General features: G+C 61.0%; 100 protein-coding genes, 1 tRNA gene and 3 pseudogenes (2 of these 104 cut by a window edge). 56 read left to right on the forward strand and 48 right to left on the reverse strand.

From position 1 onward, the window contains the following. Window positions 1-918, reverse strand: the 5' portion of a protein-coding gene (locus ACFSDX_RS10010) for a T9SS type A sorting domain-containing protein (protein ID WP_382313225.1). Its footprint begins 147 nt before the window's first position; only the first 918 of its 1,065 coding nucleotides appear in the window; it begins with the start codon at window positions 916-918; its stop codon lies beyond the left edge, outside the window. 245 nt (window positions 919-1,163) lie between these two features. After that, window positions 1,164-3,509 (reverse strand): heavy metal translocating P-type ATPase, encoded by a 2,346-nt coding sequence (locus ACFSDX_RS10015; RefSeq protein WP_382313226.1) that lies wholly within the window; start codon window positions 3,507-3,509, stop codon window positions 1,164-1,166. A 157-nt stretch (window positions 3,510-3,666) separates the two neighbouring features. On the opposite strand from ACFSDX_RS10015, the gene ACFSDX_RS10020 reads away from it, so the two are divergent. Together ACFSDX_RS10020 and ACFSDX_RS10025 are read left to right on the forward strand one after the other, a co-directional pair. Next, complete coding sequence (locus tag ACFSDX_RS10020) at window positions 3,667-4,575, forward strand: LysR substrate-binding domain-containing protein (RefSeq protein WP_382313227.1); 909 nt, start codon at window positions 3,667-3,669, stop codon at window positions 4,573-4,575. Window positions 4,576-4,733: 158 nt separating this feature from the next. After that, complete coding sequence (locus ACFSDX_RS10025; RefSeq protein WP_382313228.1) at window positions 4,734-5,693, forward strand: YeiH family protein; 960 nt, start codon at window positions 4,734-4,736, stop codon at window positions 5,691-5,693. Here ACFSDX_RS10025 and ACFSDX_RS10030 read toward each other — a convergent pair. The 4 genes from ACFSDX_RS10030 to ACFSDX_RS10045 form a co-directional block, all read right to left on the reverse strand. After that, window positions 5,690-5,959, reverse strand: a complete 270-nt coding sequence (locus tag ACFSDX_RS10030; RefSeq protein WP_382313229.1) for a YidH family protein — start codon at window positions 5,957-5,959, stop codon at window positions 5,690-5,692. The two genes, ACFSDX_RS10025 and ACFSDX_RS10030, sit on opposite strands and share 4 nt — an antisense overlap. A gap of 6 nt (window positions 5,960-5,965) precedes the next feature. Then, window positions 5,966-7,456, reverse strand: a complete 1,491-nt coding sequence (locus ACFSDX_RS10035; protein WP_382313230.1) for an exonuclease domain-containing protein — start codon at window positions 7,454-7,456, stop codon at window positions 5,966-5,968. Window positions 7,457-7,705: 249 nt separating this feature from the next. Beyond that, entirely contained in the window at window positions 7,706-8,167 is a 462-nt protein-coding gene (locus ACFSDX_RS10040; protein ID WP_382313231.1) for a ferritin-like domain-containing protein, read from the reverse strand. Between the two features lie 152 nt (window positions 8,168-8,319). Continuing rightward, window positions 8,320-9,570: an AI-2E family transporter gene (locus ACFSDX_RS10045; protein ID WP_382313232.1), complete on the reverse strand. Its 1,251-nt coding sequence runs from the start codon at window positions 9,568-9,570 to the stop codon at window positions 8,320-8,322. A gap of 278 nt (window positions 9,571-9,848) precedes the next feature. On the opposite strand from ACFSDX_RS10045, the gene ACFSDX_RS10050 reads away from it, so the two are divergent. The 9 genes and pseudogenes from ACFSDX_RS10050 to rplT all read left to right on the forward strand — a co-directional run bounded on the left by ACFSDX_RS10050 (window position 9,849) and on the right by rplT (window position 21,382). Continuing rightward, on the forward strand, window positions 9,849-11,777 hold the full coding sequence (locus tag ACFSDX_RS10050; protein WP_382313233.1) for a DNA topoisomerase IV subunit B: 1,929 nt from the start codon (window positions 9,849-9,851) through the stop codon (window positions 11,775-11,777). Window positions 11,778-11,827: 50 nt separating this feature from the next. Beyond that, window positions 11,828-12,280, forward strand: a complete 453-nt coding sequence (locus ACFSDX_RS10055; RefSeq protein WP_382313234.1) for a BLUF domain-containing protein — start codon at window positions 11,828-11,830, stop codon at window positions 12,278-12,280. A 437-nt stretch (window positions 12,281-12,717) separates the two neighbouring features. Continuing rightward, window positions 12,718-15,483 carry a DNA gyrase/topoisomerase IV subunit A gene (locus ACFSDX_RS10060; RefSeq protein WP_382313789.1) on the forward strand — a complete coding sequence of 922 codons (2,766 nt, stop codon included), beginning with the start codon at window positions 12,718-12,720 and terminating at the stop codon, window positions 15,481-15,483. A gap of 28 nt (window positions 15,484-15,511) precedes the next feature. Then, window positions 15,512-16,483: a tetratricopeptide repeat protein gene (locus ACFSDX_RS10065; RefSeq protein WP_382313235.1), complete on the forward strand. Its 972-nt coding sequence runs from the start codon at window positions 15,512-15,514 to the stop codon at window positions 16,481-16,483. 208 nt (window positions 16,484-16,691) lie between these two features. Beyond that, the gene (locus ACFSDX_RS10070; protein WP_382313236.1) at window positions 16,692-17,801 is read left to right on the forward strand and encodes a tetratricopeptide repeat protein; all 1,110 of its coding nucleotides are present in this window, start codon (window positions 16,692-16,694) and stop codon (window positions 17,799-17,801) included. Between the two features lie 92 nt (window positions 17,802-17,893). Further along, on the forward strand, window positions 17,894-19,831 hold the full coding sequence (gene thrS, locus ACFSDX_RS10075; RefSeq protein WP_382313238.1) for a threonine--tRNA ligase: 1,938 nt from the start codon (window positions 17,894-17,896) through the stop codon (window positions 19,829-19,831). Window positions 19,832-20,029: 198 nt separating this feature from the next. Continuing rightward, window positions 20,030-20,587 (forward strand): annotated as a pseudogene (infC, locus tag ACFSDX_RS10080) (translation initiation factor IF-3); the annotation flags it as partial. A 180-nt stretch (window positions 20,588-20,767) separates the two neighbouring features. Further along, a complete protein-coding gene (gene rpmI / locus ACFSDX_RS10085; protein ID WP_133656457.1) occupies window positions 20,768-20,962 on the forward strand; it encodes a 50S ribosomal protein L35 in 195 nt (64 codons plus the stop codon). Between the two features lie 75 nt (window positions 20,963-21,037). Beyond that, window positions 21,038-21,382 carry a 50S ribosomal protein L20 gene (gene rplT, locus ACFSDX_RS10090; protein ID WP_382313240.1) on the forward strand — a complete coding sequence of 115 codons (345 nt, stop codon included), beginning with the start codon at window positions 21,038-21,040 and terminating at the stop codon, window positions 21,380-21,382. Between the two features lie 272 nt (window positions 21,383-21,654). Here the strand turns inward: rplT and ACFSDX_RS10095 are convergent. Then, a tRNA-Met gene (locus tag ACFSDX_RS10095) sits at window positions 21,655-21,728 on the reverse strand. Between the two features lie 130 nt (window positions 21,729-21,858). Between ACFSDX_RS10095 and ACFSDX_RS10100 the strand changes: the two genes are divergently transcribed. The 16 genes from ACFSDX_RS10100 (at window position 21,859) to ACFSDX_RS10175 (ending at window position 39,306) form a co-directional block, all read left to right on the forward strand. Continuing rightward, window positions 21,859-22,272: an START-like domain-containing protein gene (locus ACFSDX_RS10100; RefSeq protein WP_382313242.1), complete on the forward strand. Its 414-nt coding sequence runs from the start codon at window positions 21,859-21,861 to the stop codon at window positions 22,270-22,272. Window positions 22,273-22,348: 76 nt separating this feature from the next. Then, on the forward strand, window positions 22,349-23,797 hold the full coding sequence (locus ACFSDX_RS10105; protein ID WP_382313243.1) for an LptF/LptG family permease: 1,449 nt from the start codon (window positions 22,349-22,351) through the stop codon (window positions 23,795-23,797). Between the two features lie 108 nt (window positions 23,798-23,905). Further along, window positions 23,906-24,181, forward strand: a complete 276-nt coding sequence (gene rpsO, locus ACFSDX_RS10110) for a 30S ribosomal protein S15 (protein ID WP_382313244.1) — start codon at window positions 23,906-23,908, stop codon at window positions 24,179-24,181. Between the two features lie 216 nt (window positions 24,182-24,397). After that, window positions 24,398-26,536 (forward strand): polyribonucleotide nucleotidyltransferase, encoded by a 2,139-nt coding sequence (pnp, locus tag ACFSDX_RS10115; protein ID WP_382313245.1) that lies wholly within the window; start codon window positions 24,398-24,400, stop codon window positions 26,534-26,536. Between the two features lie 233 nt (window positions 26,537-26,769). Continuing rightward, on the forward strand, window positions 26,770-27,633 hold the full coding sequence (locus ACFSDX_RS10120; RefSeq protein WP_382313246.1) for a sigma-70 family RNA polymerase sigma factor: 864 nt from the start codon (window positions 26,770-26,772) through the stop codon (window positions 27,631-27,633). A 152-nt stretch (window positions 27,634-27,785) separates the two neighbouring features. Further along, the gene (gene trxB / locus ACFSDX_RS10125; protein WP_382313247.1) at window positions 27,786-28,715 is read left to right on the forward strand and encodes a thioredoxin-disulfide reductase; all 930 of its coding nucleotides are present in this window, start codon (window positions 27,786-27,788) and stop codon (window positions 28,713-28,715) included. 103 nt (window positions 28,716-28,818) lie between these two features. Continuing rightward, a complete protein-coding gene (locus ACFSDX_RS10130; protein WP_382313248.1) occupies window positions 28,819-29,949 on the forward strand; it encodes a peptidoglycan DD-metalloendopeptidase family protein in 1,131 nt (376 codons plus the stop codon). Window positions 29,950-30,204: 255 nt separating this feature from the next. Continuing rightward, window positions 30,205-30,930 (forward strand): bacillithiol biosynthesis deacetylase BshB1, encoded by a 726-nt coding sequence (gene bshB1, locus ACFSDX_RS10135; RefSeq protein WP_382313791.1) that lies wholly within the window; start codon window positions 30,205-30,207, stop codon window positions 30,928-30,930. Between the two features lie 240 nt (window positions 30,931-31,170). After that, complete coding sequence (locus tag ACFSDX_RS10140) at window positions 31,171-32,922, forward strand: OstA-like protein (RefSeq protein WP_382313249.1); 1,752 nt, start codon at window positions 31,171-31,173, stop codon at window positions 32,920-32,922. 78 nt (window positions 32,923-33,000) lie between these two features. Next, entirely contained in the window at window positions 33,001-33,834 is an 834-nt protein-coding gene (locus tag ACFSDX_RS10145) for an outer membrane protein assembly factor BamD (protein WP_382313250.1), read from the forward strand. Window positions 33,835-33,934: 100 nt separating this feature from the next. Further along, entirely contained in the window at window positions 33,935-34,273 is a 339-nt protein-coding gene (locus ACFSDX_RS10150) for a DNA-directed RNA polymerase subunit omega (protein ID WP_382313251.1), read from the forward strand. A gap of 55 nt (window positions 34,274-34,328) precedes the next feature. After that, window positions 34,329-34,913: a flavoprotein gene (locus tag ACFSDX_RS10155; RefSeq protein ID WP_382313252.1), complete on the forward strand. Its 585-nt coding sequence runs from the start codon at window positions 34,329-34,331 to the stop codon at window positions 34,911-34,913. A gap of 60 nt (window positions 34,914-34,973) precedes the next feature. After that, a complete protein-coding gene (locus tag ACFSDX_RS10160) occupies window positions 34,974-35,627 on the forward strand; it encodes a phosphopantothenoylcysteine decarboxylase domain-containing protein (RefSeq protein ID WP_382313254.1) in 654 nt (217 codons plus the stop codon). Further along, window positions 35,620-36,546 carry a type IX secretion system protein PorD gene (gene porD / locus ACFSDX_RS10165; RefSeq protein ID WP_382313255.1) on the forward strand — a complete coding sequence of 309 codons (927 nt, stop codon included), beginning with the start codon at window positions 35,620-35,622 and terminating at the stop codon, window positions 36,544-36,546. The genes ACFSDX_RS10160 and porD overlap by 8 nt, the downstream gene beginning before the upstream one ends. 188 nt (window positions 36,547-36,734) lie before the next feature. Beyond that, complete coding sequence (gene recN, locus ACFSDX_RS10170; protein WP_382313256.1) at window positions 36,735-38,408, forward strand: DNA repair protein RecN; 1,674 nt, start codon at window positions 36,735-36,737, stop codon at window positions 38,406-38,408. Between the two features lie 64 nt (window positions 38,409-38,472). After that, window positions 38,473-39,306, forward strand: coding sequence for an enoyl-ACP reductase FabI (locus tag ACFSDX_RS10175; RefSeq protein ID WP_382313257.1), 834 nt, complete (start codon window positions 38,473-38,475; stop codon window positions 39,304-39,306). Between the two features lie 73 nt (window positions 39,307-39,379). Here ACFSDX_RS10175 and ACFSDX_RS10180 read toward each other — a convergent pair whose 3' ends face one another. Continuing rightward, complete coding sequence (locus ACFSDX_RS10180) at window positions 39,380-40,186, reverse strand: SDR family NAD(P)-dependent oxidoreductase (protein WP_382313259.1); 807 nt, start codon at window positions 40,184-40,186, stop codon at window positions 39,380-39,382. A gap of 215 nt (window positions 40,187-40,401) precedes the next feature. Here ACFSDX_RS10180 and ACFSDX_RS10185 point away from each other — a divergent pair, with 215 nt between their 5' ends. Beyond that, window positions 40,402-41,616, forward strand: coding sequence for a lactonase family protein (locus ACFSDX_RS10185; protein ID WP_382313260.1), 1,215 nt, complete (start codon window positions 40,402-40,404; stop codon window positions 41,614-41,616). 102 nt (window positions 41,617-41,718) lie between these two features. On the opposite strand, the gene ligA is transcribed toward ACFSDX_RS10185, so the two are convergent. Next, the gene (gene ligA, locus ACFSDX_RS10190) at window positions 41,719-43,728 is read right to left on the reverse strand and encodes an NAD-dependent DNA ligase LigA (protein WP_382313261.1); all 2,010 of its coding nucleotides are present in this window, start codon (window positions 43,726-43,728) and stop codon (window positions 41,719-41,721) included. A 193-nt stretch (window positions 43,729-43,921) separates the two neighbouring features. Then, a complete protein-coding gene (locus ACFSDX_RS10195) occupies window positions 43,922-44,161 on the reverse strand; it encodes a hypothetical protein (protein WP_382313262.1) in 240 nt (79 codons plus the stop codon). Between the two features lie 289 nt (window positions 44,162-44,450). Here ACFSDX_RS10195 and ACFSDX_RS10200 point away from each other — a divergent pair, with 289 nt between their 5' ends. The 5 genes from ACFSDX_RS10200 to ACFSDX_RS10220 all read left to right on the forward strand — a co-directional run bounded on the left by ACFSDX_RS10200 (window position 44,451) and on the right by ACFSDX_RS10220 (window position 47,637). Beyond that, window positions 44,451-44,711, forward strand: coding sequence for a hypothetical protein (locus ACFSDX_RS10200; protein WP_382313264.1), 261 nt, complete (start codon window positions 44,451-44,453; stop codon window positions 44,709-44,711). After that, window positions 44,704-45,048, forward strand: a complete 345-nt coding sequence (locus ACFSDX_RS10205) for a hypothetical protein (RefSeq protein ID WP_382313265.1) — start codon at window positions 44,704-44,706, stop codon at window positions 45,046-45,048. Before ACFSDX_RS10200 ends, ACFSDX_RS10205 begins: the two co-directional genes overlap by 8 nt. A 326-nt stretch (window positions 45,049-45,374) precedes the next feature. Further along, window positions 45,375-45,950, forward strand: coding sequence for a cupin domain-containing protein (locus tag ACFSDX_RS10210; protein ID WP_382313266.1), 576 nt, complete (start codon window positions 45,375-45,377; stop codon window positions 45,948-45,950). Window position 45,951: 1 nt separating this feature from the next. Continuing rightward, window positions 45,952-46,800 (forward strand): helix-turn-helix domain-containing protein, encoded by an 849-nt coding sequence (locus ACFSDX_RS10215; protein WP_382313267.1) that lies wholly within the window; start codon window positions 45,952-45,954, stop codon window positions 46,798-46,800. Window positions 46,801-46,983: 183 nt separating this feature from the next. Continuing rightward, the gene (locus tag ACFSDX_RS10220) at window positions 46,984-47,637 is read left to right on the forward strand and encodes a cytochrome c oxidase subunit 3 (protein ID WP_382313268.1); all 654 of its coding nucleotides are present in this window, start codon (window positions 46,984-46,986) and stop codon (window positions 47,635-47,637) included. Between the two features lie 232 nt (window positions 47,638-47,869). Here the strand turns inward: ACFSDX_RS10220 and ACFSDX_RS10225 are convergent, their stop codons facing one another. Then, a complete protein-coding gene (locus ACFSDX_RS10225; protein ID WP_382313269.1) occupies window positions 47,870-50,164 on the reverse strand; it encodes a T9SS type B sorting domain-containing protein in 2,295 nt (764 codons plus the stop codon). Between the two features lie 307 nt (window positions 50,165-50,471). Here ACFSDX_RS10225 and ACFSDX_RS10230 point away from each other — a divergent pair, with 307 nt between their 5' ends. Further along, window positions 50,472-51,008 (forward strand): hypothetical protein, encoded by a 537-nt coding sequence (locus ACFSDX_RS10230; protein ID WP_382313270.1) that lies wholly within the window; start codon window positions 50,472-50,474, stop codon window positions 51,006-51,008. Between the two features lie 140 nt (window positions 51,009-51,148). On the opposite strand, the gene ACFSDX_RS10235 is transcribed toward ACFSDX_RS10230, so the two are convergent. The 3 genes from ACFSDX_RS10235 to ACFSDX_RS10245 all read right to left on the reverse strand — a co-directional run bounded on the left by ACFSDX_RS10235 (window position 51,149) and on the right by ACFSDX_RS10245 (window position 53,959). Further along, window positions 51,149-51,790 carry a hypothetical protein gene (locus tag ACFSDX_RS10235; protein WP_382313271.1) on the reverse strand — a complete coding sequence of 214 codons (642 nt, stop codon included), beginning with the start codon at window positions 51,788-51,790 and terminating at the stop codon, window positions 51,149-51,151. 148 nt (window positions 51,791-51,938) lie between these two features. Beyond that, window positions 51,939-52,382 (reverse strand): DUF2147 domain-containing protein, encoded by a 444-nt coding sequence (locus ACFSDX_RS10240; protein WP_382313272.1) that lies wholly within the window; start codon window positions 52,380-52,382, stop codon window positions 51,939-51,941. Window positions 52,383-53,050: 668 nt separating this feature from the next. Beyond that, a complete protein-coding gene (locus ACFSDX_RS10245) occupies window positions 53,051-53,959 on the reverse strand; it encodes a C40 family peptidase (RefSeq protein ID WP_382313273.1) in 909 nt (302 codons plus the stop codon). 108 nt (window positions 53,960-54,067) lie between these two features. On the opposite strand from ACFSDX_RS10245, the gene ACFSDX_RS10250 reads away from it, so the two are divergent. Then, window positions 54,068-55,939: a M61 family metallopeptidase gene (locus tag ACFSDX_RS10250; protein WP_382313274.1), complete on the forward strand. Its 1,872-nt coding sequence runs from the start codon at window positions 54,068-54,070 to the stop codon at window positions 55,937-55,939. Between the two features lie 108 nt (window positions 55,940-56,047). On the opposite strand, the gene ACFSDX_RS10255 is transcribed toward ACFSDX_RS10250, so the two are convergent. The 9 genes from ACFSDX_RS10255 to ACFSDX_RS10295 form a co-directional block, all read right to left on the reverse strand. Beyond that, window positions 56,048-56,968 carry a manganese catalase family protein gene (locus ACFSDX_RS10255; protein ID WP_382313275.1) on the reverse strand — a complete coding sequence of 307 codons (921 nt, stop codon included), beginning with the start codon at window positions 56,966-56,968 and terminating at the stop codon, window positions 56,048-56,050. Between the two features lie 304 nt (window positions 56,969-57,272). After that, window positions 57,273-59,210 (reverse strand): KUP/HAK/KT family potassium transporter, encoded by a 1,938-nt coding sequence (locus tag ACFSDX_RS10260; RefSeq protein WP_382313277.1) that lies wholly within the window; start codon window positions 59,208-59,210, stop codon window positions 57,273-57,275. A 121-nt stretch (window positions 59,211-59,331) separates the two neighbouring features. Beyond that, a complete protein-coding gene (locus ACFSDX_RS10265) occupies window positions 59,332-59,862 on the reverse strand; it encodes a hypothetical protein (RefSeq protein ID WP_382313278.1) in 531 nt (176 codons plus the stop codon). 171 nt (window positions 59,863-60,033) lie between these two features. Beyond that, window positions 60,034-60,741, reverse strand: coding sequence for an FKBP-type peptidyl-prolyl cis-trans isomerase N-terminal domain-containing protein (locus ACFSDX_RS10270; protein WP_465262255.1), 708 nt, complete (start codon window positions 60,739-60,741; stop codon window positions 60,034-60,036). Between the two features lie 85 nt (window positions 60,742-60,826). Further along, complete coding sequence (locus tag ACFSDX_RS10275) at window positions 60,827-60,952, reverse strand: hypothetical protein (protein ID WP_382313279.1); 126 nt, start codon at window positions 60,950-60,952, stop codon at window positions 60,827-60,829. 90 nt (window positions 60,953-61,042) lie between these two features. After that, the gene (locus ACFSDX_RS10280; RefSeq protein ID WP_382313280.1) at window positions 61,043-61,615 is read right to left on the reverse strand and encodes a DinB family protein; all 573 of its coding nucleotides are present in this window, start codon (window positions 61,613-61,615) and stop codon (window positions 61,043-61,045) included. 20 nt (window positions 61,616-61,635) lie between these two features. Beyond that, window positions 61,636-62,091 (reverse strand): YybH family protein, encoded by a 456-nt coding sequence (locus ACFSDX_RS10285; RefSeq protein ID WP_382313281.1) that lies wholly within the window; start codon window positions 62,089-62,091, stop codon window positions 61,636-61,638. Between the two features lie 129 nt (window positions 62,092-62,220). Next, window positions 62,221-62,982: a monofunctional biosynthetic peptidoglycan transglycosylase gene (mtgA, locus tag ACFSDX_RS10290; RefSeq protein WP_382313282.1), complete on the reverse strand. Its 762-nt coding sequence runs from the start codon at window positions 62,980-62,982 to the stop codon at window positions 62,221-62,223. A 72-nt stretch (window positions 62,983-63,054) separates the two neighbouring features. Then, window positions 63,055-64,209, reverse strand: coding sequence for an App1 family protein (locus tag ACFSDX_RS10295; RefSeq protein WP_382313283.1), 1,155 nt, complete (start codon window positions 64,207-64,209; stop codon window positions 63,055-63,057). Window positions 64,210-64,335: 126 nt separating this feature from the next. On the opposite strand from ACFSDX_RS10295, the gene ACFSDX_RS10300 reads away from it, so the two are divergent. Continuing rightward, window positions 64,336-65,460 carry a DNA topoisomerase IB gene (locus ACFSDX_RS10300; RefSeq protein WP_382313284.1) on the forward strand — a complete coding sequence of 375 codons (1,125 nt, stop codon included), beginning with the start codon at window positions 64,336-64,338 and terminating at the stop codon, window positions 65,458-65,460. Window positions 65,461-65,541: 81 nt separating this feature from the next. On the opposite strand, the gene ACFSDX_RS10305 is transcribed toward ACFSDX_RS10300, so the two are convergent. Beyond that, a complete protein-coding gene (locus tag ACFSDX_RS10305) occupies window positions 65,542-67,125 on the reverse strand; it encodes a hypothetical protein (protein WP_382313285.1) in 1,584 nt (527 codons plus the stop codon). Window positions 67,126-67,331: 206 nt separating this feature from the next. On the opposite strand from ACFSDX_RS10305, the gene ACFSDX_RS10310 reads away from it, so the two are divergent. Beyond that, on the forward strand, window positions 67,332-68,948 hold the full coding sequence (locus tag ACFSDX_RS10310; RefSeq protein WP_382313286.1) for a hypothetical protein: 1,617 nt from the start codon (window positions 67,332-67,334) through the stop codon (window positions 68,946-68,948). A gap of 96 nt (window positions 68,949-69,044) precedes the next feature. On the opposite strand, the gene ACFSDX_RS10315 is transcribed toward ACFSDX_RS10310, so the two are convergent. The 8 genes from ACFSDX_RS10315 to ACFSDX_RS10350 all read right to left on the reverse strand — a co-directional run bounded on the left by ACFSDX_RS10315 (window position 69,045) and on the right by ACFSDX_RS10350 (window position 76,434). Then, window positions 69,045-69,674: an ABC transporter ATP-binding protein gene (locus tag ACFSDX_RS10315; RefSeq protein WP_382313288.1), complete on the reverse strand. Its 630-nt coding sequence runs from the start codon at window positions 69,672-69,674 to the stop codon at window positions 69,045-69,047. Further along, window positions 69,664-70,467 carry an acyl-ACP--UDP-N-acetylglucosamine O-acyltransferase gene (gene lpxA, locus ACFSDX_RS10320; protein ID WP_382313290.1) on the reverse strand — a complete coding sequence of 268 codons (804 nt, stop codon included), beginning with the start codon at window positions 70,465-70,467 and terminating at the stop codon, window positions 69,664-69,666. The genes ACFSDX_RS10315 and lpxA overlap by 11 nt, the downstream gene beginning before the upstream one ends. A gap of 110 nt (window positions 70,468-70,577) precedes the next feature. Further along, window positions 70,578-71,975 (reverse strand): bifunctional UDP-3-O-[3-hydroxymyristoyl] N-acetylglucosamine deacetylase/3-hydroxyacyl-ACP dehydratase, encoded by a 1,398-nt coding sequence (locus ACFSDX_RS10325; RefSeq protein ID WP_382313291.1) that lies wholly within the window; start codon window positions 71,973-71,975, stop codon window positions 70,578-70,580. A gap of 140 nt (window positions 71,976-72,115) precedes the next feature. Next, window positions 72,116-73,156, reverse strand: coding sequence for a UDP-3-O-(3-hydroxymyristoyl)glucosamine N-acyltransferase (gene lpxD, locus ACFSDX_RS10330; RefSeq protein WP_382313292.1), 1,041 nt, complete (start codon window positions 73,154-73,156; stop codon window positions 72,116-72,118). A gap of 25 nt (window positions 73,157-73,181) precedes the next feature. Then, complete coding sequence (locus ACFSDX_RS10335; protein WP_382313293.1) at window positions 73,182-73,541, reverse strand: low molecular weight protein tyrosine phosphatase family protein; 360 nt, start codon at window positions 73,539-73,541, stop codon at window positions 73,182-73,184. A gap of 9 nt (window positions 73,542-73,550) precedes the next feature. Next, window positions 73,551-73,754: a YqaE/Pmp3 family membrane protein gene (locus ACFSDX_RS10340; RefSeq protein ID WP_382313294.1), complete on the reverse strand. Its 204-nt coding sequence runs from the start codon at window positions 73,752-73,754 to the stop codon at window positions 73,551-73,553. Between the two features lie 154 nt (window positions 73,755-73,908). Next, window positions 73,909-75,354 (reverse strand): DEAD/DEAH box helicase, encoded by a 1,446-nt coding sequence (locus ACFSDX_RS10345; protein ID WP_382313296.1) that lies wholly within the window; start codon window positions 75,352-75,354, stop codon window positions 73,909-73,911. A 120-nt stretch (window positions 75,355-75,474) separates the two neighbouring features. Next, the gene (locus ACFSDX_RS10350) at window positions 75,475-76,434 is read right to left on the reverse strand and encodes a YihY/virulence factor BrkB family protein (RefSeq protein WP_382313297.1); all 960 of its coding nucleotides are present in this window, start codon (window positions 76,432-76,434) and stop codon (window positions 75,475-75,477) included. Between the two features lie 134 nt (window positions 76,435-76,568). On the opposite strand from ACFSDX_RS10350, the gene ACFSDX_RS10355 reads away from it, so the two are divergent. After that, a complete protein-coding gene (locus tag ACFSDX_RS10355) occupies window positions 76,569-77,117 on the forward strand; it encodes a DUF2062 domain-containing protein (RefSeq protein ID WP_382313298.1) in 549 nt (182 codons plus the stop codon). Window positions 77,118-77,247: 130 nt separating this feature from the next. Here the strand turns inward: ACFSDX_RS10355 and ACFSDX_RS10360 are convergent, their stop codons facing one another. The 4 genes from ACFSDX_RS10360 to ACFSDX_RS10375 all read right to left on the reverse strand — a co-directional run bounded on the left by ACFSDX_RS10360 (window position 77,248) and on the right by ACFSDX_RS10375 (window position 79,930). Beyond that, window positions 77,248-78,219 (reverse strand): enhanced serine sensitivity protein SseB C-terminal domain-containing protein, encoded by a 972-nt coding sequence (locus ACFSDX_RS10360; RefSeq protein ID WP_382313299.1) that lies wholly within the window; start codon window positions 78,217-78,219, stop codon window positions 77,248-77,250. Window positions 78,220-78,283: 64 nt separating this feature from the next. After that, window positions 78,284-78,733, reverse strand: a complete 450-nt coding sequence (locus ACFSDX_RS10365; protein WP_382313300.1) for a c-type cytochrome — start codon at window positions 78,731-78,733, stop codon at window positions 78,284-78,286. A gap of 14 nt (window positions 78,734-78,747) precedes the next feature. Then, window positions 78,748-79,416: an SCO family protein gene (locus ACFSDX_RS10370; protein ID WP_382313301.1), complete on the reverse strand. Its 669-nt coding sequence runs from the start codon at window positions 79,414-79,416 to the stop codon at window positions 78,748-78,750. A gap of 34 nt (window positions 79,417-79,450) precedes the next feature. Beyond that, complete coding sequence (locus ACFSDX_RS10375) at window positions 79,451-79,930, reverse strand: hypothetical protein (RefSeq protein ID WP_382313302.1); 480 nt, start codon at window positions 79,928-79,930, stop codon at window positions 79,451-79,453. 148 nt (window positions 79,931-80,078) lie between these two features. Between ACFSDX_RS10375 and ACFSDX_RS10380 the strand changes: the two genes are divergently transcribed. Continuing rightward, window positions 80,079-81,077 (forward strand): aldo/keto reductase, encoded by a 999-nt coding sequence (locus tag ACFSDX_RS10380; RefSeq protein ID WP_382313303.1) that lies wholly within the window; start codon window positions 80,079-80,081, stop codon window positions 81,075-81,077. A 131-nt stretch (window positions 81,078-81,208) separates the two neighbouring features. Further along, the gene (locus tag ACFSDX_RS10385; RefSeq protein ID WP_382313304.1) at window positions 81,209-82,303 is read left to right on the forward strand and encodes an AI-2E family transporter; all 1,095 of its coding nucleotides are present in this window, start codon (window positions 81,209-81,211) and stop codon (window positions 82,301-82,303) included. 26 nt (window positions 82,304-82,329) lie between these two features. Here ACFSDX_RS10385 and ACFSDX_RS10390 read toward each other — a convergent pair whose 3' ends face one another. Beyond that, window positions 82,330-82,854, reverse strand: coding sequence for a hypothetical protein (locus ACFSDX_RS10390; RefSeq protein WP_382313305.1), 525 nt, complete (start codon window positions 82,852-82,854; stop codon window positions 82,330-82,332). Between the two features lie 44 nt (window positions 82,855-82,898). On the opposite strand from ACFSDX_RS10390, the gene ACFSDX_RS10395 reads away from it, so the two are divergent. The 5 genes from ACFSDX_RS10395 (at window position 82,899) to ACFSDX_RS10415 (ending at window position 86,419) form a co-directional block, all read left to right on the forward strand. Continuing rightward, window positions 82,899-83,678: a prolipoprotein diacylglyceryl transferase gene (locus tag ACFSDX_RS10395; RefSeq protein ID WP_382313306.1), complete on the forward strand. Its 780-nt coding sequence runs from the start codon at window positions 82,899-82,901 to the stop codon at window positions 83,676-83,678. Then, entirely contained in the window at window positions 83,665-84,480 is an 816-nt protein-coding gene (locus ACFSDX_RS10400; protein WP_382313307.1) for a hypothetical protein, read from the forward strand. The genes ACFSDX_RS10395 and ACFSDX_RS10400 overlap by 14 nt, the downstream gene beginning before the upstream one ends. Before the next feature lie 37 nt (window positions 84,481-84,517). Next, window positions 84,518-85,924 carry a radical SAM protein gene (locus tag ACFSDX_RS10405; protein WP_382313308.1) on the forward strand — a complete coding sequence of 469 codons (1,407 nt, stop codon included), beginning with the start codon at window positions 84,518-84,520 and terminating at the stop codon, window positions 85,922-85,924. Continuing rightward, entirely contained in the window at window positions 85,921-86,196 is a 276-nt protein-coding gene (locus ACFSDX_RS10410) for a hypothetical protein (protein WP_382313309.1), read from the forward strand. Before ACFSDX_RS10405 ends, ACFSDX_RS10410 begins: the two co-directional genes overlap by 4 nt. Window positions 86,197-86,281: 85 nt before the next feature. Beyond that, a complete protein-coding gene (locus ACFSDX_RS10415) occupies window positions 86,282-86,419 on the forward strand; it encodes a hypothetical protein (RefSeq protein WP_382313311.1) in 138 nt (45 codons plus the stop codon). 271 nt (window positions 86,420-86,690) lie between these two features. On the opposite strand, the gene ACFSDX_RS10420 is transcribed toward ACFSDX_RS10415, so the two are convergent. Continuing rightward, window positions 86,691-87,800: a hypothetical protein gene (locus ACFSDX_RS10420; protein ID WP_382313312.1), complete on the reverse strand. Its 1,110-nt coding sequence runs from the start codon at window positions 87,798-87,800 to the stop codon at window positions 86,691-86,693. A gap of 197 nt (window positions 87,801-87,997) precedes the next feature. Between ACFSDX_RS10420 and ACFSDX_RS10425 the strand changes: the two genes are divergently transcribed. Continuing rightward, the gene (locus tag ACFSDX_RS10425) at window positions 87,998-90,064 is read left to right on the forward strand and encodes an alkaline phosphatase (RefSeq protein ID WP_382313314.1); all 2,067 of its coding nucleotides are present in this window, start codon (window positions 87,998-88,000) and stop codon (window positions 90,062-90,064) included. 99 nt (window positions 90,065-90,163) lie between these two features. On the opposite strand, the gene tilS is transcribed toward ACFSDX_RS10425, so the two are convergent. Then, complete coding sequence (gene tilS / locus ACFSDX_RS10430) at window positions 90,164-91,498, reverse strand: tRNA lysidine(34) synthetase TilS (protein WP_382313315.1); 1,335 nt, start codon at window positions 91,496-91,498, stop codon at window positions 90,164-90,166. Window positions 91,499-91,684: 186 nt separating this feature from the next. Between tilS and ACFSDX_RS10435 the strand changes: the two genes are divergently transcribed. Next, the gene (locus tag ACFSDX_RS10435) at window positions 91,685-92,260 is read left to right on the forward strand and encodes a hypothetical protein (RefSeq protein ID WP_382313316.1); all 576 of its coding nucleotides are present in this window, start codon (window positions 91,685-91,687) and stop codon (window positions 92,258-92,260) included. 50 nt (window positions 92,261-92,310) lie between these two features. Here ACFSDX_RS10435 and accC read toward each other — a convergent pair whose 3' ends face one another. After that, on the reverse strand, window positions 92,311-93,822 hold the full coding sequence (gene accC / locus ACFSDX_RS10440) for an acetyl-CoA carboxylase biotin carboxylase subunit (RefSeq protein ID WP_382313317.1): 1,512 nt from the start codon (window positions 93,820-93,822) through the stop codon (window positions 92,311-92,313). A gap of 292 nt (window positions 93,823-94,114) precedes the next feature. Between accC and ACFSDX_RS10445 the strand changes: the two genes are divergently transcribed. Together ACFSDX_RS10445 and ACFSDX_RS10450 are read left to right on the forward strand one after the other, a co-directional pair. Further along, window positions 94,115-95,353: an aminotransferase class I/II-fold pyridoxal phosphate-dependent enzyme gene (locus ACFSDX_RS10445; RefSeq protein WP_382313318.1), complete on the forward strand. Its 1,239-nt coding sequence runs from the start codon at window positions 94,115-94,117 to the stop codon at window positions 95,351-95,353. Between the two features lie 254 nt (window positions 95,354-95,607). Further along, window positions 95,608-95,784, forward strand: a pseudogene (locus tag ACFSDX_RS10450) (histone H1); the annotation flags it as partial. 318 nt (window positions 95,785-96,102) lie between these two features. Here the strand turns inward: ACFSDX_RS10450 and tyrS are convergent. Next, the gene (gene tyrS / locus ACFSDX_RS10455) at window positions 96,103-97,449 is read right to left on the reverse strand and encodes a tyrosine--tRNA ligase (RefSeq protein ID WP_382313319.1); all 1,347 of its coding nucleotides are present in this window, start codon (window positions 97,447-97,449) and stop codon (window positions 96,103-96,105) included. A gap of 157 nt (window positions 97,450-97,606) precedes the next feature. Here tyrS and holA point away from each other — a divergent pair, with 157 nt between their 5' ends. The 6 genes from holA (at window position 97,607) to ACFSDX_RS10485 (ending at window position 102,810) form a co-directional block, all read left to right on the forward strand. Next, a complete protein-coding gene (holA, locus tag ACFSDX_RS10460; RefSeq protein WP_382313320.1) occupies window positions 97,607-98,668 on the forward strand; it encodes a DNA polymerase III subunit delta in 1,062 nt (353 codons plus the stop codon). A gap of 58 nt (window positions 98,669-98,726) precedes the next feature. Next, window positions 98,727-98,918, forward strand: a complete 192-nt coding sequence (locus ACFSDX_RS10465) for a hypothetical protein (RefSeq protein ID WP_382313322.1) — start codon at window positions 98,727-98,729, stop codon at window positions 98,916-98,918. Between the two features lie 118 nt (window positions 98,919-99,036). Next, window positions 99,037-99,774 (forward strand): ATP-grasp domain-containing protein, encoded by a 738-nt coding sequence (locus ACFSDX_RS10470; protein ID WP_382313324.1) that lies wholly within the window; start codon window positions 99,037-99,039, stop codon window positions 99,772-99,774. Window positions 99,775-99,911: 137 nt separating this feature from the next. Further along, entirely contained in the window at window positions 99,912-100,736 is an 825-nt protein-coding gene (locus ACFSDX_RS10475; protein ID WP_382313325.1) for a PA2169 family four-helix-bundle protein, read from the forward strand. 251 nt (window positions 100,737-100,987) lie between these two features. Further along, on the forward strand, window positions 100,988-101,635 hold the full coding sequence (locus ACFSDX_RS10480; protein ID WP_382313326.1) for a PA2169 family four-helix-bundle protein: 648 nt from the start codon (window positions 100,988-100,990) through the stop codon (window positions 101,633-101,635). 161 nt (window positions 101,636-101,796) lie between these two features. Beyond that, window positions 101,797-102,810, forward strand: a complete 1,014-nt coding sequence (locus ACFSDX_RS10485; RefSeq protein WP_382313327.1) for a hypothetical protein — start codon at window positions 101,797-101,799, stop codon at window positions 102,808-102,810. A gap of 110 nt (window positions 102,811-102,920) precedes the next feature. Here ACFSDX_RS10485 and ACFSDX_RS10490 read toward each other — a convergent pair whose 3' ends face one another. Next, complete coding sequence (locus tag ACFSDX_RS10490; RefSeq protein WP_382313328.1) at window positions 102,921-104,639, reverse strand: M28 family metallopeptidase; 1,719 nt, start codon at window positions 104,637-104,639, stop codon at window positions 102,921-102,923. Window positions 104,640-105,016: 377 nt separating this feature from the next. Here ACFSDX_RS10490 and yiaA point away from each other — a divergent pair, with 377 nt between their 5' ends. Continuing rightward, complete coding sequence (yiaA, locus tag ACFSDX_RS10495; RefSeq protein ID WP_382313329.1) at window positions 105,017-105,454, forward strand: inner membrane protein YiaA; 438 nt, start codon at window positions 105,017-105,019, stop codon at window positions 105,452-105,454. A 320-nt stretch (window positions 105,455-105,774) separates the two neighbouring features. Here yiaA and ACFSDX_RS10500 read toward each other — a convergent pair. From ACFSDX_RS10500 to ACFSDX_RS10525, 6 genes and pseudogenes are all read right to left on the reverse strand, one after another. Next, window positions 105,775-106,497: pseudogene (locus ACFSDX_RS10500) on the reverse strand (NADPH-dependent F420 reductase); the annotation flags it as partial. A 151-nt stretch (window positions 106,498-106,648) separates the two neighbouring features. After that, the gene (locus ACFSDX_RS10505) at window positions 106,649-108,937 is read right to left on the reverse strand and encodes a GH92 family glycosyl hydrolase (protein WP_382313330.1); all 2,289 of its coding nucleotides are present in this window, start codon (window positions 108,935-108,937) and stop codon (window positions 106,649-106,651) included. A gap of 130 nt (window positions 108,938-109,067) precedes the next feature. After that, window positions 109,068-109,619 (reverse strand): HdeD family acid-resistance protein, encoded by a 552-nt coding sequence (locus ACFSDX_RS10510; RefSeq protein WP_382313331.1) that lies wholly within the window; start codon window positions 109,617-109,619, stop codon window positions 109,068-109,070. 294 nt (window positions 109,620-109,913) lie between these two features. After that, window positions 109,914-111,278 carry a family 1 glycosylhydrolase gene (locus ACFSDX_RS10515; protein WP_382313332.1) on the reverse strand — a complete coding sequence of 455 codons (1,365 nt, stop codon included), beginning with the start codon at window positions 111,276-111,278 and terminating at the stop codon, window positions 109,914-109,916. A gap of 77 nt (window positions 111,279-111,355) precedes the next feature. After that, the gene (locus ACFSDX_RS10520; RefSeq protein ID WP_382313333.1) at window positions 111,356-112,171 is read right to left on the reverse strand and encodes a class I SAM-dependent methyltransferase; all 816 of its coding nucleotides are present in this window, start codon (window positions 112,169-112,171) and stop codon (window positions 111,356-111,358) included. Window positions 112,172-112,356: 185 nt separating this feature from the next. Next, window positions 112,357-113,258 carry the 3' portion of a sugar MFS transporter gene (locus tag ACFSDX_RS10525; RefSeq protein WP_382313334.1) on the reverse strand. 475 nt of this gene lie beyond the right edge of the window, so 902 of the gene's 1,377 nt are visible here — the last part of the coding sequence; its start codon lies off the right edge, out of view; it ends in the stop codon at window positions 112,357-112,359.

Genomic DNA, 113,258 nt, shown 5'->3' on the forward strand with positions numbered 1-113,258 from the left:
ATCAAAAACCGTGAGGTGTGCCCCCGCCGGGCCGCTCACCTGCACGCTGGTGGTCGCGATGGTTGGGTAGGCCGTGAGGCGGGCCAAGAGCCCGGCATCTACCGCTACTACGGGGCTAAAGCTCTCCGCACCAGTGTAGTCTACCTGGCGCAGGCGGTAGTAATGCAGGCCAGTGGCATGGGCATCTACAAACTGGTAGGTGTGCGCCAAGGTGCTGGTGCCGGCGCTTTTTACCTGCCCCAGCGAGTTGTAGCCGCTGGTCAGGCCCTCGGCCCGTTGCACTTCAACGTAGTCGGCATTGTGCTCCGAAGCAGTTTCCCACTTGAGGGCCACCCCCATTTCGGTAGCCTTGCCCTGGAAAGTGGTTAGCTGCACGGGCAGCGGGGCTACCGTACCAAAAACGGCGTACACGCTTACCGAGTAGTTCGTGTTGAGCACGGCGCCCGCGTCGAGCTCCAGTTGATTGAACGCCTTCGTGGCCGTGAACTTGACCTGCTGCGCGCTGGGGTCATTGGGCGCCACCGATATCTGCACCAGTGCAGCGTTGCTCAGGGAAATGTCCTGGATGGAATTGTCTGGATTCTGAGCCGTGGTCGAGAATGTGTGCAGGCTCATGCCGCCCAGCACCGTGGCCAGCGAGGAGCTCGATTTAATAATGAGAATGCCCTGTTGGCCCGTCTGCACCGTCGTCGGAAACGTCACGCGCAAGGAGGCGCCGCCTATCAGCGCCGGGTCCACGGTGGCCGAAGTAGTGAGCAGCTCGTCCACCGCCAGCCCAGGGTTTTTGGTAAGAAAAGTCCGGTTATTCTGGTAGGTGTCGGCCCGCATCTGGCTTTGCGCGGCACTAGGCAGCGCCGCAAAGCCAGCCAGTAAAAAGGTAAGGAGAGAAGAGCAAAACCGGAGAGTAGAATTGTACATAAAGAAGGACTTGGATAGGAGTTGCCTTCTTCTTTACAAACCAGCGGCCAAACCCGTTTTTATATTTATTGTACTGTTTAGTATCAGCAAGTTTTTATAAACAGCGCATTGCTCGCACTATAGCGGGATTGAAAATCCCATAATGGGAAAAATAGCACTTAGTAAATTTGAAATGCCGCTATCCTTTTCGCTTAAGTTCAGCAATAAATCGCTCAACTAACCAAAAAACTGTGCCAGCGCTGACCCTAGGTTTGTGCTAAGCCCTTAAAACGCCGCAGCCGCAGCGAGTTGGTAAGCACCGACACCGAGCTCAGGGCCATGGCCCCGGCCGCCAGCATCGGCGAGAGCAGCCAGCCCGTGGCGGGGTAGAGCAAGCCGGCTGCAACAGGGATACCGATAACGTTGTAGATGAAGGCGAAGAATAGGTTTTGCCTAATGGTGCGCATAGTGGCCCGCGAAAGGGCAATGGCCGTAGCTACGCCCTGCAAATCGGGGCGCATGAGGGTAATGCCAGCAGCTTCTAGGGCCACATCGGTGCCCGTGCCCATGGCCAAGCCCACATCGGCCCGGGCCAGGGCGGGCGCGTCGTTGATACCGTCGCCCACCATTGCTACCGTGCGACCCTCCGCTTGCAAATATTGTACTTTTTCAGCTTTATTTTGAGGTAAAACCTCGGCAAAGTAGCGCTTAATGCCAGCCTGATGGGCGATGGCGGCCGCGGTCTGCTCATTATCGCCCGTTAGCATTATAACCTCAATACCCTGCTGCTGCAGCGCCTGCACAGCCGCCCGCGAAGTAGGACGTATCTCATCTGCCAAACCCAATACAGCGGCCACCTGGCCATCGAGGGCGGCGTAGAGTACCGTGCGGGCCTGGGCCAGCAAGGCGGCCGCCACCTGCTGGGCGGCGGGCGGCAGCGATAGGCCGGCTTCGCGCAGCAGGCGCTCGTTGCCGAGCAGCACGGCGTGGCCGCCCACGGTAGCGGCCGCCCCCTGGCCCGCCACGGCCCGAAAGCCCGTGGCCATGGCCCTGGGTGCCCCCTGGCCTTCGGCGTAGCGCACTACTGCGGCGGCCAGGGGGTGCTCGCTTTGGCGCTCCAGGGCTGCGAGCAGGGGCAGCAGGGTAGCCGTTTCGTAGCCGGGCAGGGGCAGCAGGTCGGTGAGGGTGGGCTCGCCGCGGGTGAGGGTGCCGGTTTTGTCGAGCACTACCGTATCCACCCGGTATGCCTTTTCCAAGGCCTCCGCGTTGCGAATCAGAATGCCGTAGTCGGCCCCCTTGCCCGTGCCCACCATGATAGCCGTGGGCGTGGCTAGCCCTAGGGCGCAGGGGCAAGCAATAATCAGCACCGACACAAACGCCGTGAGGGCCAGCGGCAGCCGCGTGCCCGCCGGCCCCAGCACCAGCCAGCCCACCAGCGTGAGCAGCGCCAGCCCGAGTACTACGGGCACGAACACCCCGCTCACCCGGTCGGCGAGCCGCTGAATGGGCGCCCGGCTGCCCTGGGCGTCGCTCACGAGCTGCACTATCTGGGCCAGCACCGTGTCGCGCCCCACTTTGGTCACGCGGAAGCGGAAGGCCCCAGTCTTGTTAATCGTAGCGCCAAAAACGGCCGCGCCGACCGTTTTTTCTACTGGCAAGCTCTCGCCGGTAAGCATGCTTTCATCGAGGGTCGAATGGCCTTCGACCAGCTCGCCATCGGTGGCCACCTTCTCGCCGGGGCGCACGGCCACGAGGTTGCCGGGGCGCAGGTCGGCCACGGGCACGTCTTGCTCGCGGCCATCGGGCAGCACTAGGCGGGCGGTTTTGGCTTGCAGGCCCAGTAGGGCCTTGAGGGCGGCGGAGGTCTGCTGCTTGGCGCGGGCTTCCAGTACCTTACCTAGTAAGATGAGGGCGATAATGGTGGCCGTGGTGTCGTAGTACACGGCCGGTACGATGCCCTGCTGCCGCAAAAACTGCGGCGCTACCGTGGCCCCTAGGCTAAACAAAAACGCCGCGCCGGTGCCCACTGCAATCAGCGTATCCATGCTGGCCGTGCCGTGGCGCAGGCCTTTCCAGGCCGCTGCGTAGAATTCGCGCCCGCTGTACAGCACCACGGGCAGCGTGAGCAAGAGCAGCCCATAGTTGAGCGCCGGCTCGGGCACGCGGTGCATCAGCGCGGGCCACAGCATGAGCATGCTCAGGGGCATAATAAGGGCCGCCAGCCCCGCCGCTACCCAGAAGCGGCGCTTCAGGTGCCGGTAGGCCAGCGCCCGGCGGGCGTCCAGCTCCTCGTCGGTAGCCCCTAGGTGCTCGGGGGCGGCCGTGGGGCTGGGCACGAGCGGTGCGGCGGCCTCGGCCACCTGGTAGCCCGCCGCCTCCACGGCCGCCCGGAGGCGGGCGCGGTCGGCGAGGCCGGGCGAGAACGCCACGGTGGCTTTTTCGGTGGCCAGGTTCACGTGGGCGCTTTGCACGCCGGGCGTCTTTTTGAGGGCGCGCTCCACAAAGTTGGCGCAGGAGGCGCAGGTCATGCCCTCGATGGCGAGGGTGGCCGTTTCAACCGGGCCGGTTAGGGGCTCGGTTAGTGGTGATAGAGTAGGCGAGAGGGGTTGCATGGCAAGGGGCCGCGCGGGTGCGGTGGTAAATGGAGCGGGCGCGGACGCCCGCAGAGTAGCTGGATATACAACAGTAAAAGTGGCAGAATTGGACCCCTAGGTAGGTATATAATTGCGGAGCCGGGACCCTAACATTCCGGCGCCGTTCTTTGCGGGCATGTCCGATTTTCGCCTGCGGGTGTTTGCCGCCGTGGCCCGGCACCTGAGCTTTACCAAGGCCGCCCAGGAGCTGTTCATCTCGCAGCCCGCCGTGACCAAGCACCTGCACGAGCTCGAAAAACAGTACGGCCAGCGCCTGCTGGTGCGCCACGGCAGCCGCGTGGCCCTCACCGAAGCCGGCCGCCTGCTGCTGGCCCACGCCCAGGCCGTGGCCGCCGCCCAGCAGCAGCTCGACGACCAGCTGCTGGCCCTGCGCGACCCCGACGAAACCGCGGGCCGCCTGCGCCTCGGCGCCAGCACCACCCTGAGCCAGTATGTGCTGCCGGCCTGGCTGCCCGCCTTTCAGCAGCGCTACCCCCAAGTGCAGCCGATGCTGCTGAACGCTAACTCTGAGCGCATTGCCGAGGCGCTGCTGCGCGGCGACCTCGACCTAGGCTTCGTGGAGGGCCGCGCCCGCAGCCGCGACCTGCACTACGAGCTGCTGCTGCCCGACGAACTGGTGGCTGTGCGGCGGGCCACGCCCGCCGGCCCGCCCCCGGCGCCCGTGCCGCTGGCTGAGGCCCTGGCCCGCCCGCTGGTGCTGCGCGAGCGCGGCTCGGGCACGCTCGAAGTACTGGAATTTGCCCTGCGCGAACACAAAATCAAGCTCAGCAGCCTGCGCGTGGCGTTTTATTTCGATAGCACCGAGGCCATCAAAAGCTACCTAGAGGCCGCGCCCGACGCGCTGGGCTTTGTGTCGCGGCAGGCGCTAAAGCGTGAGCTGGCGGCCGGGCTGCTCGAAATCGTGCCCATCGCGGGCCTCGCGCTGCCCCGGCAGTTTGAGGCCGTGTGGGTGCAGGGCCAGCCCCTGATGCGGGCGGCCCAACGGTTTCTCAGTTTTGGCCAGCAGCAGGCGCAGCTGCTATAACTTTTGGTTATCGCTAATAATAATTTGTAATTATCTTTGCATGAGTGGGTTAGTTACCTTTGGGGCGATAAAAAATCTGCCCTATGCCCGCTCTGCTCGAGAAAGCTACCCCACTAGTAGCACCTGCGCCCGCCACCCGTTTCTTCCGCTTTTTTCATATGACTCATCGCCTAGGGAGGGGCCGGGTCACGGTGGGGCAGGGGGTATTCGGGGCGCTGCTGCTCGCGTGCCTCACGCCGTGGGTGTCGCCGCCCATCGCGCTGGCGCTGGGCTTGGGGCTGGCCCAAACAATTGGCAACCCTTTCGCGGCGCAAACCAAAGCCCTCACGCCTAGATTATTGCAATTCTCGGTTATCGGCCTGGGCTTTGGTATGAATGCCCACGCCGCCGTACAAGCCGGCCGCGAGGGCATCCTGCTCGCGGTGGCGTCTATCGGCGGCACGTTGGTGCTGGGTTTCTTTGTGGGCCGGTGGCTGGGCCTGGGGCGGCGGGTGGTACACCTTATTTCGTGCGGCACCGCCATTTGCGGGGGCTCGGCCATCGCGGCCATCGGGCCGGTGCTGGGGGCTAAGGACGACGATATGTCGGTGAGCCTGGGTACGGTATTCGTACTTAATGCGCTGGCGCTGTTCGCCTTCCCGCCCATTGGCCACGCGCTGCACCTGAGCCAGCCGCAGTTTGGCCTCTGGTGCGCCATCGCCATCCACGACACCAGCTCGGTGGTGGGCGCGGCGGCCGCCTACGGCAACCAGGCCCTCGAAGTAGCCACTACCGTAAAGCTGGCCCGGGCGCTCTGGATTATCCCCGTGGCCATAGGTACAGCCTTAGTATTCAAGCAGAAAGGCGCCAAAATTACGATTCCCTACTTCATTCTGGGCTTTATCGCAGCCATGCTCTTCAATACCTACGCCCCGGCCTACGTGCCCGCCGCCCGGGCCCTAGGTTCCGTTATGGTGGGCCTGGCCAAGGTTGGCCTCACGCTTACGCTGTTTTGCATCGGGGCGGGCTTGTCGGCCCGGGTGGTGCGCGCCGTGGGGGTGCGGCCCTACGTGCTGGGCGTGGTGCTATGGGTCGTCGTTGCCACGGCCTCGCTCTACGCGATTCTGCACCTGGGCTAAGCGGCTGGCACGCGGCAGCGCTCAATTTGGCGCGCATGGTAACGAAAACGTAGCCAGCCAATCAGCATAAACAGAGCCGCCGCGCCCAGCGCTCCGAAGCCCAGCGCGTGCGTGCGCCGGGGCTCCAGCTGCAGCAGCGCCAGCCCAAAGCCCACCAGCGCGAGGCTGGTGCGCACATAGGTGAGCAGCGTGCGCTCGTTGGCGAGGCGGGTGCGGGCGGCAGCCAGCTGCTGCTGGTCGTAGGGCCGGGCGGAAGGCGGGTTCATGCAGCGCTACGCGAAAATCTTGACTTGCTCGCCCTTGCGCTTGGTGCGCACGTACTGCCGGATGATTTGTTGCACGTCTTTATTGTCGGCATACGGCTTCACCGCCTCGCGGAAATCGGCCAGCTTGCGCGCCGTAAACGTCTCATCAACGTAGCCGAAGCCCACGTAGCGGCCATTCTCAATCACGACCAGCGACTTCTCGTCGGCCCGCCGCCCGGTGCCAATGACCACGAACGACTCGTGCTCGTAAGTGATGCTGTCGATGGCCTCGTCTACGCGCAGGTTGTAGGTTTCGGGGGCTTCCTGGCCCACGCAGGCGCCCTGGCAGCGGTGCACTTGGTAGTCGAAGCACGCGCCCTGCGTCTTGTACAGCCCGCACAGCTTTTGGCAGAGGTTATACTTCGCAACCTTATGGTAGAGAAAGCCTTGCGCCTTATACTGGTTGCCGAGTGCGATGATGGGAATCTCCGAATTGCGGGCGTCGGCGCGGCCGTAGTAGAGGCACTTGTAGCCGTTCTCGTTGGTCTTGAGGTAGATGCCCGCCGGAAACACCGAGCGCCGCTGCGCCCGGTTGTAGGCCGGCTTTAACTGCTTGATTAGGTGAGACTCGTAGAGCAGCGCCACCAGCTCCGAGCCCGTCAGCTCGTAGGTGATGTCGGCGATGGAATTCTTAAAATCGAGGCTCTTGCGCGACTTTACGTCCACCGCAAAGTGCTGCTGAATGCGCTTGTAGATGTTGATGCTCTTGCCTACGTAAATAACCTCGCCGGCCTCGTTGTGGAAGTAGTACACGCCCGTTTCCTGAGGCAGCGCGGCTACCTTCTCGGGCGTGATGAGCGGCGGTAGCAAGGCTGTTTTGATGGCCTGGGCCATGGCGGCTACGCGGCGCGGGCTGGGCTTTTTCTCGGTGGGGGCGGTGCCGTCGGGCTTGCGGCCGGCGGGCGCTAGAGCGTCTACGCGGGCCAGCGTGTCGGCGGCGTTGGCTTCGGCGGCGTCGCTTTCCAGCGTTATTTTTAGGAGGCGGTCAAACAGAATGGCGGTGGCTTCGGCGTCGCCGGCGGCGCGGTGGCGGCCACTCAGCGGGATGCCGATATTCTGGCACAGCTTACCTAGGCTGTAGCTCGGCTGCCCCGGTATCAGGCTACGCGAGAGGCGCACGGTACACAGCGTTTTGCGCGAGTAGTTGTACCCTAGGTCAGCAAACTCCTTTTTGAGAAAGGAGTAGTCAAAGCGCACGTTATGAGCGACAAATACGCAGCCTTCAGTCATCTCCACTACCTTGCGCGCCACCTCGTGAAAGCGCGGCGCGTCGGCCACCATGTCGTTGGTAATGCCCGTGAGCTGGGTGATGAAGGGCGGGATGGCGCGGCCGGGATTCACCAGCGTGGAGTAGGAGTCAACCACCCGCTGGCCGTCGTGCACGAAAATGGCCAGCTCGGTAATGCGGTCGTTCGCAGGCTGGCCGCCGGTGGTTTCTAAGTCAATTATCGCGTACAAGGGCAGCAGAAATTCGGGGGAGCTATGCTAACAAAGTTAGGGCGGTAGTTGGTTGCAGGGTTATAGCAGAGCCTCTGTGAGTCTGGGCGTGCGCACAGCGAATATTCTGCGCCTATGTTATAGTTATCAATACCAGGCTACGCTTACGCAGGATGCGAGCTACGCTTGCGCCCGGACTTGCAGAGCCCGAGCTATATACAAAAAAAGCCCGCCGGATGGCGGGCTTTTTTACTTAGCTAAAAAAGTAGCTTAGCTGTTTTTGTGCTGGGTCAGCCAGTTTTTGGCTTGCAGAATAGCATCGTGCTGCTGCTGGAATACCGTTTTGGCACCGGCCGGGATATCCTGGGCCGACAGAGCGGTTTCGTAAGCCTTGAGGGCCGAAGCTTCACCAGTTTCGGCAGCTTCGAGTACTGAAGAGTCGCTGCCGCCGGTGAAGGCCGACTTGATGTTAATCCAGCCGCGGTGCACGGCGGCGGCGGCATCAGTAGCTACGCTCTCGATGGTAGAGTCGTCGCTAGCGTCGATGCCGTACTGCTTAGCGTAGCCTTCCAGGTCCGCTACGAAGCCAGCGCGCTGCTGCGAAAATTGGCTCAACTGCGATTTCAGTTCGGGGCTCGTTACTTCTTCAGCGGCTTCCTGGTAGCCTTTTACCGACGTGCGGTTCAGGTTGAGGATGTCGGTAAACGCGCGGGTGATGATTTCGTTAGCCATGAGTATTGTCTGTAAAGTAGAAAGAGAGACGGAGCAACCAAATTGTGTTCGGCGTCGCTCACTGGCCCTTGTACGCGAATGCTGGAGGCCAAGGGTGTGTTTTGCTAGTATAAAATTTTGGCTTTATCCTAGGTGCGTTGCGGTTGGCCAATCTAAGCTCGACGGGGCTGCGGCATCGGCGGTAAGTCGGGTTCGGGAGCCAACGGCGCGCGCTTACCGCGCACTTGGTCCCAGAGCTTGGCTACAAAGCCGCGGCTGTCGGCAGGGTCTTTCTTAGTAGTTTCGCCGCTGCCCACATCACCTAGGAGAAAGCCCCAGGGCTCGGTCGATTTATTGGCGTCGAGCACTACTTTGAGCACGGCCGAGATGGGCACGCTCAGAATCATGCCCGGCGTGCCCCACAGCTGCGCCCCCAAAATAAGGGCGATAATGGCCGTGAGCGGGTTTAGACTCACTTTAGAGGCCGTAATGAGCGGCGACAGAATATTATCCGAAATAAACTGCACCACCATAAACACGCCAATAACGGCCAGCCCGTGCGTGAGCGAACCAGTTTCGACGTAGGTAATGAGCGCCGGAATGATGGAGCCCACGATGATGCCGATGTAGGGAATAACGGCCAGCACCGAGGCAAAAACGGCGAAGAAAATGGCGTACTTGACCCCGAGCGCCAGCAGCCCGATGGCGTTCAGAATGGACACGACCACGATAACCGTGAACAGGCCCGACATGTAGCCCTGCACCACGTTCTGGATATTATCGACGGTGTGCAGCACTACCGTGCGCTTGTCGGGCTCCACGAAGCGGAACATAAACTGCCGCAGGTGGTCGCGGTAATACAGAAAGCAAAAGATGTAGATGGGCACCAGGGTCACGGTGCTCAGCACGCCCAGGGTGGTGTTGAGGGTCGAGCCTAGGTACTTGCTCGACTGCTTTTGCAGGGCCGACAGCGACGAGTCGATAACTTCATCGTGGCTCATGGGCTGGAAATGAAACCGTTGGCTCAGGGCTTGCTGCTGCTGGTCGAAGAGCACCACGAGCTTGCTCTGAATGAGCGGCAGCTCGCCGCGCAGGCTGATTATTTGGGAGCCAAAGAAGGTGAAGAGCCCCGCAAGCACCAACACCACCAGCAAAAGCGACGCTGCGATGGCCAGCATGCGGGGCCAGCGCCACTTTTCGAGCTTGGTCACGAGCGGCATCAGCAGCAGGCTCAGCAATATGGCGTACACCAGCGGCAGCAGCAGGTCGTCGAGCTTGTGCAGCACAAATACCAGCAGCGATAAGCCAATGAGCATGAAGGTGTAGTGCACCACTGCCGACTGCTTTATCTCGGTGGGGGCGTGGTTGAACGACTGCCCCGGTAGGTTGCGCGGCTGATTAAACTGATTGGGAGGGGGTAGCATGTTGCGTTATGAGTATGGAGTTAAGAGTTAGGAGTTAGGAGTTGGCAAGCGGTGCACCGAACTTTCGCCGGTAGGCAAGGGTTAAAAACCTAATATGATTGGCAGCCTTAAACTAAAAAACGTGGCAGCGGGAAGTTGATTCAACGCTACATTGTGCGTTACTTTTACTCAAAAACTGCCCCACATACGGATTCTAAGCAGCGACAGCCAAAAGCGCCACCGCTCATAGTCAGCTTGCGCAGCAAGCGTATCCGCGGAATCCGTTAAATCTGCGATTAATGAACGACGAACCCCAAGTACTGGCCCCCGCCCACGGCTACACCGAAGACAGCATCCGCTCGCTCGACTGGCGCGAGCATATTCGGCTGCGGCCGGGCATGTACATCGGCAAGCTGGGCGATGGCAGTAGCTACGACGATGGTATCTACGTGCTGGTGAAGGAGGTAGTGGACAACTGCATCGATGAGCACGTGATGGGCTACGGCCGCACCATCGAGATAAAAATCTCGGAGAGCAAGGTGCAGGTGCGCGACTACGGCCGCGGTATTCCCCTAGGTAAGGTGGTAGACGTGGTGAGCAAAATCAACACTGGCGGCAAGTACGATAGCAAGGTGTTCCAGAAGTCGGTGGGCCTCAACGGCGTGGGTACCAAGGCCGTAAACGCGCTCAGTAGCTACTTTCTGGTGCAAAGCGTGCGCGAGGGTCAAATGAAGGCTGCCGAGTTCTCGCAGGGCCAGCTGGTGGGTGACCCCAAGCCCATCAAAACCAGCCAGCGCAACGGCACGCTTATCACGTTTCAGCCCGACGAGACGATTTTTAAGAGCTATCGCTTCATCCCAGAGTATCTCGAGAATCAGATTCGCAACTACTGCTACCTCAACGCCGGGCTGGCGATTTACTTCAACGGCCAGAAGTACATTTCAGAGAACGGCCTGCTCGATTTGCTGCGCCACAAGACTGATGAGGATGCCCTGCGCTACCCCATCATTCACCTGAAAGGCGCCGACATCGAGCTGGCGCTTACGCACGGAAATGATTACGGCGAGGAGTATTACTCGTTCGTGAATGGCCAGTATACTACGCAGGGCGGCACGCACTTAGCCGCATTTCGCGAAGCAGTAGTTAAAGCGGTGCGCGAGTTCTATACCAAGACCAATAAGACCAAGGAGTACGATGCGGCCGACATTCGGGCCAGCATCATCGGCGCCATTTCGGTGCGGGTGCAGGAGCCCGTATTCGAGAGCCAGACCAAGACCAAGCTCGGCAGTATCAATATGGGAGAGGATGGGCCTACGGTGCGCGGCTTTATCCTTGAGTTCGTCAAGGACGAGCTCGACAACTACCTGCACAAGAACCCCGCCGTGGCGGAAGCTCTGAAAAAGCGCATTGAGCAGAGCGAGCGCGAGCGCAAGGACATGGCTGGCGTGAAAAAGCTGGCCAACCAGCGCGCCAAAAAAGCCAATCTGCACAACCGCAAGCTGCGCGACTGCCGCTTCCACCTGGGTGAAAACGCCAAGGACGGCGCCGAAAAAGAGCCGCTCACCACGCTCTTCATTACCGAAGGCGATTCGGCCAGCGGCAGTATCACTAAGAGCCGCAACGTGGAGCTGGAGGCCGTGTTCAGCCTGCGCGGCAAGCCGCTCAACTGCTTCGGGCTCAAGAAGAAAATCGTATACGAGAACGAGGAATTCAACCTCTTGCAGCACGCCCTCAACATCGAGGAAGGTTTGGAAGGCCTGCGCTACAACCGCGTGGTGGTAGCTACCGACGCCGACGTAGACGGCATGCACATCCGGCTGCTGCTGCTCACGTTCTTCCTCCAGTTTTTCCCCGACCTCGTGCGCAACGGCCACGTTTTTATTCTGGAAACGCCGCTGTTTCGGGTGCGTAATAAAAAGGAAACTATTTATTGCTATTCGGAGAGCGAAAAGCAGGAGGCTATGCGCAAGCTCGGCCGCAATCCCGAAGTGACGCGCTTTAAGGGCCTAGGTGAGATTTCGCCCGACGAGTTTGGCAAGTTTATTGGAGAAAACATCAAACTCGAACCCGTTATTCTGCAGTCCGACCGTTCCATTCAGCAAGTGCTGGCTTACTACATGGGCAAGAATACGCCGGCCCGCCAAGAATTTATCATCGATAACCTACGGTTGGAGAAAGACTTAGTAATCAGCGACGCGCTGCCGGTGCCCGAAATAGAGCTGGCCTAATCTGGGAGCCGCCAACAATACTAAAGTTTAAGCCACCCGTAAACTATCCTATGCTGCTACACCACCTCATCTACGAGAGCCAGGTTACCCACCCGTTCACCGAGGCTGAGCTAGCGGACTTACTCCGGAAAGCTCGGATAACTAACGAGGAAAAGGGCCTGACTGGGCTGCTGCTCTATGCGCAAGATGGGCGGTTTGTGCAGGTGCTCGAAGGCGATGTGAATGAGGTACACGAGCTATATTTTATGCGCATTTCGCGCGACCCGCGTCACCAGCACCTCACCCTGCTGGCCGATGGGCGCCTTGACCACCGCCGCTTTGCCCACTGGCGCATGGGCTACCGGCTAGCCACGCCCGAGGCGCTGACCGAGTTGACGGGCCACGTTAGCACGGCCGATGCTACGTTTTTGCTGCCTGTTTTGCCCAACCTGCCGAGCCCGCTCTTGGATAAGCTGCTCGACTACGTGCAGTACACCGCTAGCCACCCACTGCTGAAGAGGTAGGGCATTAATCACAGGCCCTATGTACGAAATCTGCTCCCGTTCGCCCCGCGAGCGGGGGCTTTCTTTGCGTCAGCGGTAGGCGTTTGCTAGTCAGGTTAGTGGATAATGCTCGTGCGACAACTAATATTTTTGGGAACTTTCCGCCGCCGCCTTACTTTTATAGATAGGCGTTGCGCCCAATTTTTACGGTACTTTTGCCGGTTGACTGCCGACTCTTTACGCTTCCCCACGTGGCCCTTTCTGATACTTCTACCCCCGATGCTTCCGACCCCGACTACCTGCAGCCCGGCGACTCCTTAAGTTTTGACCTAGGAGCCCCGGCCGGCCCGGAGCTGGAAGCGGAAACCGCCGAGCTAGCCGCCGATGCCACGCAGGCCGCCGCTGCGGCTTTGTTTGGCGAAGACGCGGAGGACGAAGCTGTGCTGGCTGACCTAGACGTGGAGGCCGAGCCCGACTCGCCGGCCGAAGCTGGCGCGGAGGCAGTAGAAGAAGCGGAGGAGGAAACCAAATTCGCACCCGGCGAGGTCATCCACGACGTGAACAACGTGCGGGGCATGTACCAGAACTGGTTTCTGGACTACGCCAGCTACGTGATTCTGGAGCGGGCCGTGCCGGCCGTGGAAGACGGCCTGAAGCCCGTGCAGCGCCGCATCCTGCACGCGATGAACGAGATGGACGATGGCCGCTTCAACAAAGTGGCCAACGTAATCGGCCAGACCATGCAGTACCACCCGCACGGCGATGCCAGCATTGGCGACGCAATGGTGAACCTGGGGCAGAAAGATTTGCTCATCGAAACCCAGGGCAACTGGGGCGACGTGCGCACCGGCGACTCGGCCGCCGCGCCGCGCTACATCGAGGCGCGGCTCTCCAAGTTTGCCCTTGAGGTCATCTTCAACCCCGACATTACGGAGTGGCAGTTGAGCTACGACGGCCGCAAGCGCGAGCCCATCACGCTGCCCGTCAAGTTCCCGCTGCTGCTGGCGCAGGGCGTGGAAGGTATCGCGGTGGGCCTGAGCACCAAGATTATGCCCCACAACTTCCGCGAGCTGTGCGAGGCCAGCATGGCGGTGCTACGGGGCAAAGAGTTTCAGCTCTACCCCGACTTCCCAACGGGCGGCCTAGCCGACGTCAGCAACTACCAGAGTGGGCAGCGGGGCGGCAAAATCCGGCTGCGCGCCACCATCGAGAAGTTCGACAAGACGCTGCTCATCATTCGCGATATTCCGTACGGCACCACCACCACGGCGCTCATGGAGAGCATCGTGAAGGCTTCGGAAGCGAATAAAATCAAGATTAAGAAGGTGGTGGACAACACCGCGGCCGACGTCGAAATTCAGGTGCAGCTGCCGCCCGGCATCAGCCCCGACCTCACCATCGACGCGCTATACGCCTTTACGGACTGCGAAATCTCGATTTCGCCCAACACCTGCGTCATCATCGACGACAAGCCGCGTTTCGTGGGCGTGGAGGATATGCTGCGCCTGAGCACCGGCAAAACCGTGCGCTTGCTGGAGCGCGAGCTCGAAATCAGGCAGCAGGAGCTACAAGAGAAGTGGCACTCGGCCTCGCTGGAAAAGATTTTTATCGAGAACCGCATCTACCGCAAAATCGAGGAGTGCGAGACCTGGGAGCAGATTCTAGAAACCATCGACCTAGGGCTCAAGAAGTTCGTGCGGGTAGAAGGGGAGAAACTCAAGAAGGACGACGTGCGCCTCGTCATTCGCCGCCCGGTGAATGAGGACGACCTCACGCGCCTGACCGAAATCCGCATCAAGCGCATCTCGAAGTTCGACGGCTTCAAGGCCGAGGAGTACATCCAGAAGCTCGACGCCGAGCTGGCCGAAGTAGCCGACCACCTGGCCAACCTCACGCGCTACGCTATCGCTTACTTCGACAACCTCTTGAAGAAGTACGGCGCCAAACGCGACCGCAAAACCCAGCTGCGCACCTTCGACGTGGTAACGGCTCAGAAAGTGGCCGTGGCCAACCAGAAGCTCTACGTCAACTATCAGGACGGTTTCGTGGGCTACGGCCTCAAAAAGGACGAAAAAGCGGTGGAAGTCGCCAGCTGCTCGGACCTCGACGACATCATCGCCATCCGGCGCGATGGTACCTTCACGGTAAACCGCATCGCGGAAAAGACCTTCGTGGGCAAGGATATTCTGCACGCGGGCGTCTACAACAAGAACGACGACCGGCTGGTGTATAATATGGTGTACGTGGACGGCGCCAGCGGCATCAGCTTCGCCAAGCGCTTCCTGGTTTCGGGTATCACCCGCGATAAGGTCTATGACCTCACCAAGGCCACCAAAGGCACCAAGGTGCTGTACCTCACCGCTAATCCGAACTCGGAGAGCGAGATTGTGAGCATCCAGCTTTCCGATAAGGCGCAGGCGCGGGTCAAGCAGTTCGACTTCGATTTTGCCGAGCTCGCTATCAAGGGCAAGGGCTCGATGGGCAACATCGTGACCAAGCAGCTTATCAAGAAGATAACCCAAAAGTCGGTGGGCGACAGTACCCTAGGGGGCCGCGAGGTGTTCTTCGACAGCGTAGTGGGCCGCCTCAACCACGCGGGCCACGGCCGCTACCTAGGCGCCTTCGACACCGAGCACGTGGTGTTGGTGGTGTACAAGGATGGCTCTTATGAGCTGAAGGCCCCGAGCCCGACGCTGCACTTCGACGTGCCTAACATTCTGGTTCTGCGCAAGCTGGAGCCCGATACCGTAATAAGCGCCGTGTATGTAGACGGCGAAACCAAGCTGCACTACGTCAAGCGCTTCCACATCGAAACGACGACGATGGACAAGCCGTTTAGCTTCATCTCTGAGAGCAAAGGCTCTAAGCTGCTGGCCGCCACCACCTTTGCCGAGCCGGAGGCCGAGCTGAAAGTGCAGCGCGACAAAAAGTCGGAAAAAGAGACTGAAACCCTGCGCCTCGACCAGTTTATCGAGGTAAAAGGTTGGAAGGCGATGGGCAACAAGCTGAACTACTACAAAGTCCACGCCCTAACCCTACTCACCGACGAAGGCCCCGAGCCCGCCCGCCGCGAGGCCAAGAAGCGCGGCGCGGCCCCCAAGGCCGAGGACGATGCCCCGATTGCCGAGCCTGACTCATCGCAGCCCGTTGATGTCACGGCTGAGGAGGTGGCGCAGTCGCAGGCGTTGCTGCGGCGGCCCAAGGCGCAGCTAGGGTTATTTTAGCGCTTATGGACGTCGTGTGCCCCCGTTTATGAGCCGCCTTTCCCTGCCCGCGAAGTCGGTGCTGCTGGCCGTGGGGTTGGCGGCCGGGCACCCTAGGGCGGGGTGGGCGCAGGGCACCACCACGTCGCCGCCCTCGCTGCCCGCCCTGCCGGAGGCTATTAGCCCGGCGCCGGGCGCCAAGGCCGGACCCAGGGCCGGCGCGTCGGCGGCGCCCGACTCGGTGGCCCTGCGCGAGTACCTGCGCCGGGCCGCCGCACTGCAAGCTAAGTTCAAGGATTCGGAAGCGCTGGCGGCCTACGAAGCGGCGCTCAGAGTTCAACCGCAGCACTATGGGAGCCTGTGGCGCGCCGCGGTGCTGAGCGTGAGCATCGGCAATCGCTACTCCGACGAAACCCGCAAGAGCGCCTACTTCGCCGCCGCCAATCAGTACGCCAGCCGGGCGCTGGAAGTGCAGCCCCAGGCCGGCGAAAGCAACTACGCCATGGCCCTGGCCCTGTTCAGCCAAGCGGGGCTGCTGAGTGCCCGCGACCGGCTGCGTATCTTCAAGCAGCTGCGGCCGCACGTGTTTCTGGCCGCCGAGCGCCGCCCCGACATGCCCGAAGCGTGGCAGTTGCTGGGCCGCTGGTACTACCGCGTGGCCCACTACAACGTACTCGAAAAATTCTTTTCGCGCGTCTTCCTAGGGGGCTACCCGCAGGGCGCGAGCTCCAAAAAGGCGATGGAAGCTATGGAGAAAGCGCACGAGCTCGACCCCACACGCATTCAGTACAGCTACGACCTGGCCCGGATGTACAAGTACCAGGGCTACCGCCGCCGGGCCATTGCGGTGCTCCAACAGGCCATTAAACTGCCTACCTATACCAGCGAAGACCTTACCATTAACCGCCTGTGTCAGCAGCTGCTGCCCCCGCTGGTGCGGGCCACCTCCCGGCGCGACCGCCTCCACGCCCGCTGGTACGAGCAGTTGCGCTCCCGGGAGAAACCTGCCGCCCGCGAGTAATGCTACCCGCGTGACCTTTGGCGCCCGGGTTTGGCCGAAAGCAGGCCAGCTGCATCAAGCAGCATCAGCTACTAAATTTGGTGTTTGCAGGCGAAGCCGTTCCTTAAACCTGGTATGTGTGATGCGTACCAAGGATTCGTACTGATTTAAAGCTGCGAAACACTACCTGGTAGCTTAGTGCCTAGCTGTCAAAAATATATACTTGCTGATGCGTCGCTGGCTTATTCTGTTTTTACCACTGCTCGCCGCCTGTCAGGCGGCCCCCGCCGAGCGGCCCGACACCCTGGTAAACCTGGCCACGGTGCAAAGCGGCCCTCGCGTGCAGGCCGATGAGCTAGACGGCGCCATCCGGCAGCAGCCCGACAATACGGGGCTGCTGGCCCGCCGCGCCAGCTTGCGCCTGGCCGCCGGCCAGCCCTCGGCCGCCCTGCGCGATATTGGGGCCGCCCTCGCCCTCGATGATGCCGACGGCGAGCTCTACTTTTTGCAGGCGCGCACGTTGCGGGCCCTGGGGCGCCTGCCCCAGGCGCTGGCCGCCGCCCGCCAGGCGGCGGCCAGCGGTTTCAACTCGCCTGAACTGCCGCTGCTGGAGGGCGAAACCCACCTGGCCGCCCGGCAGTACGAGGCTGCCCTCGAAAGCCTCGACCGCACCCTGCGCCTCGACCCTGACCAGCCTGCTGCGCTGTTTTACAAAGGCCTGGCCTACGCCGCCACCACCGATACAGCGCAGGCGCTCGACTACCTGCGCGCCGCCCTGGCCCGCGACCCGCGCCAACCCGAGATTATGCACCAGTTGGCCTTTCTGCTCAATGCCTACCGGCTGCCCGATGAGGCTGCTCGATACGCCGCCCAGGGCCTGCGGCTCGACTCCACCTCGGGCGCGCTGACCTACGACTACGGCCGCCAGCTAGAGCTGCTGGGGCGGCCCGATAGCGCGCTACATTATTACCGCCGGGCGCTGCGCCTCGATACCACCCAGTACCGGGCCGACTACCGCCTAGCCCTGGCGGCCGGGGCGCACGGCCAGCGGCCGGCCACCCTCATTCCGCACCTCAAGCGGGCGTTGCGCCGCAACCCGCGCCTGCCCCAAGCGCGCGCCATGTTGGCCGAGGCCCTCGAAGCCCAGCACCGCCTGCCCGAGGCCTTTGCGCAGTTTCGGCTGCTGGTAGTCGAAAACCCTGGCAATCAACACTGGACGTATAAGGTCTGGAAAACCGGCGAGCTGGTACGCGCCACCCTGCCCGACAGCCTGCGCCCGCCCACTACCTATTACCGCCGGGCCCCGGCGGCGGCGGTCGCCGCGCCCCCTAGGCAGTAGTAGCCCCTGAGCTACCTAGGGTACCAATTACCCATTTCCTGGTGCGCAGGCGTAACTTGCGCCTGCTTTGCGCTCACTTGCAAGCACTAGTTATGCTCCATATCACCCTCCCCGATGGCTCCGTCCGCCAGGTCGAGCCCGGCACCACTGGCTACGACCTAGCCGCCAGCATCAGCGAAGGCCTGGCTCGCAATGCCTTGGCCGTAAAAGTAAACGGCGAAATCCGTGACCTGCACCGCCCCTTCACCGAGGACGCGACCCTCGAAATCCTCACCTGGAACGATGCTGGCGGCAAACAAGCCTACTGGCACTCCTCGGCCCACCTCATGGCCGAAGCCCTCGAAGCGCTGTATCCCGGCGTGAAGCTGGCCATCGGCCCGGCCATCGAAAACGGCTTCTACTATGACGTGGACTTGGGCGAAGGCCGCACCATCAGCAGCGACGACTTCCCCGCCATCGAGAAGAAAATGCTCGAATTAGCCAAGAACAAGAGCAAGTTTGAGCGCCGCGAGGTGCCCAAGGCCGAAGCCGTAGCCTACTTCACCGAGAAGCAAGACCCCTACAAGCTGGAGCTGCTCGAAAACCTGGCCGATGGCCAGATTACGTTCTATACCCAGGGTAGCTTCACCGACCTCTGCCGCGGCCCGCATATCCCCGACACGGGCACGATTAAGGCGGCTAAAATCATGAACGTGGCCGGCGCCTACTGGCGCGGCGACGAGAAAAACAAGCAGCTCACGCGCCTCTACGGCATCACTTTCCCCAAGGCCAAGGACCTCACCGAGTACCTCGAAAAGCTGGAGGAAGCCAAGCGCCGCGACCATCGCAAGCTAGGCAAAGAGCTAGAGCTATTCGCCTTTTCGGAGCGGGTAGGCGCGGGCCTGCCGCTGTGGCTGCCTAAGGGCACCGTCCTGCGCGAACGCTTAGAGCAGTTTCTGCGCAAAGCTCAGGTAAAAGCTGGTTATCAGCCGGTTGTGACGCCGCACATTGGGGCCAAGGAACTGTACGTGACCAGCGGTCACTACGAGAAATACGGTGCCGATTCTTTCCAGCCCATCAAGACGCCTAACCCCGGCGAGGAGTTCTTCCTCAAGCCGATGAACTGCCCCCACCACTGCGAAATCTACCGCACTAAGCCCCGCTCGTACCGCGACCTGCCGGTGCGCCTGGCCGAGTTTGGCACCGTGTACCGCTACGAGCAGTCGGGCGAGCTGCACGGCCTCACCCGCGTGCGCGGCTTTACCCAGGACGATGCCCACATCTTCTGCCGCCCCGACCAGGTGAAGGAGGAGTTTCAGAAGGTAATCGACCTGGTGCTCTATGTGTTCAAGGCCCTGGGCTTTCAGGATTTCACCGCCCAGATTTCGCTGCGCGACCCCGAAAACAAGACCAAATACATCGGCACCGACGAAAACTGGGCGCTGGCCGAAGCCGCTATTCAGGAGGCCACCGCCGAGAAAGGTCTCACCACGGTAACCGAATTAGGCGAAGCGGCTTTCTACGGCCCCAAGCTCGACTTTATGGTGCGCGATGCCCTAGGTCGCCGCTGGCAGTTGGGCACCATTCAGGTCGACTACAACCTGCCCGAGCGCTTCGACTTGGAGTACGTGACGCCCGACAATACCCGCGCCCGCCCGGTGATGATTCACCGCGCGCCGTTTGGCTCGTTGGAGCGCTTCGTAGCCGTACTTATCGAGCACACGGCCGGTAATTTTCCGCTCTGGCTCTCGCCCGAGCAGTTCATCATATTGCCCATCTCGGACAAGTTTGCCGACTACGCTTACGAGGTGAAAGCCAAGTTGGAAGCTGCCGACTTGCGCGGCACCGTGGACGCCCGCGACGAGCGCATCGGCCGCAAAATCCGCGACGCCGAAATTGCCAAGACGCCTTACCTGCTGGTAGTGGGTGAGAAAGAAGCCCAGGACGGCCTGGTGAGCGTGCGTCGCCACGGCCAGGGCGACATCGGCTCGATGCCGCTCGATAGCTTCGTGCAGAGCGTACAGGCCCAGATTGCCGAGGCAATGGGGTAGGGGCACTGCTGCCACCCTAGGTCGTGTAAAACAATGTTAAAAAGGCGTGCTGAATAGTATTTCAGCACGCCTTTTTAAGTATTATCTTGCTTGGGCAGAATTAATTGCCGATATTTGCCCCCCGAACGCCATGGTCCGGCCAAGCCGTTCAGCATAACAATCTCATATCCGGCCACTTTTAGCAGGAGGACTTTCGCCATAGCTACCCCAAATCGTCGGTACGTGCCCCGCCAGCAGGTGGAGGAGCCGTTCAAAATCAATCAGAAAATTACCGCCCGCGAGGTTCGTCTCGTCGGCGATAACATCGAGCAAGGTATCTATCCAATAGACCAGGCTCGCAAATTTGCGCAGGACCAGAATCTGGACCTAGTGGAGATTTCTCCCACCGCTACGCCGCCCGTTTGCCGCGTCATCGACTACTCGAAATTTAAGTACGAGCAGAAGAAGAAAACCCGTGAGCTAAAGGCTAAGCAAACCAAAGTCGTTATCAAGGAAATTCGCTTCGGCCCCAACACCGACGACCACGACTTTGAGTTTAAGGTGAAGCATGCCAAGGAGTTCCTCAAAGAGGGCGCCAAGATTAAAAGCTACGTGCACTTCGTGGGTCGTAGCATCGTCTTTAAAGAGCGCGGTGAGATTTTGCTGCTCAAGTTTGCCCAGGCCCTCGAGGACCTCGCCAAAGTAGAGCAGTTGCCTAAGCTCGAAGGCAAGCGCATGTTCCTGTACCTCGCTCCTAAGGCTGCCGTGGTAGCTAAGCCCGCTCCTAAGCCGGCGGCCGCTACCGACAAGCCCAAGGAGCCCAAGGCACCTAAGGAAAAAGAAGAGGCCCCAGCGGCCGCTACCGAATAGCTTAACCCCGTTTGTTGATGGCTGCCGCCGACGCGCAAGTTGCCCGTTCGGCGTCAGTACCTAACAATCAATAATCAACCACAACCCATGCCCAAAGTAAAAACCAAGTCGGGTGCCAAGAAGCGTTTCAAGCTGACTGGTACCGGCAAAGTGAAGCGTAAGCACGCTTTCAAGTCGCACATTCTGACCAAGAAAAGCACTAAGCGTAAGCGTGCCCTTACTCGCAGCGGCCTCGTTAGCTCGGCTGACATGAACCGGGTGAGCCAAATGCTGAACATCTAAACTACCACCAGGCTTCCGGCCGCAATTCAAGCTTCAGCAGATGCTGAGCGCCGGCTGCCAAAAACAACTTAGGTTATGCCAAGGAGTGTAAACCACGTGGCCTCGCGCCACCGTCGCAAGAAAATAATGCGCCTCGCCAAAGGCTACTATGGCCGGCGCAAAAACGTATGGACCGTTGCGAAAAACGCCGTAGAAAAGGGCTTGCTCTATGCCTACCGCGACCGCAAGGTGAAGAAGCGCGAGTTCCGCGCGCTTTGGATTCAGCGTATCAACGCCGGTGCCCGTGAGCACGGCCTGTCGTATTCGCAACTGATGGGCGGCCTGAAAAAGGCTGGCATCGAGCTCAACCGTAAGGTGCTCGCCGACCTGGCGCTGAACCATCCCGCAGCTTTCGCGGGCATCGTTGAGAAAGCGAAGTAACATAGAGGTGCAGCCTACTAGGCCTCACCTCATCTACTGACTCTGAAAAGCGCTTGCCCCCATCTAGGAGGCAAGCGCTTTGTCTTTTTGTGAGCTTTATAGCGGAGCTTCTAGGTTGTCACTCAAAGCTCAATCGTAGCGGTCAGTCGGGTGACCTAGGCTGGTAATGAGCCGCTTAGTACTTCGCGCGCTAGTGGCTTTCTTAGCCTAAAAGCGAGCAAGCCCGAAATGCAAAAAACCGCCCTAGTAAAAACTAGAACGGTTTTTGAAAGTAGCGGGGACGAGAGTTGAACTCGTGACCTCAGGGTTATGAATCCTGTGCTCTAACCAACTGAGCTACCCCGCCGGGTCGGTTTGGGAGTGCAAAGGTAGCAAAAAAACGCGACTGAGCAACCCCATTTAGAAAAAAAGTTGTTTTCCTGCCCACAGAGCCACTTTTGCAAGGTGGCTGACTCGGGCGCTCTTCTAAAGTACCTATGGAAATGCCCGTTACCAGTAGTAAGCGTCGCTTCGAGATGGAGTATCCAATCAATGCTTCGCCTCGCCTCTTGTTTCCTTACTTGTCCTCGGCGTCGGGGCTCTCGCAGTGGTTTTGCGATGATGTGCGCCTCGACCCCGACCACCGCTTCAATATGGTGTGGGACAAGCAGAACCACTACGCCGAAATTGCGCTGCAGCGCCCCGGCCGCTCCATTCGCTACGTGTTTCTGGACGAGCGCAAGCAGCCGCTCAGCGACGCCAACTACCTGGATTTTAGCCTGGAGTATTCTAAAATAACGGACAGCGTGTTTCTGCGCGTCACCGATTACTCTGACCATGGCAATGCCCAGGAGCAGCAGGAACTATGGGATAGCCTCGTGGGCAGGCTGCGCGAGCAGGTAGGCGGCTAGCCTCCGGGCGAGCGCTACGTGCACTATTAGCTGCCCTAGGTCGTTGGAGCCAAGCGGCAGCCCTACTGACTAAGTCATGCTCAAAAAACTCGATAAACTAATACTCAAGGCATTTGCGGGGCCGTTTCTGCTCACCTTCGCGGTAGTAGAATTCATTTTCCTGACTCAGGTGCTGCTCAAGTATCTCGACGATATTGTGGGTAAAGACCTTGGCATCGCCGTTATTCTGAAGCTGCTCTTCTTTCTGAGCGTTACTATCGTGCCCATCTCGCTGCCCTTGGCGGTGCTGCTGTCCTCTTTGATGACGTATGGCAACCTAGGTGAACACCACGAACTAACCGCCATTAAGGCGTCGGGCATCGCGCTGACGCGCATTTTGCGCCCCGTGTGGCTAGCTAGCTTGGTGCTGGGGGGCATTGCGTTCTGGTTCAACAATAGCATAGTGCCCAAGGCAAACCTGAATGCCTATAGTCTGCTCTGGGACGTGCGCCAAAAAAAGCTGGCCCTGGATATCCGGGAGGGCGTGTTTTACAACGGAATTCCGGGTTATACCATTAAGGTAAATCGTAAAGAAGGGCCGAATAAAGATGCCCTGATGGGCATCATGATTTATGACCACACCCAGAAGTCGGGCAACGCCACGGTAATGCTGGCCGATTCCGGGCGCATGTTTACCCGTTTCGGCGGGCAGTACTTAGGGCTGGAGCTGTTTAGGGGGCACAGCTACATAGAGCAACCCGATGCGCGCGACCGCTCTGCATCATCTTTTGTGCGCCAGGGCTTTAAGCGAAACATGATAACGTTCTCGCTGTCGTCCTTCAACCTGAATAATACTAAGAAGGAGCTGTTTCAGCAAAATCGAATGATGCTGAATATTCCCCAGCTGTTTAAAGCCACTGATTCGACGCAGCGCGCCTTGCGGCAACAACGCAAGCAGGTACCCTTGCAGCTGAGCGGTTATTACACCTATCTGCGATTTGACACTATCAACCAAGCTGCCTACCGCCGGGTGGCGGCCTGGAAAGTGCCGCCCGGCAAGCTAGCGCCGCTTACGGGTGCTCAGGCCGAGCAGGCTGCCAACCGCGCCCGCAACATTGCTTCTTTTATGGGTACCAGCTCGCAGCGTTTGTTTGAAACGGCCCGCGACTCGGCGCAGTTTCGCATTGAAATCTACCGCAAGTACACGCAGTCAGTGGCTGTTATCCTGATGTTCCTGATTGGGGCTCCCCTAGGGGCCATTATCAAGAAAGGTGGCATAGGTGTACCCATTCTCATTTCCATCCTGTTTTTCATTGTCTACTACGTGCTCAGCATCTTGGGCGAGAAAGGAGGACGGGAGTTTGAAATGCCGGTGGCGCTGGGGATGTGGCTGTCGAACGCATTACTACTGCCCGCCGGCTTGTTTTTCCTTTACCAAGCTTACAATGACTCAGGCCTGCTCGAAACCGATTTTTGGCGGCGGCTGGCGCAACGGTTGCCCAGTTTCCCGCGTTTGCGACGGCTTGCCCTGCCAACTGCTGAGTAAATAGTTGGATTTCGGAAAGAAATTCCGTATCTTTGCATCCGCCCTGCGGTGTGGGGTAACGACAATTTTCTTATTTTTTAATCTAAGACGGGTCATTCCTATCTGCCGATGATACTCTCGACCGAGGCCAAGCAGGCCATCTTCGAAAAAAACAGCCTTCAGAAAGTAAATACCGACACCGGTTCGGCCGAGTCGCAAATTGCGCTGTTCACGCACCGCATTCAGCACCTCACGGAGCACCTGAAAGCCAACAAAAAAGACCACAGCACGCGCCTAGGTCTGCTCAAACTGGTAGGTAAGCGCCGCCGCATGCTGGATTACCTCCAGCACCGCGAGATTAACCGCTACCGTGCCATCATCAAAGAGCTGGGCATCCGCAAGTAAGCCCAACTACCGGGAGTAGGGAGCCTTCTAAAGAGGGTTCCCTACTCTTTTTTTTGCCGGTGCCCAAGCCGCGTCGGTATGCGCAGTAGCCGAAGCTAGGAGCGAGTCTGCGGCCCCCTCCACTGCTGCGTTTACCCGAACTGTTTGCCGGCAAGCAGTTGTTTAGTTCGAATAATCTTTAGCTCCTAGCTTCCAGCTACTTACTCTCTCCAACGAATGCCCGCTCCCCACGCGATTACCAAAACCCTGGCGCTGCCCGACGGCCGTCAGATTTCCATTGAAACCGGCAAGCTGGCTAAGTTTGCCGACGGCGCGGTAGTTGTGCGCCTCGGCGACACGATGCTGCTCGCTACGGTTGTATCGGCCCCCAGCCAGCGCGATGGCGTTGACTTCCTGCCGCTGTCGGTTGACTATCAGGAAAAATTCGGCTCGGCCGGCAAGATTCCGGGTTCGTTCCAGCGCCGTGAAGGCCGCCTGAGCGACTACGAAATCCTCATTTGCCGCCTCGTTGACCGCATCCTGCGGCCAATGTTCCCCAAGGATTACCACTACGAGGTGCAGGTGATGATTACCCTCATCTCGGCCGATAAAGAAGTGCAGCCCGACGCGCTAGCCGCCCTAGCTGCCTCGGCTGCCCTGTCGATTTCGGATATTCCGTTTGCCGGCCCGATTTCGGAAGTGCGGGTAGCCCGCATCGACGGTCAGTTCCAGATTAACCCCAAAACCAGCGACCTAGCGCGCGCCGATATGGACCTCATCGTGGGGGCTACGGCCGACTCGGTAGCCATGGTAGAGGGCGAGATGAACGAAGTGAGCGAGGAAGAAATGGTGGCGGCCATTGCCTTCGGTCACGAAGCCATCAAAGCGCAGGTGCAGCTGCAAAAGGACCTAGCCGAGGCCGTGGGCCGTACGCCCGAGTCGCAGCCCCGCGAGTACCCAAAATATGAGGAAAACGAGACGTTGAAAGCGCTCGTGCACGAAGGCATTTACCAAGGTGCTTACGACGTGGCTCGCACAGGTAACGCAAGCAAGGCCGGCCGCAAGGAAGGCTTCTCGAGCGTGAAAAAGGCGTTCCTAGACAAGCTCATTGCCGAGCAGCCCGAGTTGGACGCCAAGCAATTCAGCCGCTACTACTCGTCGTCGGAGAAGAAGGCCATCCGCGACATGATGGTGAAGGAGCGCGTGCGCCTCGACGGCCGCCAGCTCACCGAAATCCGGCCTATCTGGTCGGAAATCAACTACTTGCCCGGTGCCCACGGCTCGGCCATCTTCACCCGCGGCGAAACCCAAAGCCTGACCACGGCCACGCTTGGTACCAAGCTCGACGAGCAGATTGTGGACCAGCCCCTGACCAAAGGCTACTCGAAGTTCATGCTGCACTACAACTTCCCCGGTTTCTCGACCGGCGAAGTGAAGCCTAACCGCGGTGCTGGCCGCCGCGAAATTGGCCACGGTAACCTAGCCGCCCGCTCGCTGAAGCGCGTGCTGCCCCCCGACGACGAAAACCCCTACACCATCCGCATCGTGTCGGACATTCTGGAGTCGAACGGCTCTAGCTCGATGGCCACTGTGTGCGCTGGTTCGCTGGCGCTGATGGATGCTGGCGTGAAAATCCGCGCCGCTGTTGCTGGCATCGCTATGGGTCTCGTGCAGGACAAGGAAACCGGCGAGTACGCCGTGCTTTCCGACATCCTAGGCGATGAGGACCACCTAGGTGACATGGACTTTAAGGTAACCGGTACGGAGAAAGGTATTTGCGCCTGCCAGATGGACATCAAAATCCAGGGCCTGAGCAATGAGATTCTGACCGCCGCGCTGCACCAAGCCCGCGAAGGCCGCCTGCACATCCTACGCGAGATGGCCAAAACCATCTCGGCCCCCGCTGCCGAGCTGAAGGCCCACACGCCGCGCTCGCACAAGATGCTGATTGACAAAGAATTTATCGGTGCCATCATCGGGCCGGGCGGCAAGGTTATCCAGCAGATTCAGAAGGATACCAACGCCACGGTTATCATCGAGGAGAAGGACGAGAAGGGCCACGTGAGCATCTACGCCTCTAACCAGACGGATATGCAGGGCGCTATCGACCGCATCCGGGCCATCGCGGCGCAGCCCGAAGTGGGCGAGACCTACAAAGGCAAGGTACGCTCGATTCAACCCTACGGCGCGTTCGTGGAGATTATGCCGGGTAAGGACGGTTTGCTGCACATTTCGGAGGTAACGCACGACCGGATTGCGTCGCTCGAAGGCGTGCTGGAAGTAGGGCAGGAGATAGATGTGAAGCTGGTTGACATCGACAAGAAAACGGGCAAGTATCGCCTCTCGCGCAAGGTGTTGCTGGACAAGCCAGCCTAGGTAGGAAAAGCGACGCTGGAAAATAAGGAAATTGAAAGTTTGGACCGTTAATTGTGGCTGCTGGCCAACACTTGGAACAAAATCTTCCTATTTCTTCATTTTCCAGCGCCGCCGTATCCCGCCGAACTTTTGCCCGTATGGTCCTGTTGTTTTACCCTGAATTGGCCGGGAGCCGGCTGGGTATTATGCTTCCTACTAACTCCTTTAAAACTATTTAATTAGCACCGTTACCGATGAGACAGCTAAAAATCAGCAAACAGATTACCAACCGCGAAAGTCAGTCGCTGGATAAATATCTCCAGGAGATTGGCAAAGTGGACCTGCTGACGCCCGACGAGGAGGTAACACTGGCGCAGCGCATCCGCGATGGCGACCAGAAGGCGCTGGAAAAATTGACTAAAGCCAACCTGCGCTTCGTGGTGTCGGTTGCTAAACAATATCAGAACCAGGGCCTTAGCCTTGGTGACCTCATCAATGAGGGTAACCTGGGCCTCATCAAAGCCGCTAAGCGCTTTGACGAAACTCGGGGTTTTAAATTCATCTCCTACGCCGTTTGGTGGATTCGCCAGAGCATTCTGCAGGCTTTGGCCGAGCAGAGCCGTATCGTGCGTTTGCCCCTGAATCGGGTAGGCTCGCTGAACAAAATCAGCAAGTCGTTCTCGGAGCTGGAGCAGAAGTTTGAACGCGAACCTTCGCCCGAAGAAATTGCTGAGGTGCTCGAACTGACGACTTCGGAGGTGGTGGATACGCTGAAAATCTCGGGTCGCCACGTATCGGTAGATGCGCCGTTTGTGCAAGGTGAAGAAAACCGTCTGCTCGACGTACTTGAGAACGAGGACGAGGAGAAGCCGGATTCGGGCCTGATGAACGACTCGCTACGTAAGGAAGTGCAGCGCGCTCTCTCGACCCTGACCAAGCGCGAAGCGGATGTAATTACGCTCTATTTTGGGCTGAACGGCGAAGCTTCACTAACATTGGAAGAGATTGGCGAAAAATTCAATCTGACCCGCGAGCGCGTGCGTCAGATTAAGGAAAAAGCTATTCGCCGCCTGCGTCATACTTCGCGCTCGAAGGCGCTGAAGCCATACCTAGGCTAGTTTTTGCCTAACTTTGCTGGACCTGAAAACCCCGACCGTGAGGTTGGGGTTTTTTGTAGGTAAAACGTGCGAATCTTTAGACTAGCAGCGTTGTTTTTTAGTACTACGCTTAACTGCTTGTAAGCGCGAAGCAGCACCCTCGCGTTACTTATATGGAACACATTCATTGCCTGATAATTGGTTCGGGACCGGCTGGCTACACGGCTGCTATTTACGCGGCCCGCGCCGGGCTACAACCAGTGATGTACCAGGGCTTGCAGCCCGGAGGGCAGCTGACCATCACCAACGACGTGGAGAATTTCCCGGGTTACCCCGATGGGGTGATGGGCCCGGAGATGATGGAAGATTTGAAGAAGCAGGCTCTGCGCTTCGGTACGGACATTCGCTATGGTATTGCTACCAAGGTGGATTTTTCGGGTAGTCCGCACAAAATCACCATCGACGAAACGATTGAACTAACAGCCGACGCGGTCATTATCGCTACGGGCGCCTCGGCCAAGTGGCTGGGTTTGCCATCGGAAGCCCGCTTGAACGGCTCTGGCGTGTCGGCCTGCGCCGTGTGCGACGGCTTCTTTTACCGCGGTAAGGAAGTCGCTATCGTGGGGGCGGGCGATACGGCTGCCGAGGAAGCCAGCTACCTCGCTAACCTGTGCTCGAAGGTGTACATGCTGGTGCGTAAGGATGCCATGCGCGCCTCGAAAATCATGCAGAAGCGCGTGCTTGAAAACCCCAAAATTGAGGTGCTGTTTGACACGGCCACCGATGAAATTCTGGGTGAGCATGGGGTAGAAGCCGTGCGGGTAAAAAACCTGATAACTCACGAAACGCGCGAAATCGCTATTGATGGCTTCTTCGTGGCTATCGGGCACGAGCCAAATTCCAAGATTTTCCAAGACTACCTGCATCACGACGACCAGGGATACCTGAAAACCTTGCCCGGCACTTCCAAGACTAACGTTGATGGTGTATTTGCCTGCGGCGACGTGCAGGACTTCACTTATCGCCAGGCCGTGACGGCGGCGGGCACCGGCTGCATGGCCGCCCTCGACGCCGAGCGTTATCTGGCCGGGATACACGCGTAGTTTGTTGGGCGCTGCCAGCCAAGCGGGCGGCATCAATTTTGTTTTTGCCAACATTCAGCAGTGGCTCGTGTACCGAGCCACTGCTGTCATTTTTGGGCTTCTTTTGACTTTTCCTAAGATTCTTTTTCGCCTGCCCGTGCTACTAGTGCTGCTGGCCTGCTGGCTAGGCGCGGGTACATCCGCGCAGGCCCAGCGCCGTCGGTCCTCAAAAGCCAAACCTAGCAGGGCGCGCAGTAAGGATTTTTTTAAGGCGCGCACGCCTACGCTGCGCTACGTGCGGCCCGACACAACCACTATTGTTGAAACGGAAGAGCTGCCCGACGAAAAGTCGGACGCGGCCAAGTCCATCTTCAACCCGGCCCGCAAGCTGAGCATCGTGAGCGAGGATACTACCACGCTCAATGAGGGCGGGCAGGAAATAGTGGAGATGTCGGAGGAAGTGTTGATTGACTCTTCCTATATCCGCGTGGCGGGCTACTATTCCATCTGGGATACGCACAACATTAATCCGTATCGGGTAGATGGCCGCCGCATCCGCGATACTATCAGTCTGAAGCTGGTAGACCCGGTGCGTCAGCATTATGCCAAGATGCCGCTGGAGAAGACGCCCGTCACGTCGGGCTTCGTATTCCGCTGGGGGCGCTGGCACTTTGGGGTAGACCTCGACCTGGAAACCGGCGACTCGGTGCGGGCGGCGTTTGATGGCGTGGTTCGCATTAGTAAGTGGGATGGGGGCGGCTACGGCAATTACTTGCTAGTGCGCCACTACAACGGCCTCGAAACGTTGTATGGCCACCTGAGCAAGGCCCTGGTGCCGGTGGGCACTTTTGTGAAAGCTGGGCAAGTAATCGGCCTAGGGGGTAGTACGGGGCGTAGCACGGGCTCGCACCTGCACTTTGAGGTGCGCTACGAGGGCAATCCTATCAACCCCACGCTGGTTTATAATTTTCCGGGCTATGAGTTGCGCAGCGATAATTTCACCATCACATCGGCCCTATTTAACTATTATAGCCGGGCCTTGCGGCGGCCCCGAGGCAGTAATAGCAGCAGCGGCAGTAGTAGCCGGGCGCCTGAGCCCACGGCCGCTCGCCGCGTAGTGCAGCACCAGATACGCTCAGGCGATACGCTTTCCGAAATTGCTGACCGCTATGGGGTGCGTGTCAGCACCCTCAAAAAACTCAATCCAGGCCTAGGCAGCAACCTGCGGCCCGGCAAAAAACTGCGCATCAAATAAATCGCAGATTTAACGGATTTAACGGATTGCACAGATACGCCCGCCTGCGGCGGGCTGACTAGGCTGGCGCAGGAGTGGCTTCGCCTACTCGGTCACCTTGCGTTTTTGCTCTTTCTTCTCTTCGCTTTTCTTGCTTTCTCTTCCCTCTCGTTTACGCTGCCAATATCATAGGCTAAGCCAGCCGCAGGCAGCTCTGCGCCAGCCTAGTCAGCCCGCCGCAGGCGGGCGTATCTTAAATCCGTTAAATCTGCGATGATGAAGGTAGATATTTTAGCCCTAGGTGCCCATCCTGATGATGTGGAGATGTCGTGCTCGGGTACGCTGCTGGCCGCCGTGGCGGCGGGCAAAAAAGTGGCCATTGTGGACTTCACGCGGGGCGAGCTAGGTACCCGTGGCACGCCCGAAACCCGGGCGGCCGAGTCGGCGGCAGCAAGCAAAATTCTGCACCTCAGCGCCCGCGAAAACCTAGGGTTACCCGATGGTTTCTTCCAAAACGACCGGGAGCACCAGTTGCCGCTCATCGCGGCCATTCGGCGCTACCAGCCCGAAGTGGTGCTCTGCAACGCTATCAGCGACCGGCACCCCGACCACGGGCGCGCCGCCCAGCTAGCCATCGATGCCAGCTTTCTGAGCGGGCTGCGCATGATAGAAACCCTGGGCGAGGACGGCCAGCCGCAGCAGCCCTGGCGGCCCAAAAACGTGTACCACTACATTCAGGACCGGCAGATTGCGGCCGATTTTGTAGTAGATATTACGCCGTATTGGGCCGGTAAGTGGGCTTCTATCAATGCCTACGGCACGCAGTTTTTCAACGCGAGCGCTGACCCCACGGCCCCGCAAACCTATCTATCGGGGCAAACCTTCTCCCATTTCATGGAAGCCCGCGCCCGCGAGTTTGGGCATTTGATAGGGGTGGAGTTTGGCGAAGGTTTTACGGTGCAGCGGCCCGTGGGCGTGCGGGAGCTGGGCGACCTGATATAGACGCTAAGCAGGAATATAAAGCGACGTAGCAACCGCGGTGAAGCTACTGTGGCCTAGGTCCTCCGTGCTCGGTGCGCATGCTCGATTGCAGGACCAGCCCCAGCGCAGGCCTGAGGAAGCGCCCGACGCGCCAAAAACACTGATTTCATACCCTAGATAGCTTGGGCCGACTCGCCGCCGGGCACTACGGCGCGGAGATGCGCGTTAGGCCCCGCCACCCGCTGTACCTTTGGCCGCTGAATGCCGCTCCTTCGTTTTTTAAGTTTCTGGTTGTTGCTGGCGCTGCCAGTGTCGCTACGTGCCCAGGCACCGCGCCGCCCGGCGGCGGCCCCACAGGCCGCCACCGCCGCCACTCCCGTGAAGGGTGCGCCCGTGCAGTTGCTGCCCGGTACTCGCGAGCTGCAAGGTGGTGTCTTCAATGGCGTGAAAATTCGCAAGCTGCTGGGCAACGTGGGCTTTAAGCAGGAAGACACCTTCTTGTATTGCGACTCGGCGTATCAGTACCTGGAGCGCAATGAGATTGAGGCGTTTAGCAACGTGCGTATCATTCAGAATGATACCGTGACCATCAACGGCGACCGGGGTTTCTACGACGGTGATAAACGCAAGGCCCGCATGACCGGCAACGTAGTGATGCACGACCCGCGCATGACGCTCACCACTACCGTGCTTGACTACGACCTGACGCGCAAAACGGCTTACTACACCACCGGCGGCCACCTCACCGACCCGCAAAACACGCTCGACAGCCAGCAGGGCTACTACGACACTACTAGCAAAGTTTTTGTCTTCAAGCGCGATGTGCACCTGATTTCAACCGATGTGAAGGGTGGCCAAACCGACCTGCGCAACGATACGCTGACGTTCAACACCATCTCCAAAATTGCTTATTTCGACGGGCCTACCCGCATCAAGGGCCCGCAGGGTAATCTGTACGCCGAAAAGGGCGTGTACAATACCATCACCCGGGTGTCCAACTTTCAGCGCAATGCCAAGATTGAGACGCCGGGCTACCTGCTCGGCGGCGACCAGTTGGTGTACGACGAGGGTAAAGCCTACGGCGTAGCCACGGGGCGCGTATCGCTTATCTCTAAGAAAGACAACCTGTTGCTGCGTGGCGACATGGGCCGCTACTGGCGCAACCTAGGGCGCACCAAGCTCTACGGCAGCCGGCCGGTGGTGCGCAATATCTCGGGCCGCGACACGCTGTACCTGGCCGCCGATACGCTGCTCAGCATCGAATCGCGCCCTACTAAGGTTAATCAACGGCCAATTCTTTACGCTTGGCCCAAGGTGCAGATTTTTCGGGGCAGCCTGCAAGGCCGCTGCGATTCGCTGACATACGACCGCCAGGACAGTATTATCTACCTCAACCGCGACCCCATTCTGTGGCAGGCTCACAACCAGATGACGTCTGACTCGATGGAAATCCGGCAGAAGCGCGGCCAGATTGACCAAGTGCGAATGTTTGCCAAGGCTTTTGTGGTCGGGGAGGACACGCTCCACGATTTCAACCAGGTGAAGGGCCGCAACATTCTGGCGTACTTCAAGCAGAACCGCATCAGCCGCATCGACGTGCTGGGCAATGCCGAGAGCCTGTACTATGCCCTGGACGGCGACACGGCGGTTTCGGGCGTGAACAAGACCCTCTCGGCCACTATGCGGCTGAGCTTTGCGCAAAACCAAATCCAGAAAATTAGTTTTCTGACTAACCCAGACGCCACGTTCATTCCGCCGCACGAGCTGAAGGAGGACGACACGCGCCTGAAAGGCTACCGCTGGCGCCCCACCGAGCGGCCCACTAGGCGCACCGTGTTTGGTAAGCACTTTGCCAGCGACATCAAGGCCAAACCCAAGGCTAAAAGTAAACCTAGGACCAAGCCCAAAGCCAAGCAACCCCGGGCCAAACCCACCCCTGGCAAGCGCCCCACCACGCTGCCCAAGAAGCCGGCTGCCCCGGCCAAAACCCCGGTGGCTGCAACCAAACGCTAGCCGATTTAGCTCCTAGGGGCGATGCCCCGGAACGCAACGATGCGCGCCCATCGTTTTCCTCGTACCTTTGTCTTTCGTATGCGATTTACCCGTCTTATTTCCGCCACGCTGCTAGCCAGCACCCTCTCGCTGGGGGCTTGCACCGGCTACCAGAAGCTGCTCAAGAGTACCAACGTCAACGAGAAGTATGAGGCGGCCATCAAGTACTACGACAAGGGCGACTTCTTCCGGGCGGGCACGCTGCTGGAGGAGATGATTCCCCTGCTCAAAGGCCGGCCCGAAGCCGAGAAGGCGCAGTTTTACTTCGCCAACACCAACTTCATGCAGCGCAACTACGTGCTGAGCGCCTACTACTTCAAGCAGTTCACGGACACGTACCCCAACTCGTCGTACACTGAGCAGGCCAACTTTCTGCGGGCCAAGTCGCTGTTCCGCGACTCGCCCGGCTATCAACTCGACCAAACCAACACGGTATCGGCGCTGGAAGTAATTCAGGACTACCTGAATACCTACCCGACCAGCGAGTTCCGCACTGAGGCGGAGAGCATGTCGCAGGAGTTGCAGAAGAAGTTGGAAAACAAGGCTTTCCAAAGCGCCAAGCTCTACTACTCGCTGCGCTACAACCAGGCGGCCGTCACGGCCCTAGGTAACTTCAACCAGCAATACCCCGCCTCGGTGTTCTCCGAGCAGGCCGATTTTCTGCGGCTCGCGGCTCAGTACGCCTGGGCTAAGGAAAGCATCGAGAGCAAGCAGCGCGAGCGCTTTGTGGATGCTGTGGCCATCTACCAGCACTTCATCGATACCTACCCGCAGAGCAAAAGCCTGCGCGCAGCCCAAACGATGTTCGACGACAGCCGCGCCGAAATCGAACGCCTCAAAAGCCTCCCGGCTGACCCCACCGCCGCAAACTAATTTTCTGGTGGCCAGTTTTCCCTTGTCGGTCGTCGGTTTTTAGCTGACTGACCTACTACCGAACTACTGGCCCCGAACAACCGATAACTAAGTATTTCCCATGAAGACCCCCGCTTCCGCCTCCATCATCACCCGCAACCTGGCCGATATCACCACCGATAAAGGCAATGTGTACGAAGCCATCTCCATCATTTCGAAGCGCGCCAACCAGTTGTCGATAAAGCTGAAAGAAGAGCTGACCGAGAAGCTGGCCGAGTTTGCGACCACCGTCGATAACCTCGAAGAGGTGTTCGAAAACCGCGAGCAAATTGAAGTGAGCAAGCAGTACGAGCGCCAGCCCAAGCCCACCAGCCACGCCATTGAGGAGTTTATTGCTGGCGAGCTGCACTACGAAACCCCCGAGGTAGCGCCCATCGTTATCCCCCGCGAGCTGTTCTAGGTTCTGCAAATGCTTCGGGTAGTGTGTGCCTAGGTTTGCGTTCTTTTGTGAGCCCATGACAACTCCCACACCCCTCACCGCGCCCCAGGCCCCGTTGCAGCACCGTCGCATTTTGTTAGGTGTCAGCGGTAGCATCGCTGCTTATAAAGCCGCTCCGCTCACGCGCCTGCTGGTGAAAGCCGGTGCCGAAGTACAAGTAATCCTGACCGAAGCGGCGGCCGCCTTTGTGACGCCGCTCACCCTCGGTACCCTCTCCAAAAAGCCCGTCTTGACGGGCTTTTTGCGTGATGCGGCCAGCGGGCAGTGGCACAATCACGTGGAGCTAGGGCTGTGGGCCGATGCTTTCGTGGTTGCACCCGCCAGCGCTAACACCATCGGCCAGCTAGCCAATGGTCTGTGTCCCAATTTACTGAGCGCCGTGTACCTGTCGGCGCGCTGCCCGGTATTTCTGGCCCCGGCCATGGACCTGGACATGTACGCTCACCCGGCCGTGACGCAGAATTTGCAGCGGCTGCGCTCGTATGGCAACCACGTGTTCGACTCGCCCAGTGGCGAGCTAGCCAGTGGCCTGGCCGGGCCGGGCCGCATGCTGGAGCCCGAAGAGATTGTGGCCGAGCTAACGCAGTTCTTTGCGCAATAGTGGCGGGTAGGAGCGGGGAAGCAATTGATAATTGCTCATTGTTAATTGATAATTATAAAGATGCACGTTCTCCTCACCGCCGGGCCTACCTACGAGCCGCTCGACCCGGTGCGCTTCCTAGGTAACCGCTCGACGGGCAAAATGGGCTACGCGCTGGCCGAAGCCTTTGCCGAAGTTGGGGCGGAAGTCACGCTCATCAGCGGGCCGGTGCAGCTGGCGCCGCCGGCCAGCCCGCGCATCCGTACGGTGCGGGTCGAAACGGCGCAGCAGATGTATGAAGCCGCCGCGCGGGTGGCGCCCACGGCCGAGGTCTGGGTGTTTGCCGCCGCCGTGGCTGACTATCGGCCCGCCGTGGTGGAGCTCGAAAAAATAAAAAAATCCGGCGATACGCTCACCCTGGAACTGGTCAAAAACGTGGACATTGCCGCCACGCTCGGCCAAACCAAGCGGCCTGAACAATTTGCGGTTGGTTTTGCGTTGGAGACTACGAACGAGTTGGCGCATGCCCTAGGTAAGCTTCAGCGCAAGAATTTCGATTTGGTCGTGCTCAACTCGCTGCGCGATGCAGGCGCGGGCTTCGGCCACGATACTAATAAGGTAGCGGTGCTGGACCGCACCGGCCAGGTGCTTAACTTTGAGCTACAGGCTAAAACCGAACTCGCCCGCGAGTTGGTGCAGCTCATTCAGTCCCGATTTATTGTTTCTCATGCGTAACGTATTCACGGTGTTGGCCTTACTGCTGGGGCTGCTAACGGCCGGCACCAGCCGGGCGCAGGAGTTGAACGCCGACGTGCAGGTGTCGCTTCAGAACGTGACCGTAACCGATGCCTCCCTGGTTAACCAGATGCAGGCCGAGATGCGTCGCATCCTAAACGAAACGCCCTGGACCCGGCTGACCTACGCCCCCAACGAGCGCATCAATTTGCGCATGTTTGTGGGCATCACGGCCATTCCGCAGAACGGCACTTATGTGGCTACGATGCGCTTAATTGCGACGCGGCCCGTGTACGGCACCGGCTACGAAACCAACGTGTTGAGCCTCAACGACCGAAACTTTATCTTTAACTTCTCGCCGGCCGCGCCCATCTCATTTATTCCGGGCAGTAACTCCTTCACCAGTAACCTGGCGTCGCTGCTGGGCTTCTACGCCTACCTTGTCATTGGCACCGACCAAGACACGTTTTCGCGCCTAGGGGGCTCGCCCTATTACGACCAGGCGCGCCTCATCGTGCAGTACTCCGCGGGCCAAACCACGACTACCAACGAAACCGACACCGGCTGGACCGATTCGAGCCCGACTAGCCGCTACTGGCTGCTCAACAACCTGACCGACCCGCAGCTCGAGCCCTTTCGCACCAGCCTCTACGCTTATTACCGGCAGGGGATGGACGTCTTTATCGAAAAGCCGGCCGATGCCCGCGTCTCGATTATGGGTGCGTTGAGCGCCATCCAGAAAGCCAACGTTATCCGCCCCGGTACACTGTTCGTGCGGGCCTTTTTCAACGCCAAGGCCGATGAGATTACCAATATCTTTCGCACCGGCACCCCTGAGCAAAAACAGCAGCTCGTGACCATGCTCAGCGACGCTGACCCCGACAACCTGGCCAAGTACCAAACGCTCCTCAATCGCTAATTAAATCGCAGATTTAACGGATTAAACGGATTTCGCAGATGCGGACTATGCCGAAACCCGTCTGCTATTTCATGCGTGAGCTCCGCGTTTTTTATTAGTGTATTAGTGACAGTAGCTAATCTGTCTAAACTGATTTCGTAGCTCGTACGCATCTGCGCAATCCGTTAAATCCGTTAAATCTGCGATTCATGTTACTCGATTTACGTATTCAGAATTATGCTCTTATCGAGCAATTAGAGATGCGGCCGTCGCCGCTGCTCAATATTATTACCGGCGAAACGGGGGCGGGCAAGTCTATTATGCTCGGCGCTATCGGGCTGCTACTCGGCAATCGGGCCGACTCGCGGATGCTCTTCAATAACGAACGCAAGTGCGTGATTGAGGGGCAGTTTGACATTAAGAACTACCAGCTGCAAGATATTTTTGAGTCGGAAGACCTGGACTACGATGCGCAGTGCATTCTGCGGCGCGAAATTAGCCCGTCGGGCAAGTCACGGGCCTTTGTCAACGACACGCCGGTGACGCTGGAGGCCCTGCGTAAGATTGGGGCGAACCTCATGGACATTCACTCGCAGCACGACACGCTGCTGCTGGGCGATGCCGTGTTTCAGCTCAACCTGCTGGACCTCTATGCCAACCTGGTGCCGACCCGCACGCAGTACGGCAACGCCTACCGCCAGTACCGCCGGCTCGAAACCGACCTCAGGGCGCTGGAAGACCAGGCCGCTCAGGCTAGTAAAGAGCTGGATTACAATAGCTTCTTGCTGAGCGAGCTGGAGGAAGCCAACCTCGATAAGGAAGACCAGGACGCCCTGGAGCAAGAGGTAAAGCAGCTGGAGCACGCCGAGGAAATCAAGTACAAGCTCAGCCAGGCCCTGCACGGCCTGCGCGACAGCGAGAGCTGTGCCACCGGCACCATGAAAGATGCTTCGACCCTGCTGAGTCAGGTCGCCGGTTATTCCGAGACGTTTCGGGAATTGCGCCAGCGCCTCGAATCGTGCCTGATTGAGCTACATGATATTGCCGACGAAGTCGAAACGGCCGAGCGCCAGACCGAGGGTGACCCCGCCCGCGCCGAGGAGCTGCAAGCCCGCCTCACGGTGCTCTACAACTTGCAGCGCAAGCACCAGCGCCGCGACATGCCCGGCCTGCTCGAAACCCGCGAGGACCTGCGCCAGAAGGTAGGCTCGGTACTGAACCTGGACAAGGAAATTACGCGCTTGCGCAAGGATTCCGATGCCGCCCTGGCCCAGGCCACCAAGCAGGCCGCCCGGCTGTCGGAGAGCCGCCGCAAGGCGTTTCCCAAGTTTGAAAAGGAGCTCAGCACCCTACTGGCCGACCTAGGGATGCCGCACGCCCGCATCGTGGTGGAGCACAAAACCGGTCCCCTGGGGGCCAGTGGCTCCGACGTGGTAAGCATCTTGTTCACAGCCAACAAGGGCGCGCAGCCCCAGACGCTGAGTAAGGCCGCTTCGGGTGGCGAGTTTTCGCGCTTGATGCTGTGCATCAAGTATATGTTGGCTGACAAGACGGCGTTGCCCACGATAGTGTTCGATGAAATCGACACCGGTATCAGCGGCGAAATCGCGGTGAAAGTAGGCCGCATGATGCAGCAGATGGCGCACAAGCACCAGCTCGTGGCCATTTCGCACCTGCCGCAGATGGCTGCGGCCGGCGACACGCACTACTTTGTGTACAAAGAAGACCGCCCCGACCGCACCGTGAGCCGCATCCGGCAGCTGAGCCCGGACGAGCGCATCAAGGAAATCGCGCACATGATTGCCGGCGCCAAGCCCAGCGAAAATGCTTTCCAGAGCGCCCGCGAGCTGCTAGCGCTGCGCGGCGAAGAAGTAGCGGGGTAAAGACTAACAGCATAGTGTAGTACGGATAGCGTTACTTTTGCGGAGCTAACCCTGACTATTCCTCATGTCCCACAACCTCCTTGCCGGCAAAGTCGGCATCATCTCCGGCGCCCTCAACTCGCAGTCTATCGCCTGGAAAGTCGCTCAGAAAGCCCACGCCGAAGGCGCCCGCATCGTGCTCACTAATGCCCCGCTGGCCATGCGCATGGGCGAAATCAAAGTGCTGGCCGCCGAAATCGACGCGCCCATCATTCCGGCCGACGCTACTTCGATGGAGGAGCTTGGCACGCTGTTTACCGAAGCGCAAGCTCACTTTGGCGGTAAAATCGACTTCGTGCTGCACTCGATTGGCATGAGTGCCAACATCCGCAAGGGTAAGAGCTACGGCGACCTGGACTACAAATTCTTCCAGCAGACGCTGGACGTATCGGCGCTGTCGTTTCACAAAATGATGGCCGTGGCTGAGAAGCAGGACGCCCTGAATGAGTGGGCCAGCATCGTGGGCCTGAGCTACATCGCGGCCCAGCGCGCTTTTCTTGACTACACCGATATGTCGCAGGCCAAGGCCATGCTTGAGAGCATTGCCCGCAGCTACGGCCAGCGCCTGGGTACCCTCAAAAAGGTGCGCGTGAACACTATTTCGCAGTCGCCGACCAAGACCACGGCCGGCACCGGCATTAGCGGCTTCAACGCGTTTTACGAGTACGCCGACAAGATGGCGCCGCTCGGCAACGCATCGGCCGAGGCCTGCGCCGACTATTGCGTGTCGCTCTTCTCGGATTTCACGCGCTTCGTAACCATGCAAAACCTGATGCACGACGGTGGCTTCAGCAGCGTCGGTATCTCGGAAGCCATTGTAGACGCCATCACGAAGGCTTCGGCCGAGCCGGCTCAGTAAGCGGACCTAGAGTGCTAAAACAAGAAAGCCCGGCTGGTGAAGCCGGGCTTTCTTGTTTTAATATAGCATTGTGCTATTGCGAGCGCTCGTCGCCGTCTACCGGCGCGGCTTGCTTGTGCATCTGGGCAGCTACTACGTTGTCGGGCAGTAGGTTGCCGATGACTGCCTGCACCTTGTTCATAAAGCCCGACACTACTTTGTCTTTGCCGGCCAGCAGCGCTTCGTAGCCATCCTTGGCCACTTCGGCGGGGTCGGCTTTGCTGCCTTCGGCCACGATTTTGGCGCGCTCCATGTCAGCTTTATTAAAGAAATCGGTATCCGTGACGCCCGGCTCCAGGATGGTGATGGTCACGCCGCTGTCCTTGGTTTCTTCGCGCACGGCTTCGGTGAAGGACGTGACAAAGGCTTTGGTGCCGTGGTACACCGCCTGGAGCGGGCCCGGAATTTCGGCGCCCAGGCTCGATACCTGCAAAATTTTGCCGCTCTGGCGAGCTACCATTTCCTGCAAATACAGCTTGGTAAAGGTCACGTAGGCCCCAATATTGAGCTGAATAATATCCAGCTCGCGGTGGATGTCGGTAGTCGTGAACGCGCCGTACTGGCCCTGGCCCGCGTCGTTGACCAGGGCATCAATTTGAATACCTAGGGCCTTCACTTCTTCGTAAACCTCAAACGGCGCCTGGGGCTCAAACAAATCCTTGGCGATGGTCTGGACCTGCACCCCATACTGCTGGAGCTCGGCGGCGGTTTGGCCGAGCTCGTCGGAGTTGCGGGCTACGAGTATGAGGTTGTAGTGGTCTTGGGCGAAGAGTTTGGCTAGTTCGCGCCCGATGCCGCTGGTGGCACCCGTAATGAGGGCATATTGCTGTTGGTCTGCCATGAGTCAAAAACTAAAGGTGTAATGAGCCTAGGCTAACGAGTTAATAAACAATGCTGTTATGGCTGGGCTTACGGCCGCAAAACTAGCATGGTGCAGCTTACGACTGCCACGTTGCCGCCCGCCGCAAGTGCCGAAATCAACCCAAAGCCCGTAGCTTTAGGCGCTTGAAAGCGCGCTGGTTGAGCCAGCGGCCTAGCCTCATTCTTCCCCTTGTCATGTTCTTTAATTCTACTTCCCATCCTAATTTTTTGCGCTTGAGTACCCTCGGGCTGGTTACCCTGGGGCTCGCGGCGGGCTGCGCCACGTCGCGCCCAGCTAGCACCAGTGCTAGTACTACCAATGGCTATCTCGTGTACGTGGGTACCAACGTGACCTCCGACCAGGAGAACACCATTTACCTCTACCGGCTCGATGCGGGCACGGGCGCCCTCACGCCGGTGAGTGCCCAGAAGGGCGGCGCCCAGCCCACCTACCTCACCATGGACGCCGGCCACCGCTACCTCTACGCGGTGAGCGAAACGCAGTCATTCCAAGGCCGGCCCAACAGCGGGGGCGTGAGCGCGCTGGCCATCGACCAGCGCACCGGCGCGCTGACGATGCTCGACCAGCAGCCCTCGCTGGGCGCGTCGCCGTGCTACATTAGCCTCGACCGCTCGGAGAAGAACGTGCTGGTGGCGAATTATTCGACCGGCAACGTGGCCATGCTGCCTCGGCAGGCCAACGGCCAGGTGGCGCCGCCCACCGACAGCGACCAGCACCAGGGCCCCCTAGGCACCCACAAAAACCAGGATAATCCCCACGCGCACTGCATCATCGCCGACCCAGCCAACCGCTACGCCTTTGCCGTGAACCTAGGTACCGACAAGGTGTACAGCTACCGCCTCGACCCCGCGCACGGCAAGCTGGGTGGGCCGGGCCAGGTAGCCTTCGCGGCCAAGCCGGGCGCCGGGCCGCGCCACCTCACGTTCCACCCCAATGGCCGGTGGGCGTACCTAGAGAATGAGTTGGGCTCGACCGTGACGGCGCTCACCTACGATGCCAAGGCGGGCACTTTCCAGGAAACTCAGAGCCTGACGACGCTGCCCAGCTCTTACCAGCAAGGCGACAACTCGGGGGCCGACGTGCACGTGTCGCCCGACGGGCGGTTTGTGTACACCTCCAACCGGGGCGATAACAGCATCGCCGTCTTTGCCGTGGATGGCGGCAGCGGCCACCTGACGCTGGTGCAGCACGTGAGCACGCAGGGTAAAACGCCGCGCAACTTCGCCCTTGACCCCAGCGGCCGGGTGCTACTGGTGGCTAACCAAAATTCGGGTAATATTTTTACGTATCAGATTGACAAGCAAAGCGGTAAGCTTACGCCTACGGGCCAGTCGGTGCAGCTACCCTCGCCGATGTTTGTGGAGGTAGTGCCCGATTTTACGAAATAAGGTTTCGCGCAGTATTGCGGGGTTTTAAAGCGCAGGGTTTCGCAGTGTTTTCTTACGTAAGAACACTGCGAAACCCTGCGCTCTTAACACTGCGCGAAATATCTAATCCACTGGTAGCAGCGCCAGCAATTCGTTTTCCGAAATAATCGGCACTTTCATCATAGTGGCTTTTTCGCGTTTGGCGGGGCCCATGTTTTCGCCGGCCACGAGGTAGCTCAGCTTCTTGGAGATGGAGCTCGTGATTTTACCACCGTGCTGCTGAATAAGATCTTGCAGCTGTTCGCGGCTGTAGTTCTCGAACACGCCCGATAGCACGAAGGTGAGGCCCGCAAAGCGGTCGCTCACGGCTTTGGGTGGCTCGCCAGTTACTTCGAGCGGCACGCTGGCGGCTTGCAGGCGTTGCACCAGGTGCTGGTTTTCGGGCTGCTGGCTCCACAGGGCCATCGAGTCGGCAATGACGCCGCCGACTTCGGGCACGTCGGCCATCTCCTTGGCCGAGGCGGCCAGGATGGCACTCATGGTACGGTAGTGCTGGGCCAGCTTTTGGGCCACCGTCTCGCCCACGTAGCGGATGCCCAGGCCGAAGAGCACCCGCTCGAAAGGCACGGTTTTGCTCTTTTCAATACCCGCGATGAGGTTGTCAATCGACTTCTCGCCCAGGCGCTCCAGGCCGATAAGCTCGGCGCGACGCTGGGGCAGGTCGTAGATGTCGGCCGGCGTTTTTACCAGCCCTAGGTCAAAGAAGCGACCCACGGTTTCGGCGCCCAGGCCGTCGATGTTCAAGGCTTTGCGTGATACGTAGTGCTCTAGGCGGGCCTTGAGCTGGGGCGGGCAGCCGCGCTCGTTGGGGCAGCGGTAGTGGGCCTCGCCCTCGGGGCGGACCAGCGGCGTGCCGCAGGCCGGGCACTCGCTGGGGTAGCGGATGGGCTCGGCCCCGGCGGGGCGGGCGGCGAAGTCGACGCCGGTGATTTTGGGAATAATCTCGCCGCCTTTTTCTACGAAAACCATGTCGCCGAGGCGCAGGTCGAGCAGCGCTATCTGGTTGGCGTTGTGCACGCTGGCGCGCTTCACCACGGTGCCAGCCAGCGGCACGGGCGTGAGGTGGGCCACCGGCGTCACGGCCCCGGTGCGGCCCACGTTGTACTCGATGCGCAGCAGCTCGGTGCGGGCCGCGGCGGTCGGGTATTTGTAGGCAATGGCCCAGCGCGGGCTCTTGGCTGTGAGGCCAAGCTGGTCTTGCTGGCGCAGGTTATCGACCTTAATAACGATGCCATCGGTGTTCACCGGCAGCTCGAAGCGCTTCTGGGCCCACTCGTGGATGTAGGCGAGCACCTCGCCTAGGTCGGCGCAGCGCCGCCAGGTGGGCGAGACGGGCAGGCCCCAGGCGTTGGCAGCCTCTAGGCTCTCGCTGTGGCTGGTAAAGTGCCGGCCCGGCGTAAGCACCGAATAGGCGTAGAAGCGCAGGCGCCGGGCCGCCACCAGGGCCGAATCTTGCAGCTTGAGGGCGCCGCTGGCCGCGTTGCGGGGGTTGGCCAGCAAGGCTTCGCCGTTTTGCTCGCGCTCCTGGTTGAGGTCATTGAAGACCTGGTTGGGCATGAAAACCTCGCCGCGCACCTCCACATCGGCCGGAAAGCCGGCGCGCAAGTGCAGCGGCAGCGTGCGGATGGTGCGCACGTTGGCCGTCACCACGTCGCCGCGGGTGCCGTCGCCGCGCGTCACGCCCTGCTGTAGCTCGCCGGTGGCGTAGTGCAGGCTCATGGCCACGCCGTCGAACTTTTGCTCGCACACGTAGCTGTAGGGCGCGCCTTCGAGGCCCTTTTGCACGCGCTCGTCAAACTCGCGCAGGTCGTCCTCCGAGTACGTGTTGCCCAGGCTCAGCATGGGGTAGCGGTGCTGGGCGGTGGCAAACTGCTTGGTGATGGTGCCGCCCACGCGCTGGGTGGGCGAATTGGCCGGGGCCAGGTCGGGGTGGGCTTTTTCGAGCTGGTTGAGCTCGGCCAGCATCGCATCAAATTCCTGGTCCGAAACCTCGGAAATATCGTGCTGGTAGTATTGATTGTTAAGGTAGTGCAGGCGCTGGGTGAGCTCCTGAATGCGGGATTGCGGGTCCATAGAGTGGGGCGAGGCAGGTAGCGTAGTCGGGGTGGAAAAGCTGGCGATGAAAAGCGAAAATAGAACGTCCGTCATGCTGGGCTTGCCGAAGCATCGCAGCTGGTTCGTGGGAGTACTATTCCGGACGTAACCAGCCACGATGCTTCGGCAAGCTCAGCATGACGGACGTTTTTCAACGACTTAGCGAGTGGCCCTAGGCCAGGGCGGCGCGGAAGCCGGGCACTACGAGTGTCGAGCTGCCCTGCTTTTGCTGGGCATCTTGCCGGCCTTCCTCTTCGGTGCGGGCGGGCGGCGCGTTCTTATCGCTCTCGGGGCTGCCCTGCGATTCCTTCATTTCGGTCGGGATGATGGGCTCGCTGGGCGTTTTGGGCATAAAGCGGGCGAGCAGCAGGATGGCGATGGTAGCGACGGCAAACCAGGCGAAGAATTTCATGGTAAAAGAGAATGATAGGCAGAACCCAATGAGATTGGCAAAAATACGCCTTCTGCCGCAACGGCAACCCCGGCCCGGCGGTTGCGTTTGGCAAAAAAGTGAGGGAGCAAGCAGGTGAAGGGGCGAATTGGCGGGTGGCGGCGCGTAGGGCTGATGCATATTTGCGCTGCTACCGCGGAAAATCCGTCCGCTACGCCGGCCGCTCGGCTTCATTTTCAGCAAAAGCGCGCCGCTCACCACCTCACTTTCTCCCTACTTCAACACCTCACTTTTTCACCCACTCACCCCAATGGCTGACCAACCTTCCTGGGCCGATACGGCCGCCTCGCTGCTCACGCGCCTCTCGGGCGGCCTCGAGCTCAACTGCGGCTTCGACCAAATGGAGCTGCAAGTACCCAACCAACTAAACCCGGCCGGCCCGCCCGCCACTTGGCGCCTCAACGGTACGCTGCGCATCCGCACCAAGGGCGACGCCCCGGCTAGTGGCCTGAGCATCAGCGCTGCCCCGGTTATTTCGCCCGTGCCCGACCCCGCCAACCCGCGTGGCTAAGGCCCTGGACATAGATGCCCGGCTGATACTGACCTGGCCGGGCGGGCACGAAATCCAGCTCGCCGGCTCCGGCTCCTACCTCATCCTGAACGTGCCGAGCCAGCAAGTGCTCGACCTGATTACGAGCGGCCCGCCGCAGCCGCCCGGCGCTCCCAAGCGGCCCAAGCCCAAAACCGACCCCTTGCAGGAGCTGCACGACCTGGGCCGCACCCTAGGGCTGGTGCTCGACCTGCGCGTGGCGGGAAAAACCCACGTTCTGTTTGGCCTGCCCGACCGCGACAGCCCCAAAATTACGCTCAGCGCCGTGCTAGGTAAGATAGGGTCGTTTTTTAGGTAGAAGATGTTTACTACACGAAGCGCGAGCAGGCGCCGCCTACCCACGCCAGCCGGGGAGCTCTGCTTTTTTACTGGGCATTTGGGTAGCTAATACCAAAGTGATTGTCCTTGCAAGCATAAGCACAGCAAAGCAAGCGTACTTAGCTGGCGGCTGAACAAATGCAATTGCTTCGCTACGCTCGCAAAGACAGGCAATTTCGGTGCTTGTTCACGCACCATACATAACTAAATCTGGTAAGAACCGGGCCGAAAACGCCCGATTCTTACCACTAGTGCGCTGCCCGCGCCCGGCACCTTTGCGTAGCTTTCCACCAACCCCAGCTAGCTATGCAACGCCGCAGATTCGTAACCGCCACCGCCGTTGCTACGGCATTGGGGGCCGCCCACCTAGTACAAGCCGCTCCCCCGGCCACCGGGCGGGCCACTAGGCTTTTTGTGGTGAAAGCGGGCGCGAGCCGCTTCGGCGAGCGAACGCCCTTTCGGGGTGTAAACCCCAACGACCTGAAGGTGTCGGGCCGCGATACGGGCGGCGCCCTGGCCGTGTTCGAGTACGTGGGCACGCAGCGGGTAGGGCCGTCGCTGCACGTGCACTTCGAGCAGGATGAGCTGTTTTACGTGGTGGAGGGCGAGTACTTGTTTCGGGTGGGCGACGAGGAGTTTACCGCCCGGCCCGGCGACACGGTCTTTGGCCCGCGCAACGTGCCGCACGCCTGGCTGCAGCTCACGGACACCGGCAAAATCGTATACCAGGTGCAGCCCGCCGGCACGCTCGAGCAGTTCTTCTCGGCCGTGAGCCGACTCCAGGGCCCGCCCACGGCGGCCGCAATGCAGCAGTTGCACCAGGCGCACGGTATGAAAGTAGTGGGCCCGCCCTTAGCTTTGAAGGAACCAGCCTTGCGATAAGATGCTGCTCCACTACTTCTTACCTAGCCCAGCCCTGCGCGAGTACGTGCGGCTGCTTCAGCTCATTCACTTCGACTTCTCGGCCTCGGCGGCCGCGCTGCCGGTGAAGCCCTACTGGCCCCGCCCCGAGAACTGCCTGGCCTTTTACTTGCGCGACCCCGAGGCGGTGCGCTACGTGGGCAGCAGCCAGCTGGTGGCCAAGCCCCGGGTGGCGCTCATCGGCCAGCCCACGGCCGTGACCCACCGGCACGTGGGCCGCCACTGCCTGGTGCTGCAAGTGGTGTTTCAGCCGGGCGCGCTGCATCGGCTCACGGGGCTGCCCATGAGCGAGCTAACCAATACTTTCGTGGATGCGGAGGCGGTGTTTCCCCGCGAAATCAGCCGGGTGGCCGAGCGCCTAGGCGGCACCGACCAGTACGCCGAAATGACGGCCATCGTGGAGGCCTTTTTGCTGCAGCTGGTGCGTCGGCGCCGGCACGAGCTGCTGCCGATTGATAAGGTCAACCGCTTGCTGCTTGACCCCGGCCATTTTGGGGTGCTAAGGCGCCCGACGGTGGAGCAGCTGGCCAGCGCCGCCTGCCTGAGCGTGAAGCAGTACTACCGCAACAGCGTGGCGCGCCTCGGCGTGGGCCCCAAGCTGTTTGGCCGCATCACACACTTCGACCACGCCATCAAGCTCCACAATGCCCACCCCGGCCTCGACTGGCTGAGCGTGGCGCTGGCGGCGGGCTACCACGATTACCAGCACCTGGTGCGCGATGTGAAGCACTTTACCGCCCACACCCCCACCGAGTTTGCGCAGCAGGAAACCCAAGCCCCCGAGCGCGCCTTCGGCCTCATCGAAACGTGAGCCGCCGCCGGCTCTGCCGGGCAACGAGAAGAAAGAAGTAAAAGCAACAGGAATTTTAGGGCAAAAGCGGCTGTGTCGGCAACTTAACCCCTAGGCAAAAGCTTTACTACTACGCCAGGTGTTAGCTTTACTGAGGCTACTTTCCTGCCGGATTTCTTTCTTCACTCGACGCGTATTTTTTGCTTGAAAACGCCTGATAATGAACGCCGCCAGATAGGGGCGGGTCGCCAACCCGCCGGTAGCTCAGCCTTTGGGCGCATGGAGCGCGTGCCGCCGCTGCTGCTCATGGTTTACCTGGCGCTGGCGGGCATCGGGGTGCTGTTTACGGTCCTGGTAATGATGTACGTCTTCACCCGGCTGCAAGACGGCGGGGCGCCGAGCGGGCGCCCGTTTCCGCGCTACTTCTCGCTCAGCACCATCGTGTTGCTGGTTTCGTCCTACGTGCTGGGGCAGGCTCAGCGCCTGTACCGGGCCGATGACCTAGCCAATCTGGTGCGCTGCCTGGTCGCTACTTTGGTGCTGGCCAGCATCTTCTGCGGCCTGCAGCTGGCCGGCTGGCACGAGCTTACGCAGCAGGGCGTGCTTTTTCAGGATGCGCCCAGCGGCACCTACATCTACTTTATTTCGGGCGTGCACATTGCCCACATCGTGGGCGGGATGCTGTATTTGCTGGTCCTGCTACTGCGGGCACGGCACGCCGCCCGCGATGGCGTGCGCACGCTGGTCTTCATCCGTAACCCCTACCACCGCCGGCAGCTCCAGGCCGTGACGGTGTACTGGCACTTCGTGGATGTGATTTGGCTGGTGCTGTTTGCGGTGTTTCTGTTCATGTATTAGTTTCTAGGGTGCAGTATTTTGCCTATAGCTAGTTAAGGTTGTAATAGAAGTGAATTTCCTCTTGCGATACTATTAAAAAGGCCACCCCAACGGGTGGCCTTTTTCGGTGTGATACACCTCGTCGTTGAGTCTTGCGGGTAGTGAATGCTATTGTCCCCGTAGCGCGGACTGTTAGTCCGCGGGTGCCAAGCAGCGTTATGACTCGCGGACTAACAGTCTGCGCTACGGGGCCCTAGGGCATTACTTCGACCCAGCCTTTGTAGCGCCGCCCAGTGGTGTAGGTGATGAGGTAATAGTAGGTGCCGCCCACGCCATCGCCGGCCCAGCGGAAGCTGCGGTCGCCGGATTCGTACACCTGCCGGCCCCAGCGCGAGAAGATTTTCACGCCCGCAAACCGCGCGTCGCAGAAGTCGGGCGGCAGGTCGGCCAGGGTGAAGAACTGGTTTTTGTCGTCGCCATTGGGCGTGATAATGTTGGGTGGCAGAAACTCCTTGGCCACGGGTTGGGCCACCGCAAAGCGCACGGTGCGGGTGCGGGGCTGGGGCCGGCAGGTGCTCTCTTGCAGCTGAAACGTGACCACCAACTCGCGGGCCTGGCCGTTGGTTACGCTCACGCCATCGCAGGTGGGCAGCCAGGTGAAGGTGCCGCTGGCCTGGCCCGGCGCCCCGGCCGGGGCCGTAAAGCGCATGCCCACGTCGGCTAGGTTAAAGTCCTGGCCCGTAGCGCTCAATACGAGCACGTCCTTGTCGCCATCGGTGCCGGTGAGGCTGGCCGTGTACGCCTGACCCAGGGCCACGCGCACCAGCGGCGGGCCGCCCGCCGAGTCGGCCGGAAAGGTGGAGGTCAGCGCGGGCGGGGCGTTGCTGTAATCCACTATCACCGGGATGGTAATCGGCGGGGCCGCCTGCCGCACGCCGCAGGGCGTCACGGTCGTGGCCGTAAATACCAGCTCGCGCACCTGGCCCGGCGGGTCAGTGACGGCCGCGCAGCTGATAGGCCAGTTGAAGCGCGCGGCGCGCTGGGTGCCGGCCTGGGCCTGCGCCGTGAGGGTGGCACCCAGGGCCGCGGGCGCGAAGCCGTTGGTACCGCTGAGGGCGTAAGTGATGGGGTCGCCGTCGGGGTCGGTGGCCAGCAGGTCGAACCCTAGGGTCTGGCCCAGCCGCACGCGCAGCGGCAGCGGGGTGCCGGCCGTGGTGGTCAGGGTTGGCAGGGCGTTGGGGTTGGGGATGGCCAGCAGGGCTATTCGCACGGTATCGCGCTTGGGCAGCGCGCAGCCATTATCCGCTACTATGACTTCCAGAAAGTTAACCTTGCCCTGGGTATCGACGCAGTCGGGAAAGCACAGCGTGGCCACCAGCGTATCGGGCTGGCCGGGGCTGTGCACCAGGCCCGAGATGGTGCTCGAAAACGTGGGCAGCGTGCCGGTGTAATTCACCGAGCGCAGGCTGAGGGTGAGCTGCGAGCTGGCGTCGGGGTCGGTGAAGCGCAGGCGCAGGCAGCGCGAGCCGCCGGGCACGAGGCGCAGTGTATCGCGGCCGGGTAGGTAGGTCACGCTGCCGCTGGTGCCGGGCAGGGCCGTCACGCTGGGCGCGTTGTTGCGGGGGCAAACCAGTACTTGCAGCTGAAAATCGCGGCGGGTTTCGCCGATTTTTACGCCCCGGCGGTATTCCTGGCAGCGCACCCCAAACACGAATAGCCCCACGCGGGTGGGCCGCACCGTGAGGCGGCCCGTGCGGGCGCCGATGGTGAGGGTGGGGGCGCCGGGTATCTGGTTGCTGGCGCTCAGGCCCGCATTCCAGGTAATGGGCTGGTAGGGGCCGGGCAGCGGCACGTTGTTGGTGAGGTTAAGGAGCGTAGGCTGGGCGGACGTGGTATGCCCGTTGAGGGGCGTCACCATGTCGTAGGCCAGCGAGTCGCCGTCGGCATCCTGGCCCGCAAAGTCGTAGTAAAATAGCTCGCCCACGCAGGCGTAGTCGGCCAGCGGTGGGAAAATGCGGGGCGTGGAATCGCGGAATGGCTGCCCGCCGCGCACCACGGCCGGAAACTCCAGGTAAAACGCTTGGGCGGCGGCGCCGGGGTTCACGATGTTGCTGATGGCATTGTTGCGGCAGCAGCGCTCGATGGCCACGTAGTAGCCCTGGGCACTGCCGTAGGTGGCGGCTGGCAGCAGCAGCGGCGCGCGGTTGCGGTACACCAGCTGCCGGGTGCTGAGCGAGCCCACTGCGCAGGCCGGCGAAGTGTAGCTGACAAACGTATTGTTGACGAGGTCCAGCGTTACACTGGTTATCAGCCGGTTGGTGGCCTTATCGAAAATACCCGCCGTGAAGGAGTTATCCAGCGCCCCCGGGTTGCCGTTGATGGCATCGAAGTAGAGGTTCATCGAGAGCTGATAGGTATCGCCCTGCAGGTACTGCAAGTCCAGTTCGCCGCCCACGATGTGGGTGGCCCAGGCCGGCGTAGTGCCCAGCCATAGCAGCACCCACAGCAGCCAGCGCCGCCCGGCTGGGGCGCCGGTAGTAGTTCGCAATAAAGTAGTGGTCAAGGCCATAAAGCTGGGGGAAAGGGAAAGAAACTACCTGGGCCGCCGGCCACGTAACTACAGCAAGCGACTACGCTATTTATTCGGGGCGGGCGCTAGTGGGCGCACGGTAGTAAATTTAAGCTAGCCAAGGCTTTTGGTGCTACTGGCTGTTGAATTTTATCTGGCTTTTGTTGCCTTCTTTTCTGGTTTATTCGCAGTTTTTATGGCCTCACCAGCGGCCATGGCCAAGCCGGGCTGTCGTTCCTCAGCAACGACAACCAGTTTGCTACCCGCGACCTAGGATACGCTTTGGGTGGAGGCGCACTACTACGACTCCCTTCTTGACCTCAATAGCAACCGGCGCTACCGCATCCGGCCGCAGGATATGGCGCTGGGCACCGCTTTTGCCGCTACTTTCTTGCACGGCAATGGGCAAACCTCGACGGGGGCGGCGTCTACCTTGCAAGTGGTACCCCGCACGGGAAAGGCTGGCGCCGGTGGCAGCTTCACGGGTAGATTCGAGCCAGTGTATGATGGGCACTTTTATCACGCTAAATTTGGCTTAATACCTACTCAGCGGGGTATCCTGGCCATCTCGTTGATGCTGGTGCTATCGGGGGGAGTCCGCGCCTACGGTTATATTCTTCTCTTTATGCAACTGCCGCCCGATGCGCAGGGCCGGGAGCAGAAAGCCGCTATTGAAGAAATGTATTTTATCGTAAACGGGGGGCAGGCCAATAATTATGACTTGTACTGCCAGCAGGTTACGGTCAATCCTCAAACGGCTAACCTGCCCCCTAAGTCACTTATTTACTCGCAGCAAAGTACTTTCACTGTAGAGGTAAAGTAGCATTCCGCCAGAAAGGCGCTACCTCAAAAAAACAGCCCCGGCCTAATCAGACCGGGGCTGTTTTTTAAAATCTAACCGAGAAGTGCCCTAGGTCGAAAAAGAGGCGGGCCAAGAGGCCGAGTTGCCCCAGGAGGCGCCAGCTACTCCCAGTACTCGGCAATGCGCGCCTTGGTAGCCACGTCGGGGGCGGGCGCATCTAGTAGGGTGGTCAGCAGCTCCTCAAACGACCTGGGCGCGGTGAAGTGCGACTCGCGCACGGGGTTGTTGCTCAGGCGAATGAATAGGGGCTCGTCGTTTACACTCACCAGGTCCAGCGTTACCAAGCCGTAGCGCTGGTCGCAGCGGCCGCTGGCGGCGCAGTCGGTGGGGTTGGGCTTGAAGAGCTGCTTGCGAATGGTTTCGTGGTGCTGCCCGCGGCGGCGCTGGCGCTGGTCGTGGCAGGCGCGGTGGTAGCCTAGGGCCGTGAGGCGCTCGCCCAGTAGCTCGTAGAGGTGGCCAAAGTTGCCCGGCCCGATGCTGTCGTCATAAAACAGGAGCGCGCCCTGGCGGGCTTCTTCGCGCAGCAGCTCCACGCGCAGGCCCCGCCGGCCGCCGGCGCCGCCCTTGCGCAGGTGGTAGGCCTTGTAGTAGGGACCCAGCCAATTGCGGTACACCTGCTCGGCTACCCAACTCGCGTGTCGCTGCGCCTGGGCGGGCGTAGCGAGCTGGGCGGGCTGCCAGGTGGCGGCCGCCGCATCGGCGCCCGCGCGCCGCCCAAAAAGCTGTTGGAGGAAGTGTAACACCCTAGAGAAAACCGATAAGCCGGACTGCCGGGAGAACACTGCCTAGGGCAAATAGTTTCGGCCCGGCCGCGACCTTACCTAAAAAAAAGCGCCTTTCCCGGTCAGGAAAGGCGCTCTCAGGGGCGCGGTAGGGCCGGCGCCGGCGAGCTTATTTTACCCGGGTCCAGGTCTGCGACTTGCCGATGAGCGAAAAGCCGACGTAGCCTTTTACTTCCATCGTGTTGGCGCTTTCCAGCTTCATGTAGCACGAGTAGGTTTTGCCGCTTTCGGGGTCGTAGATTTTGCCGTTGTCCCACTTATTGTCGCCGTCGTAGCTAAAGCCTTCCATAAAGACCATGCCTAGGCGGGTGCGGGTGCGCAGCTTGGGTTCGGGGTTTTTGGTGTCGAGCTTGGGCTTGCCGGTGGCGGGGTCGTTGGGTACGGTCAGGGTCACGATTTTACCGCAGAGCTTATCGCCGCACTTATAGATTTCGAAAGTGGCTTTCTTTTCGGCATTGGTCCAGATGCCGAGCGGCGAAAGCGTTTGGGCCTGGGCCGATTGGCTGGCTACCCCCAGCCAGAGGGCCAGTAGCAACAACAGATACTTGTGCATGGTAAGAGAGTGGGAAGAAGTAAGAAGGGGAAAGAGGGGCAAGCTAAGGTGAAAAAATCGCTTCCCAGCGTCTATTGGCAATTTTGCGGCCAGCTTTCATCTCCGCATCATGTGTGAATACGGCCCGGAACCTAAAATTAATAGCCTTGACTTTCAGGCTACTGCTGCTCTCCGGGGCCTAAGGGCCACTAAAAACTCCAAAAAGCATTGAACCTAAGCCCCGGCAATTAACTTTGACATTCAGTAGCGAGTGCTACGGCCCCCTTCAAGCAGCCCTAAGGTGCTGGGAGGCGCGATGGGGGTTATGTCGAACGTAAAGAAAGGAGGTACAAAATGTCTAGTAGTCCCAACCAAATCCTGCCGAGCCTGTCCAATGTAGTACGTCTCACCGCCGTACTCGCCTAAACAACAGCTCGGCGGAGGGCACTGCGGTATCGCGGCTCCCTTTCGTTGGACAGGTCTTAACTGTAAGACGTCGGCGCTGTACCCCAGCGAAGTCGCTTGGTAAGATTTGAAGGATTAGATGCCCGGTTAGCCCGACGGCACTCGTGAGAGTTCCGTGGTGGGTTAGCCGGGCATCGTTGCGTTTAAGCCCCTGAGAATGCGTAAGCTATGTACCTAGCAACGGCCACACCGTTGCGCCTACCCACCCGATTCCTTAGTGCCCGTTAGTTACGCTTGTGTTTAGTGACGAGCTTCGTTGGAGCTGCCGTGACGGCGTGAGCGTGCACCTTAGTCTTGGTCTTAGCCTTGATTTTGTGGCGAACTGGCGCAGCCTTGCGAGGAGCGGTAGAAAGCGCGCGGGAAGCCGGGCGTTTGGCAGCGGCCACTGGCGTGGGCGCTGCTGGCTTTGACCAGTGCCGCACGGGCAGCGGCGTAACCGGTGGAGGCAGCAGGGGCTGCCCCGGAATCGTCGTCACTTTAGCCGAGCGTGGCGGCAAAGCGGCCACTATACCCGCGGCGGCCGCCGGGCGGGGCAGGGAGGTAGCCACCCCTGAGCTAGGCGGGCCGCCACTCAGCACGCGCCGCACTTGCATAAACCGCTGTTCGTAGCCGCTGCCCTCAACCTGACTGATTTTGACGCCCGACTCGCGCTTGGCGGAGGATGCGTGCACAAAGCGCAGCGGCGTTTCGCCTAGGTCCGAAATGACAATGCCCGCGTGGCCCGGCGTGGTGCTGCCCGCCGCCGTGCCCGTAAACACGACAATATCGCCGGGCCGGGCCTGGGTACGGGGCACCGGCTGGCCCACCCCAATGAGCAGGCTGGTAGAGTGGGGCATATCTACCGCAAAGCGGCCGAACACAAACCGCACGAAGCCCGAGCAGTCGAAGCCCGTGGCCGGGCTAGTGCCCGCGTAGCTGTAGCCGATGCCCAATTGAGCCAGCGCAAACCTCACCACGCTATCGGCCCGGATGGGGCGCGGCGCGGGCGCCGGCCGCCGCGCTACCACTGCCAGGATAGGTAGCGCGGGCGGCGAAGCGAAGGAAGTTTCGACTGCCCTAGGGTGCTGATAGTGCCAACCGGTGGCAAGTACGACGGCCAGCAGCCCCCCAAATAATAGCCAGATAAAGCGCATAGAGAAGCCAAATAAGAGGGTAGTGCCCAGCCTAACGCCCAAGACCGGGCGCAGGTTCGCGGCTTTGGGCGGTTGGCGCAGCCCGGCGCGGGTCGTTTCTTTGCAGCTATGCTAAAAACCGTTTCTGCTCTAAGCCGCGCCACGTTGGTGGTGGGCCTGCTGGCGGCCATCCCCGTGGCTGCCCAAACTAAAGTTAAAACCAAGCTAAAAGGAGGCGCTACCACCGCGCTGGCGGCCCCGGCTGATAAAGGCAACGCCAGCTTGCGCTACACCCTGGCCATGCCCGCGCCCCAAACCCATTATTTTGAGGTGAAGATGGAGCTGCGCGGCTTCGAGCGCGAATACACCGATATTAAAATGCCGGTGTGGGCGCCGGGCTCTTACCTGGTGCGCGAGTTTGCGCGGCACGTCGAGCGGCTGCAAGCCACGGCGGGCGGGCAGCCGCTGGCCGTAGAGAAGCTCGATAAGAACACCTGGCGGGTACGCCACCCCAAGCAAAGCAGCTTCCAGGTGAGCTACGGCGTGTATGCCTACGAGCTGAGCGTGCGCACGAGCTACATCGACGCCGACCACGGCTTTGCCCTCGGCAGCAGCATCTTCATGTACCCGGCCGGCTACAAGGACTTGAGCAGCCAGGTGACGGTGCAGCCCGCCGCGGGCTGGAGCACCGTGAGCACCGCCCTGCGCCCGGCCGCCGGCATGCAGAAGTTCACGTACCAATCGGCCAGCTACGACGAGCTAGCTGATTCACCGATTGAAGTGGGGGCCCAGAAGTTGCTGAACTTCACCGCCAATAACACGCCGCACCAGATGGCGATGTTCGGCCCCTTCACCGCCGATGAGCCGCGCCTAGTGGCTGACATGAAACGCGTGACCGAGGAGGCCCAGCGCGTGGTGGGCCAGAATCCGCTCGACCATTACCTCTTCATCGTGCACAACACGGAGGCGGGCGGCGGCGGCTTGGAACACCTTTACTCGACCACCCTAGGTGCCCGGCCGGGCACCTACACCTCGGAGGTGGCGTACAAGAACTTCATGCGTCTGGTGGCCCACGAGTACTTCCACCTCTGGAACGTGAAGCGCATCCGGCCCATCGCCCTGGGGCCGTTTGACTACGACCGCGAGAACTACACGCACATGCTGTGGGTGAGCGAAGGCCAGACCGAATACATGGCCAACCAGATAACCCAACGGGCGGGCTTCTACTCGGCGCAGGAGTATTTCGACATTCTGGCGGGCGTTATTGGCGGCGTGGAGAATCAGCCCGGCAACAAGCTGCAGCCGGTGGCCATGGCGAGCTTCGACGCCTGGATTCGGGCCTACCGGCCCGATGAGAACTCGAAAAACTCGGAAATCAGCTATTACGACAAGGGCGAACTGGTGGGTATGGTGCTCGACCTGATGCTTGTGCAAGCCACCAACGGCCAGAAGCATATCGACGACGTGTTTCGCTTGCTTTACGACAAGTACTACAAGGGCCTGAAGCGCGGCTTCACCGACCAGGAGTACCAGGATGCGGTGGCCGAAGTGGCCGGCCGCCGCTTCGATGACTTCTTCCAGAACTACGTCTACAACACCCGCACCCTCGACTACGCCACCGCCTTGGGCTACGTAGGCCTGCGTATCACGAGCGCGCCCGCCAATCCCAATGGCACCCTAGGCGCCACGATTGCCAGCCGCGGCGGGCGCTTCGTGGTAACCTCCGTGAAGCGCGACGGCGTAGCCTGGACCGGCGGCCTCAACGTGAACGACGAGATACTGCAGCTCAACGGCGCCGCGCCCACCGAGGATGTCCTCAAGCAGGCCGTGCTGGGCAGCCCCGCCGGCACCGCCCTCAAGCTGCAAGTGAAGCACGGCGCCCAAACCCACGACCTCAACCTGACCCTGGCGCCCGACCCCGACCAGAAGTACCAGATTCAGCCCGCGGCCACGGCCACGCCCGACCAGCAGCGCCTGCTGGCCAAGTGGCTGGGTAAGTAGCAGGACCTAGGAAAAAGAAAGAGCCCCGGCCTACTGGCCGGGGCTCTTTCTTTTTCCTAGGTCCTGGAAATGAGTAGTAAGGAACCGTCGCTACTCAAAACCTACTCCTTACCGATAGGCGCGCAGCTCCTTTTCGAGACCGAGCTTTTTGGCGATGTCGGCAAACATTTCGGGGTCAAAATCATCCTCGCCGGGCGAGTTGAGCTGGGGCTCTTCTTCGAGCACGGGGTAGGGCACGCCTTTGATGGCGCCTTCCTTCACCACCAGCTGCGAGCCGTCTTCGGGGTGCTCGCCGTTCCAGATGAAGGCCGTTTCCTTGTAGGCATTGGCCGAGAAGGTGTAGAGCTCGCGGTGCAGGCCGTGCTTCATAAACTCGCGGGCCTCGGGGAAAGCTTTGTTCGAGAGGTTAGGCACGGGCATGAGCTTCTTCACGTCGACGCCGGTTAGCTTTTCGAGAGCCAGGGCGTAGGCGTACACGTGCAGGCCGCCGCGCACCAGCAGGTAGCCCACCATGGTGCGGGCGCAGGGGTCGGTTACCATCTCGTACACCCGCATCTTATTGGCGCGGGCGCCGCACTCCAGAAAGAAGTTGTGCAGCAAATCGAGGCGCAGGTTGCCCGAGCTGAATACGTTGTCGCCGGTCCAGGGGCGGCCCATCGAGTCCATGGGCAAGGCCGCCTGGCCGCTGGCAATGAAGTGGTGCGTGTTGCGGGCATCGGCCGCGCCCACCAGCGGGCCCGATACGGGGTCGGGGTCGCGCTTGGTGGTGCCCGTCAGCAGCAGGTTGATGGCGTAGCTGACGGCTTCAATGTGCGAATACTCCTCGGCCGCGATGGCGGCGGTGAGCGAGTAAAATGGGCGCAGCCGGTCGCGCCCCCGGAAGTTGAACGACTGGAACGTGTAGTTCATCAGCGTGCTCATCTCCCCAAATTTGCCACCTAGCAGCTCCTGGATGGCAGCCGCATCGTTGGCCGACGGATTTTTGGGTTTGGGCAAATCAAGCGCCAGTTCGTCTAAGCGGAGTATCATACGGGATGCGGAAAGGTGGAAAAAAGCCCTGCCGACCGGCAGCACCTCCCTGGCATACGGCCCGCTGCGACTGGCGATTAGCTGCCGCCCAAGTAGCCTCAACGCTAGTGGCAAGGCCTCTTCAGGGTAAGTAAAGCCGACCTAGGGCGTTGCCGAAGCCACCCTGCGGGTTAACTTTTTTTTAGTGTTGAGGCAAGCAATTGGCCAGTGCCCATGGGCAGCCGCCCCAAACGCAGCTTCGCCCGCCGGCCACCTGCGGAGAGGTGCCCGGCGGGCGAAATTGTTATCATCCTAAACCCAGTGGCTACTTGATGCGCGTCAGGGCTACTTCCCTCACCGGGGTAATTACCAGCGGCACTTTCTCCACTTTCACCGAAGAGGTGTCGAGGCCGAAGTACTGGGCTTCACCCGAGATAAACTGCTTGAGGTAGAAGTAGGACTGCATCACGAGCTTCTCGATGGTGGGAAAGTCGTTTTCGATGGAGAGGTACTTCTCGAGCACTACGAAGCGGAAGTCACCCACCACGTGGCGCTGGCTGAGCGAGGAATAGCGCGAGGTAATGTCCACTTCCTTATTGCGCACCAAGTCTTCCACCACCTTGCGGAAGAACAGGTTGATGCGCTGCTGCACCCGGAAGCCCAGCCGGAAGTTGATGCGGAACACATCATCGGAGGCCAACTCGGTCACCTTGTACTCCATCGTGTATGGCTCGTCGGTGGTGTCAACGTGGATAAACCAATAGATGTCGGCCCGCTTGGGGCGCTTCTGGAAGATGGAGTAGATGATTTTCTGCTCAATCTCGCTCGGCCGCTCAGCCGACGTCAGGAACACCAGGTGGGTGGCGTATTTACCAATCGACTCGTCGTTGCTGAGCTGCTTGAGCGGCTCGATGTAGGGCTCCATCTTCACAAAGTCGGTGAGGCGGCGCTTGATGTAGTAGGCCTTGAGCCACACGTACATCACGGCCATGAGCGCAGCGCCAATGGCTAGCGAAACCCAGCCGCCGTGCGGAAACTTAACCAGGTTGGCCACCAAAAAGGCGCCCTCAATCAACCCGTACACGAGCACAAACAGCACGATGAGCGGCGGCGTCACCCGCTTGATGCGCCAGAGCCACATGGTCAGCAAGATGGTGGTCATCAGCATAGTGAGCGTGATGGCCAGGCCGTAGGCCGCTTCCATGTTAGAGCTTTCGCGGAAATACAGTACAATGCCGATGCAGCCCAGCAGCAGCAAGCGGTTCATGCTCGGTACGTAGAGTTGGCCCTTCACGTCGGTAGGGTAATTGAGCTTCACTTTGGGCCACATATTCAGGCGAATGGCCTCGGCCACCAGCGTGAATGAACCCGTGATGAGCGCCTGCGAGGCAATAATGGCCGCCACTGTAGCCAGCGCAATGCCGGGCAGCAAAAACCACGAGGGCATCAGCTCATAAAACGGGTTGCGCCCGCCCAACTGCTGGCCCTGGTGCGAGAGCAGCCACGCGCCCTGACCTAGGTAATTGAGCAGCAGCGTAGATTTTACAAAAGTCCAGCTGATACGGATGTTACCCTTGCCGCAGTGCCCTAGGTCAGAATACAAGGCCTCGGCCCCGGTGGTGCACAAAAACACTGCCCCAAGCAGCCAGAACCCGCCGGGGTAGTTGACCAGCAAGTCGTAGGCGTAGTAGGGGTTAAACGCCTGAAGGATAATGGGCGCTTTGGCCACCCAGGTAGCGCCCAGAATGCCGAGCATGCTGAACCACAAGAACATGATGGGCCCGAACGCCTTGCCCACTATCTGGGTACCAAAGCTTTGGAGTAGAAATAGCCCCGCAATGATACCGATAACGATAGGCACCGTCGGGATGCTGGGATACTTGGCCTGCAAGCCCTCAATGGCCGACGCCACCGAAATGGGCGGCGTAATCACGCCATCGGCCAGCAGCGCCGCTCCGCCGATGATGGCCACGGCCGACAGCCAAGCGCCGCGCCGCCGCACCAGGGCGTAGAGCGAAAAAATGCCTCCCTCGCCGTTGTTGTCCGCGTTCAGCGTCAGCAGCACGTACTTGATGGTCGTTTGCAGCGTCAGCGTCCAGATAACGCAGGAGATGCCCCCCAGCACCAGCTTAGGGTCGATGAGGGCCGGTACGATGGCCTTCATCACGTACAGCGGCGACGTGCCGATGTCGCCATAGATGATGCCGAGCGCGATAAGCAGCCCGGCCCCGGATATGGCGGTGTGGGAAGATTTAGAACTCATAAGAAACGGTTCGGGTAATAAAAATGCGGCAAGTCAGACACTAAAAGATGAGCGTAACCAGACTGGCACGTGGCTAGCGGCGGATAATCGCGCGAAGCGTCCCCCTCATTACAAGTGGCTCTTACGCGGATGAGCTTGGAAAGGTAGAATCGGGGGCGGCGGCTTGGCGAGCAGCGTGCTCCGCCGCGGCCAGGGCCAGCAAGTACGCGGCTTCGGCCGCTGCGCGGTCGTGAGTGCGCACGATGCGGCGGTTTAGCTCGCTCACCAGGCGCTGCCAGAGCGGCAAGTCGCCGGGGAGCGCGAAATGCGTGGCCGAGCTACTGAGCCGCCACAGCCGCAGCCGGTTGGTGCCGCGCTGCCCGTAGGCCAGCAGCAGCGCCGTGGTGGCCAGGCCCAGCATGGCGGGCCCGGTACGCAGCCAATTTTGCAAAAAGGCGATGAGCACGATGGCCAGCCCCAGGCCGCCCAGCAGCACCCACAGCACCCAGCGCACGTGGTGCACCTCGGCCCGCTCCAGCTCCCGCAGCCCAAAGGTTTGGCCGAGCACGGTAAGGTGCGTATCGGTCAGCACCAGGCGGCCATCGGGGCTCTGCACGGTGGGCAGCGATGGCAGCGGTGGGGGAGGCTGCGGCAGCTCAACTACCGGAGGCACAGCGGCCTCCGGTAGTGAGCTTACAGCAGGAGTAGAAGGTGCTGCCGAGCCTTGGCCGGTAAGAGCCGTGCTGCTTTGCACCCACGCCGGCGCCGGCACGGAGGCCGGCATCCTAGGTCCCGTGGGGGGCTGGTCGGGCGGGACAAGCGATGGCTCGGGCACTATGGTAGCTTAGTTATTTACTTTCAGCAACTCCACGTCGAACACCAGCGCCAAGTCGGGGCCGATGTCGCGGCCCGCGCCGCGCTTGCCGTAGGCGAGGTCCGACGGGATGTAGAGGCGCCACTTCGAGCCCTCGGGCATCAGTTGCAGGGCTTCGGTCCAGCCCGCGATTACGCCGTTTACCGGGAAGGTAGCCGGCTGGCCGCGTTGGTAGCTGCTGTCAAACACTTTGCCGTCGGGCAGGGTGCCGTGGTAGTGCGTGGTCACCGACGAGCGCAGGGTCGGCTTGGCGCCCGTGCCCTCCGTGATGATTTCGTATTGCAAGCCGCTGGGCAAGGTGGTTACGCCGGGCTTTTGGGCGTTTTCGGCCAGGAAGGCTTCGCCTTCCGCTTTATTGTTATTCATAGTAGTTGATTGGGTGTCGTCGTCGTCGTCATCTTCTGCTTCCCCGCCGAGCTGCTCTTGCAGCTGTTGCATGGCGGCTTGCATTTGCTCCTGGTCCAAGCGGCTAGGCTCGCCGGCCAAGCCTTCCTTGAGGGCGGCGGCCAGGGTATCGATGTCAAGCTCCAGGCCCTGCTGCGCAAAGTTGCGAGCCAGGTCGCGGCCAATGATGTAGCTTACTTGTTGTTGATTGGTGTCGAGCGTCACGGAGAAGGTCGAATGTAGCAGCCGGCCCAGCGGCCCGGCGTGCTGGTGGTAAAAAAAGACAGCCGGCAAATGTCGGTGCCAGCGCCCAATGCCTACGCAAAAAGCCCCGCTAATGGCGAGGCTTTTTGCATAAAAATAGCTTTAAGTTGCAGGTCTACAAGTAGTGGTGGTCTTCTTCGCCCCGCAGCGAAAAGGTTAGATTGAGCGTAGCCAGCCGGGCCGTGAGGTAACCTAGGCCGCCCAGCAGCAGTAGCGAGGAGAAGGCAGTTGTCTTTTTCATAATCATAGTGGCTAAGTGGCTGATGAGATAGCAAATATACGGAAAGCGCAATAAAAAGTAGTAGGCACGCCGAGTAAATCTCATTACTTACTAAGCTACCGCTGCACTAAACTCATCGGTATTCTCCTGCATCTGCGTCAGGTGGCGGCGCGCGCGCTGCGCCAGGAAGTAACAGTATTCGTACACGTTAAGTTTGCCTATGTTATTCACGCTCATGGTAGTTTGGTAAAGCAGGCCTTCCCCATTAGTGAGCTGGTTGAGGTAGCCCAGGGCTTGGACCAACTGGTCGCGTAGCTGCTGGCGAATGGCCGGCAGCGGCAATTGGTTGTGGTGCGGCTCCATGTGCGCGGGGCGAACCCAGTCGAAAGCATGCAGCACCCCAATAGCAGCCAGTTTCTCACGGGGAAACTGATAGGTTGCCAGCTCCGCGGCCAAGTCTCGGCCTTGGGTGTTGGCCAAGGCTTTGGTAGTGCCTTTTTGAATAAGAATGAGCAGGTAATGATTGGTGAGACCGATGTGCGCCAAAACCTCATTAGTGGTCCAGCCCAGGTCAGCCGGCCGATACTCTCGCAGCGCGGCCGGCTGGTCAAACCACTGGTCAACCAGCGCGAACGTATCCGTGAGGTAGTTTCTCAGCTCGTTGAGCAGGCTAGCAATGGCCATGGATGGAGGGGGATATTGACTCAGCTGGAGTGGTCGGCCACGATAACCCACTGGCCACCTAGGCGCCGAAAAATGAGTAGGAAATGGCCCTGCAAGTCACCCGCGGCGGCCCCGGGGCGGGCCAGGTGCCAGCGGCCCACCACCTGCGCCACGTCGGCCGCGAGTGGGGTGATGTGCAGATTACTAAAGTCGAGCTGGCCCATTTGGGTGGCGTCGGGGTAGCTTTTGCGGTAGTTGTCGAGGGTGGGCTGCCAGCCGTAGGTGAGGCCTTTTTTACCGATAAAAACCAACGAGTCGGAGTGCCAGTAGCCCACCATGAAGCCGGCAACATCGCCCTTGTTCCAGGCGGCCGTTTGGGTAGCCAGCACCTTGGCAATGGCCTGGCGGGTAGCGGCCGGCGTGGGCGCCGGGGGCGCCGCATGAGCTGCGAAACTAAATAAAAGACTTAAAGCGAGGCTAAGTAGTAGCTTGGGCATGAGCTAGCTAAGAAAGTGTTGAATTAATGCAAGGCTGCGGGAAATGTAGGTAGCAGTTTAGCATCGCCCGTGCGCCGGGCCTCGAAGCTGAACTGCGGGCCCGCCGCCTACCTAGGGGGTATTGGCCACCTATTCATTCAGCAAGGTAGCCACGTAGGCCGACCCGCCTAAGGAGCGCATTTTGCGTAGCACGCGCAGCTGTTTGGCCCGCGCCTGCGGCCCCGGCTGGCTGGCCCGAAAGCGCAGCGGGTTGGGGAGCACGCCGGCCAGAAGAGCGGCTTCGGGCGGGCTCAGGCTGCGCGCCGACTTATGGAAGTAGCGCTGGCTGGCGGCCTCCACGCCGAAGGTGCAGTCGCCCATTTCGGCCACGCTCAGGTACATTTCCATGATGCGGCGCTTGCTCCAGAGCGTTTCGATGAGAATGGTGAAGTACGCCTCGGCCGCCTTGCGCACGTAGGAGCGGCCGTGCCACAGGAACACGTTTTTGGCTACTTGCTGCGAGATGGTGGAGCCGCCGCGCACGGGCTTGCCCTCGGCGCGGTGCCAGTTGTACTGGGCCGCGCTCCACATGCCATCGAGGTCGAAGCCGTGGTGCAGTAAAAAGCGCTGGTCTTCGGACGCGACCACGGCCAGCGGTACGCTGGGCGCCACCTCATCGAGGGTGCTGAAGCGGTAGCCTACGTGGCGCGGGCTGGGCTGAATGCCGTAGTAGCCCAAGCCCATCGGCGCGTGGGCGCGGCGGTCGAGCATGAGCCACGTAGCGGGCGGCGGCACCCAGCGGTACACCAACACCCAGGCCACCGATAAGAGGAAAAGGGCCGCCGCCGTTTGCAGGCTCACGCGCAGCACGGTGCGCCAGGAGGGAAGAAGAGTTGGTACGGCTTGGGCCAAAACGCGGGGCAGAAGGATAAACGGAGCGAGCGGCAAAGGTCGGGCAAGGCCCGCCGGCCGCCAAACTAAACATTACTCCTCCGCTTCCTGGCTGGCCGCCTCTACCTGCGCCAACCCCTCGGCCGTGATGAGCCCTAGGCTCGCCGCGTGCGCGGCGGCGGCCTTAAAATCGGGCACCACCACCAGCTCCACGCCGCCTTCGGCCCGCAGGGCGTCGGCCACCGGCGTCACGAGCGCGGTGCGGGCGGGCACACCCACATCGCGGATGTAAATGACTAGGATGCGGCCCGGGTGTTGGCGGGTGACCTCGGCGTAGATGTTGGCATCGTGCTGCCCGCTGTCGCCGAGTAAGATAAAGGGCAGGTCGGGGTAAGTGTCTAGCAACTGCTTGATTTCGCGCAGCTTGTGGCCGTGGTGCAGCGAGTCGTTGCTGGAGGCCACCTCGCCGGGCCGCAGCGCCGGGGCCCGCAGCAGCGAGTCGCGCAGCAAAAGCGGACCTAGGGGAATGCCGCGCAGCCGCAGGAAGTCCTCCAGCACGTCGTACAGGTTCCAGGGCGAGGAGCTGACGTAGAAAAACGGGTTGTCGGGCCGGCCGCTCTGTCCGCGCTGCAACGCCTGGTAGAACGCCGCCACGCCCGCCAGCGGCTCGTGCGAGTAGGCATTGCGAAAAAGCACCGTGCGCAGCATGCGCAGCACGTGCGTGGCGCGCGTTACAATCACGGTGTCGTCGAGGTCCGAAATAACCCCAAACTCGGCCGTGGCGGGCGGAATGAGCACCTGCGCCGTGGCCCGCACCGCCCCGCGCAGCCCCCGGAAGCGGGGCGGTAGCTCGCTCAGCTGCACCGGCACCGGGTGCCAGAGGTAGTCGTGCGCGGCGGGCAGCTCGGGCGGGTCGAGGGCCAGGGTAAAGTAGCCGCCCTTATCGGTCGTGACGTAGGCGTCGAGCCCGGCGGGCATGGCCACCAGAATGCGGGCGCCCGCTATCTCGCGGCTGTTGAAGCGCCGGTACATCGCCTGGAAATTGCGCCAGGGCGAGTCGGCCTCGGTCTGGGGCGTGAGGCCGCGGTCGGCCAGCAGGCGGCCCTTCAGGTAGAAGCGGTGGGGCGTGCCATAGCTGCGGTACGCATCGAGGTGCAGCGGGCGCAGGCGACCTAGGCGGGCCGCCGTGCGCGTAATGAGCGCATCGGCCCAATCGAGGGCATCCGAAAACCAAAGACCTAACTCCATTTGGCAAACCTACGGCGGGCGGGGGTTTCTGACCTAGAAATGAAGGTTTCTGCCTATGCCGATACCTACCACAACGGTAAAATTACGTAAGCGCTGATACCTACTGCTCTCTTTAGCTCCGCGTTCATGCCCACCGCCGCCCACGCCGTTCCTCGCCCCAAAACCCGCAAGAAAAACCTGGTCCCGCTGCCCGAACTGGCCGCACACGAACTCTATAAAGACCCTGCCCGCCAAGCCGAGTTGGCCGGCCTGCACTACGGCACCGATAACGGCCCCGGCCTGCGCCGCGAGGCCGCCGCCGGTAAAAGTGAGTTTCAGTACCTGGATGCCAAAGGCCACCCCATCAAGGATGCCAAAACGCTGGACCGCATCCACAGCTTCGTGATTCCGCCGGCTTGGACTGAGGTGTGGATTGCGCCCGACCCTAGGCTGCATTTGCAAGTGACGGGCCACGACGCGGCCGGCCGCAAGCAGTACCGCTACCACCCGGCCTGGGACGCGGCCCGTTCGCTTACCAAGTTTTCGCGCCTGCTGGCTTTTGGGCAGAAGCTCGGCGAGCTGCGCCAGCACCTTAAAAAGGACTTGGCCCGCCCCGGCCTCGACCGCGACAAAGTGGTGGCACTGGTGCTCACGCTCATGGACCAGTCGTTCATTCGCATCGGCAACGAGGAGTACGCTAAGAAAAACCAGAGCTATGGCCTGAGCACCCTGCTCGACGACCACGTGACTATCAAGGGGGCCGACGTGCGCTTTTCCTTCGTTGGCAAAAAAGGAGTGCCCCACGACGTAACCCTGCACGACCAGAAGCTGGCTCGCCTGGTACGCAAGTGCAAGGAGATTCCCGGTCAGCACCTGTTTCAGTTTTACGGCGCCGATGGCCACCGCCACCCGCTGGAGTCGGGCCACGTCAATGAGTACTTGCATCGGCACACCGGACTAGCGCTGTCGGCCAAGGATTTCCGCACCTGGGGCGGCACCGTCAAAATGGTGAGTTGCCTTGAGGCCGTGCTGCACCAGGAGCCCGACCTGGCCCCCGAAAAAGTAGTGCGCAAAGCCGTAAAAGAAGTTGCCAGCAACCTAGGCAACACGCCCACCGTGTGCACCAAATACTACATCCACCCGCAGGTAGTTGAGCTGTTTAAGTCCGGTCGGCTCGTTGAATACCTGCGCCGCCACGACGCCGACCCCGCCGACCAGGACGAGCTTTCGCCCGTCGAGCACCTCGTGCTGGAAATGCTGGCGGAAGTTTAGTTTCAATGAGCAATTGATAATGAGCAATGAACAGACTAACAGTTCGGCCTGCTCATTGCTCATTATTAATTGCTCATTGAACTACTCATCTTCCAACCGGTCGTAGTTCTTCAGCGCTTCCTTGTCGGTGCGAGGGCGGGGCACGTCTAGGTTGCCGTTGGCCTCCTGGCCAAATTCTATGCGGGTGCCGCCCGCAGGGCGCACCACATCTTGGCCGGCCCCGCCGTGCAGCACCAGCGGCAGGCCGCGGCCGGTTACTTCAAACGTGTCGTTGCTGCCTAAGCCTTCCAGGGTGAGGCGGCGGGTTTCTTTATTGAAAAACGTGCGTTGGAAATACAGAGAGTCGGCCCCTAGGGCTTGGCTGTAGACGCGTACGGTAGTCGAGTCGCGGGTGCGCTGCACCCGGAAAAAATCGGCCTGGTCAGTACCCGCCACCACGGGGGTACGCGCTTTTAGCAAGTAATACTTGCGCGCCACGGCGGGCAGCTGGTCGCGGCGGTGTCGCAGGTTGCGCAGCAGGCGCGGCCCTTCCAGCGCATACACGGCCGGGGGCAGGCGCCGCACGGCGCGGGCTAGGGTCGAGTCGGGCAGGTGCTGCTGCACGTAGCGCGCCGCCTGGTCAAAGTCGCGGCGCGTAAGCTCCGAGATGCCGCGCTGGTCCACGAAGCGCCCCTGGCCGGTGAGTGCCTGTACGTCGCGGATGTGCTTTTTAAAGGTAACCAAGTGGCGCACCGTGAACCGGCGAGTGCCCAGCCAACCCACTAGCCCATCCGAAACGCGGTAGAAAGTCTGGTCCCGGTCCTTGGGCACGGGCGCGTAGCGGCGGCGGTCGGCGTGGGTCGGGTCGGGCAGCTCGGCCCACTGCCACTGCCCAGAGTGGCGGTCCCAGTCGCCGATGAGCACGTCGAGCAGGCGGGCCCGCAGTAGGGCCTGCTCGTCGGGCCGGTCGGCTGGGTGCGCGTAGATGCGTTTGCGCATGTCCTCATCATCGACAAACCCCCGGGCCTGGGGCAGTAGCGGCGAGCTCACCCGCTTGCCATCGTATTTTTCTTCGAGTAGCACAAGCTTGCCCCGCAGCCGCTCGTTGGCGTTATCTACCGTAAGCTGGGTTTCGTTGAGCGGCACGTAGAAGATGCGCGGGTGCGTGTGGGGCACGCCCAGCGCCTGGGCCAGCGGCGGCACTACCAGCGCCCCGTAAGGGTTGCCGGCTGAGGTGCCGTCGCGCAGGGCATTCGTAATAAACGTCTTGCGGTAGGGCTTGGGTAAAATAGGGGCTGGGTCCTTGTCGAGCGAGCGCAGCACGTAGGGCCGGCCATCAGCCGCCTCCAGCGTCAGGCTGGTGCTCTGAAAGCCGCCGCCCAGCTTGGTGGGCTTGAAAGCACCCGCTGCCTTATCGGCCGAGGCCAGCCGAAACACGGGCACTCGCACTGGCGCTGCCCACACGGCCCGGTGGTGCGGGCCCATCAGGCGGCGAAAAAACCAGCCGTGCCGGTTGTAGTGGTGGCCGGCCCTGGCCCACACGCTGTCGGCCGTGGCGAGCTGCGCGGTGGGTACCGCCCCAGCCGGTACTTGGGCATCGGGCTGAAAAAAATTCTTGCGAGCACAGCCGGTGGCAAAGCCTAACGCCAGACTACAACAAAAAAAAGAAAAAGTAATAGTGCGCAAAATTGAGATAGAATAATCCCCACAGCGGGCAGGAAGGCAGCTGACTACTTCAACGCAGGCCAGCCAGAAAAGATAAGCTGACCCATGCAGGGCAACCTCCCGGCGCGGGCTGCGCTATAACGCCGGCTCCCTCAGCTGCCTGGCCGCAAAGGCAGCGGTGCGCGGCGAGCCAAGCGCGCTATTAAGCTATTGCTCACGATACTCTAGTGGTTGTTACAGCTATTTATAAGGTTAACGCGGGCCGGGCAGTGCTAGCCAGCCTGCTGCTGGGTAGCGGGGTGCTAGCGGGCTGCGCCGAGCCCGCTACTTCTGCCAGCACCGGGGCTAGGCCGGTGTTTGGGCCCGACTCGGCGTGGGTGCGCGTGGCGGCGGGGGCACATTACGCCCAGCGCGGCTGGTGGTGGCGCCGCCTCTGGGGGCAGCACTACCGCCAGCTGTGGGCCGTGCCCGTGACGGCCCCCGTGCTGCGCCTGGGGGCGGCTAGCTTGCAGCCCGTGCAGGTAGGCGGCAGCTTTCAAACCAATACGCTGCGCCTGCACACCGCCGATGGGCGCACCTTCGTGCTGCGTTCCGTCGATAAGGACCTGAGCCGCCGCCTGGCCACCGGCTGGGGCCGCCTGGCCGCGCCGGTGCTGCGCGACCAAACCTGCGCCGCCCCGCCCTACGGCGCCTACATCGCGGCGGCGCTGGCCAAGGCGGTGGGCGTGTACCACACCAACCCGCGCTTGGTATACCTGCTGCCCGATACGGTGTTGGGTGGGTTCCGTGCGCAGTTTCAGCCCGCGCTCTACCTGTTGGAAGAGCGCCCGGACCGCAACCAAACGCACGCGCCAAGTTTTGGGGGCGCCCGCCTGGTAATGGGCTCCGAGCAGATGCTGCGCACCATCCTGGCCCACCCTACGGCCCGCGTAGATGCCCGCCGCTACCTGCGCGCCCGGCTGCTCGACATCCTGCTGGGCGACTGGAGCCGCCGCGCCGACCAGTGGCGCTGGGCCGCTTTTACCAAGGCCGGCGGCACTGAGTTTCGACCCATTCCGCGCGACCGCGACCAAGCCTTTTTCCGCTTCGACGATGGCTGGCTCACGCGGGCCTTGTCGTGGTTGCGGCCCCGCTTTCAGACGTTCAACGCGGCCCCCACGCTGGGGCAGGTCGACCCGCTGACGGTCACGGCCCGGCCGCTCGATGAAACGGTGCTGGCCCTGCTGCCCGAGGCCGTGTTCCGCGCCGAAGCCGCCTCGCTGGCCCGCCACCTGGCCGATTCGGTGTACACCCAGGCGCTGCTGACCGTGCCGCCCGAGGTGCGCCCCCTCATGGCGCGCGAGCTGCTGCCGGCCCTGCGCGTGCGGCGCGGGTTGCTGCCCGCGGCGGCGGCCCGCTACTACCGGGCGCTGCAAGTCGATGCGGTGGTGCTTGGTACCGATGCCGCCGAGCGCTTCGTAGTGCAGGCCGATGGCCCGGGCCGCCTGCGTCTGCAGGTGTGGGCCCCGCGCCCCGCCCGGCCCGATACCCTGTTGGGCGAGCAACGCTACGACGTGCGCCACACGCGCCGGCTCCGCGTGTACGGCCTAGGTGGCAATGACCACTTTGAGCTGCGGGGGCGCCTGGCGCCGGGCTTTGCCGTGTGGCTGGACGGCGGTGCGGGTACCAACCGCTTCACGCAGGCCGCGCCGGCCACCAGCGGCCTGGGCCTGACGGTGTACGCGGGCCCTCAGGACCAACGGCAGCTGAGCGCCGCCGTGCACGTGCAGCCATTACTGGCCGCCAGCCATGATGCGGCTAGCTGGATAGCTACTTCTTACCGACTTCGACAAGGAAGTCGGTAAGAGATACGCGCTTAATAAAATACTGTGGAGCAAGTAGCTACTTCATCCTAGTTAAACCCTAGGTAGTAGTTCAGGTGCTGTGCTCTGGCCAGGCGCCTAGGCTCCGCGCTGGTAGTCCGTGATACGTACTTGCGCCTCGCAAAAGGCGTACTCGGCCGGTACGTTGGAGGAAACAATGACCAGGCGGTCGGCGGTGCGCACCCGCGCCACGTGCTCCAGGTACCAGGCCGTGCCAGTGGCATCGAGGTTGGTAGTGGGCTCGTCGAGCAGCAGCAGCGGCGTGGCCGCGTACAGGGCCAGCCCCAACTTGAGGCGCTGCTTCATGCCCGACGAAAACTCACGGATGGGCTGGTGCCGCGCCTTGGTCAGGTACATCAGCTCGACCAGCCCGGCGGCCGTCAGGCCCGGCCGCAAGGGCTTGAGGCGGGTGTGGAAAGCCAGCAGCTCGAGCAACGTAAAATCCTCCGGTAGCTCCAGGTACGGGGCGCAGTAGGCCAGCTGGCGCGGTACGTCGGCCACGGGCAGCGCCCGGCCGCCTAGGGTGTAGCGCACCTCGCCGCTAGTTGGCAGTAGCTGGCCCGCCAAAATGCTGAGCAGGGTGCTCTTGCCCGCGCCGTTGGGCCCGAGCACGGCCGTGGCCGTGCCGGGCCGAAAGACATGGCTCAGCTCCCGAAAAATCCATTGGCGGCCGTAGCGCCGGCCCAGCCCGAGGGCCTCAATCTGCACTTTCCTCGCTCTTGCGGCGGCCGGGGCCTTTGATGATGCCCCGCTCGGCCGACTGAATGAATTCCAGCACCAAGTCGCGCTCGGCCGAAGGCGCTATCTCGGCTTCGATGCGGGCCAGGGCTTCCTGCATACCTAGGCCGCTCAGGTAGAGAATGCGGTAGAGCTCGTGCATACTGTGCACCTGCGCCTCTCCAAAGCCCCGGCGGCTCATGCCCACCGAGTTGATGCCGGCGTAGGTGAGCGGCTCGCGGGCGGCCTTCACGAAGGGTGGCACGTCGGAGCGCACCAACGAGCCGCCCCCGATAAAGGCGTGCGCCCCAATCTTGGTGAACTGGTGGATGGCCGAGGTGCCCCCGATAATGGCCCAGTCGCCTACCTGCACGTGGCCTGCCATCTGGGTCGAGTTCGAAATCACGCAGTGGTTGCCCACCAGGCAGTCGTGGGCAATGTGCACGTAGGCTTGCAGCAGGCAGTGGCTACCCACCACCGTGCGGCCCTTGTCCACGGTGCCGCGGTTCACGGTTACGCACTCGCGCAGTACGGTGTAGTCGCCTATCTCAGCGGTCGTTACCTCCCCGGCAAACTTCAAATCCTGCGGCACGCCCGCAATTACGGCCCCCGGAAAAATCTGGCAGTTGGCCCCAATCCGGGCTCCGTCCATGATGGTTACGTTCGGCCCAATCCAGGTGTTTTCGCCAATCTCCACGTCGCCGTAAATGGTAGTGAACGGCTCAACGGTAACCCCCGGCGCGAGCCGGGCAGCAGGGTGGATATAGGCGAGGGGAGAAAGCATTTTGGGATAGTTAAGAGTTAGGAGTTAAGAGTTAAGAGTTGGTAGGGCGGGCCTGCCAGAGTGGGAAAAATCAACTCTTAACTCTTAACTCTCAACTCTTAACTTAAAAATTAAACGTTGTCTTTGCGCACGATGGCGGCGCTCATTTCGGCGTCGCACACCACTTTGCCGTTCACAAAGGCCTGGCCTTTCATCTTGGCGATGCCGCGCTTGATGGGGGCCGTAAGCACGCAGTGAAAGATAATGGTGTCGCCGGGCAGCACCTTCTTGCGGAAGCGGGCATTCTCGATACCTAGGAAATACTGCCAGTAGTTTTCGGGGTCGGGCACGGTGTTCATTACCAGAATGCCGCCCGTCTGGGCCATGGCTTCAATCTGCATTACGCCGGGCATCACTGGGTTGCCGGGGAAGTGGCCCTGGAAGAACGGCTCGTTCATCGTAATATTCTTCACCGCCGTCACCATTTGGCTATCCAGGTGAATTACTTTGTCGAGCAGCAGGAAGGGGTAGCGGTGGGGCAGCACCTGCATGATGCGGTTGATGTCCATCACCGGCTCGCGGGCGGGGTCGTAGAACGGCACCGGACTGGTGCGGTCTTCCAGCATCTTCTTCTTGATTTTCTTGGCAAACGCCACGTTGGCCGCGTGGCCGGGCCGGGCGGCCAAAATCTGGCCCTTCAGCGGGCGGCCCACCAGGGCGAGGTCGCCCACAATGTCGAGTAGTTTGTGGCGGGCGGGCTCGTTTTTGTGGCGCAGGTCCACGTTATTGAGAATGCCTTCCTTCTTGACCGATACCTTGGGCTTGCCCAGCATGGCGGCCAACTCGTCAAGCTCGTCTTCGCCCACGGCGCGGTCCACAACCACAATGGCGTTGCTAAGGTCGCCGCCCTTAATGAGGTTCGACTTGTACAGATACTCCAGTTCGTGCAAAAAGCAGAAGGTGCGCGAGCTAGCTATCTCGCTCTCGAACTGATTGATATCGGTAAGCGTGGCGTGCTGCGAGCCCAGCACCGGCGAGTTGTAGTCTACCATCACCGTGAGGCGGTAGTCGCTCAGCGGTAGGGCCGCCAGTTCCACGCCCCGCGCGTTGTCCACGTAGCGGATGGTGTCGGGAATTACATAGTAGTTGCGCAACGCGTTCTGTTCCTCAAAGCCCACCGTGTGCAGGGCCTTTATAAACTCGGCCGACGAGCCATCCATGATGGGCGGCTCGGGCCCGCTGAGCTTAATCAGCACGTTATCAAGCTGCAAGCCCACCAGCGCAGCTAGCGTGTGCTCCACCGTGTTGATGCGAGCGCCGTTTTGCTCGATGGTAGTGCCCCGCGAGAGGTCCACCACGTTGTCGACGTCGGCATCCACGATGGGCTCGCCGGGCAGGTCGATGCGCTGAAACTTGTAGCCGTGGCCCACCGGGGCGGGGCAGAAGGTCATGGTCGCCTCGACGCCGGTGTGCAGGCCGATGCCCCGTACCGTCACGGGAGCCTTAACAGTGTGTTGTTTATCGTTCATTATCTAGCGGGGGCCTTTAATCGGCCCTTAGCTACTGGCTACTAACTGCTGGCCTTGTAAGAAAACCGGGCAATGGAGGTACAATGGGAGATGGCTAGCAGCTAATGACTAATAGCTAACAGCTCAAGGCAGCCGCAAAGCTAAAGCTTTTCCGGCGCTGGCAGGCTTTTCTCTAGGGCAATCACGCGGCTCTCCAGCTCGGGTAGGCGCCGGAAAACAACCTGGGCCCGCTGGTTCTGCTTAAAGTCGAAGGCCGTGGAGCCCTGCAGGAAGGTGCCTTCCTGCCGCACCGTCTTGCCAATGCCCGATTGGGCCGTGACGGTGGTTTTGTTGGCCAGCGACACGTGCCCGGCCATGCCTACCTGCCCCGCTATCACGCAGAAATCCCCGATTTTAGCCGAGCCCGCAATGCCCGTTTGGGAGGCGATAACTGTATGGCTACCCACCTCCACGTTGTGCGCCAGCTGCACTAGGTTGTCGATTTTGGCCCCGCGCCGCACGATTGTGCTGCCCATGGTAGCGCAGTCGATGGTGGCGTTGGCGCCGATGCTCACGTCATCTTCCAGCACCACATTGCCAATCTGCGGAATGGCCTTGTACGAGCCGTCGGCCTGGGGCGCGAAGCCGAAGCCGTCGGTGCCGACCACCGCACCGGCCTTCACCACGCAGCGCTGGCCGATGACCGTATCGGCATAAATCTTGGCGCCGGCGTGAATAATGGTGTTGTCGCCAATACGAACTCGGTCGCCGATGAAGGCGTGCGGAAAAATCAGCACGTTCTCGCCCAGCACGCAGCCCTCGCCGATGTACGAAAAAGCGCCGCGGTAGTGTCCCGCGCCAATCGTGGAGCTTTCGCCCAGGTGGGCGGGCTGCTCTACGCCGCGCCGCGCCGTGCGGGTAGCCTGCTGGTAAAATTCCAGAAGCTTGCTAAACGCCAGGTAGGGCTCGGGCGCCCGGATGAGGGCGGCCGCCACCGGCTGGCGCAGCACCAGCTCGGGGCTGACAATCACGGCCGTGGCCCTGGTGGTGTATAGAAAGTGCTCGTATTTGGCATTGGCCAAAAAGGCCAGCGCGCCGGCATCGGCTTCCTCAATTTTTGCCAGGCTCGATACAGTGGCGTTTTCGTCGCCCTCGACGGTGCCGCCCACCACCTGGGCAATCTGACCAACGGTAAATTTCATAGAAACAAAAGTACACGCGCGCCCGCTACGGCGCGGCTAATAGGTCGGCGCCGAAGTACTCAACCAGCCGCTCGCGCAGCAGCGCCACGAGCGCAGCATCTTGAAACTGATAGTCGTCAGGAATGCGCAGGTTAACCAACGCTTTACCCCGCAGCTCGTCCTTGAATTTAGCCCGCAAGCGGTCGGCGTGCTTCTTCTCCATCACAAATACCACATCGGCCCACCCTAGGTGCCCGGCCGCCACCCGCACGCGGGCCCCCGGCTCGGTACCTGCCGAGCGGACCTGCACGGTGGGGTGCCCGTCGAAAAGCCGCTCGGCGGTGAGGCTGCGCCAGCGGTTCTGGCTACAGATGAAGAGGAGCTGGCGGGGGGGTGACTTGGGCATAGGTAAGCGCTAGTGCTGACCCTGACGGGCCAGCACGTCCAGGGTTTCGCGGTGGCGCTTCTCAGCCTGGTCCTGCTGATAGGAGAATATCGCCCAAATGGCGGCGGGTATCCAGCCGATTAAAGTCAGGTGCAGTACGCCGCACAAAATACCTTTTAGCACGTGGCCCCGAAATATCATCGAGATGCCGGGCAGCAGAATGGCGAATAACATAGCGGAAGTGCGAATCGGGGCATTGGGCACCAGTTGCAGCTAGTATATCGCAGGAAGTGGCCAGGCGTTACACCTAGGGATGTGGTAGCGCGAACATAGTAGTTCGTGTTCATAAGCGAACAGTCAGCCGAACGTGAACTGCCAGGCGCGGCTACTACTCCACGTCCGTCACGCGCACTTTCACGCCTTTGACCTTGGCGCCGTTCAGGCGCTCTTTCACGTCCTGCGCCTGCTTGCGGGGCACGGCCACGTAGGAGTAGAAGTCGAACACTTCGATGCGGCCGATGTCGTCGCGGCCTAGGCCGCCGACGTTGATAATGGCGCCGACGAGGTCGTGGGCACTCACTTTATGCTTTTTGCCGGCCGTGATGTGCAGCGTCACGGTTTCGGGGCGGGCGGGGCGGTCGGCGCTGGCGCTGGGCAGGTTAGGGGGCGTAAGGCGGGCCCACTGCACCGACTGGGCGGCGGGCCAGCCCTGCACGCGGGTTTGCTCGGGCGGGGTGGCGAGCAGGTGGGCGGTGCCGGCTAGGCCGGCCCGCGCCGTGCGCCCGGCCCGGTGCTGGAAGGTTTCGGCATCGTGCGGCAGGTCGTACTGGATGACCGTATCGAGGGCGGGTACGTCGAGGCCGCGGGCGGCCACGTCGGTGGCCACCAGCGCCTGGGCCGAGTTGTTGCGCAGCTTCATTAGGGCTTTGTCGCGCTCGGGCTGGGGCAATTTGCCGTGCAGCACCTCGGCCGCCACGCCCCGGCCGCGCAGAAACTGGGCCAGTTCCTGCACCTTGTCGCGGGTGTTGGCGAAGATGAGCGTCTGCCCCGTTTCGGGCTGCTGCAAGAGGTGGTAGAGCGCGGCGGGCTTCTGCTCCACGGCATTCAGCACGTGGCCGCGCAGCGTGAGCGACGACGGCATAACGGCCGCGCCGCCCTCGCCCGCGGCGCCGGGCACCAGGCCGCCCTCGGCCGTGAGCAGGCGCGGGCGGGTCAAGTACTCGCGCACCAGGGCCATTACTTTGTCGGGCATGGTGGCCGAAAACAGCAGCGTCTGCCGCCGCCTAGGTAGCCGGCTTACGATGGTGGCCATCTCCTGCTGGAACTTCAATTCCAGGAGTTTATCAGCCTCATCCAGCACCATTACTTTAAGCTGGTTGGGGATGATGTTGCGCTTCTCTAGGTGGTCGAGCAGGCGGCCGGGGGTGGCCACTACCACGTGGGGCGTCTGCTGCAAGGTCTGCACTTCGTCGCGCATGGCGTGGCCGCCGTAGAGGGCCGCTACGCGCAGGCCGGGCGCATCCATGTATTTACCCAGGCCCTTGATGGCCTCGCGCACTTGCAGCGCCAGCTCGCGGGCGGGCACAATGATGATGGCCTGCACGGCCTTGGCTTTGGGGTCGATTTGGGCCAGAATGGCAAGGCCGTAGGCAGCGGTTTTGCCCGAGCCAGTGGGGGCCTGGCCGGCCACGTCCTGCCCCTCCAAGGCGGGGGGCAGCACCAGCGCCTGCACGGGCGTGGGCTGAGTAAAGTTTAGCTCTTCCAACGCCTGGAGGAGCGGGGCCGGAAGGTTGAAATCAGAAAAAGTGGCCGGGGCGGCGGAATCAGCTTGCATCCGGCAAAGGTACTTCACGGGTAATGGGGGGAATGGGTAATGAGAGTAATGAGTAATTGGGGTGATGATTCTACTGCCTAGAAGCAGCAAACTCATTACGCCAGTTACCCATTGCTCTCATTACCCATGCGTCTCCTCCGCCACATTCACCAGCCGATATCGCACGGCCGATTTTTTGGGCCGGATGTCGAGGCCCACGTGGTGGGCATACACTTGGGTAAAGGAGGCGCCAAAATAAAAAATCATGGCGGAGTAGAATACGAACAATAGCACTAGCACCAGGCTGGCCGCCGGGCCATATATAGGACCTAGGTCGCGCGAAACCAGCAGCAGTCCTAGCACGCGCACGCCAGTTTCGATGAGCACGGCCGTGAGCAGGGCCCCGCGCCGCACGGCCCGCCAGGGTACCTTGGCCGCGCTGAGGGTACGAAAGACGTAGCCGCACCATGTGGCCAGAATCAGCAGGCTCGCCAGCGCATTCAGCCCCTGCACCAGGTAAGTGGCAAACGTGACGCCGAAGCTGACAATGGCCTGATTGAAAAAAGCCAGCGCGGCATCGGCCGAAAAGGCCAGCACCGACAGCCCGGCCGTGGCCAGCAGCACGCCGCTCGAGCGCAGCCGCTCGCGCAGGGCCACCGATACCTGACTAATCTGCCGGCGCGGGCGCACGTGCCACAACTGATTGAGCGAGTGCTGAATAACGGTGAACAGCGTGGTGGCCACGAATACCAGAAACGCAAACCCCAGCCAGGTGATGAGCCGTGTACGGCCGGCGTTGCCCACGTTGTGCACCGTTTGGGCCACCAGGCCGGTGGCCGAGGCGCCGATGAGCTGGCTGAGCTTGGTAAATAGCATCAGGCGGGCGCCGCGGGCCGAATACACCGAGCCCAGCAGCTGCACCAGAATAATGACGATGGGCGGCAGGGCAAACGACGTGAAAAAGGCCGTGGCCGCGCCCAGCCGCAGGGGGTCGTTGGCGCCGAGCTCGCGGGCCGCGCGGCGCAGCAAAAGGTACTGCTCAACCCACCAGGAGCGGTGGTGCAGGGGCGGGTGAGCGGTAACGGGTAAGGAACTGGGCATACTAAACTTAACGCCGGGAAGACAACATTTTATTCCAAAGCGGGTAAAAAAGGAGCGGTCCCGTTGGTCGCCGCCGGGCCTGGTACCTCAACCGCGCTCGCTGCTAACAGTTATTCGGCCCGCTAGTTACGCCCATGACTATTACTTCCATTTCGGCTGCCGGGGTGCGGGCGGTGCCCGAGCCGGCGCCCCGCACCTGGGTGCAGCGCCGGTTGCTCGACCCTTTTATGAGCCTGCTTAAAGCAGGCCTTTCGCCGGGTAGCCTGGCCCTCACGGTGGGCCTAGGGGTGGCTTTTGGGCTGGCGCCCACCTTTGGCCTCACTACCATTGTGAGCACCGCCACCGCCCTGCGGCTGCGGCTCAACGTGGCCGCCATTCAGCTGGTGTGCCACTTGATGAGCCCGGTGCAGATTATTTTGCTGCTGCCGTTTTTGCGCTGGGGCGCCACCATTCTGGGGCAAGGCGAAAAAGTGGCGCACCTCACCTTTGAGCAAATCAAGCACATGGGCAGTACCGAGGGCTGGGGCAGCGTGCTGCACCTGCTGTGGCGCGCCGAACTAGGGGCGCTCATGCTGTGGGCGCTGGCTGCCGTGCCGGTAGTGGCGGCCCTGTACGTGGGTCTAAAGCCACTGTTTGCCAAGCTGATAACGCGCCACGAAGCGGCCGAGGCAGTGCCGGCCTAGCCAGCCCGAGCCCGGAGCTATCCCTTAAAAAAAGCAGCGGCGCACCTGGAACTACCAGATGCGCCGCTGCTTTTTTAGCCCCTAGGGCACCCGCTAGCCCCGGCGGGTGCCCTAGGGGCCGCGGGTATACCTAGGCTACGACGTAAACCGGCTCTACCTCGGGCATCTTGAAGTAGGGGTTCACGCCTTCTTCCGAGTTCAGGTCGAGTAGCATAAGGTCTACGTGCTGGAACTCGCCGGTGCGGCCTTCGAGAGCGGGGCCGAGCTGGGGCAGAAACTCGGGGTTCTGGTCGGTGGTGTCGAAAGCCAGCAGCAGGCGCGCGGGCTGGCTGGGGTCGTTGGCTAGCGTCATTTGGGCCAGGTAGATGGCGCGTATGCTGGGTACGGTAGCGCCGAAGGTGCGCAGGCTGTCTTCGAGCCCCTCGGGCATGTTCTCGGGCTGGCTGAGAGTTACTTGAGCATCGGGCGGCAGGCCGCCGGGCTGGGTGAGCTGGCCGCTGAGCATGGCCCCGATTTCGTCGGCGGGCAGCAGTTTGCCGGCTACCGAGAAGGGATTGAGCACCACATCCTGGCCCTGGGTCATTTGAAAAAACGCGTGGCCGGGCAGGCGCACGTAGGTTACGGGGCTGTTGTCGACGCCGCCGTCGCTCATGCGGGCCACCGACGAGAAAACGGGTATCTTATTGTCTTGCAGCACTTGCAGCTGAATCTGGGCGCCTTCTTCAAGCACCACCTCGCCGGGCGCCTGGCCTTCCTGCGGGGCCAGCACCAGCAAGATTTCCTCGCCTAGCAGGGCGCGGTAGAAGTCGGGGCGCGCCGCCTCGTTCATAGTTGCCAGCAGCAATAGCTCTTCCAGAATGTTTTCGGGCTGGAAGGGCAGCTCCGGCATTTCGGGCATGTCGCCGGGCTCGGGCATAGGCGGTGCCACGAATTGCTGGCCGGGAGCCGGCACCGGCGTGGGCGCAGCGGGGGCCACGTAGTTGGAGCCCTGGTAGCGGGGGCCGGCCTTGGGGGTGGCAGGGGTGCCCTCCACTGGCGCTGGGGTAGGCGTAGCAGACGGGGTGGGCTGGGGCTTGTTTTTGAAAATGTCGAGGAGTCCCATTGGGGTAAGAAATAGAAGGAGAGGAAAAGCAAATGTAAGCCCCGCCGCCCGCGGCAGCGCTACCCTAGCGTTCGCCGCAGGCGCGCAGCTCGGCGTCGGTGCCCGCGATGGTGCGCGAGCCGGCCGGGCCGGCGCGGTTGCCCCAGTGGCTTTCAATATAGTTGAGCAGGTTGGTAATCTGAGCGGGCGAGAGGTGGCGGTGGGTGGCCGTGTCCTGCACGCCCAGCATTACCTGGTTGTAGCTCACGCCATTGACCACAATGGGCCCGCGCAGCCCCTGGCGAATAATGCACGCCAGCTGGCCGGGGTGCTGGGCGAGGTAGTCGGAGCCCGCCAGCGGCGGAATCAGGTGCCCTAGGCCCTCGCCCTGCTCGCCGTGGCAGCTGGCGCAGTGCTGCACGTAAAGGCGCTCGCCCTGGTGCTGCTTGTTGGTAAAGCAGCCGGGCAAAAGCGTAAGGCTCACCGCCAAAACGGGAGCCAGCCAGCGTAGGGCGGAAGGGGCAGGGAAGGCCATGAATGAAACCGCCGTTAGCTTTTTTTCTGGCGCTCCTTCACCTCAGCCAGCAGCACGGGCAAGTCGGTGAGCAGGGCCTGCACCTGGGTGGGGTTGAGGCTGTCGTAGAGGCCGCGCACGTGCCCTAGGTCATCGACCAGGGCAAAAGTACCGTTGTGGGCAAAGCCGCCGGGCGCAGCTTTATCGGGCATGGCGGCCGTGAACAGGCCGCGCGCCAGCGTGAATACGCTGTCCTTGCTAGTGCGCACAAAGCGCCAGTTGGCGTTGGTGGGGGCACCTAGGCGCTGGGCGTAGTCGCGCAGCACGGCCAGGCTGTCGTGCTCGGGGTCGATGGTGAAGGATACGAAATTCAGGCCGGGCGTTTGGCCATACTGCTTGTACACTTTCAGCAGCTCGCCGTTCATCTTGGGGCAGATGCCGGGGCAGGTGGCGAAGAAAAAATCGGTGAGGTAGACCTGACCCGTGAAGTTTTGGTTGGTCACGAGCTTCCCATTCTGGTCGTGCGCCCGGAAGGCGGGCACGGTGGCAAAAACGGTGTCGGCGGGGCCGCCCTTGGGGTTTTCGCGCACGTCGCGCTCGCCCAGGATGGGCAGGCGGCGGGGTTCTTCTTGGCAGCTGGCCAGCAGCAGGGCCGCGCCGGCGAGCAGCGGCAGGGTGCCCCGCCGCAATAGGGTTTTCAGCATCATCATTAACTAAACAAGCGAACTACCCAGCTGCCTACTTGGCGGTAGCAGCCGGTGCCGCCGTAACACCCGCTGCGGGCAGTTGGTGCAATGCGGCGTTGGCCGAGTCGAGGGCCCCGCGCAGGCGGCGCTCCACCCCGGCCAGCTGGCGCTGCTGGTCTTGCAGGTAGGTGAGGCGCTGGCTGGCGGGCGCGGCGCTGTCGGGGGCCTGGTAATGGTGCATCCAGTTCATCATGGCCTGGTCGGCGGCCTGCATTTTGGCAATCACGGGCGTCGTCAGGGCCGGGGTTTTGGCGGCCGTCAGCTTGGCTTTCAGCTCAAACAATTGCTCGGTCTGGCCCATAGCGCGGTCGTGGTGGGCCATGAGGGTGTCTTCGAGGGCTCGCGCCTGGTCGGCGGGCGCCGTCGCGGCTGTGGTGGGGGTCGAGGAGGTGCTTGCCCCGCCGCAGCTCGGCAGCACGGCAAAAGCGACTAGCGAGCAAGCCGCGCGCAGCGGCAACGATAATTTTAGCATGCCGCAAAGGACGGTAACAATGAACAATGAGCAATTATCAATGAGCAGGGAAAGCAGGGGGGAACAATCGGGGTCTTGGCTGTTTACTTCTGCTAGGGCAGCATGCTCCCGGCTGCTCCTTGCTCCTTATTAATTGCTCATTGAATCTATGCAAACCCGCCAACTCGGCCGCACCGGCCTCACTGTTTCTGCCCTCGGCCTCGGCTGCATGGGCATGTCCGATTTCTACGGCCAGCCTGACGATGCCGAAAGCCTGCGCACCCTGGCCCGCGCCCTGGAGTTGGGCGTGACCTTCCTGGACACCGCCGACATGTACGGCCCCTACACCAACGAGGAGCTGTTGGGCCGCTTCTTCAAGGAAAACAAAGCCCGCCGCGACCAGGTGCAGCTGGCCACCAAATTCGGCATCGTGCGCGATGCCAACGACCCCACCAAGCGCGGCATTAGTGGCCGCCCCGAGTACGTGCGGCAGGCGGCCGAGGGCTCGCTCAAGCGCCTGGGCACCGACCACATCGACCTCTACTATCAGCACCGCGTAGACCCCACCGTGCCCATTGAAGAAACCGTGGGCGCCATGAGCCGGCTCGTGGAAGAAGGCAAAGTGCGCTTTCTGGGCCTGAGCGAGGCCGGGGCCGAAACCATCCGGCGCGCCCACGCCACGCACCCCATCACGGCGGTGCAAACCGAGTACAGCCTCTGGAGCCGCGACGTGGAGGTAGAGGTGCTGCCCACCCTGCGCGAGTTGGGCATCGGCCTGGTGCCGTACTCGCCCCTAGGCCGGGGTTTTCTGACTGGCGAAATTCAGAAGTTCGAGGACTTTGCGCCCGACGACTACCGCCGCTTCTCGCCCCGCTTTCAGGGCGAGAACTTCGATAAAAACCTGAAGCTGGTAAACCACCTGCGCGACCTCGCCCAGCGTAAAGGCGTGACGGCCGGCCAGCTGGCCTTGGCCTGGGTGCTAACCCAGGGCGACGACCTGGTGCCCATTCCCGGCACCAAGCGCGTGAAGTACCTCGAAGAAAACGTGGCCGCCGCCGACGTGCAACTGAGCGCCGACGAGCTGCACCACCTCGACGAGCTGCTGCCCCTAGGTGCCGCCGCGGGCACCCGCTACCCCGAGGCCATGATGGCGGCCGTGGGCCGGTAGACAAAGCGAAAACTGACCAACAAAAAAGGCACGCCCGTTGGGGCGTGCCTTTTTTGTTGGCTGGCGCAGTAGCCGCGGGGGCCATAAACGCGTAGCTTGCCAAAGGCTGGCCCTTATGCCGGCTCATTCTTATGCTACCCACTGCTACGCCCGCCGGCCCTAGGTTTCCGCTCTACGTTAAGGCGCCGCTGGTGCTGCTGGGGCTGGCGCTGGTGGTGTTTACGCTGCACATTGCCAGCGACATTATTTTTCCGCTGTTCTTCGCGGCCATCTTCGCCATCATGCTGCACCCCATCGAGCAGTGGCTGGTGCGGCGGCGGGTGCCGCAGCTGCTGGCCATTGGCCTCACGGTGGTGCTGGGGGTGGCCGCGCTGCTGGCGCTGGTCTATTTTATTTATTTAGAAGCCGCGCAGCTCTCGACCCAGCTGCCCATGTTCAAGACCAAGCTGCTGCAAACGGCCGGGCAGCTCCAGCAGTGGCTGAATGCCCGCTTTGGCCTCACCAGCCAGAAGCTGCGGGGCTATGCCAGCGAGGCCGGCAGCCGGGCCGCCGGCCTGCTGGGCGGCACGCTCACGGCGGTGTCGGGGCTGCTGGTAGTAGCCACGCTGGTGCCGGTATACATCTTTTTGCTGTTTCTGTACCAGCGGCGGCTGGTCGATTTTCTCACCCAGGTATTCTCGGGCCGGCAGCAGGACAGCGGTGTGGCCGAGGTGCTGCACGAAAGCAAATCGGCTATTCAGAGCTACATGGTAGGGCTGCTCATCGAGGGCAGCATTGTGGCGGTGCTGAATGTGGCGGGCCTGCTGGCGCTGGGCATTCCGTATGCGCTGCTGCTGGGCGTGCTCGGGGCGCTGCTCAATTTTATCCCCTACATCGGCGGGCTCACGGCCATCTTGCTGCCGGTGCTCATGGCCTTCGTGGCCAAGGAGGGCTACATCTACCCGCTGGGGGTGGTGGGCGTGTACATCGTCATTCAATTCATTGATAACCACTACCTCATCCCGCGCATCGTGGCCTCCAAAATCAAGGTCAACGCGCTGGTAGCCATCGTGGGCGTGCTGGTGGGCAATGCCATTGGTGGCGTGGCGGGCATGTTTCTGGCGCTGCCGGTTATCGCCATTATCAAAATCATCTGCGACCGCATCGAGGGCCTCAAGCCCTGGGGCCTGCTGCTGGGCGATGAGGAGCCCACCACCCGCCCCAAAAAGGCGCGCGCGCAGGCGTAAGCGGCTGTTTTGCTGATGGGAAGAGCTCAGCGCCCCGGCGTCAGCAACGGCAGGTAGGGTGTGATGCGCGCTTGGCGGCGCACAGCCGGCGACTGTCGGGGCGAGTAGCTGGCCTGCCACCGCAGGCTGGGGGCGGCATCGGCCGGGTAGCCGATATCCAGCAAGGTGCGTAGCAGCGCCAGCGAGTCGGCCGAAAGGTGCAGCGGGATGGCCACGGGGTGCGTCAGTTCCGTCCAGGGATACAGCAGGGTATCGCGCAGGGCGGGCGGGGTCGCAAACCGGTGCAGCCGGCCGCCGTAGCGTAGGGTTCCGCTTGCCTCCCGCACCTGCACCGGCTGGCTAAGGTTGTTGCGTAGGTACAGAGTCAGGTAGAGGGTGGCGGGCGCGGTGCTCAGGCTATCGACGCTTTTCACCCACCCCACGACACCGCCTGGCTCGCGCGTGCTGCCCTGAAATAACTGGCCGCACTGCCCCCACAGCAGCAGCGCCAGCAGGCCCAGCACGAGCAAGGCCGGTAAGCGGCGGGCGGCGGCACGAGGAAAGCGAGACATTGGGGCTAATTTACCGCGCTTTCCCGAACCTGCTGCCCGTCCGCTTGACCTATCCCGTCCAACTCACCTTCGGCTCGTTTCACCTGCCCGTGCACTTAGTGTGCGAGGTGCTGGCCTATTCGCTGGGCTACCGCCTTTACACCGCTCTGCGCGCCCGCACCCCCGATGCCATCAGCGACCAGGGCCGGCAGTGGATATTCGTGGGCGCGGCGGCCGGGGCGCTGCTGGGCTCGCGGGCGCTGGGGCTGCTCGAGCACCCCGCGCTGCTGCTGCACCCGCCCGGCGGCTGGCTCTACTACTTCACCAACAAGACGATAGTGGGCGGCTTCCTAGGTGGCCTGGTAGGGGTGGAGCTGACCAAGAAGTACTTAGGCATCAAAACCAGTAGCGGCGACCTCATGGTGTACCCCTTGCTGCTGGGGCTGGCCATCGGCCGGCTCGGCTGCCACCTTAGCGGCCTCACCGATGGCACCTTCGGCAAGCCCACCCGCCTGCCCTGGGGCATCGACTTTGGCGACGGCATCCCGCGTCACCCTACCAACCTCTACGAAATAGGGTTTTTGGCCCTGCTGGCCCTTGGGCTCTGGCTGGCCGAGCGCCGCCGCCCGCTGCTCAATGGCCGCCGCTTCGAGCTGTTTCTGGCCGGCTACCTGCTGTTTCGCCTGCTAGTCGAGTTTCTCAAGCCCACGGCGGCGCTGCCGGGGCTGGGGCTCACGGCTATTCAGTGGGCTTGCGTGGCGGGGCTGGGGTATTATGTTTGGCTGTGGGTAAGACAGCAATGGCAATCAAAACTAAAATTCAAAGGCGGATATGGCAAATTTTAATAAGAAAGACGTAAGCTTGAATAAATACTCGAAAGAAGCGGACGTAGCTGTCTTGCGTTCGATATTTAGTTTAGTGCCCTATGTCGGAGCAGTGCTGAATGAAGTAGTTTTTGATATTAGGGGGCGTGTCAAACAGGAAAGGCTCAATAAGTTTACTGAGATGTTCGGTGAATATTTCACCAACAGACCAGACTTTGATACCGACGTTCTCAAGACGGAAGATTTTGGAGATTTATTTGAGGGTGTAATGCGGAATGTTGTTCAAACAAAGTCTGAAGCTAAATATAGAAGATATAAAGATATTTTAATTAATAAAATAGAAAATAAAAATTTTGATACCGACAATACAAGTAGGTTTTTAGAGCTAATCGCATCACTTGATGAGATTGAAATAATAATACTATCTTATCATGAAGTATTTGATAATAAATTTATGCACGATAAGGATGATTTTAACTATTTGAAAAATGAGCTAGAATCTTTGAAGCAGCAGTTAAAAGAAGAAATAAAATTATCTTTAGATGGTAGTGCCAATAGTAAAGATAGAGTGCAAGATGAATTAGAAGTTGTTGAAAAGCGAGTTGATAATTACAAGATGGTATTCGATGAGTTAGAAATTTATAATACGGCTTCTTTTTATAAAGTATCTGATAGTCAATTGATATATCACAAGCAAAATCTTTATTCGAAAGCTCTTTTGATTGATATTACTATTGGAACCTATGGTTATGTCCCATTCGCACGCATGGGTATAACTGAATTTGGAAAAGGGTTCTTGCAATTTTTGAGAAAGTCAGCTTAGTTTTTTTGCTTGATATAGATACTCTTTTTATAGCTCCATGCCCGAACGCCCTTACACCTACTACGACTTCACCCTGAGCTTGTGCCCGCACTGCCTGCGGCGTATCGAAGCCAAAATCGTCTTTGAAGACGGGGCCGTGTATATGCTCAAGCGCTGCCCCGAGCACGGGCGGCAGAAGGTGCGCATCGCCACCGACATCGAGTACTACAAAAGCATTCGCAACTACGTGAAGCACAGCGAGACGCCGCGCCGCTTCAACATGGCCACCCACTACGGCTGCCCCTACGACTGCGGCCTCTGCACCGACCACGAGCAGCACTCCTGTCTCACCGTGATTGAGGTCACCGACCGCTGCAACCTCACCTGCCCCACCTGCTACGCCGAAAGCAGCCCCACCCACGGCCGCCACCGCACCCTCGAAGAAATCGAGGCCATGCTCGACCTGGTAGTAGCCAACGAGGGCGAGCCCGACGTGATTCAGATTTCGGGCGGCGAGCCCACGCTGCACCCGCAGTTCTGGGAAATCATGGACCTCTGCAAAAGCAAGCCCATTAAGCACTTGATGCTGAATACCAACGGCGTGCGCCTGGCCAAAGACGAAGCCTTCGTGGCTCGGCTGGCTACCTACGCCGGCGCGTTTGAGGTGTACTTACAGTTCGACTCGTTCCGCGAAAACGTGCTGCTCACCATGCGCGGGCGCGACCTGCGCGAGGTGCGCCGCCAGGCCATCGAGCACCTCAACAAGTACAACCTAAGCACCACGCTCGTCGTGACGCTCCAAAAAGGCCTCAACGACGACGAGATGGGTGCCATCATCGACTACGCGCTCCAGCAGAAGTGCATTCGCGGCGTCACGTTTCAGCCCACCCAGGCGGCCGGGCGGCTCGACAATTTCAACCCCGAAACCGACTCGTTTTCGCTCACCGAGGTGCGCCAGGGCATCATCGACCAAAGCCCCGTTTTCACGGCCGCCGACCTGCTGCCCGTGCCCTGCAACCCCGACGCGCTAGCGATGGCCTACGCCCTTAAAATCGAGGGTGAAGTCTTCCCGCTTACCCGCTACCTCGACCCCGCCGACCTGCTCATCAACAGCAGCAATACCATTGTGTATGAGCGCGACCCGCGCCTGCGCGACCACATGCTGCGCCTCTTCAGCACCGCCAACACCGTCGATACCGTGGTGCCCGACCTCAACCAGCTGCTCTGCTGCCTACCCCAGGTGTCGGCCCCCAACTTGAGCTACGAAAACCTGTTCCGCGTCATCATTCTCCAGTTCATGGACGCGCATAATTTCGACGTGCGGGCCGTCAAAAAGTCCTGTGTCCACATCGTGAGCAAGGATTTGAAAATCATTCCCTTCGAAACTATGAACATCTTCTACCGCGACCAGGAGAAGCTGGCGCGGCTGGAGGAGCTGCGCGGCGAGCGCCTAGGTATCATATGAGCGAGCCCCAACCCAAGAGCTATTTTGGCCGCGTTATTCTCCTCAACCTAGGGCTGGTAGTGGCGCTGCACGTGGGGCGCGAGCTACTCGATGAGCAAAGTGGCATTTACGGGGCGCTCTATTTGTTAAGCTTCCTCAATTTTGCCGCGGCTCTGTTTGGCTTCGCCACGAGCCAGGGTAGTATCGGCCGGGTCTGCTTGCTGTCGACCTTTCTGATTGGCATTGCGGGCTTTAGCGATTGTGCCACCCACATGCATTTTAGCACGCAGTGAGGGCGCTGGCGACTTTGCTGGTGCTGTTGGTGGGCACCGGTGGCTACTCACTCAGCCATAGGTATATAAATTCATTCGTCTGCCGATGCAACCTGTTCAACCAACTCCTCCCACCGGTGGCTCCTCGGGGCCGGGCTGCCTGGCTACGGTCTTGCTCATCGGGTTGGTGGTGCTGCTGATTGGCATCAGCGTCTGCGGCAACATGAACTTTGGCACGCGCTGAACGAGTGAATAGCTACAGGTTATGCAGCTACCAACGCTACCTCCTAACGATAAGCAAAGGGTGCGCCTGGCCCACATAGGGAGTGCGCATTGAGAAATGAACCTGGTCGGAGGTTTAATGCCAGGCAGTGCGCTTCGGCCCGCAGCGAGCAGTTGGGCTAGGTAAGCCCCAAGTATCTATTACCGCCCGCACCTAGGCGCCGCTGGTCGGCCTTTAAAGAGAAGGATTTCTGTACCATACAGCGAGGGCTTGCCGTAGGGTGGCTCCGCGGCTACCTAGGGCCACCCACTTTTGCCGCTAGCTGGGGCGCGGGCAGCGTGGCGTGGCGAAAATCCTGGGCGCGCCACACCTGCACTTCGCCGGGGCTCACCAGCCACACGCGTTGCTGGGCATCTACTTGCACCAGGCGCGGGCCGGGGGTTGGCAGGCCCAGCTGGGTCAGGGGCACCAGCAGCTGCGGCGTTTGCACCTGGTCGGCGCTGGCTTCCACGTGCGCTAGCTCGCCGTGGGGCTGGGGCGGCAGCAGCAGCAGCCCCATAGCGGTGGCGAAAACGTGCCCCTGCGCCGGCACTACCGCCACGCTGTACACCTCATTGCCCGGCCGCCCTAGGTACGTGATGGTTGGCACGTGCGACTCGCCGCTCCCGGCCTGGGCCGCGGGCTCAAACACGCTGATGGCCCCCGCCATGAGGACCCAGAGGCTGCCCGTGGCATCGAGCAGCAGGTTTTCCACGATGTTGTCGGGGATTTCGTGGTTGGTCACGCCTTCCTCATTGTAGCGCAGCCAAGCTTGGTGCTGCCAGCGGTAGAGGCCGATGTTGGTGGCTATCCAGACCGAGCTATCGGCCGTGGCCAGGCCCGCGTTCACGGCCGGAATGCGCAGCCGATTTTGCAGCTCACCGCCCACTATCTGGTACACGCCCTGGCCCGTGGCGCCGACCCACAGCGCGCCCGCGGCATCGTGGAAGAGGGCCGTGATAGGAGTAGGAGCGGCGCCAGCCTCGGGCAAGGCCAGCGGCCGAGCCCGCCACTGGCGGGTGCCCAGCCGCACCAGGCCCTGCTCAGTGCCCAGCCACAGTAGCGAATCGGCCCCCACGGCCCGGCTGATGGGCGCGGCGCTCTGGTAGTGGCGCACAAAAGTGCGGCCCTCCTGCCGGAATACGCTGTGCTCGGTGACCAGGTAGGTGGCTTTGCCGACCGTGAGTAAGGCCACAGGCTGCTCCTGGCCCGCCACGGGGTAGCGGCGGGGCGGGCGGGCCCCGGCGGGGTAGGCCCCCGCTAGCAGCAGCCCCAGCAGGCAGCTAGCCCCTGCCCGGCCAGAATGCTTGGCGCCGGCCAGCGCGTGAGAAAAGGCGGTAAGCAGCCGGTAGAGGCGCGTCATAACTAAAGTGCGTGGGGTAGGAAGTCAAAGGTAACGAGCTGATTGTAGCCGGTATATCACTATTGTGTTAATAAATTGATTTCTGGCGGGCCAGGTTTAATGAATCCGTGGCTAGGGCGTAACCTGGGCGTCATGTTGAAAGGCCACCTTTACAGTCTCTTAAACGCTCCCCACCTCCTCCACCAACCCCCGTCTATATGACCACGAAAGCTACTTTACTCCTAGGTGCCAGCCTGCTGCTGGCCGGCTTGAGCACCTTGCCGGCCCAGGCCCAAACGCCGACCAACGTCATCATGTACATCGGCGATGGCTTTGGGCTGGCGCCCAAAACGGCCGCGCGCATGGCCATGGGCCAGGGCCGCGATGGCAAGCGCTTTGCCACCGACGCGGGCTTCCAGGTGCTCAACCTCGACAAGCTCAAGTACAATGCCACCGTAACCACGCACTCGCTCAACTCGTGGATTACGGACTCGGCGCCCGGCGCCTCGGTGTATGCCTGCGGCAAGCCCGGCAAGCAAGACAACGAGGTGATTGCCCTGAACGCTAGCTCAGGTGCGGCCATCGAAACCATTCTGGAAGCGGCCAAAAAGCAAGGCTACGCGGTGGGCCTAGTGAGTACGGCGCGCATTACGCACGCCACGCCGGCCTCGTTTGCCAGCCACATCTGGTACCGCGACCTGGAGGACTACATTGCGGCGCAGTACATTGCCTCGACCCAGGCGCAGTACGAAGCCATTTTTAACACCAGCCCCACGGCTTCGTTCCGGTACCAGGCCAACCGCGACTGGGTGCTGCCGACCCCCAAAGTAGGCGTGGAGCTCGACGTAATGCTAGGCGGCGGCGCCCGCCACTTCCTGCCCCGCACCGCGGCCAGTACCAACAAAGCCGTAGTAGACGCGGCTGGCGCGCCCATCACCAACGCCGCCGGCGCGGCCGTGCTGCTCGCCGGCACCCGCGCCGACAACGTGGACCTAGTGGACTACGCCGTGAGCCAGCGCAACTACAGCTACGTCAACAGCCGCAGCGCGCTGCTGGCCGTGGCCGGCAACCTAAGCCAGTACGGGGTGGGGGGCAAGAAACTGCTGGGCTTATTCAACGCCTCGCACGCCAGCTACGAGCAGGACCGCCAGACCAGCGCCGCCTGGGAGCCCTCGCTGGCCGATATGACCAACATCGCCATTCAAGTGCTGCGGGCCAAAAGCAACGGCAAAGGCTTTTTCCTGATGGTAGAAGCCGGCCGCATCGACCACCTAGAGCACTCCAACACTGGCGGTATTTCGGTGGTGGCGGGCACCGGCACCACCAACCAGTACGTGGTGGATGCCGACCGGCCCGTGTACGCGGGCACCGGCGACGCCGGCGTGACGGCTACCCCCACCACCACGCGCACCACTGACGTTTACGGCTCGGACTACATGCTGAAAGAAGTGCTGGCCTTTGACTACGCCGTGGCCGAGGGCCGGGCCTTGCTGGCCACGCCGGCCAACGGCCGCACCCTGCTGCTTTCGACCTCCGACCACGAGTGCGGCGGCTTCGCCGTAACGGGCCTGCACGACGAGGCCAACGCCTCGAACAACGGCACCAAGATTCGGACCTATGCCGGCCAGATTACCAAGTCGGTAGCCGCCGAGGCGGGCTACGCTACCCCCACCAACCTGGTGCGCGGCGATGGCGGCGCCAACGGCTGGTACCCCGACTATGTGATGACTGCTTTCCAGGGCAAAGACTACCCTACCCCCGCCTCGGCTACCGCCAAACGCATCGTGGTGGCCTACGCCTCCAACCCGCTCACCAACGGCAACGGCACCAACCAGACCGGCAACGTCGGCAACCACACCCCGCAGGACGTGTGGGTGGGCGCCGACGACAACACGGGCACCCACGCCAGCCAGATTGGCGGCCGCGGCCTGCTCGACAACACCTCGCTGACCCCCATAATGGCCAACTTTATGGGCCTAAGCATTTTTGAGACAACGCTGGCCCGGCGCGCCAGTGCGCCTGAGCCCACCGCCGGCCTCACGCTGAGCCCGGTGCCCTTCGAGGACCAGTTTAAGGTGGGGTTTGACCTGGTTACCGCCTCGGTTGTCAGCGTAGACTTACTCAACGAAATAGGCCAAAAAGTGCGCAACGTGGTAAATGAGCAGCGCTTTGCGGCTGGCACGCACGCAGTGCTTGTCAATGGCGCAGGGCTACGTAGCGGCCTGTATGTGGCTACCGTTAGCATCAATGGCCAGGTGATATCCAAAAAGACCATCAAGCTTTAGCCCGCAGCTGAGGTCGCTACTCATAAAAACAGAAAGGACTGGCGCAAGCCAGTCCTTTCTGTTTTAGGGCATAATAGGCAGCAAAGGGCGATGCCCGCACTACCCCCGCCGCAGCACCAATACCCGCTGCGTCTCCTCCGTCACCTTGAAGCGGTCGTCGGGCCGCAAACCCACTACCCAGCAGATTTTGCCATCGGCCGAGGTGAGCACCCGCACGTTGTCCTTGAGGTTGAGCGGGATTTTCTGGTCGATGAGAAAGTCGCTCAGCTTCTTCTTGCCCTTGAGCCCTAGGGGCATAAAGGTGTCGCCTTCCTGCCAGCGGCGTAGCGTGAGCGGAAACTTGAGCTTGTCGGCATCGAGCGCCGTGGAGCCTTTGCCCTTTGGAATCTCAAAAGTGCTCGGGTCAATTTCGAGCAATTCAGCCGTGAGGCGCAGGCCGTCGGCGCGCAGCTCTTCCTGCCCGGCCGCCAGCTGAAACGTGCCGAAGGTTGCCAGTTCGCGTGGCGTAATCACGAGCTGGTCGCGGTCCTTCACCAGCCGGTGGGTGGGCGAGTCGAACTGCCGCCCGGCCGGCGCGTGGAAGGCCGCCACAATGTCCTTCACCACCAGGTACGAGAAGCCAAAGGGCCGCAGCAACTCGTGCAGCACGAGCGCCGTGGCGGCCGTTTTTTGCAGCGTGGCGATGCTGAGGTAGGTGGCCTCGGGCGCATCGCGGCGGGCTTCGGCAGCAGTATCAGCCACGTAGCGGCGCACGATTTCCTCGGCCCCGCCCACGCGCTCAGCTGTGATACCTAGGGTATTGTCGAGGTTGGGATTAATCTCGCGTAGCACCGGTAGCACCTGCTGGCGCAGGCGGTTGCGCTGGTACACGGGGCTGTCGTTGCTGGCATCTTCGCGCCAGATGAGGCGGTTGGCCACCACGTAGTCGTAGAGGTCGTCCTTGGGGCAGGGCAGCAGCGGGCGCACCACGTAGCCGTTTTTGGCCTGGATGCCGTGCAACCCCGCCAACCCGGTGCCGTGGGTGAGGTTGAGCAGCATCGTTTCGGCGGCGTCGCGCTGGTGGTGCGCCGTAGCGATGACGGCCAGCTCCTCGCGCTCGCGCACCGCCTCAAACCAACGGTAGCGCAGCAGCCGGGCCGCCATTTGGGTCGAAATGTGCTCCCGCTCGGCAAAGGCTTTGGTCTGGAAAAACTCCACAAAATAGGGCGACTCGTACTGCTTGGCCAGCTTGCGCACGAACTGCTCATCGGCGTCGGCCTCCTCGCCGCGCAGCCCAAAGTGGCAGTGCGCCACTGCCACCGGCACGCCCAGCCGGTGCAGCACATCGAGCAGCACCACGGAGTCGAGCCCGCCGCTCACGGCCACCAGCACGGTATCGGTCGGGATGGTAAAAAGCTGGTGTTCTTCAATAAACTGGCGAACCTGGTCGAGCATGAAAGCAAAAATAGATAGTGCCCGCTGCGGAGGCAGTGGGCACCATAACAATAAGAATTATGGTAAAATTAGCTCCGCTTGCTTCGCATTATGGGCGCTACATTTGGCGTATGAGGTTATGATGAGCTTAAGGGAGCATCATTACGGCTGTTTTCTCCTATACCCTTCACCTAAGACCAGCGTCCAATGAAAAGGCTAATTTATTTTTTGGCTGTAGCGGGCACCTTGGGTAGCTGCCACAAAAACACTGTTGAGCCGAATGAAGACACGGCAGCCTTGCGCGACCGCTTTCACGGTCAATACAACATAGTCTCCGCCACGGCCGACCGAGCAGTTGACCTCAACCGCGATGGCCAGGCTTCTACCGATTTGCTTACCGAGATTCCTAACCTAGGTCGGAAGCAAAGCACGTTGAACGTGCTCATCAGAGAAAACGGCTTAAAGTGGTTTGAGGATTTTTGGCCTCTGCCCGCTATAACTAGAAACTGGAATTATAATAGCCCCGACTCCGTGATGGTTGCGGGCTACCTGTATAATCCTCTGCCGCGGGATTTTACGTTTGACAAAACCGTGACTAGTCTACTGGTAGAGCCAGGTCCCGCCGATAAAGCTACCGGTGGGCGCACGCCCGCTCCTGAATCGGTGACTATAGAAGGCGATGGCCAGCTGCGGGTGGTAACGCTCCGGTTGCTTTACATTGGCCGCAGTTGGCAGCCAGTGCGAATCACGACGCTATACAAGCGTTTTACCAGCATTACGTAGTGCAGTCCAGCTCGCGCCTAGGTTAGCTCAGGCGCGGGCTGGACTAGCCGCTACCGCACCCCCAGCCGGTTCCGCCGCCACCCCGAAGCTGCTGCCTCCACGGTTTCCCCAGTTGCCACTGGCGCGGCGGGTTTCTTCTCGCTCAGCAGCATGGCTACCAGCGCGGCGGCCACTTGCGCGGTGCCTTCGTCGGGCGGGCTGGGGGCTAATACGCTGGGGTTGAAATGGTCACGGATGAAGTTCGTGTCAAAATTGCCGCTTACGAAAGCCGGGTGCTTGAGCACGAAAGTGCCGAAGGGCAGCGTGGTCTCGATGCCCGTAATCTGGTATTCGGCAATGGCGCGCAGCATGCGGGCGATGGCCTCCTCGCGGGTCGCGCCGTAGGCTACTAGCTTGGCAATCATGGGGTCGTAGTAAATCGGGATGTCCATGCCCTGCTCGAAGCCATCATCGACGCGCACGCCGGGGCCCTGGGGGCGCACGTAGGTGCTGAGGCGGCCGATGTCGGGCAGGAAGTTGTTTTGCGGGTCTTCGGCGTACACCCGTAGCTCCAAGGCGTGGCCGTTTATCGCTAGGTCTTCCTGGCGGAAGGGCAGGGGCTGGCCCTCCGCTACGCGGATTTGCTCTTTTACCAAGTCGAGGCCGGTTATCATTTCGGTTACCGGGTGCTCGACTTGCAGGCGGGTGTTCATTTCGAGGAAGTAGAAGCGGTGCTGGTCGTCGAGCAAAAACTCGACGGTGCCGGCCCCAGCGTACTGGCAAGCGCGGGCCACTTCTACGGCGCAGCGGCCCATTTCGGCCCGCAGCGCGGGCGTGAGCACCGAGGAAGGTGCTTCCTCAATCACCTTCTGGTGGCGGCGCTGAATTGAGCACTCGCGCTCGAACAAGTGCACGATGTTGCCGTACTCGTCACCTAGGACCTGAATTTCGATGTGGCGCGGCCCAGTCACGAATTTCTCGATGAACACGGCCCCATCGCCAAAGGCCGACACGGCTTCGTTGATGGCCAGTTGCATCTGCTCCTCAAACTCGTCGGCGCCGTGCACCAGGCGCATACCCTTGCCGCCGCCGCCGGCCGAGGCTTTTATCAAGATAGGAAAGCCGACGTCCTGAGCAATTTGCTTGGCCGCTTCCACGTCCGAAATGGCCTCGTCGGTGCCCGGCACCAGCGGTATGTTGTAGGCTTTCACCGTCTGCTTGGCCGAGAGCTTGTCGCCCATCAGCTCCATCGCCTCGGGGCTGGGGCCCACGAAAATTAGCCCCGCCTCGCGCACGGCGCGGGCAAAACCGGCATTCTCGCTCAAAAAGCCGTAGCCGGGGTGAATAGCATCGACGCCTAGGTCCTTACAAATCTGAATAATCTTGTCGCCCCGCAAGTAGCTCTGGGCCGAGGCGGGCGGGCCCACGCACACCGCCTCGTCGGCGTAGCGCACGTGCGGCGAGAGGCGGTCGGCCTCTGAGTAGATGGCCACGGTGGCGATGCCCATTTCGCGGGCCGAGCGCAGCACGCGCAACGCAATTTCGCCCCGATTGGCAACCAGAAGCTTAGCTATTTTTTTCATGCAAGAGTGGGGAAGGTGTAAAACGGAGCGACACTCCGTTTATGCGTAAGAGGCAATTGCGCTAGTTGCAGCGGGCACCGCGGGCGCCAAACGGAGTGCCATTCCGTTTTACAATGCAAAGAAAACCCTGGCGCCCGGCCTTACGCTAAAAGCTGGCCGGTAAAGGTTGCAGCCACGCCCAAATTATGTACAAGGCCGGGGCGGGGCTATCTTTGCCAATTGACCAATTGGCCGGCCGGGCCACCTAGGCTGGTTGGCTTCGCTCTTTTTACCTTATTCCCCAAGTTTTTCAGTGGATATTTTTGACCGCGTTTCCGCCAACCGGGGCCCGCTGGGCTCGCAAGCGCACTACGCGCACGGTTACTTCGCGTTTCCTAAGCTCGAAGGCGAGATTAAGCCCCGTATGCTGTTTCGCGGCAAAGAGGTACTGACCTGGAGCTTAAATAATTACCTCGGCCTGGCCAACCACCCCGAGGTGCGCCAAGCCGACACCGACGGCACCGCCGCCTACGGCATGGCCTACCCCATGGGCGCCCGCATCATGAGCGGCAACTCGACCCTGCACGAGCAGCTCGAAAACGAGCTGGCCGACTTCGTGCACAAGCCCGGCGCGCTGCTGCTCAACTTTGGCTACCAGGGCGTGGTGAGCATCATCGACGCGCTCGTGAACCGCCACGATGCCATCGTGTACGACGCCGAGTCGCACGCCTGCATCATCGACGGGGTGCGGCTGCACCAGGGCAAGCGCTTCGTGTTCACCCACAACGACATGGCCAGCCTCGAAAAACAGCTCGAGCGCGCCAAGCGCCTCACCGACGAAACGGGCGGCGGCATCCTGGTGATTACCGAAGGCATGTTTGGCATGTCGGGCAACCTCGGCAAGCTGCCCGAAATTGTGAAATTGAAGGAGAAATTCAATTTCCGCATCTTCGTCGACGATGCCCACGGCTTTGGCACCCTAGGGCCCACGGGCGCGGGCACGGCCGAGCATTTGGGCTGCATAGAGGGCGTAGACCTGATTTTTTACACCTTCGCCAAGAGCATGGCCAGCATCGGCGCGTTCGTGGCCGGCGAGGAAGGCGTTATTGAATATTTGCGTTATAATATGCGCAGCCAGATTTTTGCTAAATCGCTGCCCATGCCGCTCGTAATCGGCGCCCTCAAGCGCCTGGAGCTGATTCGCAATCACCCCGAGTACCGCGAAAACCTTTGGACCATCGTGCGCGCCCTGCAAAGCGGCCTGCGCGAAAAAGGCTTCAACATTGGCACCACGCAGTCGCCGGTAACGCCGGTGCTCCTCAACGGCCAACTCTCGGATGCAACGGCCCTAACGTTCGATTTGCGTGAGAATCACGGTATTTTCTGCTCCATTGTCGTTTATCCGGTTGTGCCTAAGGGCGTGATTATGCTGCGCCTCATCCCCACGGCCATGCACACGCTAGCCGACGTGGACGCCACTATTGTGGCGTTTGAGGCCATCGCTGCCAAGCTCGATAAGGGGCTTTACAGCAAGCAGCCCGCTATCACCTAGGAAAGGGCTGCCATTGCAGCGTGCGGTAAAAGCCGGCCACTCAAGCGAGTGGCCGGCTTTTGCTTTTGGTACTTTTCTAAGAAGAGGAAAGCTGGCAAAATTCATTGAGGAGTCATAATTTACCAAAAAACTGCCTTCTGAGGTCAGAAATGCAGTTTTAATTAAAACTGGAAAAAGTTGCTTGCGTAGAAAGTGCCTGTATATTAGGGCCGCGTAAGCACAATTTCCCCTTCTCACCCATTTTCAACCCATACATGGCTAACCCCTTTAACAAAATCAAGGACCTTGTCGCATCGCTCGAAGACGACTTTGAGAAAGCGTACGACAAGCACAATGCTGCTGCCGGCACCCGCGTGCGTAAGGGGATGCAGGAATTGAAGACGATGGCGCAAGACATCCGTCTGGAAGTGCAGAACCAAAAGAACGCCACCAAGGAGACGGTTGCCGCTCCAGCTGCTAAGGCTGCCCCAGCCGCTAAGAAAGCCGCCCCGGCTGCCGCTAAAAAAGCTGCTCCCGCCGCTAAGAAGAAGTAGTTCGTCAGCACCACGGATTCGGCGGATTTTTCGGATTTGGCGAATTTTGTGGGCGAACGGTTTAACCAAAAAAGCCCCGCTAGCTAGCGGGGCTTTTTCGTGGCTGGTGCAGCGCAGGCTTGCGCTCCGCAAGTGCAGCAGCCCGAACCTTGTAGTTCGCGCTGGCCTAGGTGCTTGCGAGCGAACGCGAACTATGAGGCTCGCACTCCGGCCGTACTAGGTCAGCTCCACTAGGTAGTAGCTCTTGCCCTTCTTGACTACCAAATACTTATTGTGCAGCAGCGGTAGCTCGGCCACTAGCGCATCGGGTGAGGCAAGCTTGGCGCCGTTTACCGATAAGCCATTGGCCTTAACCAGCTTGCGCACCTCGCCGCGGGAGGGTAGAATCTGCTGGTTGGTGGTTTCGCTGAAGAGCACGGCCACGTTGAGGTCGGCGGTGTCGGCGCGGGGCACGCGCAGGTGCGGCAGGCCGGTGAATACGCCCACCAGCGTTGCTTCATCAAGGGCGGCCAGGTCGCCGCCACCGAACAGCACTTCGGAAGTCGCCACGGCTATCTTATACGCCTCCTCCGAATGCACCCGGATGGTGACGTCTTTGGCGAGCGCTTTTTGCAGGGTTTTGAGGCCGGGGTTTTGGGCGTGCTCGGCTTCGATGGCGTCGATTTCTGACTCGTTCAGCAGCGTGAACACGCGGATAAGGCGCGGGGCGTCAGCATCTTCGGCACGCAGAAAGAACTGGTAGAACTGGTAGGGCGAGGTCAGGGCCGGGTCGAGCCACACGGTGCCGGTTTCCGACTTGCCGTACTTGGTGCCGTCGGCCTTGGTGATGAGCTGGCCGGTGAGGGCGTAGGCCTTGTCATCGGGGCCGCCGAGGCGGCGGATGAGCTCGGTGCCGGTCGTGATGTTGCCCCACTGGTCGCTGGCGCCCATTTGCAGGGTGCAGTTCAGGTTTTTGTAGAGGTGAAAAAAGTCGTAGCCTTGCAGCAGTTGGTAGCTGAACTCGGTGTAGCTGATGCCATCGGAGCCGCCAGAAACGCTGCTCTCCTCATTGCCGCCGATGCGGCGCTTCACCGAGTCTTTGGCCATCATGTAATTCACGGTGAGGTGCTTGCCCACATCACGCAGAAAACCCAAAAAGCTGAAATGCTTGAACCAATCGTAGTTGTTGACGAGCACCGCGCCGGTGGGCGAGTCGTTGAACTCCAGGAATTTTTCGAGTTGGGCCCGAATGCCGGCCTGGTTGGCGCGCAGGGTGGTTTCGTCGAGCAGGTTGCGCTCGGCGCTCTTGCCGCTGGGGTCGCCAATCATGCCGGTGGCGCCGCCCACCAGGGCCACCGGGCGGTGGCCGGCGCGCTGCAAGTGCACCAGCAGCATGATGGTGGCCAGGTTGCCGATGTGCAGCGAGGCCGCTGTGGGGTCGAAGCCGATGTAGCCCGACACGGGCGCGGCGCTGGCCAAGTGCTCGGCGGTGCCGGGCATGGCATCGTGGTACATGCCGCGCCACTTTAGCTCGGCGAGCAGGTCGGTGGGGGCGGGGTGGGGGGTGCTGGTTTCAGAAGACATACGACAGGAGCGCGGCGGTATAAACCCGCCGGAAAGCAAGCCGCAAAGGTAGCCGGGCGGTAGCTTTGTAGGGTGCGGGGCCAGCCCCCGTTCAGGCGTTTGTTTCGCTGTTCGGCTTCTGGGCAGCGACGGGCGGGGGCGAGCCCCGCACCCTCCTATGGCTACTTTTTCTCCCGAAGACCTTCTTAAACAGATTCAGCAGCGGCAGTTTCAGCCGGTGTATTTTTTGCAGGGCGAGGAGCCGTATTTTATTGATACGGTGGCCGATGCCCTCGAAGCCTCGGTGCTGCCCGAGAGCGAGCGCAGCTTCAACCAAACTGTGCTCTACGGTAAGGACACCGACGCGGCGGGCATCCTAGGCCAGGCCAAGCGCTTCCCGATGATGAGCGACTACTCGGTGGTTATTGTGAAAGAGGCGCAGGCCGTGGCCGACCTAGAGAGCGAGAAAGCCTGGCCGTTTCTCGAAGCCTACCTCAAAAACCCGCTCGCCAGCACCGTGCTGGTGCTCTGCTACAAGCACAAAACCCTCGACTCGCGCAAGAAGCTGGGCAAGCTGCTGGCCGGCAAAGATGCCCCCGGCGTGGCCCTGCTGACGAGCAAAAAGCTCTACGACAGCCAGGTGCCGCAGTGGCTGACGGGCTACGTGCGCAGCCGCAAGCAGCAAATAACGGGGGGCGCCACCGCCCTCCTGGCCGAGTATATCGGCGCCGACCTAAGCCGCCTGGCCAACGAGGTCAATAAGCTGCTGCTCAATGTGAAAGCTGGCCAGGCCATCGACGAAGACCTGGTGCAGCGCATGGTGGGCATCAGTAAAGAATATAATATTTTTGAGCTGCAACGGGCGTTGGTGCACCGCGACGTGCTTAAGGCCAACCGCATCCTGACGCACTTCGCGGCCAACCCTAAGGCCAACCCGCTCATCCCGAACCTAACGCTGCTTTTTAACTTTTTTACGCGGCTGTTGATGCTTCACCAGGCCGGCAACAACCCCTCGGACAGCGATATGCAGAAAATGGGCATCAATAAATTTGCCCAGAAAGAGTACCAGCTGGCCCAGCGGCAGTTCGGCCCCGAGCGCACGATGGACCTGATTCACCTCATCCGGCGGGCCGATGCGCAGAGCAAGGGCATCGAGAGCGGCAGCATGGACGAGGGCGAAATCCTGCGTGAGCTGGTCTGGCTGATTCTGCACCCCGTGCCGGTGGCGGCGGTGGGGTAACGCGCGCGGCCCTAGGTGCGTAGAAAGCGGGTATTCATTCTAACACCTGCTTTCACTCATGAGCGATAACCAACCGAGCGGCACCCTAGGGGGCCTCTTCTCCAGCCTATTTGGCCGCCGCAATGCCGAAGACAACACGGCCACCCGCAGCTTCTCCTCCAAGCACAAAATCCTGAGCGGCGCCCTCCTGGCCGCCGGGGCCGCCTACCTCTACAAGCGCGCTAAAAACAAGCAAACCACGCTTGGTTAATAAGCCTAGCAATTAGCTTGCTGAAAGTCCCGCCGGGCGTATCTGTGCAAGCAGGTGCGTGCGGCGGGGCTTCTTGTTACTACACCTTTGCGGCCCCGGAGCCTCATTCATACTTCGTATGCGCGCCCACATTCACTTCGACATACAGGGCTGGCCCCAGAGCGTTAACAACTACCTGGCGCTGGATGGCTTCCAGCAAATGGGCTGGGAAATAGTGCCCTACACCGATGCCACGCCGGTGCGCGACGCCGCACCCGACGAAATCGTGGTGGGCCACATCGCGGCGGTGCGGGCCGGGCTGCGGGCGCTGGGCCTGGCGGTGCCCGCCGAGTTGGGCTACCCCGAAGCGCTGCACCCTTACCTAAGGCGGCGCCTGTGGCCGAGCACTATCAATACCGTGGCGGCGCACCCCGAAAGCTGGCCGGTTTTTGTGAAACCCATACACGATGCCAAGAAATTTACGGGCGTGCTGGTGCGCCGCGTGGGCGACTTGGTGGGCTGCGGCGACCAGCACCAGGACACGCCCGTATGGTGCGCCGAGCCGGTGCAGTTCTGGGCCGAATGGCGCTGTTTTGTGCGCTACGGCCGCATCCTAGATGCCCGGCCCTACAAGGGCGACTGGCGGGCGCACTTCGACCCCGCCGTGGTGGAGGCCGCCCTGGCCGCCTACGCGCCCGAAGCCCCGGCCGCCTTCGCCCTCGATGTGGGCGTGACGGCCGCCGGCGCTACGCTGGTGGTGGAGGTCAACGATGGGTACGCCCTGGGGGCCTACGGCCTGATGCCGCTGGCTTATGCCAAGTTTTTGTCGGCCCGCTGGGCGCAACTCAGTGGCACGCAGGATTACGCCGATTTTTGAGTGTACAAGGGTGAGGCAGCGCGCGCGAAGCGAAAATGAATAGGTAAATAATTCAGCAAAAAGGCAATGATTTGCCAACGTGCGGATAGTACTTACCGTAGAATACGTGTTTTTACCCCAACCTGACACCTAGTACCATGAAATCGCCCGAACTCGCTTCCGACGCCGCCGACAAGGCCAAAGACCTCTACAACGAAGCGGCTGACAAAGCCAAAGACGTATATAGCGACACCGCCGCAAAGGCAAAAGACGCATACGGCAATGCCGCTGACAAGGCTAAAGACCTGTACGACACTGCCGCTGACAAGGCCAAGGACCTGACCGGCAAAGCCAAAGACCTGTATGCCGAAGCAGCCGACAAGAGCAAGGAATTGCTCGGCCAGGTGCCCGACACCATCAAGGAAGCCAGCGACAAGACGGTAGACGCCTACAAAAAACTCTCGACTACCCAGAAAATCGTGGGCGGCGCGCTGATTGCAGCGGGCCTAGTCCTGCTGATTGCTCCAAAAAAAAAAGGTAAGGCCAAGCGAGCTGCTGCAGCGCTTGACCAACTGGTTCTCTTCGTAAACGACCGCATCGAGGGCTACAAGCGTGCGGTGGCCGAGAGCCGGAATCCCCAGCTCAAGAGCTACTACCAGCAGCTGGTGGGCCAAAGCCAGCAGTTCGCCAGCACTCTGAACGGCTACCTCGCCCAAAAAGGCGGCAAAACTGAGCAAGGTACCACGCTGAAAGGCAAGCTCTACCGCAAGCTGATGGATGCGCAAGCCGTTGTAACGGGCCACAATGAAAAAGCCATTCTGGCCGCTAATATTTACGGCGAGCGCTGGGCCATCAAAGCCTACAAAAAGACGTTGCGCCGCAAGGCCCTTGTTGGACCTATTCGCGATGCGGTAGCGCAGCAGCTGGCGCAGTCGAAAAAGACTTACCAGCGCTTGAAAGAGCTGACGACCGAGCAGAAATAAGCTGGCCGAAGCCGTTAGAAGCCCCGCTGAGCAAGACGTAAGTCGTGCCCGGCGGGGCTTTTTGCGTGGGCGCTGGGTTGCCGGCCGGGCTCGGGTGCGGGGGCCGGGCGGGTCAATGATTTTTGAGAAATAAGTAAGCAGGGATTGAGCCTAGGGCTTTGATAGTAGGGAATTTACTTAAATAAGCTCCACCTAACGGGCTGGCTGCAAAAGCCGTATGCGCCGGAAGTCCCCTTATTTCCTTTTTACTGATGAGCAAGTCCAACATTCCTTCCGCCGCCCCCGCCCAAGCCCCAACCATACTTAGCCAAGCCAAGCCGGCCGGCGGCACCATGGGCAGCCTGCTAAGCAAAGTGCCCGCCACTGTGAAGAACTCCAGCACCACCCAGAAAGTGGTGGGCGGCGCGCTGTTGGCGCTGGGCGTGGCTTTCCTAGCCACCCGCTCCAAAAAAGCTCAGCCCAGCCCCGAAGCTGCTACCCTCGACGAGCTGCTGTACTTCGTGAACGACCGCATTGCGGGCTACGAGCGCGCCGTGGCTGAAAGCCAGGATACCGAGCTGCGCGGCTACTACAAGCAGCTGGTGAGCCAAAGCCAGCAGTTTTCTACCGACCTCAACACCTACCTCACCCGCGAGGGTGGCGAGCGCGAAGAATCGACCACCCTCAAAGGCAAGATTTACCGCGCCTGGATGGATGCCCAGGCCGCCGTGACCGGCCGCGACGAGAAGACCATCCTCGGCGCTAACATCTTCGGTGAGGAGTGGGCGCTGAAAGCCTACAAGGAGGCCCTGGCTGACCAAACGCTCACCGGCGCCCTGCGCCAGGCTGTGGAGCGCCAGTACCGCCTGTCGCAAAAAACCTACGACCGCCTGCAAAAGCTGGTCGAAAAGCAAGCCTAGGTGGTAAGTAGCGCGGACTTTTAGTCCGCGAGTAGCAAGCCCATACACTCGCGGACCGAAAGCTCGCGCAACTGAAAAGCCCCGCCACGAGCTACTCGCGGCGGGGCTTTTTGCCTGGGGGCTACCTTTGCGGCCGGGCTATCAGCCCGGCCCATCACCCCATGAAATACCTGGCGACGCTGCTTGTTTGCGGCTTTTCCCTTCCCGCGCTGGCGCAGCAGCGCCAGTTCGACGTGCACAAGCTGGCGCTGCCCAAGGAGCTGGAATACTACGACAACCAGTTTTCGGGCCTGGCCATCGCCCAGGGCAATTTATTTTTGCTGTCGGAAAGCCGGCTGCAAGACAACGCCGAGGCCAAGCTCTACACCGTGGCGCTCGCCGACCTCGACCGCCAGCTCGCGGACACGACTTACGTCTTGCCCTACCAAAAGCTGCCCCTCACCAACCTGGCCCGGATGCGGGCCAAAATGACGGCCCTAGGGCAGCGCTACGAGGGGCTGGAAGCCATGTTGCTCACCAAGGACGCGGCGTATTTCTCAGTCGAAACCGCCACGCCCTCAGCCAACTGCTACCTGCTGAAAGGCCACCTGGGGGCTACGGCCGTGGAGCTGGACACCACCTTTCTGGTGACTCTGCCCAAGCCCGTGGCGGCCGATGGCTCGCACATTTACAATGCGGGCTTTGAGGCGCTGGCTACCACTAACGACCACGTGGTGGCCTTTTTCGAATACAATTTCTTTCCGCAGAACTACGCTTATGAAGTAACTAGCGCGGCTGGGCGCGGCCAAAGCCTGCTTCGCCCGCTGCCCTTTAGCCCGCTGCCTTTTCGCCTCACCGACCTCACGGCCACGGGCGGCCACCACTTCACGGGCATCGACTACTTTTTCAAGGGCGAGGGCGACGATACGATATACCGCCTGCCCGCTACCGACGTGCCGAATACCAAGCTCATCGCGGAAAATGGCGTGTTTAAAAACTACTGCCGGCTGGTCGATATTGAGCTGAAAGGTAATGCGGTTAGCTGGCGGCCGCTGTGGGAGTTTCCGGTGGCCTACCGGAGCTACAACTGGGAGGGCATTGCCGCCTACAAGGGCGGCTATTTTATCATCAACGACAAGTACACGCCCGCGCGCCCGTACCAGACTACGCTGCTGTACTTGCAAGGGCACAAGTAGCGCGCCGCCCCGGCGGGTGCCGAAAGCGCAAGTGCCCCTAGGTGGGCTTCAGGCTGCAAAACAGCGCGAAGCCTACCTAGGGGCACCTTAATTATGGACGCCGCTGCCCGTTACTGCGGCCGGCTCTTGAGGCGCACGGCCCGAAACTCGGAGCCGGGTTTCCACTGCGGGAAGGTGGTTTCGTTGGCCAGCTGCTGGCCCACCCGGAAAAGCAGGCGGGCATCCTGGGCGGCGCCGCGCAGGTCCCACCGGGGATTGTACTGGTCGGAGGGCTGGTGGTAGTCGTTGGCCTCGAAGTCCTGGCGCTGCTTTTCGGCGAAGGCCTTGCCGTGCAGGCGGCTCTCGAAGGCGCCGCTGGCGTAGAGCGCCGGCACGCCCACCTTGGCAAAGCTGAAGTGGTCGGAGCGGTAGTAGCTGCCGGTTTCGGGGTGCTGGTAGGGAATGACGTAGCGGTTCTGCTCCTTGGCCGCGGCGCGGGCGTAGTCATCGAGCGCCGACTGCCCGTAGCCCGTGATGGTGAGGTCGCGCATGGGGCCGAAGGCCAGCAGCTCGTCCATGTTGAGGTCGGCTACCGTGTTTTTGAGCGGGAACAGCGGGTGCTGGGCGTAGTAATCGGAGCCGAGCAGGCCCTGCTCTTCGCCCGTCACGGCCAGGAACACGATGCTGCGCTGCGGCTTTTCTTTGGCCTGCCGGAAGGCGGTGGCAATGGCCAGCAGGCCGGCGCAGCCGCTGGCATTGTCGAGGGCACCGTTGTAGATGGAGTCGCCCCGCACAGCCGGCCCGATGCCTAAGTGGTCCCAGTGGGCCGAGTAAATAATGTACTCCTGGGGCCGGGTGGTGCCGGGCAGCACGGCCACCACGTTTTTGGAGGTTTTGTAGGTGATTTTGTTGTGCAGCGTGGTCGTGAGGCTCAGGCCTAAGTCTTTACCCCGGAAGCCCGCTTTATTGGCGGCAGCGTAGAGCGCCTCGTAGTTCTGGCCGGCGGTGGCGAAGAGCTTCTTAGCCGCGTCGAGGGTCATCCAACCTTCGAGGGCCACTTTGCGGGCGCCGTGGTCGGGCGTGGTGGGGTGCAGCTTGGCGCCGCCGTTGCTGCTTTGCACCACCGTCCAGGGGTAGGCGGCGGGCTTGGTGTCGTGGATGATGATAAGGCCGGTGGCGCCGTGGCGGGCGGCCTCCTCGTACTTGTACATCCAGCGGCCGTAGTAGGTCATTTCGCGGCCCTTGAATAGGGTGGTGTCGTTGCCCGCGTTGCCGGGGTCGTTGATGAGCACCACCACGGTTTTACCCTTCACGTCGAGGCCGGCGTAGTCATCCCACTTGTACTCGGGCGCCACCACGCCGTAGCCGGCAAAAACCAGCGGCGAGTTTTTGATTTCAACCGTCGGCTGTTCGCGCTCGGTCAAAAACATGTAGTCGGTGCGGTACTTGAGCGTCAGGCTTTTGCCCTGGCCCGCGAGGGTGGCCGTCGAGTCGGGTTTGCCCACAATCTCAACCAGCGGCACCGGCTGGAAGTAGCTGCCACCGGGGCCGGGTTGCAGCCCCAGCTTCTTAAACTCGGCGGCCAGGTAGGCCGTGGCTTTGTCTTCGCCCGCCGTAAAGGGCCGCCGCCCGCCAAACTCATCTGAGGCCAGCACTTTGATGTGCCGGGCCAGCAAGGCGGGCGTGATACCATCGTTGGGCGCGGGCACGCTGGCCGTGTCGGTGGGCGCGGCCTCGGCGGGCGGGCCGGTGGTGGCGGTTTCGGAGGTGCTGGTTTGGCCCTGGCAGCCGGCGAGCAGCAGGCCGGCGGCTACTGGCGCTAGCCAGTGGCGAAAGGGGGGAAGAGGCATTAAAAATGGGATTAAAGAGGTTGGCTGGGTTAGCTAAAGGTCGCTCGCTACTTAGCAAGTAGCAGTGGCGAAGGTAGGCCGGGCTACCAAGGTAGCAAGTGGTGCTGCGGCTGCCGGACGCGGAACCTGCCACGCCCGGCGGATTCCACACTTTTTGAATCGCCCAGGGGCCGAACGGGACAAGTTTTGTACGCCGTTGTGGCATGGTAAATGTCTAACAATATAAGTTGTTTATGTGCTAGAAAACAGCTATTTATGATTAAAATTTGAGCAAAAATTTAGCCCGTTTGAAGTCTAATAAATTTAAAAATCAGCTTTTTGCTCGTCGAAACGACGGTCTACCTTTGAGCCATACTTCAAGCCCAACCAACCTAACCATGACACCTGCTGCCGTTACCACCGCCCGTCCTTCTGTAGCCTTCATCGCCGCCTCGTGGTTTGCCCTGCTCGCGGGCGCCGGCGCCTTCCTGGTCGGTCTTCTTAACGCCACGATGGCGCTCAACGAAAAGGGCTATTACTTCACCATTCTGATGTTCGGGCTGTTCGCCGTTATCTCGCTGCAAAAAACCGTGCGCGATAAGCTGGAGAAGATACCCGTCACGGGTTTGTACTACGGCCTGGCTTGGTTTGCCACGCTACTACCCATTGTGCTGCTGCTCGTTGGCCTCTGGCACGCTACGTTGCTGCTGAGCGAAAAAGGCTTCTACGCCATGGCCTTTTTGCTGGCGCTGTTCGGCGCCATCGCTGTGCAGAAGAACACGCGGGACATGCGCCTGCTGCCAACTAGCACGCCTGTACCCACTGACAACGAATAGCTTCCTGTTTCTTTCTGAGTCTATGAAAACAGCAAAAGCCACGGTATCATACCGTGGCTTTTGCTGTTTCTAGGTAGGTGCGCACTCTAGTTTTTTCGGCCGATTCTCCATCATAAAGTCTAGCGTGCCGCCCCACCGCACCTGGCGCACCGGCAGAAACGGCCGCGTCAACAGCTTGCCATTTAGCTAGGCGGACTGCACCAAGTGGGAAGCAGCGCATACCCAAAAAACCGGAGAGCCGCAGTCTCCGACCACGGCTCCCCGGTTTTTTGGTGAGTAATCGGCAGAAAAAAATTCGTAATCAGCCGGTTACTGATGCCTTATGCCTGGCCTTGCTGCATCATGGCGCGCTCCTGCTCGGCGTGGTTAGCCGCGAACTGGGCGCGTTGCTCCTCGGTGCGCTCGTGGCCCAGGCTGCGCAGGTGCTCGCGCAGCTTGGGTTCGGGCCAGTCGGCCCCGTACGACGGGGTGCCGGGCTGTTGCCGCCACGACTCGTGCAGGCTGCCGCTCTCCACGGCGTCGAAGCCCAGCTCTTCTACCAGGGCCATTACCTGGCGTTTGGCCGCTTCGTCGTCGCTGGCCACGGGCAGGGCAATGCGGCCGGGCGCGCCGACGGGCTTACCCGCATTTTCGAGGTGCGCCGCCCGAATGTTGTTGAACACCTTCACTACCGGCCGGCCTAGGTGCTGCTGCACCCATTCGCTCTCGGTGAGGTCGCCGCTTTCCAGCTCCAGTATCCGGCCGTCGCGCAACAGGGGATAGTAGTTGTTGGTGTCGATGACCGGCACGTCGGCGGGCACCCCGGCAAACAGGTCTTTGGGCAGGTCGGGAATCTTTATGAGCGGAATGGTGACCACGATAAGTTCGCCGTGGCGGGCCGCTTCCTGGGCGGTGGCGGGGGTAGCGCCGGTTTTTTGGGCCACGTCGCTCAGTGTTTCGGGGCCGCGCGAGTTGGCAATACGTACTGAGTGGCCGAGGCTGGTGAGCCGCACGGCCAGTGCGCTGCCAATTTCGCCCGCGCCAATGATTCCAATATTCATCGTAAAAAGCTGTGTAAAGGGTTACAAAGCGGCTTGCAGCCACTTATTAAGTAGCTAAACAGCTCTCGCGGCCAATTGCTTTTTAGCCAGCTCGCAACCGGCCGCTCACAAGTGGAGAGGCCAGGCCATGCCCACGGCCGCGATTTTCCGGGCGCTACTTCACCGGCCGGCTGCCCATCACAAATTCCAGCGTGCCGCCCTGCCGCACCTCGCTCACCGGCAGAAACGGCCGCGCCAGCAGCTTGCCATTGAGGCGGGCCGACTGCACGTAGACGTTCTTATCGGACTGGTTTTTAACCGTCACGGTAAAGGTTTTGCCCTCGCCGACTTGCAACACGGCGCCGTGCACCGCCGGACTACCTAGGGCGTATTCGCCCGAGGCGGGGGCCACCGGGTAGAAGCCCAGGGCGGAGAAAATGTACCAGGCCGACATTTGGCCGCAGTCGTCGTTGCCGCCGAGGCCGTCGGCGCCTTGGTGGTACATCTTGTTCAGTATCATGCGGATGCGGGGCTGGGTTTTCCAGGGCTGGTTGGTCCAGTTGTAGAGGTAGGCGGCGTGGTGGGCGGGCTCGTTGCCGTGCACGTAGTTGCCGATGATGCCGTCGCGGGTGATGTCCTCGGTTTCGGCGAAGAACTTGTCGGGCAGGTTCATGGTGAAGAGCGAGTCGAGGTGCGGCACGAAGCGGGCGTTGCCGCCCATCTTGGCGATGAGGCCGGCGGGGTCGTGGGGCACGTAGAGGCTGTAGTTCCAGGCGTTGCCCTCGATGTAGCCGGGGTCACTGGTGGTCAGCACGTCAAACTTTTGGCGGAACGAGCCGTCGGCCAGGCGCGGGCGCATGAAGCCGATGCGGGCATCGTACACGTTTTGCCAGTTGGTGGCGCGCTGGCGAAATTCCTTCTCAATATCGGCGCGGCCCAGCTTTTGGGCGGCCTGCGCGATGCAGTAGTCGTCGAAGGCGTATTCCAAGGTTTTCGATACCGAAGCGCCGCTCTTGTCTTCGGGCACGTAGCCTTTGTCGATGTACAGCCCTAGGCCGTCGTACCAGCGCTGGCGGGCGGTGGTCACGCAGGCGTCGAGGGCTTTATTCTGGTCGAAAGGGGCGTTGCCGAGCACGATGGCATCGCACACTACGGGCACGGAGTGGTAGCCTATCATGCACCAGTTTTCGTTGGCGTAGTGGCTCCAGACGGGCAGCATGTGCTCGGCGCTCTGGTCGAAGTGCGTAAGCATACTCTGCGCCATGTCGGCGTTGCGCCTAGGTTGCACCAGGTTATAAAGCGGGTGCAGCGCGCGGTAAGTGTCCCAGAGCGAGAAGGTGGTGTAATTGGTGAAGTCCTTGGCTAGGTGGTTGTTCTGGTCAAGGCCGCGGTACAGGCCGTCCACGTCCTGGTAGGTAGTCACGCCCGTAAAGGCGTGGTACATAGCCGTGTAGAAATTCTCCTTGTCAACCCGGCGCGGCGAGCTAATGGTGATTTTGCTCAGCTCCTGCTGCCACTGCGCCTGGCCTTTTTGCTTGTAGTCGTTGAAATTCCAGCCGGGCGCCTCGGCGCGCAGGTTGACCAGCGCGCCGGCGGTGCTCACGGGCGAGAGCGCCAGCTTGAGCTTTACCTGCTGGCCGGTCTGCATTGCCCCAAAGTCGAAGTGCATCCGCAGCTGGTGGGCGGCTAGGTCGGGCCAGTTATGGTTTTGGTCGAAGCGGCCCCAGAAGCCGCGGTAGGGCTGCTTGGGGTCGTAGTTGCGGCTGCCGTAGCTTTTGAAGGGCTTGGAAAAGCTGAGCGCGAAGTACACCACGCGGGTGCGGCCCCAGCCGTTGGTTTGGCGGTAGCCAGTTACCAGCGAGTCGTTTTCGACCCGCACGAACGTCCAGGTATTTTTGCCGGGGTAGTTGTAAATCCCAGCCATCAAATCGAGAATAATGTGCGACTCGTCGGCCTTCGGAAACGTGTACTGGTGCACGCCAACCCGCGTGGTAGCGGTCAGTTCGGCCAGAATATCATTATCGGCCAGCCGCACTTTGTAGTAAGCTGGCTCGGCCACCTCGGTCTGGTGCGAGTAGGCCGAGCGGTAGCCACCTAGGGGCCGGTCGGCGGTGCCAGGATTCAACTGCAGCGGCCCGGTGGTGGGCATCACCAGAAAATCGCCGAGGTCGGAGTGGCCGGTGCCGCTGAAGTGCGTGTGGCTGAAGCCCACAATGGTGGGGTCTTTGTGCTGGTAACCAGCGCAGTACTGATAAATTTCCGGGTTGTACTTCCCGTTTTGCTCGTAGCTGAGCGTGTCGGTATCGGGCGAGAGCTGCACCGCGCCGAAGGGCACCGTGGCGCCGGGGTAGGTGTGGCCCATCTTGGCAGTGCCCACCAGCGGGTGGGCGTACTGCACGAGGTTTTCGGATTGGGCCCGGGCGGCGAGGGGCAGCAGCAGGGCGGCCAGTAGCAGGTGCTTCATGCCGCCAAAGTAACCAGGGCCGGGGCAGAGGTTGCGGGGCCAGTACCTAGCGAAGCTCACCCACTACCAAAAAAACGGGCCTTCCCGCCCCAGCGGAAAGCCCGATACGATAACGAGCGCCTACGTTTGGCTACGCGGCCCGCCGCAGCCGCAGCCCTAGCACAAAAGCCGCCACGCCCATTATCAACAGCGCGAATGCCAGCCAGGTAGTAACCCCGATGACCCCGATAACCGGGTTGCCAATGACCAAGAAAGCCAGCACTATCCCCAGCAAGCCCAGCGCCAGCGACCAGCCCCAGCGGCGGTAGCCCAGGCGGCGCAGCGCAAACGCATTGGCCACCGTGGAGCCGCCGCGCAGCAGCAGCCAGAAGCCAATGAAGAACGCCAGCGTGCCCGCCGCTACAATGGGCTGGGTCAGCATATAGAAGCCAAACACGATTTCGCCGATGCCCAGGGCCAGCAGCCAGCCCCAGCCCCGCAGGTGCGAGCGGTTGGTGAGCGCGAACACGGCGTTGGCCACGCCATTGAACAGAATGAGGGCGGCGAAGTAGAACGTCATGCCCAGAAAGGCTGCGTCGGGGCTATTAAATACCCACAAGCCGAGCCCAAACAGCCCGAGGCCGGCGAGCACGAACACCCACCAGTTGGCAGCGACCGGGCGGAGTGGAGAAGAGGTTTCCATAAGAAAGCAAAGAAAAATTAGATTTGTGCTAACTTACGGTTAAGCTTATTTTGAGGTTGTACTGCGCTGGGCAACCTAGGGCGCGTCGTAGGAAACAGGAATAAGCTGCTCTTTAATAAAGAAGCTAAGTGCTGGCTGTCTTATCGATAAATTATCGAGCCTAGGTGTGAATGCGCAATACGTTTACAACGTTGCCGCCCTTTGTCTGTGAAGCGCCCCTCGTTGAATCATGCGTTAAAGGTTCTGAGTTGGAAAAGCAAGGATGATAGATTGGCCATACCAGTTCATCACTCCTTAGTGTACTTCTGGCTGGGCGGCGTTCATGGCCTTGGTATCGGGGTCGTGGCGGGTGCGGCGGGCCTTGGTGCGCTGGGCTACGGCCCAGGGCTCGTCGGCGTCGTGGGGCATCACCAGGGGTATTTGCAGGCAGGCGCTTTGGGCAGGCAGCACCTGGCGCCAGTCCGCGATGAGCTGCTTGTAGGCCGTGCCCACGGGCCGGATGTTGCGGTCGAGGTCGTAGAGCCCTAGGGGGTTTAGGTTGCCGTTGTTTTCGCGCAGGGCGGTATCCCAGTCCACTTGGTCGGTGAGCGAGTACCAGGTAAAGCCCACGATGGGCACGCCATCGTTGCGCACGCGCAGCACGTTGGCCCACTCTTTCCAGAGCCAGAGCACGGCCTCGTCGCCGTTGGGGCCCTGCCAGAGGTTGGTTTCGGTGTGCATCACGGGCAGCTGGTAGCGGTCGTGGTACTGCGTGGTAATGACGTGGTAGCCAAATACCTCGCCCGAGGCCGTAGTGCTGCCATCGGCCCGCACGCGGTGCTCGTTGGTGCGGTAGTAGTCGTTGCCCATGATGCACTGGTGCTTGAGATTCTGGCCCAAGAAGAAGTGGTACTCGTCGCGGGTCATGCCGTTGTCTAGCAAGTACTCGTACATCTCGGAGTCCACGCGGCGGCCGTAGTTAAGGTCCAGGGATAGGAAGCGCTTCGAGTTCATCAGCTCGGCGGGCTTGATGGCGGCGGGGTTTTCGGCGTGGAAATATTCGCTGCTCTCGCTCTGAATAAAGAGCGCATCGGGCCGCACTTCCAGAATGCGCTGCATGGCCAGCACGTTGCCTTTCACGATGTTTTTGAGCGCCGTCACAAACGAGCGGTCGTCGCGGAGCTGCTCGTTCCACCAGCCGTAGAGGGCCGAAAACTCGGCGCAGATGTACATCTCATTCACGGGCGTGTAGAGTTGCACCCACGGAAAGCGCGCCGCAAAATCGTGGCAGTAGTCACCAAAAAGCTTGGCGAATTCCAGGTTCTGAAAATTGCCCAGCCAGTCGGGCACCCCAAAGTGGCAGAGGTCCACGATGGGCATGATGTTGCGCCGCCGCAGGTCCTGAAAGGTCTCGTCGGCAAAGCTCCAGTCGTACTTGCCCACGCCCAGCCAGGTGGTGTGGATGGGCGGCCCGTAACGCAAAAACCGGATGCCTAGCTCCTGTACCAAATCAAAATCCTTCTGCCAGAACTGGTAGTGCCGGCATTTTTCCATCTCGTCCACCCGCTGGCGGCCGCTGTCGATGGTGGGGTTGGAGTTTTCGATGCCGGTGGCAAACAAGAATTGAGCGTCCATGGGGGTGGAGAAGGGCGAGAAGGGCGAGGTAGGCAAAGGGAGCACGGATAAATGAAAAAACCGGGAAGCTGCACAGTAAGGCAGCTCCCCGGTTTTAACGGATATAGGCAGGCCGAGGCCACCTAGGCGTCTTTGCCGGCCGTGAAGTTGAGGCCAAAAAATAGCTTTTCCTTGAGCAGCGAGTTGGTGCGCCACAGCCGGTTTTCGCGGGCCACGAGCTGCGGCACGTTGCCCGGCTTGAACATGAAGGGCGGAAACAACCGAATATACTGTACCTGCTGGGCCGGAATGTGCAGGCCCTGCCGGGCCAGCTCGCGCCGCCAGGTGGCGAGGTCGCGAATGTTCTCGTTGCCGAGTAAGATGTCCTTTTTCAGCTGCTCATCATAGATGGTGATGATGCGCTTGTTGCCGCGGCGCAGGTAGAGCTTGAGGCTCTGCACCACGTTGCCGCCGTTTTCTTCCACGATGATGAGGTTGCCGCCCGGCCGCAGGGCCTCCCGAAAAATGCGCAGCGCATCCTGCAGGGGCTCGAGGTGGTGCAGCGTGTCCTGAATGATGATGTGGTCGTAGGAAGCCGGCGGCGGGGGCGAGTCAAACAGGTTTTCGTAGCTGTAGGTAAAGCCCGACACGTCGCCAAACTGGCCCCAGTAGGCCAGGCGCGGCGCGATGTGCTCGTAGTAAAACTCCAGGGTGGTGCCGTGCACCTTATAGCCATTGAGGGCCAGGAAGATGGCCGTGGTACCGTAGCCGCAGCCGCAGTCCCAGATGGCCGCGCCCGTGTTGGGCAGGTGCTCCAGGATGTAGTGCAGCCGCTGCACCACGTAGGCCTTGCGAAACTCGAAGCTGGCGGGGTTGGCCAGCATTTTATAGTAGCTGGTAAGCTGGGGATTACTACGTAGTTCGCCTAGAAACAGGTCGAAAAACTCACTGACAGTCATACGCAAACGGCAACTCGAAAAGCAAACTAAGCGGCGGGCCGGCCCCACTCGCCACGCGGCGAAGTTACACGCCACTCGCAATAGCCGGCCGGCAATCGGTCGGTAGCCCGCCGTAGTCGGCTACTGCCACCGCTGCGCCCTCGGCGTAGAAGCAAGAGTGAGAAGGCCGCCCGGCGCGGACCTACCTACCGGGCTTTGGGCTCACTACCAGCTACTTTATAAAATATAGCCCCGTATAGAAATACTACCACGTAGCAGATAATGGGTAGATAGTAGGCGTGTGCCACGCTTACGTCGGCCACCGGCCCCATCACGAAGCGCGGAAAGAGGGCGGCGCCTACCACGCCCATCACAATAAAGGACGAGGCCAGCTGCTTGTGCCGGCCCAAGTCTTTGAGCCCTAGGCTATAGATAATGGGGAACATGACGCTGAAGAAGAAATTGAGCGCAATGAGCGCCGCAAACGACACCCAGCCCCAGTGCTGCGCCACGATGAGGCACATGCAGATGTTGGCCAGGGCCACGAAGGCCAGCAGCCGGTTGGGGGCGATGAACTGCATGAGGTAGGTACCTAGGAATCGGCCTATCATCATGCCTACTAGGCTGAGGGAGAAGAAGTAAGCGGCTACGTCGTTGGCCAGGTGCGGCAGGCCGGGCGCCAGACTCACGGTGCGGCTGAAGAGGGTGCCGACCTGCCAGAACCCCTGGATGGCCGGCCCCGGCTGCAGCCCCATGTAGTCGGTGCCGTAGTTGATGAAATAGGCCCAGGTGCCGCCCTGCGCCGCCGTGTTGAAGAGCTGCGCCACGCAGGCCCACACGAAGTGCTTGTGCTGAAACAGGCTCTTATCGGCCCCTAGGTCGGTGGGCGCGTCGCTGGTTTCGGAGGTGGCCGTGCCAGGCGTATGCTCGGCGTTGAGGGGCGGTACTTTCACAAAGGCGAAGGCCAGGCCGATAGCGCCCACCACCGTGCCGATGATGGTATAAAGCACCTTCACCGACGATAAATCGCCGGCCGCGTGGGTGCCGCGCAGCACAAAGTAGCCGCCAATGAGCGGCCCCGACACCGCCCCGATACCGTTGATAGCGT

The organism is Hymenobacter bucti (genome assembly GCF_042681145.1).
Lineage (GTDB): Bacteria > Bacteroidota > Bacteroidia > Cytophagales > Hymenobacteraceae > Hymenobacter > Hymenobacter bucti.

Excerpts from the sequence above, each read along its gene's own strand:
- ACFSDX_RS10380 (WP_382313303.1), top strand. The coding sequence starts at position 80,079 with ATGCAAACCCGCCAACTCGGCCGCACCGGCCTCACTGTTTCTGCCCTC.
- ACFSDX_RS10410 (WP_382313309.1), top strand. The coding sequence starts at position 85,921 with ATGAGCGAGCCCCAACCCAAGAGCTATTTTGGCCGCGTTATTCTCCTC.
- ACFSDX_RS10200 (WP_382313264.1), top strand. The coding sequence starts at position 44,451 with ATGGCTGACCAACCTTCCTGGGCCGATACGGCCGCCTCGCTGCTCACG.
- ACFSDX_RS10350 (WP_382313297.1), bottom strand. The coding sequence starts at position 76,434 with ATGCCCAGTTCCTTACCCGTTACCGCTCACCCGCCCCTGCACCACCGC.
- ACFSDX_RS10185 (WP_382313260.1), top strand. The coding sequence starts at position 40,402 with ATGTTCTTTAATTCTACTTCCCATCCTAATTTTTTGCGCTTGAGTACC.
- ACFSDX_RS10465 (WP_382313322.1), top strand. The coding sequence starts at position 98,727 with ATGAGCGATAACCAACCGAGCGGCACCCTAGGGGGCCTCTTCTCCAGC.
- ACFSDX_RS10370 (WP_382313301.1), bottom strand. The coding sequence starts at position 79,416 with ATGCTGAAAACCCTATTGCGGCGGGGCACCCTGCCGCTGCTCGCCGGC.
- ACFSDX_RS10015 (WP_382313226.1), bottom strand. The coding sequence starts at position 3,509 with ATGCAACCCCTCTCGCCTACTCTATCACCACTAACCGAGCCCCTAACC.
- ACFSDX_RS10280 (WP_382313280.1), bottom strand. The coding sequence starts at position 61,615 with ATGGCCATTGCTAGCCTGCTCAACGAGCTGAGAAACTACCTCACGGAT.
- ACFSDX_RS10175 (WP_382313257.1), top strand. The coding sequence starts at position 38,473 with ATGTCCCACAACCTCCTTGCCGGCAAAGTCGGCATCATCTCCGGCGCC.
- ACFSDX_RS10520 (WP_382313333.1), bottom strand. The coding sequence starts at position 112,171 with ATGACTGTCAGTGAGTTTTTCGACCTGTTTCTAGGCGAACTACGTAGT.
- ACFSDX_RS10210 (WP_382313266.1), top strand. The coding sequence starts at position 45,375 with ATGCAACGCCGCAGATTCGTAACCGCCACCGCCGTTGCTACGGCATTG.
- ACFSDX_RS10245 (WP_382313273.1), bottom strand. The coding sequence starts at position 53,959 with ATGCGCTTTATCTGGCTATTATTTGGGGGGCTGCTGGCCGTCGTACTT.
- ACFSDX_RS10065 (WP_382313235.1), top strand. The coding sequence starts at position 15,512 with ATGAGCCGCCTTTCCCTGCCCGCGAAGTCGGTGCTGCTGGCCGTGGGG.
- ACFSDX_RS10120 (WP_382313246.1), top strand. The coding sequence starts at position 26,770 with ATGAGACAGCTAAAAATCAGCAAACAGATTACCAACCGCGAAAGTCAG.
- tilS (WP_382313315.1), bottom strand. The coding sequence starts at position 91,498 with ATGCTCGACCAGGTTCGCCAGTTTATTGAAGAACACCAGCTTTTTACC.
- ACFSDX_RS10485 (WP_382313327.1), top strand. The coding sequence starts at position 101,797 with ATGAAATACCTGGCGACGCTGCTTGTTTGCGGCTTTTCCCTTCCCGCG.
- porD (WP_382313255.1), top strand. The coding sequence starts at position 35,620 with ATGCGTAACGTATTCACGGTGTTGGCCTTACTGCTGGGGCTGCTAACG.
- ACFSDX_RS10505 (WP_382313330.1), bottom strand. The coding sequence starts at position 108,937 with ATGAAGCACCTGCTACTGGCCGCCCTGCTGCTGCCCCTCGCCGCCCGG.
- ACFSDX_RS10150 (WP_382313251.1), top strand. The coding sequence starts at position 33,935 with ATGAAGACCCCCGCTTCCGCCTCCATCATCACCCGCAACCTGGCCGAT.
- ACFSDX_RS10105 (WP_382313243.1), top strand. The coding sequence starts at position 22,349 with ATGCTCAAAAAACTCGATAAACTAATACTCAAGGCATTTGCGGGGCCG.
- ACFSDX_RS10480 (WP_382313326.1), top strand. The coding sequence starts at position 100,988 with ATGAGCAAGTCCAACATTCCTTCCGCCGCCCCCGCCCAAGCCCCAACC.
- ACFSDX_RS10195 (WP_382313262.1), bottom strand. The coding sequence starts at position 44,161 with ATGAAATTCTTCGCCTGGTTTGCCGTCGCTACCATCGCCATCCTGCTG.
- ACFSDX_RS10390 (WP_382313305.1), bottom strand. The coding sequence starts at position 82,854 with ATGTCTCGCTTTCCTCGTGCCGCCGCCCGCCGCTTACCGGCCTTGCTC.
- ACFSDX_RS10030 (WP_382313229.1), bottom strand. The coding sequence starts at position 5,959 with ATGAACCCGCCTTCCGCCCGGCCCTACGACCAGCAGCAGCTGGCTGCC.
- rplT (WP_382313240.1), top strand. The coding sequence starts at position 21,038 with ATGCCAAGGAGTGTAAACCACGTGGCCTCGCGCCACCGTCGCAAGAAA.
- ACFSDX_RS10470 (WP_382313324.1), top strand. The coding sequence starts at position 99,037 with ATGCGCGCCCACATTCACTTCGACATACAGGGCTGGCCCCAGAGCGTT.
- ACFSDX_RS10400 (WP_382313307.1), top strand. The coding sequence starts at position 83,665 with ATGGCAAATTTTAATAAGAAAGACGTAAGCTTGAATAAATACTCGAAA.
- recN (WP_382313256.1), top strand. The coding sequence starts at position 36,735 with ATGTTACTCGATTTACGTATTCAGAATTATGCTCTTATCGAGCAATTA.
- accC (WP_382313317.1), bottom strand. The coding sequence starts at position 93,822 with ATGAAAAAAATAGCTAAGCTTCTGGTTGCCAATCGGGGCGAAATTGCG.
- ACFSDX_RS10260 (WP_382313277.1), bottom strand. The coding sequence starts at position 59,210 with ATGAGTTCTAAATCTTCCCACACCGCCATATCCGGGGCCGGGCTGCTT.
- lpxD (WP_382313292.1), bottom strand. The coding sequence starts at position 73,156 with ATGAAATTTACCGTTGGTCAGATTGCCCAGGTGGTGGGCGGCACCGTC.
- ACFSDX_RS10055 (WP_382313234.1), top strand. The coding sequence starts at position 11,828 with ATGCTGCTACACCACCTCATCTACGAGAGCCAGGTTACCCACCCGTTC.
- ACFSDX_RS10435 (WP_382313316.1), top strand. The coding sequence starts at position 91,685 with ATGAAAAGGCTAATTTATTTTTTGGCTGTAGCGGGCACCTTGGGTAGC.
- ACFSDX_RS10300 (WP_382313284.1), top strand. The coding sequence starts at position 64,336 with ATGCCCACCGCCGCCCACGCCGTTCCTCGCCCCAAAACCCGCAAGAAA.
- ACFSDX_RS10180 (WP_382313259.1), bottom strand. The coding sequence starts at position 40,186 with ATGGCAGACCAACAGCAATATGCCCTCATTACGGGTGCCACCAGCGGC.
- ACFSDX_RS10295 (WP_382313283.1), bottom strand. The coding sequence starts at position 64,209 with ATGGAGTTAGGTCTTTGGTTTTCGGATGCCCTCGATTGGGCCGATGCG.
- ACFSDX_RS10250 (WP_382313274.1), top strand. The coding sequence starts at position 54,068 with ATGCTAAAAACCGTTTCTGCTCTAAGCCGCGCCACGTTGGTGGTGGGC.
- holA (WP_382313320.1), top strand. The coding sequence starts at position 97,607 with ATGGCTACTTTTTCTCCCGAAGACCTTCTTAAACAGATTCAGCAGCGG.
- ACFSDX_RS10335 (WP_382313293.1), bottom strand. The coding sequence starts at position 73,541 with ATGCCCAAGTCACCCCCCCGCCAGCTCCTCTTCATCTGTAGCCAGAAC.
- ACFSDX_RS10240 (WP_382313272.1), bottom strand. The coding sequence starts at position 52,382 with ATGCACAAGTATCTGTTGTTGCTACTGGCCCTCTGGCTGGGGGTAGCC.
- ACFSDX_RS10070 (WP_382313236.1), top strand. The coding sequence starts at position 16,692 with ATGCGTCGCTGGCTTATTCTGTTTTTACCACTGCTCGCCGCCTGTCAG.
- ACFSDX_RS10050 (WP_382313233.1), top strand. The coding sequence starts at position 9,849 with ATGAACGACGAACCCCAAGTACTGGCCCCCGCCCACGGCTACACCGAA.
- ACFSDX_RS10100 (WP_382313242.1), top strand. The coding sequence starts at position 21,859 with ATGGAAATGCCCGTTACCAGTAGTAAGCGTCGCTTCGAGATGGAGTAT.
- ACFSDX_RS10215 (WP_382313267.1), top strand. The coding sequence starts at position 45,952 with ATGCTGCTCCACTACTTCTTACCTAGCCCAGCCCTGCGCGAGTACGTG.
- ACFSDX_RS10255 (WP_382313275.1), bottom strand. The coding sequence starts at position 56,968 with ATGATACTCCGCTTAGACGAACTGGCGCTTGATTTGCCCAAACCCAAA.
- ACFSDX_RS10285 (WP_382313281.1), bottom strand. The coding sequence starts at position 62,091 with ATGCCCAAGCTACTACTTAGCCTCGCTTTAAGTCTTTTATTTAGTTTC.
- rpsO (WP_382313244.1), top strand. The coding sequence starts at position 23,906 with ATGATACTCTCGACCGAGGCCAAGCAGGCCATCTTCGAAAAAAACAGC.
- ACFSDX_RS10355 (WP_382313298.1), top strand. The coding sequence starts at position 76,569 with ATGACTATTACTTCCATTTCGGCTGCCGGGGTGCGGGCGGTGCCCGAG.
- ACFSDX_RS10155 (WP_382313252.1), top strand. The coding sequence starts at position 34,329 with ATGACAACTCCCACACCCCTCACCGCGCCCCAGGCCCCGTTGCAGCAC.
- ACFSDX_RS10475 (WP_382313325.1), top strand. The coding sequence starts at position 99,912 with ATGAAATCGCCCGAACTCGCTTCCGACGCCGCCGACAAGGCCAAAGAC.
- ACFSDX_RS10360 (WP_382313299.1), bottom strand. The coding sequence starts at position 78,219 with ATGGGACTCCTCGACATTTTCAAAAACAAGCCCCAGCCCACCCCGTCT.
- ACFSDX_RS10025 (WP_382313228.1), top strand. The coding sequence starts at position 4,734 with ATGACTCATCGCCTAGGGAGGGGCCGGGTCACGGTGGGGCAGGGGGTA.
- rpmI (WP_133656457.1), top strand. The coding sequence starts at position 20,768 with ATGCCCAAAGTAAAAACCAAGTCGGGTGCCAAGAAGCGTTTCAAGCTG.
- ACFSDX_RS10345 (WP_382313296.1), bottom strand. The coding sequence starts at position 75,354 with ATGCAAGCTGATTCCGCCGCCCCGGCCACTTTTTCTGATTTCAACCTT.
- ACFSDX_RS10425 (WP_382313314.1), top strand. The coding sequence starts at position 87,998 with ATGACCACGAAAGCTACTTTACTCCTAGGTGCCAGCCTGCTGCTGGCC.
- ACFSDX_RS10340 (WP_382313294.1), bottom strand. The coding sequence starts at position 73,754 with ATGTTATTCGCCATTCTGCTGCCCGGCATCTCGATGATATTTCGGGGC.
- ACFSDX_RS10405 (WP_382313308.1), top strand. The coding sequence starts at position 84,518 with ATGCCCGAACGCCCTTACACCTACTACGACTTCACCCTGAGCTTGTGC.
- ACFSDX_RS10490 (WP_382313328.1), bottom strand. The coding sequence starts at position 104,639 with ATGCCTCTTCCCCCCTTTCGCCACTGGCTAGCGCCAGTAGCCGCCGGC.
- ACFSDX_RS10365 (WP_382313300.1), bottom strand. The coding sequence starts at position 78,733 with ATGGCCTTCCCTGCCCCTTCCGCCCTACGCTGGCTGGCTCCCGTTTTG.
- ACFSDX_RS10040 (WP_382313231.1), bottom strand. The coding sequence starts at position 8,167 with ATGGCTAACGAAATCATCACCCGCGCGTTTACCGACATCCTCAACCTG.
- ACFSDX_RS10145 (WP_382313250.1), top strand. The coding sequence starts at position 33,001 with ATGCGATTTACCCGTCTTATTTCCGCCACGCTGCTAGCCAGCACCCTC.
- ACFSDX_RS10420 (WP_382313312.1), bottom strand. The coding sequence starts at position 87,800 with ATGACGCGCCTCTACCGGCTGCTTACCGCCTTTTCTCACGCGCTGGCC.
- ACFSDX_RS10375 (WP_382313302.1), bottom strand. The coding sequence starts at position 79,930 with ATGCTAAAATTATCGTTGCCGCTGCGCGCGGCTTGCTCGCTAGTCGCT.
- trxB (WP_382313247.1), top strand. The coding sequence starts at position 27,786 with ATGGAACACATTCATTGCCTGATAATTGGTTCGGGACCGGCTGGCTAC.
- ACFSDX_RS10045 (WP_382313232.1), bottom strand. The coding sequence starts at position 9,570 with ATGCTACCCCCTCCCAATCAGTTTAATCAGCCGCGCAACCTACCGGGG.
- ACFSDX_RS10275 (WP_382313279.1), bottom strand. The coding sequence starts at position 60,952 with ATGAAAAAGACAACTGCCTTCTCCTCGCTACTGCTGCTGGGCGGCCTA.
- ACFSDX_RS10325 (WP_382313291.1), bottom strand. The coding sequence starts at position 71,975 with ATGAACGATAAACAACACACTGTTAAGGCTCCCGTGACGGTACGGGGC.
- ACFSDX_RS10020 (WP_382313227.1), top strand. The coding sequence starts at position 3,667 with ATGTCCGATTTTCGCCTGCGGGTGTTTGCCGCCGTGGCCCGGCACCTG.
- ACFSDX_RS10415 (WP_382313311.1), top strand. The coding sequence starts at position 86,282 with ATGCAACCTGTTCAACCAACTCCTCCCACCGGTGGCTCCTCGGGGCCG.
- ACFSDX_RS10385 (WP_382313304.1), top strand. The coding sequence starts at position 81,209 with ATGCTACCCACTGCTACGCCCGCCGGCCCTAGGTTTCCGCTCTACGTT.
- ACFSDX_RS10160 (WP_382313254.1), top strand. The coding sequence starts at position 34,974 with ATGCACGTTCTCCTCACCGCCGGGCCTACCTACGAGCCGCTCGACCCG.
- yiaA (WP_382313329.1), top strand. The coding sequence starts at position 105,017 with ATGACACCTGCTGCCGTTACCACCGCCCGTCCTTCTGTAGCCTTCATC.
- lpxA (WP_382313290.1), bottom strand. The coding sequence starts at position 70,467 with ATGCTTTCTCCCCTCGCCTATATCCACCCTGCTGCCCGGCTCGCGCCG.
- ACFSDX_RS10140 (WP_382313249.1), top strand. The coding sequence starts at position 31,171 with ATGCCGCTCCTTCGTTTTTTAAGTTTCTGGTTGTTGCTGGCGCTGCCA.
- thrS (WP_382313238.1), top strand. The coding sequence starts at position 17,894 with ATGCTCCATATCACCCTCCCCGATGGCTCCGTCCGCCAGGTCGAGCCC.
- ACFSDX_RS10510 (WP_382313331.1), bottom strand. The coding sequence starts at position 109,619 with ATGGAAACCTCTTCTCCACTCCGCCCGGTCGCTGCCAACTGGTGGGTG.
- tyrS (WP_382313319.1), bottom strand. The coding sequence starts at position 97,449 with ATGTCTTCTGAAACCAGCACCCCCCACCCCGCCCCCACCGACCTGCTC.
- pnp (WP_382313245.1), top strand. The coding sequence starts at position 24,398 with ATGCCCGCTCCCCACGCGATTACCAAAACCCTGGCGCTGCCCGACGGC.
- bshB1 (WP_382313791.1), top strand. The coding sequence starts at position 30,205 with ATGAAGGTAGATATTTTAGCCCTAGGTGCCCATCCTGATGATGTGGAG.
- ligA (WP_382313261.1), bottom strand. The coding sequence starts at position 43,728 with ATGGACCCGCAATCCCGCATTCAGGAGCTCACCCAGCGCCTGCACTAC.